This is a genomic window from Paraburkholderia phenoliruptrix (genome assembly GCF_047325075.1).
GTDB classification, from domain to species: domain Bacteria; phylum Pseudomonadota; class Gammaproteobacteria; order Burkholderiales; family Burkholderiaceae; genus Paraburkholderia; species Paraburkholderia phenoliruptrix.
Genome location: NZ_CP168531.1, coordinates 2,797,021 through 2,912,363, shown reverse-complemented (window position 1 = coordinate 2,912,363; position 115,343 = coordinate 2,797,021). Strand labels below are relative to the sequence as shown.

The following is a 115,343-nucleotide window of genomic DNA, read 5'->3' as shown; positions in this document are numbered from 1 at the left end:
CAGCACGATGAAGCCGGCCACTGCCCCAATGGCCGGCTCCACACTCATCAGGATACCGAACGATCCGGCCGGCATATGGCGCAGCGCCACCATTTCCAGCGCGTAGGGCAGGAGCGGAACCAGGATCGCGAGGCCCGCCGTGGCAGCGAGTTGGCCGGCCGCGACATGCAGGCCGCTTTCCGCGAGACCGAAGGGCGTGGCAACGAGCGCCGCCGCAATGAGCGAGACCGACAGACCCTCGAGACCGGCAAACAGCTTGCCGGTCTTTTTCATCAGCACGATGTAGCTGCCCCAGCCGCAGGCCGCCGCGCATGCCAGCAAGACGCCGAGGGGCTCGCCGACCCAGCCGGCGTGATCGCGCGACAGCAGCACGACGCCGGCAATGGCGAGCGCCGGCCATAGCAGCGCACGGGCGCGGCGCACCGCAAGCGTGGCGACTGTCAGCGGACCGAGAAAGTCGATGGCCACCGCCAACCCGAGCGGAATGCGCTGCAGCGCCGCGAAAAAACATAACGTCATGCCGGCCATCGCGGCGCCCAGCGCGCCCGCGGCCAGCCAGTGCACACGCGAGTAGCTGCGAAAGCGCGGGCGCACCAGCACGGCGAGCACGAGCGCGGCCCAGCAAAGACGCAGCCATGTGGTGCTGAGCGAACCGTACACGGCCATTGTCGGTGCGGAAAGGGCGGCGCCGAACTGCACGCTCGACATGGACAACAGGCACAGCAACGCCGCGCCCGCGGCTGCGCTGGCCGGCTTCGCCACGGCATGAGTGGGGTCGGCTGCGCACTTGATCGTCGTGTCCTGCATGGTGCCTCTTTGTAGAGCGGTGAAATGCAGCGGTGAAAGCGTCCACCTATCTTATCGGCTCCCTCGCTACTAAGATAAGTTGATATTTCTTATGGCGACTTCAGGAATCGTGATGACCCGTGACCTCGACAGCAGTCTGCTTCGCACCTTCGTCACCGTGGCCGAGACGGGAGCGGTCGGCGTGGCCGCGAGCCGCCTTGCGCGCACCCAGGCGGCCGTGAGTATGCAGTTGCGCCGTCTCGAGGAAGATCTCGGCCAGCGCCTGCTCGACCGTTCGCCACGCGGCGTGCATCTGACCGAAGCGGGTCATCTGCTGCTGCCGTATGCGCACGCGATCCTAGGTGCGGGCGCCGATGCACGCCGAGCGCTCTGCGCGGGGCAGGTGTCGGGCACGGTGCGGCTCGGCATGCTCGAGGACATCGCCGTGGGTCGTCTGCCGCGCGCGTTGCGGCGCTTCTCTATTGCCTATCCGCGTGTCGCGCTCGAAATCGTCGTGGACAGCAGCACGGCATTGTCAAAGCGACTCGCGGACGGCGGTCTGGATGTGGCGGTCGCCGATCCCGCGCTCGTCGCCGGCACGCCGCTCTTTGCATGGACACAGCCGCTCTTCTGGGTCGGCGCGCGCGGCTATGTGCGCGAAGCGGAGGCCGCATTGCCCGTCGTTGCGTTCGGCGGACCGTGCCTGTGGCAGCAGCATGTGCTCACGGCGCTGCGCCGCGCGGGCATCGGCTGGCGGATCGTCTGCACGAGCACCAGCTTGCCGGCGGTGCAGTCGGCGGTGGAAGCGGGGTTGGGTGTATCGGTCTTGCTCGAAGGCAATATTCGTTCGGAGTCCATGAAGATTCTCGGCCGCGCCGAGGGCTTGCCCGATGCGCCCGCCGCGGACTTCGGCCTCTTCATGCGCGAGGTCGCCGGCGCCCAGGCGGCTGCCGTGCAGACGTTACAAGGCTTTCTCTGTGAGGAACTGCATCTTGCCTTGCCTTCGCACACGCACGGGAGCGCGACGCGTGTGGAATTGGAGCAATGACGCGAGGGAAGAGGCGCGCTGAGACAGCGGCGGGAGGTGTGGACAGCGTCGCGGTGTTGCATTCGACCATAACGGCACGAGGTCTGACGCGCCGCACATGCTGCGTTGCGGGAAGCCCGCCGCGCGAGCGGCAACTATTGCAATACACCGTGGCAGCTATTGCAACAGGTCACTCGCACGCGCGCCGGGGCGGGTATTCCTCCGCTTATACGGTCGATGCGGTCGTCAACGTCGCATCACGCCCATCAGCAAGGTGACGAGGAAGATCACCACGAAGATGAAGAACAGCACCTTCGCGATCTCGGTCGCGCCGGCGGCGATGCCGCCGAAGCCGAATACCGCGGCGATGATGGCGATGACGAAAAAGATTGCTGCGTATCGAAGCATGAGGCCTCCCACCGATGAATTGCTGGATTGACGTTAAACGGCGACTCGCGGGCGGCACCGCATGGCTTTCCGCGAGCGATGTGCCGGCGAGCGAAGTCGAGCAATAGCTGTGCCCATGCGCGGCGCGGGCGGGCGGAGGGGTGGCCGGCTAGCAGCGAACCGGGAGATCGCCTTGGACTGTCGTTTGACCGCAACAACGCGCCGCGCCGCGCGTGGCGCTTGCTGAGGCGCATCGCGCAGGCGGAACCGCGTGTCGAGGAGTGCGGCACCTCATCCACGACGCAATGGAAGACAACGCCTTTTCACCGACGGCAACGTTTGCAGATGCCAATAAACGCGTCGATTAAAACATTTCGCGTGCAACCCAATAATCGCTGCGCTGCGGCGACAAGCCGGCTCCCCAATTAAACGGTTAATTAAGCTTTAACAGAATTTGACCAAAATTAAAGCATTTCGCATTTTTGAACAGCCAAAATCGCCGCTCGGCGTCAAAAGCGGCGTGAAAAAATCGGCGCGCGTGCTTGCCAAGTGCTTCACAAAGGCGCCAGAATGCGCGCTAGACGGATGCTTCAAGTGCTTGGTCGCCGTAATCAAATTCAGGCGCAAACCGGGCAAAAATGCCGGATTGCGCGCAAATGATGTTTGCGATATGCGCAATACGGGTGATGCGCGGGGCGAAAAAGTCTATTCGTTGAATCAACAATAAATAGAAGTATCGGGGTGCGCGCATTGCAATGTTTCGTCATGCCGCAACCCACGGGGCGTCACGCATAAAATCAATACGGGCCGGGGGTGGCTATGTCAACGAAAGTATTGTCGATTTTCGGCACGCGGCCGGAAGCCATAAAAATGGCGCCGCTCATCAAGCAGATGGAGGCCGATGCGGGAATCGACTCCGTGGTGTGCGTCACGGGCCAGCATCAGCAGATGCTCGACCAGGTGCTCGAGCTTTTCGCCATCGAGCCGGATCACAATCTCGCGGTCATGACCGCGAACCAGACGCTGAACGGCCTCGCGTCGCGTCTGATTGCCTCGCTCGACGAGGTGCTCGCGAGCGTGCAACCCGATCGCGTGCTCGTGCACGGCGATACGACCACGGCATCCGCAGCGGCGCTCGCCGCGTTTCACCGCCGCATTCCGATCGGCCACGTCGAAGCGGGCCTGCGCACGCGCGATCTCGCGCAGCCGTGGCCGGAAGAAATGAACCGCCGCATCGTCGATGTAATGAGCGATCTGCTGTTCGCGCCCACTCCGAGTTCGAAGGAACGGCTCGCGGAGGAGACGTTGCAGGGCCGCGTCGTCGTCACCGGCAATACCGTGATCGATGCGCTGAATCTGACGGCGGCGCGGATCGACGGCGACGCGGCCTTGCGCGCGTCGCTCGATGCGCGTCTGCCGTTTATCGACGGCACGCGGCCCATGCTGCTCGTCACCGGCCACCGTCGCGAGAGTTTCGGCACGGGCTTCGCGAACATCTGCGCGGCGCTCGGCGATCTTGCCGACCTCGGCACCGTGCAGATCATCTATCCGGTTCATCTGAACCCCAACGTGCGCGGCCCGGTGCAGGCATCGCTCGGCGCACGGCGCAACGTTCATCTGATCGATCCGCTCGACTATCTCGGCTTTGTGCGCCTGATGCAGCGTGCGTCGCTCATCCTCACGGATTCGGGCGGCGTACAGGAAGAAGCGCCCGCACTCGGCAAGCCGGTGCTCGTCATGCGCGACGTGACCGAGCGTCCGGAAGCAGTCGCGGCGGGGACGGTGCGCCTCGTCGGCACGCAGCGCGAGGCGATTGTGCGCGCCGTCAGTGCGCTCGTGGACGACCCGCGCGAGCGCGAACGTTTCGCACATCGTATGAATCCGTATGGTGACGGCGAGGCGTCCCGGCGCATCGTGGCCGCGCTGACCGGGCGTCCGTTCGACGAGTTCGCGCCCGCCGCGGCGGACGTTTCGCCGGCGAGCTCGACGGCTGATGCGATGGCTGATGCGGCGGCCCAGCGCCTCCGCGCGACCGAGTACGCTAAGTAAAGAAGCGCGAGCGCGCAGGCGGTCTTTGCCAAGGACACGCAAACACGGCACGCAAATGACGCACGCAAACACAGGTCGGGGTTTCAGAGAAGCCGCGCGCGTGCCGATATCACGGACAGGACGACTGGCGAAACGGGGCATGCCCCGCGGCGGCCGTCGAAGTCCGGCAGATTGCGCCGCCCACGGCAGACCGCGGCAGCTTGCCGCCTTACCGCGCGCTCATTCAACCATGCCGGGCAACGCCCGCTTTGCCGCCCGCAGGCTCATCCAGATCAAGACAACATGATGCTCACTACGCTACGAATCCAGGCCCGCGAGGCCCGCCCGACCCGCCGCGCCGGCTTTCCGGGCTCGCAGTTGACCGCGTGCGCCGCGCTGCTGCTGTTCGCCTTCAGCGCCCACGCCCAGCAACCCGCCGACATCGCCGGGAGCTTTGCGCAGCTCGGCCACGGCCGTCTGGCAAGCCGCAGCATCTCGCTCGCCGAACTCGGCATGCGGGAGCCGCTCGTGCTGCGCGCCCCGGACGCCCGCCAGGAACTGTATCTGCCGGTGCCGGCCGGCGTGCCGCTCACGGACGCCAGTTTGCAGATCGACGGCAGCTATCTGCGCGGCAACGGCGGGCGCACCACGATGCTCGTTTCGCTCGACGGCTCGCCCGTGCTCTCGCGCAGCCCGGCGCAGGAGCAGGGCGACGGCTCCGCGACGCTCGGCGTGGACGGCGCTCCACGGCCGAGCGGCTTCGTGCGCGTCGGTCTCGACTGGTCGTCGCTGATCAACGACAACATCTGCGCGGACCAGACCGCGATCGGCAATGTCTGGCGCATCGCGCCGACTTCGCGCCTCACCTATCGCTACGATCCCGAAGCGATTGTCGATCTGCGCGGCGCGTGGAGCGCCTTGCCGCACAAGCCGGTCGTGATGGTGAGCGCACGCGGCGTCGCCGCGCCCGCGTTCAACGCCGGCTGGCGCGTCGAGGCGCTGCTGCAGCGCGACGGCCGCACGCCGGCCACGCGCGCGTGGCCCGCCGCCGGCGACACGGTGGATCTGTCGAACGTCGACGTGCCGGCGCCGTTGCGCGCGATTCCCGCTTTTGCCGCGCTTGCCGCGGGCGGCTCGCACAAGCTCGCGAACCCCGCCGAAGCCGGCGCGCTGGTCGCGCTCGCGCCCGGCGCCGCCTTTGCACCCGACGTGATCGTCGCCGACGATGCGCTGCGCGCGAGCCTGAAGACCTCGCTCGACGCCTTGCGTGAACAGGTGGCCGGCGTCTCGCCCGCGGCGGCGGAGGCTTTCGACGCCTGGCGCGCACGCGCCGTCGATCCGGTGGCGCAGCCGCTCGCCGCCGGCGAAGTGCGCGTCGCGCATGTGGGCGGGCAGACGGCCATCGTGGTCGGCGACAACGACGGCGTCGCGGTGCTCGCGCATACCTGGCGTCCCATCGACGTGGCGAGCCGCCTCGTCGTCCATCAGATCGACAATGCGCCGGATACGCGCGGCGACCAGATCGCGCTGTCGCTGCTCGGCGGCGAGCCGCGCACGCTCGATGTGCAGGTGCGCGCGAACTGGGACGCGAGCTTCGACCTCGGCGCGGCCTCGGGCAACGGCAAGCTGCCGGATGCCGTCGTGCTCGACGTGGCTGCGGCGCCCACGCTCGACAACTCCGGGCAGACCGCCTCTGTGTATTTCAACGACGTGCTGATCGGCTCGCAGCTGCTCAACGCGAACGGCAAGCTGCAGCGCATCACCGCGCACGTGCCGCGCTTCGCGCTTGCGCCGCGCAACCAGGTGCGCGTCGAATTCCAGCGCCAGCCGGAAGGCGGCTGCCGCGCGCGCGATCAGGGCCATCCGATCGCGGTTCTGCCGAGCAGTCACTTGCGTCTTGCCGACGCCTCCCTCGGCGACGATTTCACCGGCATGGTCGCGCGCTTTGCGTCGCAAGCGGAAGTCATCGTGCCCACCGCCTATCTCGGCAACGCGACCGAGGCGCTGCCGCGCATCGCGCGTCTCGCCAACGCGAGCGGCATTGCGCCGACGCGCGCGGGCTTCAGCGTCGCGCGTGACGGCGATGCGGTGAAGCCACAAGGCGCGTTTCTCGCCGCGGACGTTGCGCTCGCCGACGAAAAGAGCATCGCGCGTCTGGCGAAGGACCGCCTGTCGTTCACCGATCCGTCGGGCAAGATGCTCGCGGACCTCTCGGGCCTGAACCGCGTCGGCGTGATCGAGGTGGTGAGTTCGGGCGGCGTGCAGGGCGTGTCCTACCGTACGGTGGGCGACACGCCGGCGGTGTTGCCCGCTTCGCTGCAGCTCTCGCGCGGCGACGTCGCGATTGTCGACGGCAGCGGCACGCTGCGCCAGTTCGATACGCGTCATCCGGGGCAGGTGGTCGACGCGAGCGACATCGACGGGCCGTGGATCATGCAAAGCTGGGTGCGCTGGGGCGTGCCGGCCGCGCTGATCGGGCTACTGCTCGTGCTGCTGCTGATCGCGAACATCGCGCGCCGCAGGAACCGGGACAAGTCGTGAGCATCGCGTTGATCAAATGGTATGCGGGCTACGCGTTAGCCCACTACTACCACGGGCTGGAATACGTCGCCGCGCTGGTGGCGTTCCTGATCGTGCTCTCCAGTATCGACGATCTGTTCATCGATCTCTGGTACTGGAGCCGCATGCTGTACCGCCGCCTGACGGTGGAGCGCACCTATAAGCCGCTGACGGCCGCGCAGCTCTACGAGCGCGAAGAGCAGCCGCTCGCGATCATGGTGCCGGCGTGGCACGAGTACGACGTGGTGGCGGCGATGATCGAAGATCTCGTGCGGGTGATGGATTACCGCAACTATGTGGTGTTCGTCGGCACGTATCAGAACGATCCGCAGACCATCGCCGAAGTGGAGCGCATGCGCCGCCGCTACAAGCAGTTGCGCCGCGTGGAAGTGCCGCACGACGGACCGACCTGCAAGGCCGATTGCCTGAACTGGGTGATTCAGGCGATTTTCGCTTACGAGCGCGAGGCGGGCATCGAATTCGCGGGCGTGGTGCTGCACGACAGCGAGGACGTGCTGCATCCCGTTGAATTGCGCTTTTTCAATTACCTGCTGCCGCGCAAGGACATGATCCAGTTGCCGGTCGCGTCGCTCGAGCGCAACTGGTTCGAGCTCGTGGCCGGCACTTACATGGACGAGTTCGCCGAGTGGCACGCCAAAGACCTCGTGGTGCGCGAGAGTCTGGTGGGCTCGGTGCCGTCGGCGGGTGTGGGCACGTGTTTCTCGCGGCGCGCGCTGCTGTCGCTGATTGCGGAGACCGACAATCAACCGTTCAACACCGAGAGTCTCACGGAAGACTACGACGTGGGCGCACGTCTCGCGAAAATGGGCATGCAGTCCATTTTCGCGCGCTTTCCCGTGCAGTTCGCGACCCGCCGCAAGGCCTGGTTCGGCTTCGGCGCCGAACGCGACATTACCGTGACGATGCCTTTGTGCGTGCGCGAATTTTTCCCCGATACGTTTCGCACCGCTTATCGTCAGCGCGCGCGCTGGACGCTCGGCATCGGCTTGCAAGGGTGGAAGCAGACGGGCTGGACCGGTTCCCTCGCGAATCGCTATCTGCTGTTTCGCGACCGCAAGGGCGTCGTGACCGCGTTCGTCGGCATCATTGCGTATGCGCTCGTGGTGCAATTCCTGCTGTTCGCGGGCGCGAGTCTTCTCGGCCTCATGCCCGAGCTGATCGCCTCGCCTTTCGCCGACTCGCCGTGGCTGCGTGCGCTCCTGTGGGCCAACGCAGTGGCGCTCGTATTGCGCGTCGTGCAGCGCATTTACTTCGTTACGCGTCTGTATGGCTGGGAGCACGGCGTGTTGTCCGTGCCGCGGATGGTGGTCGGCAACTTCATCAATTTCATGGCCGTCGCGCGCGCGTGGAAAATGTTCATCGTGCACCTCGCGACGGGCAAGCGTCTCGCGTGGGACAAGACCATGCACGACTTTCCGTCGGCGGATGGGTTCAACAATCGTCGTCAGCGTCTCGGCGAACTGCTGCTGTCGTGGCAGGCCATCGATCCCGACAGGCTCGAAGCCGCGCTCGGTGAGAGTCATGCGCGCGAGGCGCCGCTTGGCCGCGTGCTGATGGCCAAGGGCTGGCTCGACGAGGAAACGCTCGCCGAAGCGATTGCGTTCCAGACCGATCTGCCGCGCGGCCGGCTCGACCTCGAGCGCCTTCGCGACGACGCCGCGTGTTTGCCGCTCGAGACGGTCGTGCGGCACCGCGTGCTGCCGCAAATCGACGCCGCGCAGGGCCGCACGATTCTTCTGACGGCGAGTCCGCTTGCCGACGAGGTGATCGCCGAGCTGAGCGCGCTAATCGACGGGCCGGTGGTCGAGCAGATCGTGCGCGAAGGCGAAATTGCGGCGGGCTTGCGTGTGCTGCGCGGCGTGGACATTTCTGCGCCGGCGGAGGCGGGCGCGAACGCTGGCCACGCGCCCGCGCGCAGCGTGCCGCTGATCGGCGATCTGCTGATCGAACACGGGCATGTGCGCCGCGAGGACTTCGAAGCCGCGCTGCAACACTATCGTCCGGACCGGCATGGCCGCATCGGCGACTATATGGTGGCGCGCGAGGTGATCTCGCTTGCCGCGCTCGACAACGTAATCCAGGAACAGCGCCGCCTGCAGGCCGCGTTGGCGGCGACAGAATGATCGACACGATTCTCAGGCGGCGCATCGACGCGCCGTGCACGGGCGCGGCTCCGGTTTCACCGCGTTTTCGGGGGCTTTTTGCAGCGACGCGCGGTAGGGGCGACGCAACGCATGCGGGCCATGCGGGCCATGCGGACCCATGCCGGCTTCGCAACGGTGCAACCCCATTCGTGCTGCGCGCGATTGCGGCAGTCGCGGTGGCGGGCGCGTTAGGCGTGGTGTCGACTGCCCACGCGCAGAGCGGGGCGACGTCCGCGCAGAACCCGCTGCCGCTGAGCGGCGCGGCTTACCGTGTCGCGCAGGAGGCGTACGCCGCGTACGCTCGCGGCGACTATGCGGGCGCCGTCGCGCGAACGCGTGAGGCCATTCGCCAGCGGCCCGACGTGGTGTCGCTGCGCGTGCTGCTCGCCAATTCGCTCGCCGCGCAGCGTCGTTATGGCGAGGCGAGCCATTCGCTCGGGGACGCCATCGCGCAACTCGGTCCGGACTCCGCGTTGACCTCGCGACGCAAGCAGATCGACGCGTTGAGCGCGTCGACTCGCGCGGTGGCGCGCGGCGGCCGTCAGCAGGCGGGTGATCCGAATGCGTTGAGCGGCGCGGCGCTGATCGCCGCCCAGCAGGCCTACAAGGCGTATGCGGCGAAAGATTTCGCGGCGACCGTGAAGTATGCAAACGACGCGCTCGCGCTGCGCCCTGATCTGTTGCGCCTGCATCTGCTGCTGATCGACGCGGCGAGCGCGTCCGGCGACGATGCCGGCGCGTGGGCCGCCGACCTCGACGCGGTGAAGCGTTTCGGCGATAACGACGAACTGCGCTTGCGGCGTGGTTTCATCGGCAGCCGGCTCGCGCCGAAGTCCGCAGCGGCCTCGTATGAAGCGCGCCAGCAGGGCGACTTCGCACGCGCCGCGGCGCTCGCGCGCGACGCCGTCTCCTATGCGCCGGAGCGCATCGGCTACCGGCTGCAATTGATCGACGCGCTCTTCGCCGCGAACGATCTGCCGGCCGTCGAAGCTGCTGCAAGCGCGGCCAGTGCCGCCAGTGTGGGCAGCGTCGCCGGCGTCGGTCACTCCGCCGATGACGCGTCGCTCATGCCGCTCACGTTGCGCGGCTATGCACTCGCCGCCCAGGGGCGCATGGCGGAGGCGGAAGCGGATTTCGCCCGCGTGCTGCAGGCGAACCACGCGAGCGAGCAGGACCAGCGCGTGGCGCGCACGATCATCGCCGACGTACGGATCGCCGCCGGCGAGCCGCAGCGCGCGCTCGACGTGCTTGCCCCGTTATCCGCCAAAGGCGACGACACGGACGCCGCCATCGCGCTGCGGCGCGCGCGGGCGCGGGCGGCGCTGACGCATCCGGTCGCGAGTTCGCTCGATCCGCTGCGCCGGCCGATCATCGAATGTCTGCTCGACGAATACGGCTCGAGTTGCTATGTGCATCCGGCCGACCCGGGGTTTGCCGCGGCGCGCGCTGCGCAGAAGGCATCGGCGGCGAAGGATCAGGCGGCCGCGCTGCGCGATGCGCGCGAAGCGGTGCAAGCTGCGCCGGACGATCCGCAGCATCGCGTGGAACTGATCAATACGCTGGTGGCCGCAGGCGACACACGCGAGGCCGACGATCAGGCGCGCTACATGGTCGATGCGGGCATGCTCGACGCGCTGCCGGATATGCCGGCGGCCTACATCGCGCAACGCGCGGGCAACGGCCGCGTGGCCTACGAGCGCTTCAGCATGGCCGACAAGGCCGGCGCATTGCCGCCCGGCGCGGCCGCGGATGCCGGTTATGCGGCGATGCATGCGCATCGCAACAGCGAGGCCGCGCAGTATTTCAAGCGGGCCATCGACGCCAGTGCGGCACCCCTGCCGGATAGCGAAAGCGTCGCCACGCCGACGGCGAGCACCACGCCCACCCCGACGCCTGCGCAACTGAACGACCTGCGCAGCGCGCACGCGGACGTCACACGGAACTGGGGTTTTAACGCGTCGCTCAATTATCGCGGCTCGGGCATGCAGCCCGGCTATGCCTCGTCGCCGACGCCAGGCACATCGAACAATTGGCAGGGCGGCGTGGAAGCCTACTGGCGGCCGTTCGGCAGCCTCGGCGAGCGGATGTTCGAGGTCTATGCGCGCGGCTACGAAAGCTTCGGCGTGAAGAACGGCGGCGCCACCGGCGTCGATACCTTGCAGGCGACCCTCGGCGCGCGCGCGAAACCGTTCACGCAGATCGACGCGATCGTCGCGTTCGAGCGCATCATTCCAATCGGCTCGCGCGTGAATCCCGACTGGCTCGCGCGCCTCGCGTATTCGGGCGGCTTCGGCACCGAGCGTCGCGTGGACGTGCCGGCATGGTGGACCGCGCGCCTCTACGCGGAGACGGGCGCCTATCTGAACGCGGGCTCTGTGTATGCCACCACCAACCTGCAGATGGGCCGCACCTTCCGCATGGACAGCTATAGTCCGAAATGGACGGTGTTCCCGTATCTGGTGGTGGGGGCGGACTACGATTCGAGCATCGACCACAGCATTCCGCTCGGTGCGGGCGTCGGCATCTCGACGCGCTACTGGTTCCGCGACAGTCAGTACGATGCGCCGCGCTCGTTTGTCGATCTGTCGGTACAGTACCGGCTGAAAATCACCGGCGACGATCGCGCCCGCGGCGTTTTCTTCGGCGCTGTGTTTGCGTATTGAGCCGGCGCGTCGCTGTTTCGAAGTACTGAGGGTCATGTCGAAGGTTGACGACAAAACGATGTCCGATTTCCCAACTGGCCGCGCGCAGGCGGCGTGGCCGGGCGCGCCGCGCTTTCTGCACTCGCCGCGCCGTCGCGCGCTGCTCGCCGCGGGCGCGTTGAGCGCATTGCTCGGCGGCTGTGCAACCCGCCCCGCCGGCGATGACAGCCTCGCACAAGGCATCGTGTGGCAACCCGACGCCGGTCACCTCGACCCGCGCGGCGATTGGGAGCGCCTCGGCATTAGCGAGCTGCTGGTGCAGTGGACAGCGGTGGACGGTACGGCCTATCTGCCGGGCGTGAATGCAGCGGCGCGTTCCGGCTCTTCGGCTCCCGCGGTGCCCGATGGCCTCGACACCGCGCGCCGTTTGCCCGACTGGACACGCATTGCCAACGAGCCGTGGGCGCGCAACGTGATCGTCGGTCTTGCCGGCCGTTTCGACGAGACGTCGGCGCGCGCCCAGGCGGCACAGCTGATCGCGCAATCGCAAAGGCTCGCCGCCGCGCGGCCGCCGGTTCGCGTGGCGGGCTATTACTTTCCGGTCGAAGTCGATCCGACATGGCCAGGCGCGGCGGCGCTCGGACCTTTGCTCGACCGGCTGCCGCGGCCTTTGTGGATCAGCGTCTACGATAATTCGAATATCGGCGGGGAGGCGCTTGCCACGTGGCTCGACGGCTGGCTGCCGCATGACGTGGGCGTGTTCTTCCAGGACGGCTGCGGCCTGTATACGCGCGGTCCGGCGGCCGCCCGCGCGTATGCCGACGCGCTGGCTGCGCGGCTCGGTGCGCGTCGCGTGAGAATTATCGCCGAAGCGTTTCGCCCCGCCGCGGGCGGCGCGTTTCGCCCGGCGAGCGCCGCGGAGCTTGCGCCGCAGTTGCAGGCGTACCGCGGCCATCGCGTCTATCTGTTCGACGGTCCGCACTATGTGTCCGCTCAGCTCGTGCAGGAATTGCTGACGCTTGCGCGGTCGCCGAATTAGTGCCGACGAGTTAGTGCCAAGGCCCAACCGCCTCACCGCAACTGCGTGACCGCCAGCAACAACACCATGCTGCCGATCGCGCCGTCCAGCACGCGCCACGCGCCGGCGCGGCGAAACAGCGGCGCGAGCGCGCGCGCGCCGTAGCCGAGGCCGATAAACCAGACACAGCTCACCGCCATCGCGCCGACGGCGAATGCGACGCGCGCGCCGTCCGGCTCGCGCGCGCCCGCCGTGCCGACCAGCAAAAAGGTGTCCAGATACACATGCGGATTCAGCCACGTAAAGGCGAGCGTCATGAGAATGATCGGCATCGCGCGTTGGGCGGCTGGGGCCGCAGCGTTCGAGCCGGCGTCCATCACGGCGTGACCGGGCCGCACCGCACGCCGCAGCGCGTTGATGCCGAACCACGCGAGGTAGGCGAGCCCGACATACAGCATCACGTGCACGAAGACCGGGTAGCGCTCCATCAGCACCGACGCGCCGCCCACGCCCGCGCTGATCAGAATGCAGTCCGACAGCGCGCACAACGCCACAATCTTGCCGACGTGCGAGCGCATGATGCCTTGCCGCAAAACGAAGGCGTTCTGTGCGCCGATGGTCACGATCAGCGACGCGCATAACGCCGCGCCGTGAGAAAAAGCCAGCCAGTTCATAGTCGATCCAGTAGACGGGAGAAGCGAACCTCGCTAGTCTGCGGATCTTGGGTGTATAAGAGAAGCTAATTTAGCTAACGCCGATTAAGGAACGCTAATGCTCGACTATGCGTTGCTCGACGCGCTCGCCGCCGTCGTGCGCCACGGTTCGTTCGACCGCGCGGCCAGCGAACTGAACGTCACGCCGTCGGCGGTCTCGCAGCGCGTCAAGCTGCTCGAGGAGCGGGTGGGCAGCGTGCTCGTCAAGCGCGGCCAGCCGTGTGTCGCGACCAACTCGGGCGCGTTGCTGTGCCGCCATACCGAACGCGTGAAACTGCTCGAAGCGGAGCTGACCGGCCGCGTGCCCGCCTTGCCGGGCGGTCTCGTGAAAGCGTGGCCGACACTGCGGGTGGCGGTTAACGACGATAGCGTGGGCACGTGGTTCATCGACGCCGTGGCGCCGTTTTGCGCGGAGCGTCAAATGCTGCTCGACCTTGTGATCGACGATCAGGATCACACCGCCGAGCGGATTCGCGACGGCAGCGTGCAGGGCGCGGTGACGACCCAGGCCGAGCCGGTGCAAGGCTGCCGCTCCACGCGGCTTGGACGCATGCGTTACCTCGCGGTCTGTTCGCCGGCGTTTCTCGCGCGTCATTTCGCGGACGGCGTCACGCGCGACACTCTGCGCCGCGCGCCGTGCATGGACTTCAATCCGAAGGATCAGTTGCAAAAGCGCTTCATGCGCCGCATCACGCGGGCGGACGTGGACCCGCCGCTGCACTGGATTCCGCACGTCGCCGGATTCCTGCGTGCCTGCGTGACGGGGCTCGGCTGGGGCATGTGCCCCGAGCGCATGATCGCCTCGCACCTCGCGAGCGGCGAACTCGTGCCGATGGCGCCGGGCAAGCCTATCGACGTCGATCTGTACTGGCAGAGCTGGCGTCTGTCGATTGGCTGGCTCGACGATTTCGGCGCGGTGTTGCGCGAGCGCGCGGCCGAGTTTCTCGATTAGGTTCGGGCGCCCGGCCCGGGCATTGCGCGGGCTGATGACGCGCGGCTAGAACAGCAGCTCGATGGAGTGAAAGAGGCGCCGCTGCTCCGGGTCCTGCGAGCGCGCGCCTTCGTCGATCACTTCGCGCAGGCAGTCCAGAAAACAGGTGGCGGCCGGACTCGCGGGCGCCCCGCGGCGCGCGGTGATGCTGACGATGGTTTCGTCGACCGTTTCGCGCAGCGGCAGCGCCCACAGGTTTTCTTTCGCGAGCGTCACCTCGACGAGCGGCCACGGAAAGATGCTCAGCATGTCGGTATGCGCGAGCAAGCCGAGCACGACCGCGAGCGAATGCGCGAGATGAATGGTGTGCGGCACGCGCATGCCGCGCTTGCGAAACAGGTTGTCCGAGATCGACTCGCGGCTTGCGGGGTCCCAGTTCAGCACCCACTCGGCGTCTTCGAGTTCGAGCAGCGTGCGGCAACCGGCTTTCGGATGATCGCGCCGGGCGACCACCGCCGAGTGCGTCGAAAAGAGCGGTGTGTTGTGAAACTCCGAGGCCGGCGACGCCGGCGGCGGACGGCCGATCGAGAAATCGAGGCTGCCGTCGCGCAGGCGCGGCTGCACGACGGCGAGCAGACCTTCGAAAAACTCCAGCTGCACTTCCGGCATGCGTCGGCGAAAGCGCTGCACGGCGGCCGGCAGGAACGTGAGCGCGACCCACGGCGTGACGCCGATCGACAGCTTGCCCGCCGCCGCGCCGCGCATCGCCTCGATTTCCGCCTCCGCGCGCTGCAGCTGTCCCAGCACGACGCGCGCGTGCACGACGAGCGTGCGGCCGAACTCCGTGAAAGCGACGCCGCTCGCGCTGCGCACGACGAGCGGCGCGTGCAGATCCGCCTCCAGCTCGCGCATGGCCTTGGTGACGGCAGCGGGCGAAAGCCCGAGCGTGCGCGCGGCGGCCCGGATACTTCCGGTATCCGCAATCGCCGCCAAGGTGCTGAGCTGATGGAGTTTCATTCGAGGGTTTTCACGTAAGGTGGCAACCAGCAGTTGCTGCCGTGACGATTCTACGCCTGCCTCTCAAAAAAACGCATGGCTATGCTGGGTCAATGCACTCATGTGCATTGATAAAAGGAGACGGATTGTGAACACCATGGTCATTCCCGCAGGCATCGCCGAACTCGAAGACGAGATGATCGCGCTGCGGCGCCGCATCCACGCGCATCCGGAGCTCGCCTACGAGGAGCACGTCACCGGCGATCTGGTCGCCGAACGCCTGCAGGAGTGGGGCTACAGCGTGCATCGCGGGCTGGGCCAGACTGGCGTGGTCGGTCAGTTGAAAGTCGGCAGCGGCACGCGGCGCCTCGGCTTGCGCGCCGACATGGATGCGCTGCCGATCCACGAAACGACCGGGCTGCCGTACGCGAGCAAGGTGCCCGGCAAGATGCACGCATGCGGTCACGACGGCCACACGGCCATGCTGCTCGCCGCCGCGCAGCATCTGGCGCGCGAGAAGTGCTTCGACGGCACGCTGAATCTGATTTTCCAGCCGGCCGAAGAGGGCCTCGCGGGCGCGCGCAAAATGCTCGAAGACGGGCTCTTCGAGCAATTCCCCTGCGACGCGGTGTTCGCCATGCACAACATGCCGGGCTTCCCGACGGGGAAGTTCGGATTCCTGCCGGGTTCGTTCATGGCTTCGTCGGATACGGTGATCATTACCGTGACCGGGCGCGGCGGTCACGGCGCGGTGCCTCATAAGGCCGTCGACCCGGTCGTGGTCTGCGCGCAGATCGTGCTCGCCTTGCAATCCATTGTGTCGCGCAATATCGCGCCGCTCGACATGGCGATCATCACCGTCGGCGCCATTCATGCCGGCGACGCGCCGAACGTGATTCCCGAAACCGCCGAAATGCGCCTGTCGGTGCGCGCGCTCAGGCCCGAGGTCCGCGACCATCTGCAGGAACGCATCACGGCGGTCGCATACGGACAGGCGGCCGTATACGGCGCGCGGGCGAAGGTGGACTATCAGCGCCGCTATCCGGTGCTCGTCAACGACGTGGAGATGACCCATCTCGCGCGGCAGGTCGCGCTCGACTGGCTCGGCGAAGAGGGCGTCATCCGGGACATGCAGCCGCTCACCGGCAGCGAGGACTTCGCGTTCCTGCTCGAACGCTGCCCGGGCAGCTACCTGATCATCGGCAATGGCGACGGCGAAGGTGGTTGCATGGTCCACAACCCGGGCTATGACTTCAACGACGCATGCCTCGCGACCGGCGCGGCGTACTGGGTGAGGCTCGCAGAGACGTTCCTCGTCTGAAGCGACGGCTCGCAGCCCGCACAAGCCGCACGACGGCACGGGCAGCACGGACACCAGAAAGATCATGGAGACACGGATGAACTATTCAGCCGCACCGCAAACCGCCGCGCACAACGCGTCGAGCGACGACGAGACCCGCCTCGCGCAGGCCGCGCGCCCTGTGCCACGCGCGGGCCACGCGAAGGCGATTGCCGCGATCACGCTCGGCAACGGCCTCGAGTTTTTCGACTTCACCATTTACAGCTTTTTCGCGACCATCATCGGCAAGCTGTATTTTCCCGTTGAAGGCCAGCTCGCGCAGTTGATGCTGGCCGTCGGCACGTTCGGCGTGGGCTTCATCATGCGCCCGGTGGGCGGCGTCGTGCTGGGTGCTTACGCCGACCGCGCCGGCCGCAAGGCGGCGATGAGCCTCACGCTGTGGCTCATGACGCTCGGCTCGGCGATCATCGCGTTCGCGCCCACGTTTGCCGCGATCGGCATGGCGGCGCCGCTGCTCGTGATCGTCGCGCGCCTGATTCAGGGTTTCGCGTTGGGCGGAGAAGTCGGCGCGTCCACCTCGCTCCTCATGGAGTACGGCAGCGATAACACGCGCGGCTTCTACGGCAGCTGGCAGTTCGTGAGCCAGGGCCTGAACACGGTGTGCGGTTCGCTGCTGGGCGTGGCGCTCGCCGCGGCGCTGTCGACCGCGGCGCTCGAAAGCTGGGGCTGGCGCGTGCCGTTCGTGATCGGCATGGCGATGGGGCCGATCGGCATCTATATCCGGCGTCATCTGAATGAGACGCTGCCCGGCGTCGAGGACGGCAGCACGCTCGCGAGCGCTCACGCCGAGACCACGCTGCCCGTGCGCAAGCTCTTTCGCGACCATGCGCGCGTGATCACCACCGGCGTCGTGACGACCATCGGCGGAACTGCGGCGAACTACATCGTGCTGTTCTATCTGTCCACCTACGCGATCCGCATTCTGCACCTGCCGATGTCGTCGGCGTTGTGGGCGGCATGGACCGCCGCCGCGGTGACGGTGGTGTGTTCGCCGTTCGCGGGGGCGCTGTCGGACCGCGTCGGGCGCAAGCGTGTGCTGTGGGTCTCGCGTGTGTTGCTGATCGCGGCCGTGTATCCGGCCTTCATGATGATCAACACAGTGCCGACCGTGCCGGTGCTGCTCGCCGTGGTCGCCGGACTCGCGGTGCTGGTCGCGTTCACGGCGGTCCCCAATATCGTCATGCTGCCGGAGCTCTTTCCGCGCCAGATTCGCGCGACGGGGATGTCGATTGTCTACTGCCTCGGCGTGTCGATTTTCGGCGGATTCGCGCAGTTTTTCGCGACCTGGCTGATCCAGATTTCCGGCAGCAACCTGGCGCCGGCATGGTATCTGATCGGCTGCGGACTGGTGTCGTTGTTGCCGCTGCCGTTCATGCGCGAGACGGCAGGGCGCGCGATCGACTGAGGTGCTGTTGGTCAGCGCCGGGGCGGGCCGGGGCGGCCGGGGCGCCGGTCCGGCTGGCGCAAGGGTGTCATGCCTGGCTTGCGCCGCAGTGCTTGCGCGGCGGTACTTCGGCGGCGGTACTCCGGCGACGGTGCTTCGGCGGCGGCAATTCCGCGGGGTAATTCCGCGGGGTAATTCCGCGGGGTAATTCCGCGGGGTAATTCCGCGGGGGTAATTCCGCAGCGGCCGGCGGCGTGCCCCGCAGCCAGTCCTTATCTCGCCGCCGGTTTCCCTTCACCCGCCACCGTTTCGCCGTTCTCTTCCGCGGCGGCGTCGCGCGTCTCGGGCATCGCCGCCCACACCAGCAGGACAGCCAGCGCGCCGGCGGCGGCGAGTCCGAAAAACGCCACCGCGTTACCGAAATGATCGGCGATAAAGCCCGCCGCCGTCGTGCTCAAGGTCGCGCCAATGCCCGCCGCGAGCCCGAAGAGGCCGATGCACAGGTTGTAGCGTCCTTTGCCGCCCGCCACGTCGGCGGCGACGAGCGGCAGCATCACGCCGAACACGGCCGCGCTCAGGCCGTCGAGCACCTGCACGGGCACGAGCAGATAAGGGCTGCTGATGCCGGCAAAGAGCAGCGCGCGCACCGGCAGCGCGGAAAAGCCGAGCAGCAGGATCGGCCGGCGCCCCCAGCGTTCGGCGGATCGCCCGACCCACGGCGACATCATCGCCACGATAGCCTGCGGCACGATGATGCACGCCGCGATTACGAGCTGCACGTTGTCGCCCATGCCGGCGGTCACTTCGCCCGCGGCGAGATTGAGCATTGCCGCATTCGACAGATGGAACAGCACGATGCACGCGGCGAACAGCAGCATGCGCCTGTCGCGCAGCAATTCGCGCAGGCTCTCGCGCCGCTCGGTCTGCTCCGGCGTCGGCGCGGCTTTCGGCAGCTGGATGGTGTCGGTGCGCTGGATCATCGAAAGCGCGATCAGCGCGGGCACCGCGAGCCCGGCGGTCAGCCAGAACACGGCGCGCGGCGAATAGTATTCGCCGAACACGCCCATGAGTCCAGCCGCGACCGCGCTGCCGATGGACGCCCAGCGCGCATTGCGCCCGAGCCGGTCGCCGAGATTGGCGCGCCCGACGAGCGCGAACGAGATCGCCGCGAGCGCCGGTGTCAGCATGCAGCTGGCGAAGCCGTGGAACACCTCGGCCGCGATCACCGGCAGCACCGTCGGACTCGCGGCGAGCAGCACCGCGCTCAGAATGATCGCGAAGATGGCCCATGCGGCCGCGCCTTTCTTGTTGCGCAACGCATCGACGGCGGCGCCGCCCGGCACCTGGCTCACCATCGCGCTGATCGTGCCGACCGAGAGCGCCATGCCGATCTCGCCCTGGGTCCATTTGTGCGACGCCAGATACGACGCGATGAACGGACCGAAGCCCGTTTGCACGTTGGCCACGAAGAAGTTCAGCCAGTCGAGCGCGCGCAGGCTTCGCGCGGTAACGAGAGTGCGGCCCGTCATCGGACCGCCCGTGCGTTGGAACCCGCCGCGGATGTCGCCGCGGCCGCGGGCGCCGCAGAAGCGGCGGCGGAGGCAGGCGCCGGTGCAGCCGCCGGCGCGGGCGACACGGCGCGAATCGGCTTGTCGCTCGCGTAGGGCGGCGCCGCATTGATCTGCGCATCGCTCAGATCGATTTGCGGATGCAGTTCCTTGTCTTTCGCGACGAAGCGCAGCGCCGACCAGTTCGCGGCAATCGTGCGCCGCTCGGTGCTGACCATCCCGTTCACGTCGAGCACCACGGCCTGCGGCTGCGAGCTCGCGTCGATCAGCACGTCGATCACCCGGCCGACCTTCGCGCCGTTCGCGCGCTCGACGGTCGCGTCGATCACCGGCAATTGCATCGCGGCATTCGACCTGGCGGGATTAACCGGCACCGCCGACGGGTTCAGCGTGATCGGCGCGGCCTTCGCCGCCGGTGTGAAGCGGAACGCGTTCCACGCGAAGTTGACCTTGCGGTCGCCGACACCCAGGAAGCCTTGCAGATTCACGACGACTTCGCGCGGCTTGCCGCTCGCGTCCGCAATCATGTCGACCGCCCGCCCGACGACCTTGCCGTCGGGCTTTTGCACCTGGCTGTCGAGCAGCGTATGGGCGTCGTTGCGCTCGATGGTGCGCACGAGGATCAGCGGCGGCGGAGGCGGCGGCGGAGGCGGCGGCGCGACGACGGGCGGCGGCGGCTCGACCTTGTGCGGCTTGACGACCGGCTTCTTCGGCTTCTTCGGCTGCTCCGGCTCGGCGGCTTCCGTCTCGACGGGCTCGGGCGCCGAAGCGGCCACCGGCGCACTCGCGGCTTCGACCGGCATCACCGTGGCCTCGACGATCGGCGCCTGCTGCGTGCCCCAGAGCAGGCTGCTGCAGCCGGACAGCGCGACGAGCGCCAGCAGCGCGAACGCGGCGAGAAGGGTTTGACGCCAGGCAGGAAGCGAAAAGCCGCCACTCATCAGGGGGAACTCCATGGACCGGGGCGGCCGGCAAAGGGCCGCGGTTGGACAGTACGGCCAAGAGTTTAACCCGCGACGCCGGGCGGTCCCGTTTTGGGGGCCGTTTTGAACCGACGCGGCAAGCACGCTTCGTGCCCCGCCGCGTGCGCGTTCGCGCTTCCCGAAGCGGCGGGCGAGCTCTCAAAACGCTTTCAGCCGGCGGTCGCGGTTCGCGCTCGACGCGTAGGTGTAAACGCGCGGATCGCGGACGCGCGTCGCCGTCGCTTAAACGATATAAGCGTCGCGACATGCCCGGCATGCCATTCATGCGATGGGAGATATATCTGGGTTGGCCTACATTTCGAGACACAAAAACGAGACAAAAAAACACAAAGCGGGTCAACCAGCGCGCCACCACGCGCACCCCATTAAATCAACGCAACGAGACGAACCTGATGACGGCCACCCTGACGGCCGTTTCAGCATGCTGATAAAGGAGGCACTCATCATGATGGAACCCCACGCCCAGCCGCTTTCCGAAGCCGGCGCCGAATCATTCGACACCAAGGGCTTTCTGGATCGCTACTTCGAAATTTCCGCGCGGGGCAGTTCGCAGCGCCAGGAAATCGTCGCGGGCATTACGACTTTTCTCGCGATGGTCTATTCGGTGTTCGTCGTGCCCGGCATGTTCGGCAAGGCGGGCTTCGACACCAGCGCGGTGTTCGTCGCCGTGTGTCTCACGACCGCGTTCGGCTCGCTGCTGATGGGCGTGTGGGCGCGCCTGCCGATCGCCATCGGCTGCGCCATTTCGCTGACCGCGTTTACCGCCTTCGGACTCGTGCTCGGCAAAGGCCTGCATCCGACGGTCGCGCTCGGCGCCGTGTTCCTGATGGGCGTCGTGTTCACCGCGATTTCGGTGACGGGCGTGCGCTCGTGGATTCTGCGCAATCTGCCGACGGGCATCGCGCACGGCACGGGCATCGGCATCGGTCTTTTCCTGCTGCTGATCGCCGCCCATGACGTCGGCCTCGTCGTCAAGAATCCGGGGGCCGGTTTGCCGGTCGCGCTCGGCCCTATCACTGCATTGCCGGCGCTCATGTCGGTGGCGGGGCTCGCGGCGATTTTCGGGCTGGTGCGCCGCCGCGTGCCGGGCTCGATCCTGATCGTGATCGTCGCGATTTCGGCCATTGCGCTGCTCGTCGATCCGGCGGTGTCGTTTCATGGCGTGTTCGCGGTGCCGTCGCTGAGTGCGCCGGGGCACGAGTCGCTGATCGGCGCGATGGACATCAAAGGCGCGCTTTCGATGGCGGTGCTGCCGAGCGTGCTCGCGCTCGTCATGACGGCCGTGTTCGACGCTACCGGCACGATCCGCGCCGTGGCCGGCCAAGCGGGCCAGCTCGACGAAAATGGCCGCATCATCAATGGCGGCCGCGCGCTCACGGCGGATTCGGTCAGCTCGATTTTCTCGGGACTGCTCGGCGGCGCGCCGGCTGCGGCCTATATCGAATCGACGGTCGGCGTCGCGGCCGGCGCGAAGACCGGCATGGCGGCGGCGGTGGTCGGGCTGCTGTTTCTCGGCGTGATGTTTTTCTCGCCGCTCGCCGGCCTCGTGCCTTCGTACGCGACGGCGCCCGCGCTGATGTACGTGGGACTCCTGATGCTGTCCAACGTGAGCAAGCTCCATATGGACGACATGGTCGACGCGATGTCGGGCCTGATGTGCGCGGTCTTTATCGTGCTGACGGCGAACATCGTGACCGGCATCATGCTCGGCTTCGCGACGCTCGTGATCGGCCGCGTGGTGAGCGGCGAATATCGTAAGCTCAATGTGGGCACGGTGGCGATTGCCATCGTGCTGGTCGGTTTCTATCTGGGCGGCTGGGCGATCTGATCAGCCAGGGACGCAGGGCGCGCGGGCCACGGGTCACGACGCGGCCCGCGCGCCGCACTTACAGCGCCATGTCGAAGGCGGGCTTCAGGAACAGTTCGATCGCCATCACGGCGAGGCTCATCAGCGCCGCCGACAGCGTCAACGTGCCGTATTCGTCGTAGCGCGCATCGTAAAGGCACGCCACGACGAACAGAATCGCGAGCAGGTTGGTCAGCCAGTCGAAGTTCAGCGCCAAAGTCATCGATCAAATCCGGGCTCGTGAGCGGCTCGGATCGAACCGCGGGGCTCAGCGGGCCCGCGAAGACTGCGCGGAGCCGCTGAGCGCGATTCTATCGAGCCGAGCTTACGGATGAGCAACGCCGGCGCTTACACAGATTACGCCGCGGGCCCGGTCTTCACGGCCTCGCCGGCCATCATGTCCTGCTCGATCCACTCGATCACCGACGTGCGCTTCGGCTGCCAGCCGAGCAGTGTGCGCGCGCGCTCGCCGCGCACGCGGCTGTTCGAGCCGAGGCCGTACGAGGCCATTTCGTAGCCCCATTCTTTTTTCGCTTCCTCGAGCGGCCAGCCTTGCGGCTCGCCGAGCTTCATGGCGCGCGCAATCGCGGCGCTCATGTCGCGGAACGACGCCTCGCCGCTCTCGACGAAGTAGAAGGTGCCCGCCGGGCTCTTGTCCAGCGCGAGCCGGTAGAGCTCGGCGACGTCGTCGATATGCACGTTCGACCACGTGTTGCCGCCGCTGCCGACATGGCGCACCACGCCGCTCTTTTGCGCCTGGCGCACGAGCCGCGGCAGCTGCACGCTTGCGCTGCCCGCCACCGCGCCGTGGCCGTAGATCAGCGTGTTGCACAGCACCGCCGAGCGGATACCGCGCTGCGCCGCCTCCAGCACCTGGCGGTCGATCGCGACGCGCGCGGCCTTGTCGGCGGTCGGCTCGGGCAACGCGTCTTCGTGATAGATGCGCGCCTCGGCCGCTTCGCCGCCCGACGCATCGCCCACGATGCTCGATCCGCTGGTGTGCAGGAACGGTTTGCCGGAGCCCGCGAGTCCTTCGATCAAGGCGCTCACCGCGCCTTCGTGATCGCTGCTGGCGGCATTGATGACCGCGTCGGCGGCTTGCGCTTCGGCGATCAGCAGCGCCCGGTCGTCGAGCGTGCCGATCACCGGCTCGATGCCGAGCCGCTTCAGTTCTGCGCCATGTTCAGTTTTGCGGATGAGACCGCGCACCTGATGACCCGCGCGCACGAGATGCGCCGCGACCGAGCCGCCGATAAACCCGCTTGCGCCTGTAATGAAAACCTTCAAGACGTTCTCCTCAATGGAAACACGATGACAGGCACGCAGTATCCGCCGCCGCGATTCTCGCAAAAAGCGTGTTAGTCTCAAATCAATCTTGACTTGCAATCAACAATGAAAACTTCCACCGACGAATTGCTGGTGTTCGTCAGCGTGATCGACAGCGGCTCGATCACGGCGGCCGCCGAGAAGCTCGGGCAGACCGTTTCCGGCGTGAGCCGGGCGCTCACGCGCCTCGAAAAGAAGCTGGACACCGCGCTCGTGCGGCGCACCACGCGCCGTTTGCAACTGACGGAGGAGGGCGAGGGCTTCCTGCAGCGGGCCCGCGCCATTCTCGACGCGATGGAAGAAGCCGAGGAATCCGTCGCACGCAAGCGCCGCCGGCCGTCGGGGCGGCTGCGCGTCGACGCGGCGTCGCCGTTCATGCTTCACTGCATCGCGCCGCATATGACGGCATTTTCCGAGCTGTATCCGGAGATTCGTCTCGAGCTGACGAGCAACGAGCGCATCGTCGATCTGCTCGAGCAGAAGGTGGATATCGCGATCCGGATCGGCGCGTTGCAGGACTCCACGCTGCATGCGCGCGCGCTCGGCAGCAGCAGGCTGCGCGTGGTCGCGAGCCCCGCGTATCTGGCCGCGCACGGCGAGCCGAAAGCCGTCGATGCACTGCGTGAGCATCGGCTGATCGGCTTTTCCGCGCCCGAGCATCTGAACCGCTGGCCGTTGCGGGAGCGCGGCGCGCGCAGCAGCACAAGCGCCGGCCGCCTGGGCCGCGAGGGCCGTGGCGGCCGTGACGGCGGCAAGCCCGAACCCTTGAAGATCGAGCCGTCGATCACCGCATCGAGCGGCGAGACCTTGCGCCAGCTGGCGCTCTCCGGCTGGGGTATCGCGTGTCTCGCCGATTTCATGATCGCCGCCGACATCCGCGACGGACGGCTCGTGCCGATCCTCGGCCATGCGCTTTTCGACGAGCGGCAGCCGGTCGCGGCGGTGTACTACCAGAGCGCGTCGCTCGCCGGGCGCGTGCAGTGTTTCCTGGACTTCATCGGGTCGCGCGTGCAGTTGTAGCGGGGCTCGGACGCCGGAGGCGGATGGGAAGCCCGCGTCTCGGACGCGCTTGCGGGCTTCTTGCATGACGGACGGCATTTTTGTCCGCACAGCAGCGCGAATTTCGTAGGTGTATATACAAGTTTGACTGCACCAAGCCCGCTGCCGCCGCATCGGGTCCCGGTACGACACGTTGCCCGCTCCGTATCCGACACCCACGAAGGGCGCGCAGTCAGGGCCTTAGTGGAAAGCCCTGGGGTCTCGACCATCAAAAACAAGTTGTATATACAACGCCGCACCGCTAGACTTCATTGAAATTGTATAGACAGGACAACAACCATGATGACTCTGAAGCCCGGCCACCTGACCCTCCCGCAACTGCGCCAGATCGCGCGTGGCCATGTGCCGCTGCAACTCGATCCCGCGAGCCACGCCGCCATTGACGCCTGCGCGAAAGCCGTCGCGGACATCGCCGCGAAAGGCGAGCCGGCCTACGGCATCAACACGGGCTTCGGGCGTCTTGCCAGCACGCACATTCCGCACGATCAGCTCGAACTGCTGCAACGCAATCTGGTGTTGTCGCACGCAGTGGGCGTGGGCGAACCGATGTCGCGTCCGGTCGTGCGTCTGTTGATCGCGCTCAAGCTGTCGAGCCTCGGCCGTGGCCATTCGGGCATTCGCCGCGAAGTCATGGAGGCGCTCATCACGCTGTATAACGCCGACGTGCTGCCGGTGATCCCCGTCAAGGGTTCGGTGGGCGCTTCCGGCGACCTCGCGCCGCTCGCGCATATGTCGGCGGTGCTGCTCGGCGTCGGCGAAGTGTTCGCGAAGGGCGAGCGCCTGCCGGCCACCGAAGGCCTCGCGCTCGTCGGCCTGAAGCCGCTCACGCTGCAAGCGAAGGAGGGCCTCGCGCTACTGAACGGCACGCAGGCGTCCACGGCGCTCGCGCTCTACAACATGTTCGCGATCGAAGATCTGTACCGCACGGCGCTCGTGGCGGGCGCATTGTCGGTGGATGCGGCGGCCGGTTCGGTCAAGCCGTTCGACGCGCGCATTCACGAACTGCGCGGCCATCAAGGCCAGATCGACGCCGCGGCGGCTTATCGTTCGCTGCTGGAAGGCTCGGGCATCAACGTGTCGCATGCCGATTGCGACAAGGTGCAGGACCCGTACAGCCTGCGCTGCCAGCCGCAAGTCATGGGCGCGTGTCTCGACCAGATGCGTCAAGCCGCGCAGCTGCTGCTCGTCGAAGCCAACGCCGTTTCCGACAATCCGCTGATTTTCCCGGACACCGGCGAAGTGCTGTCGGGCGGCAATTTCCACGCGGAGCCGGTGGCGTTCGCCGCGGACAATCTCGCGCTCGCCGCCGCGGAAATCGGCGCGCTGGCCGAGCGCCGCATTGCGTTGCTGATCGACGCCACGCTGTCCGGCTTGCCGCCGTTCCTCGTGCGCGACGGCGGCGTGAACTCCGGCTTCATGATCGCTCACGTGACCGCTGCCGCGCTCGCCTCCGAAAACAAGACGCTCGCCCATCCTGCTTCGGTCGATTCGCTGCCTACCTCGGCCAACCAGGAAGACCATGTTTCGATGGCCACGTTTGCCGCGCGCAAGCTAGGCGACATCGCGGAAAACACGGCGAATATCCTCTCCATCGAGCTGCTCGCCGCCGCGCAGGGCGTCGATCTGCGCGCACCGCACAAGACGAGCCCGAGCTTGCAGAAAGTGATGGACGTGGTGCGCCGCGACGTCGCGCATTACGAGCTCGATCATTACTTCGCGCCGGACATCGCGGCGGTGACGCGTCTCGTGCAGGACGGCACGATCGCGAAGCTGAGCCCGTTCTCCTTCGTGTCCGAACAGTAAGCGCACAGCGAGCGGCAGCCCATGAACGCACCGGCCTACCAGGGCATCAAGGACTTTATCCTCGCGCGCATTCATGCAGGCGAATGGGCGGAGGGCGACCAGGTGCCGTCCGAAAACGAGCTTGCACGCGAATTCAACGTCGCGCGCATGACGGTCAACCGCGCGCTGCGCGAGTTGACCTCGGAGCAGGTGCTCACGCGGGTGCAAGGCTCGGGCACGTTCGTCGCGCGTCCCAAGTACGAGTCCACGCTGGTGGCGATCCGCAGTATTTCCGACGAGATCGTCGCGCGCGGTCATCGCTATCAGGCGAAGGTGCTGCACATCGGCGCGAGTATCGCGGACGCGGCGCTCGCCGAGGAAATGCAGGTGAGCGCGGGCAGTCCGGTGTTCCATTCGCGCGTGCTGCATTTCGAAAACGACGAGCCTGTGCAGCTCGAAGAACGCTGGGTCAATCCGGCTGTCGCGCCCGAGTATGCGTTGCAGGACTTCACGAACACCACGCCGAATCAGTACCTCGTGCGGGTGGCGCCGTTGCAGCGCGTCGAGTACCGCATCGAGGCATTGGCGGCGGACGGCGACACCCGCGAGCTGCTGACCATGGGTGAACGGGAACCCTGTCTCGTGCTGCACCGGCGCACGTGGTCGCAAAGCCAGGTCGCGTCGATCGCGAATCTGTGGCATCCGGGCAGCCGCTACCGTTTCACTGGACACTTCTGATTCCGCTCCTGACCCAGCAATTTAGCCAACCGTTTTCGCCAACGTTTTTTCGTCAATCTCCGACTATTCCGATCATCTCAGGCATTCCGAGGGCCACCATGAACAACCCGAAACACATCGACCCGCGTCTCGATCCCACTCGCACCATCCGCGCGCCGCGCGGCGCAGAGAAGACCTGCAAGACCTGGATCGCGGAGGCCGCTTACCGGATGATCCAGAATAATCTGGACCCCGAAGTAGCCGAGCATCCGCATGCGCTGGTGGTGTATGGCGGTATCGGCCGCGCGGCGCGCAACTGGGACTGCTTCGATCAGATTCTCGCGTCGCTGAAAGACCTCAACGAAGACGAAACGCTGCTGATCCAGTCGGGCAAGCCGGTCGGCGTGTTCCGCACGCATGCCGAGGCGCCGCGCGTGCTGCTCGCGAATTCGAATCTGGTGCCGCATTGGGCGACGTGGGAGCATTTCCACGAACTCGACCGCAAGGGCCTGATGATGTACGGGCAGATGACGGCGGGCAGCTGGATCTACATCGGTAGCCAGGGCATCGTGCAGGGCACGTATGAAACCTTCTTCTCCGTCGCGAATCAGCATTTCAACGGCGATCCCAAGGGCCGCTGGATCCTGACGGGCGGCCTCGGCGGCATGGGCGGCGCGCAGCCGCTCGCGGCCACCATGGCCGGCTTCTCGATGATCGCGGTGGAATGCGACGAGACGCGCATCGACTTCCGCCTGAAAACGCGCTACGTCGACAAAAAGGCGAAGACGCTCGACGAGGCGCTCGCCATGCTCGACGAAGCGAAGCAGGCGGGCAAGGCGATCTCGGTCGGTCTGCTCGGCAATGCCGCCGACGTGTTCGCCGAATGCGTGGCGCGCGGCATCACGCCGGACTGCGTGACCGATCAGACGAGCGCGCACGATCCGATCCACGGTTACCTGCCGCAGGGCTGGACACTCGAAGACTGGCGCGAGCGTCAGAAAACGGCGCCGGAGTTGATCGTCGTGCCGGCCAAGCAGTCCATGGCGAAGCAGGTGCAGGCCATGTTGACGCTGCAGCAGCGCGGCGCGGCCACGCTCGACTACGGCAACAACATTCGTCAGATGGCGCTGGAAATGGGCGTCGAGAACGCATTCGACTTCCCGGGCTTCGTGCCCGCGTATATCCGTCCGCTGTTCTGCGAAGGCAAGGGGCCGTTCCGCTGGGTCGCGCTGTCGGGCGATCCTGAGGACATCTACAAGACGGACGCGAAGGTCAAGGAACTGATTCCCGACGATCCGCATCTGCACAACTGGCTCGACATGGCGCGCGAGCGTATCGCGTTCCAGGGCTTGCCTGCGCGCATCTGCTGGGTCGGCGTGAAGGATCGCTACCGCCTCGGCCAGGCGTTCAACGACATGGTGAAGAACGGCGAGCTGAAGGCGCCCATCGTGATCGGCCGCGATCACCTCGACACCGGCTCGGTCGCGAGCCCGAATCGCGAAACCGAATCGATGAAGGACGGCTCGGACGCAGTGAGCGACTGGCCGCTGCTCAATGCACTGCTGAATACGGCGGGCGGCGCATCGTGGGTGTCGCTGCATCACGGCGGCGGCGTCGGCATGGGCTTCAGCCAGCATTCGGGCGTCGTGATCGTCGCGGACGGCACCGATGCCGCGAAGGAACGCCTCGGCCGCGTGCTGTTCAACGATCCGGCAACCGGCGTGATGCGTCACGCGGATGCAGGCTACGAACTCGCGCAGCAAACCGCGCGCGAAGCGGGCCTCAAGCTGCCGATGCTGGGCCGTTGAGCATGACGCTGGCGAGCGGCACGGTGGCCGGTGCGAACGCCTGCGCGAGCAGCGTCGCGTTGATTCGCGCGGCCGAACTGGTGGCGTCGCCGTGGAAGAACGGCGGCGGCGTCACGCGCGAAGTCGCGGCGCATCGCGCGGACGCGGGGCTCGATGCGTTCGTCTGGCGCGTGAGCGTGGCGGACGTGGCGCAAGCCGGACCGTTTTCCCGCTTTGCAGGAATCGATCGCACGCTTGTGCTGCTGTCCGGCGCGGGCATGCTGCTCGACGAAGCACACAGCGACAACGCAGTGAAGACGCATGCACTGACGCGCCCGCTCGACATTGCGCGCTTTGCCGGCGAGGCGCGCATCGACGCGCGGCTCGTCGACGGTCCGACGCGCGACTTCAATCTGATGGTGCGCCGCGGCGCGGCGCGAGGCGAACTCGAAGTATGGCGCCAAACGCAGCAGGTGCAGAAGGTGCAGCAGAGCACGCAACCGCAAAGTGAGCGCATGCTCAGCGCCGACGTCGCGCTGCTGTATTGCGCGAGCGGCGCGCTGACCGTCACATTGGGCGACGCGCGAGCGAACGCACGGGCCGACGCACAGCGGCATCACCTGCAAACAGGCGACACGCTGCGCATCGACGCGCCGAACGCGCTGTCATGCACGATGGAGGGCGAGGGCGCCTTGCTGGCCATTCGCCTGCGCTACACGCCGGAATGACGGCGAGGCGCACGCGCGCAGGAACATCCACAGTACGCAACGCGCAGCGAGAAGCTGCAAAGAGCAAGCGATGAAGCAAACTGTCTGGCATCACCTGAAGCTGTGCCCGAAGGGCGATCCCGACCCTACGTTGCCCGACGCCGCGATCGCGGTCGAAGACGGCAAGATTGCGTGGCTCGGCGCAGCCGCCGAACTGCCTGCCCGTTTTGCCGCGTGGCCGCGCGAAGACCTGCACGGCGCGTGGGTCACGCCGGGCCTGGTGGATTGCCATACGCATCTGGTGTACGGCGGGCAGCGCGCCGATGAATTCGCGCAGCGCCTCGCGGGCGTGAGCTATGAAGAGATTGCGCGCCAGGGCGGCGGCATCGTCTCGACAGTGCGCGCGACGCGTGCCGCGAGCGAAGAAGCCTTGTTCAGCCAATCGGCCGCGCGCCTCGCGCCGCTGCTCGCGGAAGGCGTCACTGCGGTCGAAATCAAGTCGGGCTACGGCCTCGACCTCGACAGCGAGCGCAAGATGCTGCGCGTCGCGCGGCAGTTGGGCGAGCGCTATCCGGTGACGGTCTATACGACGTTTCTCGGCGCGCACGCGTTGCCGCCCGAATTCGCGGGCCGCGCCGACGCGTATATCGACGAAGTCTGCAATACCATGCTGCCTGCCCTCGTGGATGAGGGGCTCGTCGACGCCGTCGACGTATTCTGCGAGCGCATCGGCTTTTCGCTCGAACAGAGCGAGCGCGTGTTCAACGCCGCCGCGCGCTACAAGCTGCCCGTCAAGATGCACGCGGAGCAGTTGTCCAACGGCGGCGGCACGGCGCTTGCCGCGCGGCATCGCGCGCTCTCGGCGGATCACCTCGAGTTTCTCGACGAAGCCGGCGTCGCCGCGATGAAAGAAGCCGGCACGGTCGCCGTGTTGCTGCCCGGCGCTTACTACTTCATTCGCGAGACGCAACTGCCGCCGCTGGAGCTGCTGCGTCGTTACGAGGTGCCGATCGCCATCTCGACCGACAGCAATCCGGGCACGTCGCCCGCCACCTCGCTGCTCTTGATGATGAACATGGCGACCACGCTGTTTCGCATGACCGTGCCGGAAGTGCTGCAGGGCGTGACGTCGCACGCGGCGCGCGCACTCGGCCAGGCGGACCGGCACGGTGTGCTCGAAGTGGGCCGCGCTGCGGACTTCGCGGTGTGGTCGGTCGACTCGCTCGCCGAACTCGCTTACTGGATGGGGCGTCCGTTGTGCACGCGGGTGGTACGCGCGGGCGAGACGGTCGGGGGCTGCAACGTCAACGTCAACCATTGATACGCACAGCCAACTGAAGCCAGGACCTGAGAGATGACCCAACAAAAACAGTCGCTATTCGCCGACCACGCGTATCTGCCGGACGGCTGGCGTCGCAATGTGCTGCTGGAGTGGGGCGCCGACGGCACATTGACGACCGTCACCCCCGATACGCATGAAGCGCCCCGAGGCGCGCAAAAGGCCGCAGGTCCGCTATTGCCTGGCATGCCGAATCTTCATTCGCACGCGTTCCAGCGCGCGATGGCGGGCTTGACCGAATACCGGGCGGCTTCCAGCACCGGCGCCACGGACAACTTCTGGAGCTGGCGCGATCTGATGTATCGCTTTGCCGCGCGCATCTCGCCTGAAGGATTGGCGAGCGTCGCGCAATGGCTGTACATCGAGATGCTGAAAGCGGGCTATACGTCCGTGTGCGAATTCCACTACGTGCATCATGCGCCTGACGGCAATCGCTACGCGAACCAGGCGGAACTCGCGCAACGCGTGGTGGATGCGGCGTCGGCGGCCGGCATCGGCATGACGATGCTGCCCGTGCTGTATCAGTACAGCGGGTTCGGCGCGCGTGCGCCGCGCGAGGATCAGCGCCGCTTTATCAACACGCCGGAAGGCCTGCTCGAACTGCTCGCCACGTTGCGCGCGGCGCGGCCGGAAAACGCGGCTTTGCGCTATGGCGTCGCGCCGCATTCGCTGCGCGCGGTGTCGGAGGATTCGCTGCGCGCATTGCTCGGCGGCCTCGATGGCAGCGCGCCGGTTCACATCCATATTGCCGAGCAAACCGCCGAAGTCGACGCATGTATCGAGACCGAGGGCGCGCGTCCGGTGCAATGGCTGCTGGATCGTTTCGACGTCGACGGAAGATGGTGTCTCGTGCATGCCACGCATGTCGATGCGAACGAGACGCTTGCGCTCGCGAAGAGCGGGGCGGTTGCGGGCCTATGCCTGACCACGGAGGCCAACCTGGGCGATGGTATTTTCCCTGCGCATGACTACCTGAATGCCCATGGGCGCATCGGCGTGGGCTCGGACAGCCATATCGGCGTCGACTGGCGCGCCGAGTTGCGCCTGCTCGAATACGGGCAACGTCTGACGCACCGGCAGCGCAACGTGCTGGCGTCCGCACAGACGCCTTACGTGGCCGATCGTCTGTACGAAGCGGCGCTCGACGGCGGCGCTCGGGCAACCGGTCGCCCGGCCGGCGCGCTGCAGGCCGGCCATCGCGCGGACTGGTTGGTGCTCGACGCCGATCACACGAGCATTGCTGGGCACGCGCCGCATGCATGGCTTTCCGGCGTCGTATTCTGCGAGCATGGTGAGACGCCGATTCGCGACGTGTATGCAGGCGGCGAGAAGGTGGTGGAGAATCGCCGGCATCGCGACGAGGAGGGCGCTTACGTGCGTTATCGCGCAGCGCTCGCCGAACTGCTCAAATGACATGAAGCTTGCGGGTCGTGTAGCCGCGTCGCCGCAAGCTTCTTTCGATCCAGGACTGACATGACTGCTCCGACTACACCGCCGGTTTTCACGCTGCATCGCGGAAGCCTGCCGATGCTGATCTCGATCCCGCATCTGGGTACCCGAATTCCCGCGGATATCGCCGCGACCATGACACCGGTTGCGCTGCGCACTGACGACTGCGACTGGCACCTCGACCGGCTCTACGCATTTGCGAAGCGCATGGGCGCGTCGATTCTCGCGCCGGCTTATGCGCGCTACGTGATCGATCTGAACCGTCCGCCCGACGGTGCCAATCTCTATCCGGGTCAGGACACCACGGGCTTGCTGCCGGTCGATACGTTCGACAAGGAACCTTTGTACCGCGAAGGTTATTTGCCCGACGACGCCGAAGTGGCCCGCCGCCGCGCCGCTTACTGGACGCCGTATCACGACGCGCTCGCGAGCGAGATCGCCGCGCTCAAAGCAACGCACGGCAAGGTGCTGCTGTGGGAAGCGCATTCCATCCGCTCGCGCGTGCCGCGTTTTTTCGAAGGGCGCTTGCCCGACTTCAACTTCGGCACGTCGAACGGCGCGAGCGCGGTGGCGGGTTTGGCCGAGGAATTGGCGGCGGTGGTCGAGCGGCACGGCGGCTATTCGGCTGTGGCCAACGGGCGTTTCAAGGGCGGCTACATCACACGGCACTATGGTGAGCCCTCGCAAGGCGTGCATGCGGTGCAGCTGGAGTTGTCGCAGATCACGTATATGCAGGAACAGGTGCCCTACGCCTACGATGAAGCGCTCGCCGCGAAAATCGAGCCTTTGCTCGAGCAACTCGTCGCCACCGCGTTGGAGCGCGTCAAGGCTTCGTGAGTGACGCGCTAACGGATAAGCGCGCGCTCACAAGGAGGGCGGCCGCCGCGCGTTCGCATTGTGCGTAGGCCGCTATAACGGCAAGCCCGCAACGAAAAAGCCTCGCTAGAAGCGAGGCTTTTTTATGCGCGCGATGCTTTGCGCCAGGGTCGGCCGCCGTTACGCAGTGCGTCGACTTGACGATCAGCGTCGATCAACGGCAGTGACGTTCCCAGTGATGATGCACGCGCACCTTCTTGCACACCGGATGATGGTGATGAGCGGCTTGCGCGGGAGCGATTGCGCTGAAAGCAGCGGCGGCAGCGGCAATGGCCAGGACGATCTTCTTCATTACAAAACCCTTAATCAGTGTTGTGGAACTCCGGGTGCAGCACGACGTATGCCGCACGGCACGCAAGCATGCCACATCGACGCGCGGCGCGGAGGAACGCCGCCGCCGCGTCAGTGTCCATTGCGTGGGTGCGTCGCGCGCAAACGCCGTGTGGACCGGCCTGCGGTCACGCGTGCCAATATAGACGCAGCGATGCCGCGCGCCGCGCCGCTTGCAAGCGAGGCCGTGCAGCGGCTACCCTTTCAGAACGATGACGCTCGCCGCAGCGTCGTCTGTATATCGGGCAAGGTGGAAGACTCAGGATGGAAGATCCGGCGATGGAAGATTCCGACGAATTGCTGCTCCCTGTCTGGCGCGCGAACCTCGTGCTGCTCACGCGCGAGGTGGGCGCGGCGACTCGCCTCGCACGCATGATGACGTTCTCGGCGAGCTATCTGAAGCTGATGTTGTCCGGCCAGCGCGAATTCAGCGAGGAATTCGTGCGCGGCATCGAAGCGGTGACCGGTCTGCCGAATGGCTGGATGAACACGCCCCATACCGAAGACGAGATTCCGGCCAACGCGCGCGCCGCGATCGACAACGAAGAGCCGCTCGCGCGCTTTCGCGGCACCGCGCATCCGGTGCGAAAAAAGACCGTGCTGCGGCCGCCCGAGCCGATTTTTGGTCAGAGCGCGCCCGCTAAACGGATGGAGGACGAAACGCTCGACGCCGAGGCGCATCGGCGCCAGGCGTATTTTCGCAAGGTACGCGAGCTTGCGGTCCAGGAAGTGCGGCGATTCGAGCGGCATCTCGCGCATGCGCCGGTCGAACTCGCGTCGTTGCGCGCGAAAGTGGAGGACGTCATCGCGGCGGCCGATCTCGACGATCCGATAGGCGCCGATCTGGCCGGGCGGCTCGAGCAGATCGAAAAGCATCGTCACTTGCTGCTGCGGCATGTGGAGCGCCTGCAGGCCTTGCTTGCGCAACTCGGCGAGAGCGAGTGATGAGCGGCCCCGTCGGCGGTGTATTCGCGGGACCATGCGGGAAAGCGTGTTCATGACGCGTTGCATGAAGTACGTGCGAATCGCGGCCGCGCTCGTTCTGGGCGCGGCAACGGCTGGCGCCTCAGCGGAGGATGCGGCCTCGGGCTCATCCGCCGACGACCGCGCGCCATACGCCACCGAGCGCGACGTCCATCTCTTCACGATCCAGAAAGACGGTTCCGTGGAGGAGCACGACGACAGCGTGCTGCGTGCGAACACGACGAGCGGCGTCGACGACATCGCGCAACGTTACGTGTGGTTCAACAAGGACATCGAGCACGTGCAGCTGGTCGCCGCGGAAACGATCGACCCCGACGGCGCGACACACCCGGTCGGTCCCGAAGCGATCCGCGACATTCAGGAGCCGCGCTCGGCGGGCGCGCCGAGCTTTCAGGACGGCGTGTTGCGCACGGTGATCTTTCCGGGCGTCGAGCCGGGGTCGCGCGTGCATCTGGCGTTTCGCAAAACGCGCGCCAATCCCCTGCAGGCGGGCACTTTCGCTTACCTCGTGGAGCCGACGCGCGAGCCCGTCGACGATCAACGCCTGATCTTCGATCTTCCCGCCGACGTGCCGCTTTACGCCGACGCGCGCGGCTATACGGCACTGCCGCCGGTCACGGCGAATGGCCGCACGCGTTACGAATTCCGCTACACGCATGGGCCGTATGCGCGGCTCGAAGCGGGCGCCGTCGGCTACGCGAACTGGGGCGATCGTCTGATGGTGTCGACCGTGCCCGACTTCGCGACTTTCGCCGCGCGTTATCGCGGGCCCGCGACCGACGCTACCTTCGGCGATCCGGCGATCGTGCGGCTCGCGCAGTCGCTCACCGCGCGCGCCGCCGATCCGCGTGACAAGGCGCGCATTCTGTATGACTGGATGCGCATGAATATCCGCTATGTGGCGCTGTTCCTCGGCGAGACCGCGGCGATTCCGCACAAGGCAGCCGACATCCTGCGCAATCGTTATGGCGACTGCAAGGATCACGTCGCGCTGTACAGCGCGTTGCTCGCGGCCGTGGGCATTCGCAGCGAGGCCGTGCTGCTTAATCTCGGTCCCTACTACAGCCTGCCCGATGTGCCCGGCTACGGCGCGAGCGCAATCAATCACGCGATTGTCTGGATTCCTGATTTATCGCTCTATGCGGACACGACCGCGGGCGGCGTCGGCTTCGGCTATCTGCCGGCCGCCGTGATGGACCGGCCGGTGCTGCTGGTCGGCGCAGGCGTGCTCTCGCGCACGCCTGCCACGCAAGTGCGCGAGCGGACGGCGCGCGTGCAGATCGACGTCGATGAAAACGGCACGGCGAACTATGCGTATCGCGTGGAAGACGCGGGTTTTACCGCCGAGATCGAGCGCAATATCTTTCGACGCGCGTCGCGCCAGCGCACGCAGCAGATCGCCGGCAATCGTCTGTTGCAAACGGGCCTGCATGGCAGCGCGCAATTGCAGACCGGCGACGTCGCGGCAACCGACGGACCGTTCGCGACATCGATGCAGGGCAAGGTGGAACACTTCGTCTGGACAGACGGCACGAGCGCCGTGCCGACGCTGACGAGCTTCTCCGGCGGCATGGGCTCGCAGGTGCAGGCATGGCTCGCGGAACCGGTGCGGACGCAGCCGTGGGCGTGTATCGGCGGGAACTTCGACGAGACGCTGGAAATCACGCTGCCGCGTTTTGCGGAGATCACCGACATCCCCGCCGATACCGACGTGCAGAACCGCTTCGTCACGTTCTCGTCGCGCTATGTATTCGACCCGGCGGCGCGTGTGCTGCAGATCCGGCGCCAGCTTCGTGCCGCCTTCGGCCACCAGATGTGCTCCGCAGAGGAGTTCGCGGCGATGAAGGACGGCCTTGTGCGGATCGAGCGAGACCTGGACGCGCCAATCGTCGTCAAGGCCGCGCGGCCGCACGAGGCCGCGGGCGCCAGTTAGCCGCGCTCAGCTGTGATGCCCGGCGGCCACCTTGGCGGCCACCTGAGTGGCCCCTCAGTGCCCAATCAAACCACAATCAGGCCAAGCTCAAGTCCCGCTCTTCGTCACAACGGGCACCCAGGCGCCGTTCTTCACCTGATAAAGCGTCGATGCGCCGCTTTTCAGCGCGCCGGTGCTGTCGAACGAAATCTTGCCGGTCACGCCTTCGAAGTCGATCGATTTGAGCATGGGGCGGTAGTCATTAGGCGACGTCGATTTGGCCTGCTGCATGGCCTTGATCGCGGCCCATGCGCCGTCGTAGCCGAACGGTGCATACGACAGGATTTCGCCGCCGAAGCGCTTCTTGAACTTCGCCGAGAAGTCCTTGCCGCCCGGCAGTTGCGCGAGCGGACGGCCGTATTCCCAGGCCATCACGCCTTCGGCTGCGTCGCCGGCCAGCTTGATGAACTCCGGATCTTCGACGCCGCCGCCGCCCACCAGTTGCGCCGTCACGCCGAGCTGCTTCATGCGCCGCGCGAAGCCGGCCGCCTGCGTGTCGAGCCCGCCGAAGAAGATCAGATCCGCGTTCGCCGCCTTGATCCGGGTGATCTGCGTGCTGAAGTCGACCGCGTGGTTGTCGGTGTACTCGCGCGCGACGATCGTGCCGCCGTGCGCTTTCACGGCCTTCTCGAATTCGTCGGCCTCGCCCTGGCCGAAGGCGGTGCGGTCGTCGATGATCGCGATGCGCTTTGCCTTCGTCACCTGCACCGCGTAGACGCCCGCGTTGCCGGCGTTTTGCGCGTCGGTGGAAATCACCATGAAGGTGTTGGCGAAGCCGCGGCCGGTGATGATCGGGTTGGTCGCCGCGGGGTCGATCACGGGAATGCCGGCCTGCTCGTAGACCTGCGAGGCAGGAATCGTCGTGCCCGAGTTGAAATGGCCGACCACTACGGAGACGCCCGAGTCCACCAGTTTCTGCGCGACCTGGACGCCGACGCGCGGGTCCGCCTGGTCGTCCTGCGAGACGATCTGGAATTGCGCGAGCTTGTCGCCGATTCTGATCTTCTGCGCGTTGGCTTCCTCGATGGCAAGCCGCACGCCGTTTTCCAGGTCCTTGCCGTAGCCGGCGTTGGCGCCTGTCATCGGCGCGGCGAAGCCGATCCTGACCGGCAGGTCGTCGGCGAAACTGCAGAGCGGCGCGACGGCGAACGCGGCGCCAACGAACAGAGCAAGCGGTTTGAGCGTGTTGCGGTGACTCATGGTCTCTCCTTACTTCGACAGTTCAAGTGATGAAAGCAGCAAGGTGATGACGCGGTCGGGCGTTCGACAGGCAAGCGTTTTCACGCGGGCACGAAGGCTCGCGATCGACGCTGCCGGAACCACTGCGATGTGATGCGCACGCCGGTCATGTGGCGCGAATATAGGAAGCCAATATCGGGTCGTCTTGGCAGTTCGCGGCGCCTCTCGTGAGCATTTCGGCATAGGCGCCGCGCCGGGGTGCAGGCGCTGTGCCGTTTCCTCGCGGGCGAATGCGGATCGGCGCACATGCGCTCGACAGGCGGCTAAGCTAGGCGTTGCAAAGAGGGGGCTGGAGCCGGTGCGGGAGACACGGCGAGGAGAGAGGCGCGGACACGATGCCCGCGTATGTCGGGAGTCTGCGGCGCCTTAGCGAGGAGCACGAAACCACGCGCGAGGCCATGCCTGCGCGCGGAGCCAGCCAACGAGGCTCACGGGTTTTAGCGCTCGCCTTGCTGACGCAGCACTTCTTCGCGCAGACGCAGCAGCGGCGCCTTCGTTTCCTCGTCGGCCCAGGTGTCGAGATCGTCGATCGCGCGCTGGCAGCCGTCGAGCACCAGATCGAGGTCCACCGGCACGCCGTTGTTCAGCGCGAATTCGATGGTTTCGGCAAACTGCTGGCACTCGTCCTCGCCGTACGAAATGTCGAGGTTGTCCGCGATCACCTCGGCGATGTTGCTGCGTGCCTTGTCGTCGGGCGTCACCATGTCGATGATGCCGCGCGCGACCGCCGGCGAGTAGTACAACGCGATATCGAGCCACTGCGCGGGATCGAAGTCCGGCTGGTCGAACTGGTTCTCGAAGAACTCGATGGCTTCCTGTTCGTGCACCTCGTCGGCGTCGACGCTCATGCACAACTGCTCAAAATACTCTTCCCGCTCGCTGCGGATATAACCGTCCATCGATGCCTCGTCTGCTGAATGCCGGATGCCTGGGAAAGTGGCCGCGCGAGGCGCTTGCCTCGCGCGCGGCACGCATTATAGGACGGCCGCGCGGCCCGCGAGGTTCCGGGCGGCGCAACGGCGGCGACGGACCGCGCCGGATCGTGCCGCTAAGCCGTCTCGGCCACCCACGCGTCGAACCATTCGCGCGGTTGGGCGATTTCGTTTTGCGCGGCCACCAGTTCCAGTTCGTAGCGCCCGGCTTGCCAGGTCGTCTTGACGACCGCGTTGACGGCGGCGAGCGTGTGCTCGAAGGCGGCGCGGATCGTATCGCCGAGCAGCGTGCGCGCGACGAACACCGCGCTCGTCAGATCGCCCACGCCGACCGGCTGGCGCGCGAACGGATAGAGCGGGCGCTGGCCCATCCACGCCTCGCGTTCGGTGACGACCAGCATGTTGAAGCGGTCCGCGGGACTGTTGCGATCCAGCAGATGTTTGACCAGCACGAGCTTCGGTCCGCGCGCAATGATCTCGCGGCAGGCGGTGACCGCTTCCTCCAGCGTTTCGATTTCGCGGCCCACGAGGCGCTGCAACTCGGTGTGATTCGGCGCCATCGCGTCGGCCATTTCCGGCATGGTGTTGACGAGAAACTCCTGGATGCCGGGTTCCGGCTTGCAACTGCTCGCGGCGCCCATCACCGGGTCGCAGAAGTACCAGGCGCGCGGGTTCGCGGCCTTCACGGCCTTGACGATTTCGAGCACCGACTGCGCGTGCTCCGGCGTGCCGAGGTAGCCGGACAGCACGGCGTCGCAGCGCGGCAGCATGCCGATTGCGCCGATGCCTTCGGCGAGCTCTTCCATCTGCGCGGCGTCGATCGCCGTGCCGGTCCAGTGGCCGTACTGCGTGTGATTCGAGAACTGCACCGTGTTCAGCGGCCACACGTTCACGCCAAGCCGACGCATCGGGAACACCGCCGCGCTATTGCCCGCGTGCCCGAAAACGACATGTGACTGAATGCTCAGAACGTTCTTCGTCATGGTATGGCTCGCGCAGGCGGACGTGCGCGACAGGTGAAAACGGGAGGGATGCGCGGCGAGGGCGCCTCGGCATGAGCCGGCCACCTCGCGCGCAAGGCTGCTTCACACGTTGCAAGAACAATGCACGGTCTGCATCGTCAGGAAACAATACATGAGTTTGCCGCAAGGCAGGTGATCCGTCCCCGCGCTGTTGCGCCGAACCATCACCTCAAAGGGCTCAGATGAGCTCGCGATAGAGCGCCAGATAGCGCTCCGCCGACGCGCCCCAGCCGAAGTCCTGGCGCATCGCGCGCCGTTGCGCCCCTTTCCATTCGGTGCGCCGGTCCTGCAGCGCGAAGGCGCGGCGGATGGCGGCCGTCAGGCTGCGCGGCGTGAAATCGTCGAAGACGAATCCGGTGGCGAGATCCTCGGCGAGATTTTCAAGCGATGCATCCACCACGGTGTCCGCAAGTCCGCCCACGCAATGCACGAGCGGGAGCGACCCGTACGCGAGCGCGTACAGCTGCGTGAGGCCGCACGGCTCGAAGCGGGAAGGCACGGCCACCACGTCGCTGCCCGCGATGATGGTATGCGCGAGCTGTTCGTCGAAGCCGAGTTCCACCGCCACGGACTCCGGATGCGTCTGCGCGACCCGCTTCAGGCCATTTTCCAGCGCCGGGTCGCCGGTGCCGAACACGACGAGCTGGCCACCGCGTTTGACGATCTCCGGCACCGTTTCGAGCAGCAGGTCGAGGCCCTTCTGCTCGGTCAGGCGGCTCACTACGCCGAACAGCAACGCATCGCTTTTCTGCGCGAGACCAAAGCGTTTTTGCAAGGCCTCCTTGCACGCGAGCTTGCCGGCGAGGCGCGTCGCGGTGTAGCGGTGCTCGAGGAGCGCGTCGTTCGCGGGGCTCCACACCGTGTAGTCGACGCCATTCAGAATGCCGCTCAGGTCGTGGGCACGGCTGCGCAACAAACCGTCCAGGCCGCCGCCTTGCGCGAGCGTCTGGATTTCACGGGCGTAAGTCGGGCTCACGGTCGTGATGCGGTCGCTGTAGTAGAGCCCCGCCTTCAGGAACGACAGTTGTCCGTAGAATTCGACGCCCTGCATGCTGAAGAAATCGTCCGGCAGGCCGAGCTGGCCGAACTGCTGCGCGGGAAACACACCCTGATACGCGAGGTTGTGCACCGTGAAGACGCTGCGCGCGGGCGCGCGGCCCTGCTGCCGTTCGGCCGCCTTCAGATAGGCGGCGGCGAGCCCGGCGTGCCAGTCGTGCGCGTGGACGATCTGCGGCGACCATGCCGGATCGAGCTGCTGCGCGAACTGCGCGGCGACCCAGCCGAGCAGCGCGAAGCGCTGCGCGTTGTCGCCATAGGGCACGAGTTCGTCGTTCAGATACGGGTTACCCGGCCGGTCGTATAGCGTGGCCGCGCGAATCATGTAGACGACGAGTCCGTTCGACGGCAGCGTGCCCTGTTCCAGCGTGACGCCCGGCGCATCAAAGCGGCGGCCTAGCTGCGCGACGGGGCGCACGTCGTGCAAACCGGCGGCGACGGCCGGAAAGCCCGGCAACAGCACGCGGACGTCGGCGCCGCGCTCGACGAGCGCGGCGGGCAGCGCGCCCGCGACGTCGGCGAGACCGCCCGTTTTCAGGAGGGGATACAGCTCGCTGGCGACGTGGAGGGCGCGAATCGTCATAGGCTCGGTCTCATTCCTTGAATGCTGTCGACGGTGCAGGCTCGCGGGCGGCGCGCGCGATTACTTCACGTCCTGCCGCAGCGACTCGGGCGTGACGAGCACGACGCCGTCGTCGGTGCGGTAAAAACGCTCGGCGTCGCGCACCGGATCTTCGCCGATCACCGTTCCGTCGGGAATCGCACAACCCCGGTCCACGACCACTTTCTGCAGGCGGCAACTCGCGCCGACGGTGACCTGCGGCAGCAAGACTGCCTCATTGATGTTACAGAACGAACTCACCTTGACGTTCGACGACAACACCGAGCGCGAAATCTGCGAACCCGAGATCACGCAGCCGCCACATACGATCAGATTGTTGCCGGAGCCTTGCAGGCCCTTCATGTCGCGCACGAACTTGGCGGGCGGCAGCTGCTCCTGGTAGGTCCAGATGGGCCAGCTGCGGTCGTACAGGTCGAGCGTCGGGATGGTCGAGGCGAGGTCGAGATTGGCGGCCCAATAGGCGTCGATGGTGCCGACGTCGCGCCAGTACGGCTCGACGTTCGGATCCGACGACACGCACGACATGCTGAACGGATGCGCGATCGCCGTGCCTTGCGTCACGACGCGCGGCAGGATGTCCTTGCCGAAGTCGTGGTCGGTATCCACGCTGGAGATGTTTTCCTCGAGCAGCGAATACAGGTAGTCGGCGTTGAATACGTAAATGCCCATGCTCGCGAGGGCGGTGTCCGGGCGGCCCGGGATCGACGGCGGGTCGGCCGGCTTTTCGACGAAGCCGGTGACGCGGCGGTTTTCGTCCACGGCCATTACCCCGAACGCGACCGCGTCCATGCGCGGCACCTCGATGCAGCCGACCGTGCAATCCGCGCCGTTCTCGGCGTGGTCCGCGATCATGCGCGTGTAATCCATCTTGTAGATGTGATCGCCCGCCAGCACGACCACGTATTTCGGCCGGATCGAACGGATGATGTCGAGGTTCTGGAACACCGCGTCGGCCGTGCCGCGATACCAGTGCGCGCCTTCCACGCGCTGTTGAGCGGGCCACAGGTCGATGAATTCCCCGAACTCGCCACGCAGGAACCCCCAGCCGCGCTGCAGATGGCGCAGCAGCGAGTGCGCCTTGTATTGGGTCACGACGGCAATGCGGCGGATGCCCGAGTTCAGACAATTGGACAGCGCGAAGTCGATGATCCGGAATTTGCCGCCGAAATGGACCGCCGGTTTGACGCGCTTGTTGGTGAGCGGCCCGAGCCGCGTGCCGCGGCCGCCGGCGAGCACGATGGCGAGGGTGGTGCGTTGCAGATCGTTCAGCCGTGCCGGAGTATGCATGTTCGTCTCCTGTCGACCGCCGTTGGCGCTTTAGCGCCTACGGCGGTCCCATACAGTTGTACCGTGGTCGGCCGGCGTCGGCGTTTTGGTGGCGCCTGCGCCGGTTACATGTACCTTGTCCGTGGTGCCTGCAATGGATGCTGCTTTACTTTCCCCGATGCTGCCGGTCGCCCGCTTCTGCATTGACTGAACTTGCGGGCCCGCTGCGCTGACGAGCCCGTCCCGTAGTTCTAGCACTGAATCGGCTCGCGCGGGCGACGTTTGTTGGCCGCAAGCCGTCTGTGCACTCAACTGCGAACGATCGGCCCTCTCGCGCCGGCCCTCCGTGCGCCACGACACAAAGCGGGCGAGCTTCGGCGCGCAATATGCGTGCCACCGGGCGTGCGGGTGAGTGGCCATACGGCGCGTGGCCGTGGTGGTGCGTCCTTTTGCGCCCCCCGCATGCATCGCACGGCGCACGGCGGCCGTTTTGGCGTCTGGTTTGGGCGCTGCTTTCGCGGCTGCTTTCGGCACCTTCGCCGCCGCTGTGGTCGCTTTCGCGGCTTTGCACGCGTCGCTGCGTGCTCGCGGCGGGCGTCGTAGAATCGGTTGCGACCGGGCGGCGGGCCGGCCCCCGCGTACGGCGGGTTTTCGATGTGCGCATGCCGCTGCCCATCCGCATCCTTTCCCGACTCTTTGCGCAGACAATGCCCATCAGCTTTCGCCGTCTTTCATCGCTAGTCACGCTTAGTGTGGCCGCGTTGTTTACGCTGCCCAACGCGCTTGCCGCTTCGCCGGAAGCGCCGGAAGCGGGCTCGCCGGCTCAACCGGCGGTCCCCGTGTCAAGCGCGGCCGCCAGCGGCACAGCCGAGGCCGCCGCGCCGGCCGCCACCAACGCCAACGCCAACGCCAACGCCAACGCCAACGCCGGCCCGGCCTACGGCGCAGAATTGCAGGGCTTCACCTATCCCGCGCCGGTCGGCCAATACCCGTTCACGTCGCAAGGCGTTGCGCTGCACATGGCCTATATGGACATCAAACCGGCGCACGCGAACGGCCGTACGGCAGTGCTTCTGCACGGCAAGAATTTTTGCGCGGCGACATGGCAGGGGACCATCCAGCGGCTCAGCGAAGCGGGGTATCGCGTGGTCGCACCGGACCAGATCGGCTTTTGCAAGTCGAGCAAGCCCGAGCACTATCAGTACAGTTTTCAGCAACTGGCGCGTAATACGCATGCGCTGCTCGAGTCGCTCGGCGTGAAGGAGGCGACCATCATCGGCCATTCGACCGGCGGCATGCTCGCCGTGCGTTACGCGCTGATGTATCCGCGCGACACGCAGCAGCTGGTGCTCGTCAATCCGATCGGGCTCGAGGACTGGAAGGCGAAGGGCGTGCCGTCGCTGTCGGTGGACGATTGGTATCGGCGAGAATTGAAGACGAGTGCCGACGGCATTCGCCGCTACGAGCAGTCGACCTATTACGCCGGCCAATGGCGCGCGGACTACGAACCGTGGGTGCAGATGCTCGCGGGCCTGTACCGGGGGCCGGGCAAGCAGATCGTCGCGTGGAATTCCGCGCTGCTTTACGACATGATCTATACGCAGCCGGTCGTCTATGAGTTCGGCCAGTTGAGCATGCCCACGCTGCTCCTGATCGGCCAGAAGGACACCACCGCAATTGGCAAGGATGCCGCCTCACCGGAGGTGCGCGCGAAGATCGGCCACTATCCGGAGCTGGGCAGGGCCGCGGCGAAAGCGATCCCGCATGCGACGCTCGTCGAATTCGCCGATCTCGGTCATGCACCGCAAATGCAGGACCCCGAAGCGTTTCACAAGGCGCTTCTCGACGGACTGGCGGCCGTGGCGGCAGATCGCTGAGTTCGCCAAACGTGAAGGGAAGGGGCTCCGGCAGCCCCGATCCGATGAGCCGAAGAAGGGCGGCACATGGCATGCGCTGCCTTTTTTGCGAGCGGTGCTTTACTGCGCGCCCGCGAGTTCCTCGCGAATCTCCGCCCCGATTTCAAACGAGCGCAGCCGCGCCTTGTGGTCGTAGATCTGTGCTGTCAGCATCAACTCGTCGGCGCCCGTCTGCGCGATGATCGACTTCAAGCCCTCGCGTACCGCATCGCGATCGCCGATCGCCGTGCAAGCGAGTGAATGCGCGACCGAATTCAGCTCCGCTTCCGAAGCGGCCAAGTGCTCCACCGGCGGCTGCAACTGCCCGGGTATGCCGCGTCGCAAGTTGATGAACTGCTGCTGAAGCGACGTGAAAAGGCGTCGCGCCTCCTCGTTGGTTTCGGCTGCGAAGAGGTTCACGCCGACCATCGCATAGGGCTTATCGAGCGTCTCCGAAGGACGGAATTGCGAGCGATATACCTGCAACGCCGTCAGCAGGTAGTCCGGCGCGAAATGCGAAGCGAACGCAAACGGCAAGCCGAGCGCCGCCGCAAGCTGCGCGCTGAAGAGCGACGAACCGAGCAGCCAGAGCGGCACATGGAGGCCCGCGCCGGGCACGGCGCGAATGCGCTGGCCCACGACCGGAGCGGCGAAATAACGCTGCAATTCGACGACGTCGTCGGGGAACGAGTCCGCGCTGTTCTGCAGATCGCGGCGCAGCGCGCGAGCCGTGGTTTGATCTGTGCCCGGCGCGCGTCCGAGCCCCAGGTCGATACGGCCGGGATAAAGCGATTCGAGCGTGCCGAACTGTTCGGCGATCACGAGCGGCGCATGATTGGGCAGCATGACGCCTCCGGAACCGACGCGGATCGTCTTTGTGCCGCCCGCCACATAGCCAATCACGACCGAGGTCGCCGCGCTCGCAATGCCCGTCATGTTGTGATGCTCGGCGAGCCAGAAGCGCCGGTAATTCCAGCGTTCCGCGTGCTGCGCGAGATCGAGCGTATTCCTGAAGGCATCCGCTGGCGTGGCGCCCGCGATGACGGGCGAGAGGTCGAGGACCGAAAAGGGGATCATTGCTGTTCGCTTGCTGTTTCTGGCGCTTTCACGCGATGGCGCATTCTCGCAAAGCTCCCGGCTTTCTGCTGGCGACGCCGGCATGTCCACGTTTGCGGCAAGGTTTATGCGGAGTTGGCGTGCACCATGGACACCGGGAGCCACACCGTTCCATGCAAGTTCGATATAGATATGGCTGATCGATATTTAACAGCCGCATGTTGCACTGCTACCGTGAACGCCTCTGCCGCACGGTGCATCTCGCTGAGCCGGCACTTGAGCACCGTTTCGAGGCTGCACCGTTGTGGACCGCTGCGGCGTAAGCACGCTCGCTGACAGTGCATGAGGCGTCGCGCGCGCCGATCTTTCGAAAGTACCTGTTGCACGCGGACTCGCGGCAGCGCTTTTGGATTATGAGCTTCGTATAGGGACGAGATCCGGCGACGCCGGTGCATCACCACCCGGTGTGGGCCTTGATCGGCCGGTTGCGTGGCGCGGAAATTGCGCAGCGTTACCGTGTCGCGGCCGGTGGCGAAGTCATCGAAGCGGGCGCTCCGAAGCGCCTCGTCGCCGGTGCCGTGGATGCCGTGTCGCCGCGCGTCGGCGATATTCATCGCGCGGGCAATGCATTTGGTGACCGTACGTCGATGAGCATTCACGTGTACGGTGGAAGTATCGGCGCGCCTGGCCGTTCGGTGTATCCGGGCAGCGCCGGCCGCAAACAGTGTGTGTCCGGCTACTCGAACGACGTGTTGCCGAACATCTGGAATGTGTCGAAGGAGTCCCCGATCTCATGACTTTCGTGAAAGATTTTCGTACCCGGTCTTATGCAGACGTGCGCCGCGCACTGCTCGAACGCGAGGAAACCGCGTTCGTCGATGTTCGCGAGGAAGATCCGCACGCGCGCAGTCATCCGCTCTTTGCCGCGAATCTGCCGCTTTCGCGGCTCGAACTGGACGCGCCGGTGCGCCTGCCGCGCCGCGACGTGCCGATCGTCGTGCTCGACGACGGCGAGGGGCTCGCGGAGCGCGCCGCCGAGCGCTTCGAGAGCCTCGGCTATACCGACGTCGCCTTGCTCGAAGGCGGCTTGCAAGGCTGGCGCAAGGCCGGCGGCGAGTTGTTCCAGGACGTCAATGTGCCGAGCAAGGCGTTCGGCGAACTGGTGGAAAGCGTGCGCCATACGCCGTCGCTGCCGGCGCAGCAGGTGCAGGCGCTGCTCGATCGCGAAGAGAACGTGATCGTGCTCGACGCGCGCCGTTTCGACGAATATCAGACCATGAACATTCCCGGCAGCATCAGCGTGCCGGGCGCGGAACTGGTGCTGCGCGCGCGCGAGCTCGCGCCCGACCCGGCGACGCGGATCATCGTCAATTGCGCGGGACGCACGCGCAGCATCATCGGCGCGCAGTCGCTGATCAATGCAGGCGTACCGAACCCGGTCGCCGCGCTGCGCAACGGCACAATCGGCTGGACGCTCGCGGGGCAGCCGCTCGCGCACGGCAGCTCGCGCCGGCCGGACCCGGTCGTCGACGACGCGCTGCGTCTTGTCGCCGCCGACGGCGCGCGCTCCGTCGCCGACCGCGCCAAAGTGGGCCGCACGTCGCGCGACGAAGCGCGCCGCTGGGCCGACGAAGCGGTGCGCACCGTCTATCGCTTCGACGTGCGCACGCCGGAGGAATACGAAGCGGGCCATGTGCCGGGCTTTCGCTCCGCGCCCGGCGGCCAGCTCGTGCAGGAAACGGAGATGTTCGCGCCGGTGCGCGGGGCGCGTGTGATCCTCGCGGACAGCGACGGCGTGCGCGCGAACATGACGGCGTCGTGGCTCGCGCAAATGAACATCGAGGTGTATGTGGTGGACGGCTTGACTGCCGCCGACTTCGCGGAAAAAGGCGCGGCGCCGGCGGCGCGCTTTGCGCCGCAGCCACCCGACGCGGATGAAATCTCGCCGGCCGAGCTGGCCGCGCTGCTTCAATCGCCGGGCACGGTGGTACTCGATCTCACCAGCAGCGCGAACTATGTGAAGCGCCACATTCCCGGCGCGTGGTTCGCGATCCGCAGCCAGTTAGAGACGGCGTTGCACAAGCTGCCTGACGCGCGCCGCTATGTGCTCACATGCGGCAGCAGCCTGCTCGCGCGCTTTGCCGCGCCCGAAGTGGCGGCGCTCACAGGCAAGCCCGTGCAGGTGCTGACAGGCGGCACCGCGGCGTGGGTCGAAGCGGGGCTGCCGGTGGAAAGCGGCGAGACGCGGCTGGCGTCGCCGCGCATCGACCGCTACCGCCGTCCTTATGAAGGCACGGATAACGCGCGTGAGGCGATGAACGCGTATCTGGAGTGGGAATACGGACTGGTTGCGCAGCTCGCCCGTGACGGCACGCATGGATTCCATGTGATCTGACGGCGGTTGCCGTTGGAGTTGCAGGCCGCCACGCAATCTCGCTGAAGTTGCACGGAGCTCGCGCTGGATTTGCACTGTACTGCGCGGCGCGCGGCGAAATCCTCTGCCAATTCGGTGTAAACGCGCTCTCGTCTAAAGCCGCCGATCCCGTTAGATTAACGTCACTTGGAAGGCTTAATGAGGGGACCAGGGCGACCGGACAAGCAGCGGTTCGTCATTTCCGGCGATGGCGCGAGGTGAGCGGCCAAGGTCGTTCATCGCCGCGCCGGAACGGGACCGCTGCGCGTCGTCCCGCCTGCAGGCCGCCCGGCCTGTCAAACTTCTTCTGGCGTACTGACCGTACCTGCCGTTAGCACGGCTTGAATGCCGCCTCGCATGGGCGACGCTTTGCACAGCGTCGCCTTTTTGCTTTCTGTTGCGTCTGTTGCTGTTTGCAATAAATCGCGCGCAGAGCGCTTCGGCGTCGAAAAACCCCGTTATATGCGGCCTTTTCTGCCCGCATGGCCCATATCGCCGCGATGTGGCAGGTGGCGCGTGCGCTCGCGGTTTTCGCCCCGCGCGGTTATCCTGTAGCGCGCCCCCAGGCAAGTTCTGTGGGGAATCACTACACGACGATGCAGGCATTCGCGCCCGCATCGCTACAGGAAATTCGCTGTGAGCCTGAAACTGCCTATTGTCGCCATGCTGGTCGCGTGCATCGCGCTCACCGCGTGCGACGACCAACAGAGCGAGCGCGCCGTGCAAAAAATCAAGGACCTGTTCAACGCCGTGAAGCCCGACGCACTACTGCTCAAGAACATGACGCCCGGCGTCACGACCGAAGCGCAGATCCGCGAGCAGATGGGCAAGCCCGAAACCGAACGCACCTATACCGACGGTTCCAAACGCTTCGAATATCCACGTGGTCCGCAAGGTTTGAATACGTACATGGTGGATATTGACCGTGACGGTAAACTGCAATCCATCACGCAGGTGTTGACCGCGGCGAATTTCGGCAAGATCCGCATCGGCATGACGGAAGACGAGGTGCGGCGGCTGCTCGGCAAACCGGGCGAGGTCGCGGTATTTCCGCTCAAGCCGGAGACGGTGTGGAGCTGGAAGTGGCGCGAAGGCGGCGTGACGGAAGAAGGCATTTTCAACGTGCACTTCGACGAGAATCACCAGGTGTACACAACGTCGCGTTCGGACGTCGTGCGCGGGCGCTAGAAGCAACGAAAAACAGAAAGACGGGGGCATCATGATACGTCGACGTCGATACAGCCGTATCGGGCTGGTGTTGGGAGGCGGCGCGGCACGCGGCTGGGCGCATATCGGCGCGATTCGCGCGCTGCACGACGCGGGCATCAAGCCCGACGTGGTCTGCGGGACCTCGATCGGCGCGCTGGTCGGCGCCGTCTATGCGAACGGCGATCTCGACTGGCTGGAAGAGTGGGTGTCGCGGCTCACGTGGCAGACAGTCGTGCGCCTGCTCGATCTGCGCCTGTCGGGCGGCTTGCTCGGCGGGCGCAAGGTGATCCAGCTGTTCGCCGACAAATTCAACGGCCGGTCCATCGCGCAGCTGAACATGCCGTTCGCGGCGGTGGCGACCGAACTCGACACGGGCCGCGAAAGCTGGCTGCAGGACGGCAGTGTGGTCGACGCCGTGCGCGCGTCGATTGCGATTCCCGGCATTTTCACGCCGGTGTGGCACAACGGCGTATGGCTCGTCGACGGCGGCCTGAGCAATCCGGTGCCGGTATCGGTCGCGCGCGGCATGCGGGCGGACTGCGTGATCGCGGTGGATCTGAACAACGACATTCTCAACGGACGCGATTTCGGCGGCGCGGTGGTGGACACGCCCGCCCTCGATCCGAACGCGCCGACGCCCGTTTCGCTGCGCCGTAACGGCAAGCCGTGGCCGCGCTGGCTCGCGCCGGCCGAGGAGCGCGTCACCGACGACGTACGCGTGCCGCCCGCGCCCAGCGCCCGCGTGCCGTCTATGTTGAGTTCGATCGCGCAAAGCATCGACATCATGCAGGTGCGGATCACGCGTAGCCGCCTTGCGGGCGAGCCCGCGGACATCCTGATCCAGCCGCGCCTTGGCGGCATGGGCATTTTCGACTTTCATCGCGCGGCGCCGGCCATCGAGGAAGGGCGCGCGGCGGTCGAACACATGCTGCCCGCCATTCGCGCGCGGCTCGGCATGGAGTAGTCGCAACGGCGCGCCGGCCTGGGTCCGGCTGCGCTTCTCGCGCGCCGCTTCAGTTGAGCGAAGGGCGCGCCGTCTATCGAAAAAGCGACCTCAAACTTGCGAAATCGCTGCCGGGCATGCCCGGCGCGCCTGGTATGGCTTGCCGGGAGGCCCCGCAACATCAGGCGCTGCAGGCTGCACCGCGCCTCATGAGTCGCTTGTTGCAACGCAGCAAACTTCGCGCCCGCCTTTGAGAATTTAATTTTCGCTTGCGAGACTCCGCGCCATGCCTGATGAGCCGGGGTGGCATGAGCCGGCTGCATCCGGGCACCCTCAAACGAACCTGGATGGAGACACGCGTGGTGCTATACGGCTTTGGTCCGGTGTTGCTGGCCGGCACGATCCAGACCGTCGAGCTGTCGGTCCTGTCGCTCGCGGCCGCCGTGCTGCTCGGGCTGGCGGGCGCGGCGGCAAAACTGTCCCTTAACCGGCCGTTGCGCGCGCTCGCCACCGGCTACACGACCTTGATCCGCTCGGTGCCCGACCTCGTGCTGATGCTGCTGCTGTTCTACAGCATCCAGATCGCGGTCAATAATCTGACTGACGCGCTCGATCTGCCGCAGTTCGACATTGACCCGTTCGTGGCCGGCGTGCTGACGCTCGGCTTCATTTACGGCGCGTACTTTACCGAGACGTTTCGCGGCGCGTTCCTCGCCGTGCCGCGCGGCCAGCTCGAAGCGGGCAGCGCCTACGGCATGAGCGGCGCGCGCGTGTTCGCGCGCATTCTCTTTCCGCAGATGATGCGTTTCGCGCTGCCCGGCATCGGCAACAACTGGCAGGTGCTCGTGAAAGCGACGGCGCTCGTGTCGATCATCGGTCTCGCGGATGTCGTCAAGGCCGCGCAGGACGCGGGCAAAAGCACCTTCAACATGTTCTTCTTCATCCTGATCGCGGCGCTCATTTATCTCGCGCTGACGACCGTTTCGAACCTTGCGCTGATCTGGCTGGAACGCCGCTATTCGATCGGCGTGCGGCACGCGGAGCTTTAAGACCATGATCGAGATTCTCAACGAATTCTGGCGCGCGTTTCTCTACTGGGACGGCCAGCGCATGTCCGGGCTCGCGGTGACGCTGTGGCTGCTGGTGGCCTCCGTCGGCATCGGTTTCTGTCTTGCGATTCCGCTCGCGGTGGCGCGCGTGTCGAAAAAACGCTGGCTTTCGACGCCGGTGCGTCTTTATACCTATGTGTTTCGCGGCACGCCGCTGTACGTGCAACTGCTGCTGATCTATACCGGCATGTACAGCCTGGAATTCGTGCGCTCGCACCAACTGCTGGACGCGTTTTTCCGCAGCGGTTTTCACTGTGCGATTCTCGCGTTCGCGCTGAACACCTGTGCGTACACCACCGAGATCTTCGCCGGTGCCATCCGCTCTACGTCGCACGGCGAAGTGGAAGCGGCGCGTGCCTATGGCATGAGCTGGTTCACGATGTACCGCCGCATTGTGATACCGTCCGCGCTGCGCCGCGCGTTGCCGTTGTACAGTAACGAAGTGATCCTGATGCTGCATGCCACCACGGTCGCGTTCACGGCCACGGTGCCGGATATCTTGAAGGTGGCGCGCGACGCGAATTCGGCGACCTATCAGTCGTTCGACGCATTCGGCCTCGCGGCGCTGATTTACCTTGTGGTGTCGTTCGCGCTCGTCGCGCTGTTCCGCCGCGCGGAGCGTCACTGGCTTGGTTATCTGGCGGTGCGCACGCACTGAGCGCGCCGTGTTCGCAGCAGGCGGCGCACAAACGCGCGCCGTCGCACGTTGATCCGTATTTTGAAAGGGAGAGCATCTTGCTCCATACCACGCAAACCCAGGCTTGCAAGCTCGCCGTGCAGGACATTCACAAGCGCTATGGCGATAACGAAGTGCTCAAGGGCGTGTCGCTGAATGCGAACAAGGGCGACGTGATCAGCATCATCGGCGCGAGCGGCTCGGGCAAGAGCACCTTCCTGCGCTGCATCAATTTTCTGGAGCGGCCGAACGCGGGGCAGATCGTCGTCGACGGCGAAGCGGTCAAGACGAAGACCGATCGCGGCGGCAATCTCGAAGTCGCCGATCACAAGCAGTTGCAGCGCATTCGCACGAAGCTCGCGATGGTGTTTCAGCACTTCAATTTGTGGGCGCATATGAATGTGATCGAGAACGTCGTCGAGGCGCCCATTCACGTGCTCGGTGTGCCGCGCCGCGAAGCGGAAGACCGGGCGCGCGAATATCTGGAGAAGGTGGGCCTCGCGCCGCGCGTCGAAAAGCAGTATCCGTCGCATCTGTCGGGCGGGCAGCAGCAGCGTGTGGCGATTGCCCGCGCCCTCGCGATGAACCCCGATGTGATGCTGTTCGACGAGCCGACTTCCGCGCTCGACCCGGAACTCGTCGGCGAAGTGCTGAAAGTCATGCAGAAGCTCGCGGAAGAAGGGCGCACCATGATCGTCGTCACGCATGAAATGGGCTTTGCGCGCAACGTGTCGAACCATGTGATGTTCCTGCATCAGGGCCGCACGGAAGAAGAGGGCCTGCCCGCCGATGTATTGAGCGCGCCGCGCAGCGAGCGGCTCAAGCAGTTCCTCTCCGGCAGCCTCAAATAACGCGCCGCGCGCAGCGTCCTACGTCAACCGATGGCCCGCACGTCCAGTCCCGCCCGCACCACGCAGGTCGCAATCGTCGCATTGCCGCCTGTGTCGATGTCGGGCGTCGGGCCGATTGTCGACGCGCTGAATCTGGCCAATGAAATCGACGGCCGCGCGCTGTACCGCGTGCAGGTCTGCTCGTGGGACGGCCGCGCGGTGCCGCTCGCGGGCGGCGCGCAATGGCCTGCCGACGCCGCGTTCGGCGACGCGATTGCATGCGACTGGCTGATTGTCGTCACCGAACGGTTTCAGCAATTTGCCGACTACCGGCTCTTTCTCGCGAGCCTCGCGCGGGTCGGGCAACGCACGCCGCTCGTCACCGGCATCCACCACGGCGTGTGGTGGCTTGCGATGGCGGGGCAATTGTCCGGCTATCGCGTGAGCGTCAACTGGGAGACGTATCAGCAGTTCGCCGAGCAGTTCGAGCGCTCCATCGTCACCCAGCAGATTTTCGAAATCGACCGCGATCGCGCGACCTGCGCGGGCGGTCAGGCCACCGTCGACTTCATGCTCGCGATGATCGGCCGCGAGCACGGCCCGGAACTCGCGGACCGTATCGCGGACACGCTCGGCGTGGGCGTATTGCGCGCCGGGGAGGAGCGTCAACGCATTCCGTTCGTGACCGCGCCGGGCGAGCGCCATCCGCGCCTGAACGATGCATTGCTGCTGATGGAAGCGAATATCGAAGACCCGCTCACGACGGACGAAATCGCGGGGCTCGTCGGCGTCTCCCGGCGGCAACTGGAGCGCCTGTTTCGCCAGTATCTCGGCTCCATGCCGTCCAAATACTATCTGGGTCTGCGGCTTTCCAAAGCGCGCACGCAATTGCAGCGCACGAGCAAGTCGGTCGTGCAGATCAGCCTCGCTTGCGGGTTTTCGTCGGCGGCGCATTTCTCGAATGCCTACCGCGAGCGCTTCGGGGTGACGCCGCGCGAGGATCGCCGCAACTGGATCGACCGCCAGACGGGCGCAAGCGGCGCGGCGGCGAGCGAGCCGCGCGCGGGCGCGTTGATCGAGCGGCCGGATTTCGCGGATTGAATGGCGCGACACGTCGCCGTTGCGCGCGTGACGATGAAACCCCACAGAAAACGTCGCCTATGCGCAAGACGCCGCGCGCACGGTTTCCTACACTACGTGTATTACCTCTCACCTGTAACGAGGATTTGCCATGAACGACCTGACAGTGACACGCAAGACCTTCGACGAAGTCATGGTGCCGGTGTTCGCGCCCGCCGCCTTCGTGCCGGACCGCGGTCTCGGCTCACGCGTCTGGGATACGCAAGGCCGCGACTATATCGACTTCGCCGGCGGCATCGCCGTCACCGCGCTCGGTCATGCGCATCCCGAACTGCTGAAAGTTTTGCACGAGCAGGGCGGCAAACTGTGGCACATCGGCAATGGCTACACGAACGAGCCGGTGCTGCGTCTGGCCAAACGTCTGGAAGATCTCACGTTCGCCGACCGCGCGTTCTTTGCGAACTCCGGTGCCGAAGCGAACGAAGCCGCGCTCAAGCTCGCGCGCCGCGTCGCGTTCGATCGCCATGGAGCCGACAAATTCGAAATCGTCTCCTTCACGCAGTCGTTTCATGGCCGCACGTTCTTCACCGTCAGCGTGGGCGGCCAGTCGAAGTATTCGGAAGGCTTCGGGCCGGTGCCGCAAGGCATCGTTCATTTGCCGTACAACGACATCGAGGCCGCGAAACGGGCCATCGGCGCGAAAACCTGCGCGGTCATCGTCGAGCCGATCCAGGGCGAGGGCGGGGTGATTCCGGCCGATCCGGCGTTCCTCAAGGCGCTGCGCGAAGCGTGCGACCAGCACGACGCGCTGCTCATTTTCGACGAAGTCCAAACAGGCGTCGGCCGTAGCGGCTACTTCTACGCGTACCAGGACACCGGCGTCACGCCGGACATTCTCACCACCGCAAAGGCGCTCGGCAACGGCTTCCCGATCGGCGCCATGCTGACCACGAACGAACTGGCCGCGCATTTCAAGGTCGGTGTGCACGGCACGACCTACGGCGGCAACCCGCTCGGCTCGGCCATCGCGGAGAAGGTGGTCGAACTCGTCAGCGATCCGAAGCTTCTGGAAGGCGTGCGCACCCGCAGCGACGTGCTGAAAGGCCACCTGGCGAAGCTCAATGAACGCTTCGGCCTCTTCAAGGAAGTGCGCGGCAAGGGCTTGCTGATCGGCGCCGAACTGACGGACGCTTACAAGGGTCGCGCAAAAGATTTCGTCACGGCCGCCGGCCAGCACGGCGTGATCATGCTGATGGCGGGACCGGACGTGCTGCGCTTCGTGCCGTCCCTGATCATGCCGCTCGACGACATGAACGAGGGCTTCGAGCGGCTCGCCAAAGCCATCGCCGAAGTGATCGGCGCAAAGGCCGAAGCGACGTCGAAATAAGCGGCCCCAAACCGGCGGTGCGCGCAAGGCACATCACCGCACCGCACCGACTCTGGGTCCACCCATGCGTCACATTCAACAGGAACGATGATGCTCTTCGTACGCCCCGGCCGCCTCGCCGATCTCGATGCGCTCGAACATATGGCGCGCACCGCCCAGCCGGTGCTGCATTCACTACCGCACGACCGGCGCGCGCTCGAAGCACGCGTCGCGCTGTCGGAAGACTCGTTTCGCGCGGACGTCGATTTTCCGGGCGAGGAGTTCTATCTGTTCGTGCTTGAAGACAGCGAGACCGGCAAGCTGATGGGCACGGCGAGCATCGTCGCGGCGGCGGGCTACTCGGATCCGTTCTACGCGTTTCGCAACGACGCGCTGATTCATGCGTCGCGCGAACTGCACGTGAACCGCAAGATTCACGCGCTCACCATGTCGCATGAACTGACCGGCAAGAGCCGGCTCGCGGGGTACTACATCGACCCGTCGCTGCGCGGCGACGCCGCCGCGCACCTGCTGTCGCGCGCGCGGATGATGTACATCGCCGCGAATCGCAAGCGCTTTACGCCAGAGGTGTTTTCGCTGCTGCTCGGCGTGACCGACGACAAGGGCGTGTCGCCGTTCTGGGAGGCGGTGGGGCGCAAGTTCTTCGGGCGCGATTTCGCCGACATCGAAATCGAGTCGGGCGGGCGCAGCAGAACGTTCATCGCCGAAGTCATGCCCACCTATCCGATCTATGTGCCTTTGCTGCCCGAAGCGGCGCAGCGCGTGCTCGGCGAGCCGGATGCGAACGCGTTGCTCGCGTATGAGATCCATCTCGAGGAAGGCTTCGAGACGGACCGCTTCATCGACATTTTCGACGCCGGCCCAGTGCTCACCGCGCAGGTAGACCGCAGTGCCTGCGTGACGCGCAACGAAACGCGCGTCGTGCGCGAGAGTGCGGCGCCGGCGAGCGGCTCGGCTTTTCTGATCGCGCACAACGGCGCGGACGGCGAGTTCCGCTGCGTGCTCGGCGATCTGCCGGCCGGTAAGAACGAAGGTGCGCCGCTCGCGCAGGCGGCACGTGCCGCGCTCGGCGTGCAGGATGGCGACGCGGTGCGTTGCGTGCCGCTGCATGAGCCGCAAGGCGACGAGCAGAACCAACAAACGGGAGACGCGCAATGATCGTCGTTCGCGTTGTGCAACGAGGCGATGTCGACGCTTTGATGCGGCTCGCGCAGGAAACCGGCCCCGGGCTCACCACCTTCAAGCCGGATCGCGAGGCACTCGCCGCGCGCGTCGAGCGGGCGCGCCGCACGATGGAAGACAAAGCGGCGCCGCATGAGGCAGGCTACTTCTTCGTGATGGAAGACACGCAAACGGGCGATGTCGCGGGCGTCTGCGGAATCGAAACGGCGGTCGGCCTGCAGCAGCCGTTCTACAACTATCGCGTGAGCACGGTGGTGCACGCGAGCCAGGATCTCGGCATCTGGACGCGCATGCGTGCGCTCAATATCTCGCACGACCTGACGGGTTACGCCGAGGTCTGCTCGCTGTTCCTGAGCCCGCGTTATCGCACGAGCGGCGTGGGCGGCTTGCTGTCGCGCTCGCGCTTCATGTTTCTCGCGCAGTTCCGCGAGCGTTTTCCGCAGCGTTTATGCGCGGAATTGCGCGGCCATTTCGACGAGCAGGGTACGTCGCCGTTCTGGCGCGCGGTTGGTTCGCACTTCTATCAGATCGACTTCAACGCCGCGGACTACCTGAGCTCCCATGGGCGCAAGGCGTTTCTTGCGGAGCTGATGCCGCGTTATCCGGTATATGTCGAGTTGTTGCCGGAAGAGGCTCAACAATGCGTCGGCCTCACGCACAGCGACACGATTCCGGCGCGCCGCATGCTCGAAGCGGAAGGGCTGCGCTACGAGAATCACGTCGATATTTTCGACGCCGGTCCGGTGCTCGAATGCCATATCGCCGACTTGCGCACGGTACGCGAAAGCGTGGTCGTGCCGGTGCAGATCGCCGAGGTGCCGGCGGGCGCACCGCAGGATGCGCCGCGCTCCATGGTGTCGAATACGTCGCTCGGCGATTTTCGCGTGGGCGTGGCCGCAGGCGTGCCGCAAGACGGCGTGTTCCGCATGAATGCGCGGGAGGCGTCGGCGCTCGGCGTCAAGTCAGGCGACCCGGTCCGGGTACTGCCGCTGAAACATAAACAGGGATGATCATGAGCGAGCTTTTTATCGACGGCGAATGGGCCGCCGGCACGGGACCCGCATTCGCGTCGCGCAACCCGGGGACGGGCGCGACGGTTTGGGAAGGCAATAGCGCGTCCGCCGGGGACGTGGAGCGCGCCGTGCGCAGCGCGCGCCGTGCATTTGCCGCCTGGTCGGCGCTCGGTCTCGACGACCGCTGCGCGGTGGTGCGCCGCTTCGCGGCACTCGTCACCGAGCGCAAGGAAGCGCTTGCCGAAGCGATCGGCCGCGAGACCGGCAAGCCGCTGTGGGAAGCGCGGACCGAGGCGGCGTCGATGGCCGCGAAAGTCGAAATCTCGATTCAGGCCTACAACGAGCGCACCGGCGAAACGCGCTCGGCAATGGCGGACGGCACCGCGGTGTTGCGGCATCGTCCACATGGCGTGGTGGCCGTGTTCGGGCCGTATAACTTTCCCGGACACCTGCCCAACGGGCACATCGTGCCGGCGCTGATCGCAGGCAATGCGGTGGTGTTCAAGCCCTCGGAATTCGCGCCCGGGGTTGCCGCGCTCACCGTGCAGATCTGGCGCGATGCGGGCTTGCCGGCGGGCGTGCTGAATCTCGTGCAAGGCGAGAAGGACACGGGCATTGCACTGGCCAATCACCGGCAGATCGACGGACTCTTTTTCACCGGTAGTTCGGACACCGGAACATTGCTGCACAAGCAGTTTGGCGGACGCCCCGAAATCGTGCTCGCGCTCGAAATGGGCGGCAACAATCCGCTCGTGATCGGCCCGGTCGCGGACGTTGACGCCGCCGTGCATCACACGATCCAGTCGGCGTTTCTGTCGGCAGGGCAGCGCTGCACCTGCGCGCGCCGTATTTTCGTGTCGAACGACGCAGCCGGGGAGCGCTTTCTCGCGCGCTTCGTGGAGGTCGCGTTGCGCATCCGCGTCGGCGAATACAACGCCGAACCGCAGCCTTTCATGGGCGCGGTGATTTCGGCGCGCGCCGCGTCGCGGCTTGTCGAGGCGCAGGAGCGGCTGCTTGCCGGCGGCGCGCGGGCGTTGCTGAAAATGGAGCAGCGCGATCCGAAGCTCGGTTTCGTCACGCCGGCCATTCTCGATGTGACCGCCGTTGCGGATCTCCCCGACGAGGAGCACTTCGGACCGCTCGCGCAGATCATCCGCTACGACAGCTTCAACGAAGCGCTCGAACAGGCCAACGACACGCAGTTCGGTCTCTCCGCGGGCCTTCTCGCCGACGACGAAGCGCTGTGGACGCATTTCCAGCGCACCATCCGCGCGGGCATCGTCAACTGGAACCGGCCGACCAACGGCGCCTCGTCCGGCGCGCCGTTCGGCGGCCCGGGCCGTTCCGGCAATCACCGGCCGAGCGCCTATTACGCGGCCGATTACTGCGCGTATCCGATGGCGTCTGTCGAAAGCGCGCAACTGCAAATGCCCGCGAGCGTCTCGCCGGGCCTTCAATTCTAAGGATCGACGATGCAAGCCACTGAAGCCAATTTCGACGGCCTGGTCGGCCCGACGCACAACTACGCGGGGCTGTCGTTCGGCAATGTCGCGTCGCAGAACAACGAGAAGTCCGTTGCGAACCCGAAGGCGGCCGCGAAGCAAGGCCTGCGCAAGATGAAGCAGCTGGCCGATCTCGGCTTTCACCAGGGCGTGCTGCCGCCGCAGGAGCGTCCGTCGATGCGTCTGTTGCGCGAGCTCGGTTTTTCGGGCGACGACGCGACGGTGATCGCGCGCGTCTCGAAGAACGCCCCCGAGCTGCTGGCGGCGGCGAGTTCGGCCTCCGCCATGTGGACCGCCAATGCGGCAACCGTGAGTCCGTCAGCCGATACGCAGGACGGCCGCGTGCACTTAACGCCGGCTAATCTGTGCAGCAAGCTGCATCGCGCGATCGAACACGAATCGACGCGCCGCACGTTGCGCGCCATTTTCAGCGACGCCAACCGCTTCGCGGTGCACGAAGCCTTGCCCGGCACGCCCGCGCTCGGCGACGAAGGCGCGGCGAATCACACGCGTTTTTGCTCCGGATACGGCGCACGCGGTGTCGAATTCTTCGTCTATGGCCGCAGCGAATATCGCCGCGGGCCGGAGCCGAAACGCTTCCCGGCGCGGCAAACGTTCGAGGCGAGCCGGGCGGTTGCGCATCGTCACGGTCTGCTCGAAGAGGCGACGGTGTACGCGCAGCAGAGCCCCGAAGTGATCGACGCGGGCGTTTTTCATAACGATGTGATCGCCGTCGGCAATCGCAATACGCTCTTCTGTCACGAACTCGCGTTCGTCGAACAGAGCGCCGTGTACGACGAATTGCGTGCGAAGCTCGCGGGCCTGAATGCCGAATTCAACGTGATCCAGGTACCGGACGCGCAGGTGAGCGTCGCGGACGCCGTCTCGTCGTATCTGTTCAACAGCCAGTTGCTGACGCGTCCCGACGGCAAGCAGGTGCTGGTCGTGCCGCAGGAGTGCCGCGAAAACCCGCGCGTGGCGGCGTACCTCGACGACCTCACGTCGCACACGGGTCCCATCGACGAGGTGCTCGTGTTCGATCTGCGCGAGAGCATGAAAAACGGCGGCGGTCCGGCGTGCCTGCGTCTGCGCGTGGTGTTGAACGACGCCGAGCGCGCGGCGGTCACGCGAGGCGTGTGGATCGACGACACGCTGTTCGGCCGGCTCGATACGTGGATCGAAAAGCATTATCGCGACCGTCTCGCGCCGGCCGATCTCGCCGATCCGCAATTGCTCGCCGAGTCGCGCACCGCGCTCGACGAACTCACGCAGATTCTCGAACTCGGATCGCTCTATGACTTCCAGCGCTGAGCGCGGCGAGGCGAGCGCGATGCTCGCGGATTTCCTCGGCTACACGCTCGCGGGCACGCGGCCGGCCGCGAGTGCGATGCAGGGCACGTGCGCCGACGGCGTGCGCTGGTCATGGCAGGGCGACGGCGTGCTGCTGATGGAGCCCGCCACGCTCGCTGCGAACGCGCCGAGCGTGCTCGCGTCGGCCGGCGTGCATGGCGACGAAACCGCGCCCATCGAACTGCTTTCGTATCTGGTACGCGACATCGCGCGCGGCGCGGCCGACTTGAGCTGCCGTCTGCTGGTGATTCTCGGCAACGTCGAGGCGATGCGCGACGGCTGCCGTTATCGCGACGACGATCTGAACCGCCTCTTCAGCGGCCGCCATCTGCAGTTGGCGGCGAGTCACGAGGCGCCGCGCGCGGCTGCGCTGGAGCAGGCGGCCGTGCAGTTTTTCGCTGCGGCTTCAGAAGAGCCCGGCGCGCGCTGGCATATCGACATGCACACGGCGATCCGCGCGTCCGCGTTCGAGCGCTTCGCGCTGCTGCCGCATACCGGCAGACCGTTTTCCCGTGCGATGTTCGAGTGGCTCGGGCAAGCGCAGATCAGTGCGGTGCTGCTGCACACCACGAAGGGCAACACCTATTCGCATTTCACCGCGCAGACGTGCGGCGCCGACGCATGCACGCTGGAACTCGGCAAGGTGCGCCCGTTCGGGCAGAACGATCTCACGCGCTTTGCGGGGGCGGACTCGGCGCTGCGTCAACTGATCGCCGGAACGAATGGGCGCGAAGACGGCCCCTTGCCGCGCGCTTTCACAGTGATCGACCAGATCACGAAGCAAAGCGATGCGTTCGAACTGCTGGTCGCGCCCGACGTCGCGAACTTCACGCCGTTCGCGAAAAACACCTTGCTTGCGCGCGATGGCGACTATCGCTACGTCGTCCGGCACGACGAGGAGCGCCTCGTGTTTCCGAACGCCACGGTCAAGCCCGGCTTGCGCGCCGGCCTGATGGTGATCGAGACGACGCAAGACACGCTGGCCGCGCTGGTTTGACGGCGCTGGTTTGACCGCGCCGAGGTAGAAGGATCCCGGCGCCTGCGCCGGCGGTGTTTGCGCCAGCGCGACATCAAGTTGCAGCTTTGCACGCCGCGCGTGCCGTGCGCCGCGACGCGCGAGCCGTCCCGAGCTGCCCGCAGACGCGGCACCCGAGCCTGTACAATCCCCGCCTCGCGGCTGCTGCGCTGCACCACAGCGGCCGCACGAGTTTGAATCGCATTTTTGGCGCGGCAATCATGCCAGTCCGGATTCGGCTCCGTCTTATTCAATACCGTAGAGGAAACACCCGTAATGAAGATGAATTGGCGAAACACGGCTGCGCTCGCGCTCTTCGCGACGGCAACGGTCGCGGCAGGCTCGGCCATGGCGGCGGACATCAAGGAAGTGCGGTTCGGCGTGGAGGCGTCCTATGCGCCGTTCGAATCGAAGTCGCCGTCGGGCGAACTGCAGGGTTTCGACATCGACGTCGGCAACGCCGTGTGCGCGAAGCTGAAGGCGAAGTGCGTGTGGGTCGAGAATTCGTTCGACGGCCTGATTCCCGCCTTGCAGGCGCGCAAGTTCAACGCGATCAACTCGGATATGACGATCACTGACCAGCGTCGTCAGGCGATCGATTTCACGGATCCGATCTACACGATCCCGAATCAGATGATCGCGAAGAAGGGCAGCGGCCTGCAGCCGACGCCGGCGTCGCTGAAGGGCAAGCATGTCGGCGTGCTGCAGGGCACGATTCAGGAGACGTACGCGAAGGCGCGCTGGGCGCCCGCGGGCGTCGACGTCGTGCCGTATCAGACGCAGGACCAGATCTACGCGGACCTCGCGTCGGGTCGTCTCGATGCGTCGTTCCAGGACGCCGAAGCGGCGTCGAAAGGCTTTCTGAAGAAGCCGCAAGGCGCCGGATTCGAGTTCGCGGGTCCGGCCGTCAGCGACGAAAAGCTGCTGGGCGCGGGCGTCGGCTTCGGCATCCGCCGTGGCGACAAGGCGCTGAAGGATGCGCTGAACCAGGCGCTGAAGGAACTGAAGGCCGACGGCACGATCGACCGCTTCGCGGCCAAGTACTTCGACGTCAAGGTGGTGCTCAAGTAAAGCCCCACGCATCGACGCATGAAAACACCGAACGGCCACTGGATGCGGCCGTTTTGCATGGTGCGCGTGTCGGCTTCCATCGCGATCATGTCATTTGCCCCGCGCCAAATATTTCCAGATATTGTTTTGTGGACATGTGCGCGCAAGACAGGCTGCGCTAAAATCGCCGGGCGCGCTGCGTCACGCTGCGCGCCGTCGCAAACGATAAACACAGGGCACGCGTAGCGTGCTGCAATAACCACAAGACAGCAGTAAGCGCCGGGGGCGCCTCGCGGGGGACCAGAATGAGCACCATTGCAGTCGAGAATCCGGGCCGTACGGGCGCCGCGGACGATGCGCAGTTGAACGCCAGCTTCGCGCGGCAGCCCATCCTGAATCGGGACGGCATGCTGTGCGGCTACGAGCTCAAGATTCGCGCGCCGGAATTGCCGCCCGAGGCGCCCGACGACCTCGACGCCGATCTCGACGCCGACCCCACCGACGAACTCGACGCGCGAGCCGGTCGCGCGCCTACACCAGCGGAGCGCGCGGCGCGCGCTGTCATCCGCGGGCTGGTCGAGGGCAACGTGCGCAGCGCATTGACCGGGCACCCGGCCTATATCGACACGAACCGCGATCTGTTGTTCGACAGTGCGATCGAGCGGCTGCCCGCCGAGCGCTTTCTGTTCGAGCTGCCGCATGACATCCACATCGACGAAGAACTGATCGCGCGGATCGTGCAACTGCATGGCCGGCGCTATCGTTTCGTGCTGGACGACGTCACGCAGCCCAACGAGACCTTCGCGAAGCTCCTGCCTTACGCGGAAGCCATCAAGATCGACATCACGCGCGCGCCTGCCGCGCTTCTGCCCAAGTTGACGAGCGTGCTGAAGTCGGCGGGCAAGCTGCTGATCGCCTCAGGGCTCGATGCGCAAGCCGACTTTGAAACGGCGCACGGTTTGGGCTTCGACCGTTTCCAGGGCTATTTCTTCGCGCGTCCGCAAACCTCGCTGACGCGCCGTGTCAGCGCGCCGCGCCATGCGCTGCTGAACCTGTTGCAACTGCTCGCGGGCGACCCCACGGTCGCGCAGCTGGAAGCGGAGCTCAAGCTCAATCCGGTGCTGGTCATGCATCTGATGAAGCTTGCCAATTCGAGCGGCTTCGCGGTCGGCCACAAAGTGACGACGCTGCGCGAGGCGATCAATGCAACCGGCACCGACCGCATCGCGCGATGGACGCAGCTGCTGTTGTATGCCGACGGCCGCAAGGTCGCGCTCGAAGACGATCCGCTGCTGCAACTCGCCGCCACGCGCGCGCGTTTCATGGAACTGGCGATCGAACGCCTGCCCGACGCCGGCCGCGACGAAGCGGACGCGGCGTTCCTGACCGGCGTGTTTTCATTCGTCGACGCGGTGTTCGGCGGCTCGCTCGAAAGCACGCTGAACGTGCTGACGCTGTCGCGCCCGATTCAGGCGGCGATTCTGCAACGCGAAGGCGTGCTCGGCCAGTTGCTCGCCGCCGTCGAAGCGCTAGAAAACGGCGCGTGGGACACGCTCGCCGCATTGTGCGCGACGCTTGCGCCGTTGACGGTGGAGGAGGTTGCGCAAATGGGGCTCGCGGCCGGCGCGTGGGCGGGGGTCGCGGACCGCAGCGCGGACGGTCTGGAAAGGATCGAGGACTGAGGCCGCTGTCCGCATCGACGTGCGCTTTTCGAAGGGGAGCCGCGTCAGGCGGAAATCAGACGGAAAAAAGCCGGCATGCACTCCATGCCGGCTTCAAAAACCACCTGCTGAACAATCTGGCGTCGGGCAAACACAGAATCGGGAGACTTGCTGTCGCGATCAACGATCACGCCACGTCTTTACATCGTCTCCATTTCCCGCATCTGCCCCAGGCCGAAAAAACGGCCTAACTCCCTGGCCAGTTCGTTCAGCACGCTCATCTCCTTCTGTGAGATGCGGCGTGGCTCCTGCGTATGAGACCAGTCGCCGTAGAGCAGAGCGACGGTCTGCTCTGTTTCGTCCACCACCGGCAACAGCACGAAGGCGCGGGCGTCGTCGAATGAACGGCGGAACCACTCGGGCAGCCGCGCGACCATTTTCGGATCGCGCGCATTTTCGATGAAAATGCCCACTGAATTCGCGATGGCCAGATGGAACACGTCGGGCTCGAAGGCCGAGCCGAAGGTGAGCTTGGGCAGCGCCGCGTCGATTTTCGGGCCGAGGCCGAGACGCGCCCGGAAAGTACCGTTGCTGTGCTTGACGAACACCACCGTACGCGCGAAGCCGAGTGCAGCGAGCACCGTTTCCGAGGCCATGCCGAGCGCCGGCGCGAGCGAGCTGTTATCGGGCAGGTTGCGCAGGTCTTCGACGCCTGCCGCGATGCGCGCCTCCGGGTTGAGCGCCTCGCGCGCAATCGCGTCCGCGTTCGCACGCAGCTCGACGATTTCGCGCATCACGCCGTCGCCGCCTTCTTCGCGGGCGAGCGCGACGCTCATCTCGAGGAGCACTTCCGGATCGGTGTTGAGCGCGCGGCTATATTCCTGCGCCAGTTCTGCAATGCGCTCCTCGCGCTCGAAGTCGGGCACGTTCTGCTGCGTGAGGACGTCCGCGACCGCCGTCGAGTAATTGGTGATGGCGCGCAGCCACTGCACCTGGCGCGGCTGCTCGGTGTCCTGCGGATCGAACTCGCCCATGCCCGAGCGGATCATGTCGGGCAGGCGCCAGCGCACGGCGGCTTCCTCGCCGATTTCGTCGAAGGTCACGCCGAGCACGAGCACGCACGCATCGTTTTCGAGCGTACCGCTTTCGATGTGACGGCGGATCTGATCCCATTCCGCGTCGAGGTAGAACACCACCAGCAGTTTGCCGATCTGCCGCATCAGCGTGCAGACCACCGCTTCCTCCCCGGCGCGCAGATCGCCGCGCTCGGTCAGCTTGCGCGCGACGCAGCCCGAGAGCAGCGTGCGGTTCAGTTCGAGCTTCGCGTCGATACGGCGCGGCGCGCTGTGATGAAAGTGATCGACGATCTTCAGGCCGACGACGAGATGTCCGACGGCGTCCATGCCGAGCACCATCAGCGCACGCGACACCGTCGTGATATTGCCGCCGAATGCCATATACATCGCCGAGTTCGCGAGTCGCAGCACTTTTTGCGTCAATGCGAAGTCCGACAGCACCACCTGCACGAGGCCGGTGAAGTCGAGGTCGTCGTTGTTCATTGCCGCCATGGTGGTGCGCAACGACTGCGACAGCATGGGGAAATCGCCGCGCTCGCTCATTCGCGTCCAGAGCCGGTCGAGCACCGCCGCCTTTACCATGTGAGTCCCGCAAAAGCCATACGTGTTCCAATGAATGCCATGCCGGCGCGAAGCCGGCTGATGCCGCTCTTTGAGCGCCTGATCTGCACGCTAGGCAGTGTGCAGATAAAGCGAGCGCGCTTCGAAACGTTGCGCCAGTTCGTCGGATGGCAACGCCTGACAGACGAGCCATCCCTGTATGTGGTCACATCCCATCTCGGTGAGCAGGCTGCGCTGCGCTTCGGTTTCGACGCCCTCGGCGACCAGTTCGAGGTCGAGCGTCTGGGCGAGGCCGACCACCGCGCTGACGATCGCCTGGTCGTTTCGGGAGGTTAGCAGATTCTCGACAAAACTCCTGTCGATCTTCAGTTTTGCAAGGGGAAACCGTTGCAGGTAAGCCAGGCTCGAATAGCCGGTGCCGAAATCGTCGACGGCAAAGCGGATGCCCATGGCCGTCAGGTCCTCCAGCAGCACCTTGGCATGCGCCGGGTCGTGCATCAGCAGGCTCTCGGTGATTTCGAACACGAGACGCCGCGGATCGATGCCGGTCAGGTTGATCGCCTCGCGCACGGCGTCCTTGAAGCGCGGATCGCGGAACTGCTGCGGCGACACGTTGACCGCGACATATTGCAGCGAGATGCCCTTTGCATCCCACTGGATCAGCTGCATGCAGGCAACCTTGAGCACCCAGTTGCCGAGAAAGTTGATGAGCCCGACCGATTCCGCGAGCGGAATGAACATGGACGGCGGCACGAGGCCGTGCACCGGATGCATCCAGCGGATCAAGGCCTCCACGCCGACCACGCCGTGCGTGCGGCTGCTCGTGATCGGCTGGAAGTGCAGCGAGAATTCGCCGTTGCGCACGCCGTCGTAGAGGTCCGCCTCCAGTTTCAGACGTTCGGCGTCGGCGGGATTGTCGTCCGGCACGTAGAAGGCGAGCGTGTTGCCGCCCGCCGCCTTCGCCTGCAGCAACGCGTGGTCGGCCCAGCGCAGCAGGTGCGTGTCGTGCGCGGCGGTGTCGTTCGCGTGACGCACGTCCGGATAAAGCGCAATGCCGATGCTCGCCGACAGATGCACCTGCTGGCCGTTAAATACATACGGCTGCTGGATCGCGGTCAAGAGGCGCCGCGCCAGCGCTTCCGCCGCCGCGGCGGCGTCGGTGCGGTTGGCGGCGGGCTTGACGAGAATCGCGAACTCGTCGCTGGCGATGCGGGCCACCGTCTCGTTCGGGCTCGTCATGTTCAGAATGCGCCGCGCCGTGTCGCGCAGCATTTCGTCGCCGGCGTCGTAGCCGAGCGCGCGGTTCACCCGCTGATAATCGTCGATGTCGAGCAGCAGCAGCGCGGCGGGCGTGCCATGCGCGTCGGCCCGCTGTTGCGCTTCGAGCAGCGCGGGAATCAGCGCGGACTGGTTGGCGAGATTGGTCAGCCGATCGAGATGCAGCGCCTGGATGAGGCGCTCCTCGCTCGCGCGCCAGGCCGACACGTCGAAGCCGGCGATCGCAAAGCCTTCCATGCCGTGATGGCTGCTGCGCACCACGCGCAACTCGACGGTGATCGGATAGGTCAGCGACTTGATGAGCCCGAGCGTCGCCTTCTCGACATTGCCGGTGGTGGAGGCGCGCGCGAGCAGCGCGTCAAGGCGCGCCGTGTCGGTCTGAGCCACCAGTTCGTGCAGCGTGATGGTCTCCAGATACTCGCGGTGATAGCCGATAAAGCGCAGGCTCGCGTCGGACACGTAGATGAAGCGCAGCTCGTTGTCCACGTGCGCGAGCAGATCCACGGCGCCGACCACCTGTTCGAGTTGCGGCAGGGCGGGCGGCTCGGCTTGCGGTGTGTCCTCGACGCGCCGGCCACGGCCCAGAAGCCGGTCGACGACCGTGCGCAAGGAGCCCCGGCGGGGCGCGGTGATCCTGTTCGCTTCCATGTTTGTCGCTGGCAACCTGTGTTCGTCTGCGGGCGGGGCGGCTGGCCGTTCGCCTCGTCGGGGCGGCAAAACGGTATCAGGCCACCCCATCAGGACAAGATAACGACCCGCCGCCCGAAATCTTTAGTGGCTGCGCGAGAAAAACATCCCGTAAGGGAAATCGGCGCGCGACGGCCGCCGGAAATGGCCGATTCAGGGTTGATCCGGCGCGGATTCGGTTAAAGTGCGGTTGCCCCACGTCCGTTAATACGGCAAACCCCTGTGCGTTGGCGGCGCGCCGCTGCCGCTCAGGCCTTCGAAAGCTGCACCGATGATCCATGTCTGAACTTCATTTGGTCCGGGCCTCCGCCCGGCGCATCGAGGTGCGCGACGCGACCGGCGACGATCCCGACGCGGCTACGGCCGCGCAGTTTGTCTATCTCGGCCGGCAACCGATCCTCGATCGCGCGGGCGCCCTCAATGCGTACGAACTGCTGTTCCGGGCCGGCGCCCAGAACTATGCGCAGGTCACCAACGACGCGCAGGCGACCGCGCAGGTGGTGGCGCGCGCGCTCGGCGGCATCGGCGTGCCCGCTGTGCTCGGACGGCATTGCGGCTTCGTGAATATCGACCGCGAGCTGCTGTTCGACGACATCGTCCATGTGATGCCGCCGGAGCGGTTTGTGCTCGAAATCCTCGAAACCGTCAAGTTCGACGCACAACTCGCGCGCCGGCTCGGCGAGCTGCGGCGCGGCGGTTTCCAGGTCGCGCTCGACGACGTGACGCAGCTCTCCGACGAACTGCTCGCGATGCTGCCCCATGCGGACATCGTCAAGATCGACTTCCTGCAGACGGCGCGCGCGCATCTGCCCGAGCTCGCGGCGGCCATGCGCGGCCGCGGCAAGACGCTGATCGCCGAAAAAGTGGAGACGCGCGAAGACTTCGCGCTCGCCCGCGATCTCGGCTTCGACCTGTTCCAGGGCTACTTCTTCGCGCGGCCGCAAGTGCTGGCCGCGCCGCGCAACCGCTCGCCGCGTCCGGGCCTGTTGCGCCTGCTCGCGCTGCTGTCGCGCGACGCGGGCATCGTCGAGCTGGAAGCCGAGCTGAAGCTGAATCCGAGCGTCGTCGTGCAGTTGCTGCGCCTCGTCAATTCGAGCGCCTTCGGTCTCGGACGCAATATCGCGTCGCTGCGCGAGGCGATCATTGCGACCGGCACGCGGCAGATCGCGCGCTGGGCGCAGCTGCTGCTTTACGCGGACAGCGGCGAGCTGCCGTGGCGAGCCGATCCGCTCGTCCAGCTGGCGGGCACCCGCTTGCGCTTCATGGAGCTGGCCGCGGGCTGGCTGCGTCCCACCGACGACGAATTTGCCGACGCCGCGTTCATGACGGGCATCTTTTCGCTCGTGCATGTGCTGCTCGGCAGCACGCCGAAAGCGGTGCTCGAAAAGCTCGGCCTCGCGCCGCAGATTCGCGAGGCGATCGTGGAGAAAAGCGGGCCGCTCGGCACGCTCCTGCGTATCGCCCAGGCGGCCGGCGAGGGCGGCGACGCGGCGTCGATCGCGCGCAGCGCCGATGCGCCGCCGGAATTCGCCGCGCTCACGCCCGAGATACTGGCCGAGCTGAATCTCTCCGCGGCGGCGTGGTTCGGCGCGCATATCGAGGAAGCGGCGGCCTGATCGCCGTCTGCCGATTCGCGACGACGTCAGCCTCGGCATGCATGCCGTTTGCCGCTTCTCGCACGGATTTTTCGCGTACGTGGTCCAATAGAGCGCACGGCTGGCCGTTCATGCTTCGGTGCGGCGCGTTAGACGCTTGCATGCTGCTCGACCATCGGTCAATGCCGCTGAACGGCACAGCCGTGAATTCCTGCCGGAATCCGGTATGCATCGACGCACAAAGGATCGCAGATGAAGAGAAAGCTCATGCCGGCGGTGCTGGCCGCCGCCGTGTCGGTGGCGTGCGCCGCTTATTCGTTGGCCGCGCACGCGACGCTCAAGCCGGGCGACACGGCGCCGCCATTCACCGCAGAGGCGTCGCTCGGCGGTAAGACGTACACCTACTCGCTTGCCGACGAGCTGAAAAAGGGCCCCGTGGTGCTGTACTTCTACCCGGCCGCTTTCACCAAGGGCTGCACGATCGAGGCGCATGAATTCGCCGAGGCCGTCGACGAATACAAGAAATATGGCGCGACGGTGATCGGCGTGTCGCACGACAACATCGACACGTTGACGAAGTTCTCGGTGAGCGAGTGCCGCAGCAAATTCCCGGTGGCCGCGGACGCGCAGTCGAAAGTGATCGGCGCGTACGACGCCGGCATGCCGATGCATAGCTCGATGGCCAACCGCGTGTCGTATGTGATCGCGCCGGACGGCAAGATCATCTACGAGTACACGAGCCTTTGGCCGGAGAAGCATGTGGAGAACACGCTGAAAGCCGTGAAGGATTGGGCCGCGACGCACAAGCCGTAACGCTTCCGCTCGAGGGTTCGCGATGCCGATTCTGGTTGGATTATTCGCGCTGATCGCGCTCGGGTACGGCGCGGTGCGCGCGTTCGACGCGTTGCAGGGGGCTTTCGGCACGGCGGTGGCCGTCGGCGTCGCGGTGCTCGCCGCGTTGCTGTTGATCGCCGCCGTGGCTTACTGGCTGCGTCGCCGCAAGGAGGTTGCGCCGAATGTTCGAGACGGCGACTGGACGCACCGGCTGGACGGCACGTGGGGCTCGGTGCGGCTCGCCGCGGGCCAGCGCTTTTGCGAAGTCCGGCTTGGCGCGGAAGAGGGCGCCTATATCTTTGCCGACTTGCTAGCCGCCGAGGTGGCGCGTCAGGAAACGCAATGGCAGCTCGCGCTGAAGGTCAAGGACGCCGCGCGCGGCGTGTGGCTGCTGCCGATGCAGAGCGAGCGGCAGGCAAGGCAATGGCATCGCATTTTTCTGCTGGCGATGGAGCAGAAGCTCTAACGCCGATTGCGCGGGCGGCATGAAGTCGAGCGGACGAGCTTTGCTTGTCGGCTTGCTTAAAGCTCGCCGCGCCCTGGCGCTTGCATTACCTTACGGCAGCTCGCGCGGCATCGCGTGCCGTCGCGTCCCATGGCGTCCCTTGGCATCAGGCCGACGGCGCGATACCGCGTTTGCGCGCCTTGCGCGACTCCCAGCGCACGCGGATCCGGTCCATGTACAGATAGACGACCGGCGTGGTGTAAAGCGTCAGCATCTGGCTCATGATCAACCCGCCGACAATCGCAATGCCGAGCGGCGCGCGCAACTCCGCACCTTCGCCGCGTCCGAACGCGAGCGGCAGCGCACCGAGCATCGCGGCGAAGGTGGTCATCATGATCGGACGGAAGCGCAGGAGGCACGCCTCGTGAATCGCGTCGCGCGACGAGCGGCCGTGGCGCGACGCCTCGATCGCGAAATCCACCATCATGATCGCGTTCTTCTTCACGATGCCAATGAGCAGAATCACGCCGATCAACGCGATGATGCTGAACTCGGTCTGAAACAGGAGCAGCGCGAGCAGCGCGCCCACGCCGGCCGACGGCAGCGTCGACAGAATGGTGAGCGGGTGGATATAGCTCTCATACAGAATGCCGAGCACGATATAGACGGCGGCAAGCGCGGCCAGAATCAGGATCGGCTGATCCGACATCGACTGCTGGAACGCCTGCGCGGTGCCCTGGAAGCTGCCGTGGATGGTGGCCGGCATGCCGATCTCGGCCATGGTCTGGTAGATCGCCTGGGTTGCGGTGGACAGCGAGACGCCCGGCGGCAGATTGAACGAGATCGTCGAAGCGACGAACTGGCTCTGATGATTTACCGAAAGCGGCGTATTGCCGCGGCCGAAGCTCGCAATGGCGGAGAGCGGCACCATCGTTTCCTTCGACGTCGACACGGCCGCGCCCGACGACGCGCTCGACTTGCCGCTCGACGCAATCGAATTGATCGCCTGGTTGCGCGCCGAATCGGCGGCAATCGCGGCGGCGCTCGACGCTGTCGTACCGCCCGTGCCGCCCGACGACGCGCTGGTGGATGATTTCGTCGCCGACGTTGTTGCCGTGGTTGCGGTGACCGTGCCCGCGGGTGCATTGGTGGTCTGCGCGCCGCTAGCGCTGCCGCCCGACGTGCTGATGTACACCTGCTTGAGCATGTCCGGGCTTTGCCAGTACTTCGGCGCCACTTCCATCACGACGTGATACTGGTTGAGCGGGTTGTAGATCGTCGATACCTGACGCTGGCCGAACGCGTCGTAGAGCGTGTTGTCGATCTGCGCGGGCTTGATGCCGAGCCGCGCCGCGCTCGCGCGGTCGATCGTGACCATGGCTTCGAGGCCGCCTTGCTGCTGGTCGGAATTCACGTCCGCGAGTTCCTTGCGCGCCTGCAGCGCCTCCGTGAGTTTCGGCCCCCACAGGTACAGGTCGGGTGTCGAATCGGCGAGCAGCGTGAACTGATATTGCGCGTTCGACTGCCGCCCGCCCACGCGTATGTCCTGCACCGCCTGCAGGAACGTGCGCGCTCCCGCGACGTCGGCAAGCGGCGCGCGCAATTGCTGGATCACCTGATCGGCGGAAATCTTGCGCTCGCTCTTCGGTTTCAGCGAGACGAACATGAAGCCCGAATTGGTCTGCCGGCCGCCTGTGAAGCCGACCACGCTGTCCACGGCCGGGTTCTTGCCGACGATTTCCATCATCTGCGAGAACTTGCCTTTCATGGCCTGAAACGACGTGCTCTGGTCCGCCTGAATGCCGCCGATGAGCCGCCCCGTATCCTGTTGCGGGAAAAATCCCTTCGGCACGACGATGTAGAGCCAGATATTCAGGCCGATGGTGGCGAGCAGCACGAACAGAATGAGCCGCGGATGCAGCAGCGCCCAGCCGAGCGTGCGTTCGTAGCCGCGCTGCATGCGGGCAAAGCCGCGCTCCAGCCAGCGGCCGAGACGGCCTTCCTCGCGCTGTTCGTGCGGCTCGCGCAAAAGGCGCGAGCACATCATCGGCGTGAGCGTGAGGGAGACGATGAGCGACACGCCGATGGCAAGCGACAGCGTCAGCGCGAACTCGCGGAACAGCCGCCCGACGATGCCGCCCATCAGCAGGATCGGCAGGAACACGGCGACGAGCGAGATGCTGATCGACATGACCGTGAAGCCGACTTCGCGCGCGCCGAGGAACGCGGCCTTCATGCGCGGCACGCCGTTCTCGATATGGCGCGAGATGTTTTCGAGCACGACGATGGCGTCGTCCACCACGAAGCCGGTCGCGATGGTCAGGGCCATGAGCGAGAGGTTGTCGATCGAGAAGCCGAGCAGATACATCGCACCGAACGTGCCGATGATCGAAATCGGCACCGCGACGCTCGGAATGAGCGTGGCGCGCCAGTTGCGCAGGAACAGGAACACCACCATCACGACGAGCGCCACCGCGATCATCAGCGTGTGCTCGGTGTCTTTCAGCGACGCGCGGATGGTGGTCGAGCGGTCGGCGGTCGGCGTGATGTCCACGTCCGCGGGCAGCGACGCGTGCAGTTGCGGCAGCATCGCCGTGACGCGGTCGATGGTTTCGATGATGTTCGCGCCGGGCTGCCGGTACAGAATCACGAGCACCGAGCGCTTGCCGTTGAAGAGACCGAGGTTGCGCAGGTCCTCCACCGAATCCACGACTTCCGCCACGTCCGACAGTTTGACCGCCGAGCCGTTGCGATACGCGATCACGAGGTCGCGGTACTGCGCCGCCTTGCTCGCCTGGTCGTTCGTATAGATCTGCACCCGGTTCTGGCCGAACTCAATGGAACCCTTCGGACTGTTGGCGTTGGCCGCGGCGAGCGCCGCGCGCACGTCTTCGAGGCCGATGCCGTAGTGAAACAGCGCCTGCGGTTCCAGTTCGACGCGCACGGCCGGGTTGGCCGAGCCGCTCACGTCCACTTCGCCGACCCCCTCCACCTGCGAGAGCGACTGCTGCAGCACGGTGGCCGCGGAGTCGTACAACTGCCCGGCGGTGAGCGTTTTCGACGTGAGCGCGAGAATCATGATCGGCGCGTCGGCCGGATTGACCTTGTGATAGGTCGGATTGCTGCGCAGGCTGGCCGGCAGATCGGCGCGCGCGGCGTTGATGGCCGCCTGGACGTCGCGCGCGGCGCCGTCGATGTTGCGGTTCAGGCCGAACTGCATTGTGATGCGCGTGGAGCCGACCGAGCTCATCGACGTCATTTCGGTGACGTCGGCGATCGAACCGAGGTGCCGTTCGAGCGGACTCGCCACGCTGGTCGCCACCGTGTCCGGGCTTGCGCCCGGCAACGACGCCTGGACCGAAATGGTCGGGAAGTCCACTTGCGGCAGCGGCGCGACCGGCAGCTTCATGAACGCGAAAATGCCGGACAGCGCGATGCCGATGGCGAGCAGCGTGGTGGCGACGGGGCGCGAGATAAACGGACGCGACAGGTTCATCGCATCAGTTCCCTGCGTCCGTCGCGCCGGCCGCCGGGCCGCCGCGGTTAAAGCGTTCGCGTGCACGGCGTGCCAGCGAGTCGAACGCGAGGTAGATCACCGGCGTGGTGAAGAGCGTCAGCAACTGGCTCACGATCAGACCGCCCGCAATCGCGATGCCGAGCGGCCGGCGCAATTCGGAGCCCGCGCCCGTGCCGAGCATGAGCGGCAGTGCGCCGAGCAGCGCCGCGAGCGTGGTCATCAGAATGGGCCTGAAGCGCAGCAGGCACGCCTGGTAAATGGCTTCGCGCGGCGCCTTGCCTTCCTCGCGCTCCGCGTAGAGTGCGAAGTCGATCATCATGATCGCGTTCTTCTTCACGATGCCGATCAGCAGCACGATGCCGATAATGCCGATGATGTCGAGATCGTGGCCGGTAATCAGCAGCGCGAGCAAAGCCCCGACACCCGCCGACGGCAGCGTGGACAGAATCGTGATCGGGTGAATGAAGCTCTCGTACAGCACGCCGAGCACGATATACATGGTGACGATGGCCGCGAGAATCAGGAACAGTTCGTTCGAGAGCGACGCCTGGAAGGCGAGCGCCGCGCCCTGATAACGCGTCTGGAACGACGCCGGCAAGCCGATGTCTTTCTCCGCCTGCTCGATGGCCTTCACCGCCGCGCCGAGCGACGAACCAGGCGCGAGATTGAACGACACCGTGGTCGCGGGAAACTGGCTCAGGTGCGTGACGAGGAGCGGCGCCGGCTTTTCGACGAACCGCGCAATGGCCGAAAGCGGCACTTGGCCGCCGGACGACGTGGAAGAGGGCAGATAGATCGAATTCAGCGACTCGGTGTAATGCTGCATGGAAGGCTGCGCTTCCAGAATCACGCGGTACTGGTTCGACTGCGTGAAGATGGTCGAGACGATGCGCTGGCCGAACGCGTCGTACAGCGCGCTGTCCACGGTGGCGGGCGTGATGCCGTAACGCGACGCCGTGGCGCGGTCGATCTCCACGTAGACCGACTGGCCGTTGTCCTGCAGGTCGGTCGCGACGTCGGCGAGTTCGGGCGACTGTTTCAGGCGCTCGACGAGCTTCGGCACCCACGTTGTGAATTCGCCGATGTTCGGATCCGTCAGCATGAACTGATACTGGGTGGGGCTGACCGTCGAATCGATGGTCAGATCCTGCACCGGCTGCATGTACAGCGACGCGCCGGCGATATGCGCGACGTCCTGCTGCAACTGGCGGATCACTTCGCTCGCGGTGTGGCTGCGGTCGTCGCGCGGCTTCAGGTTGATGAGCATGCGGCCGCTGTTCAGCGTGATATTGCTGCCGTCCACGCCGATAAACGACGTGAGGCTCTCCACGTCCGGGTTCTTCAGAATCTGCGCGGCGAGTTCCTGCTGACGCTCGGCCATCGACGCATACGAGACCGACTGCGGCGCCTGCGTGATCGCCTGGATGACGCCCGTGTCCTGCACCGGGAAGAAACCCTTCGGAATGAACACATACAAGAGCGCGGTCAGCGCGAGCGTCAGCAGGGCGACGACGAGCGTGGAGCGCTGCCGGTCGAGCACCCACGTGAGCGCGACGGCGTAACGGGCGATCACCCAGTCGATCGCCCGGTGCGCGCGCGCCTCGAAGCGGTGGCTCTCGTGCGGCGGCGTGTGCCGCAGGAGCTTCGCGCACATCATGGGCACGAGCGTGAGCGACACGACCGCCGAGATCACGATGGTGACGGCCAGCGTGATGGCGAACTCGTGGAACAGCCGGCCCACCACGTCGCCCATGAAGAGGAGCGGAATCAGCACGGCGATCAGCGAGACGGTCAGCGAAATGATCGTGAAGCCGATCTGCTTCGAGCCCTTCAATGCGGCTTCGAGCGGCGCTTCGCCTTCTTCCACGTAGCGCGCGATGTTCTCGATCATCACGATGGCGTCGTCGACGACGAACCCGGTCGCGATGGTCAGCGCCATCAGCGAGAGGTTGTCGAGCGAAAAGCCGCACAGGTACATCACGGCGAGCGTGCCGATCAGCGACAGCGGCACCGAGAGACTCGGAATGATGGTCGCGTAGACGTTGGCGAGAAAGAGGTACATGACCAGCACGACCAGCACGACCGACATCGCGAGCTCGAACTGCACGTCGCGCACCGAGGCGCGGATCGTGGTGGTGCGGTCGGTGACGACCTGCACGTCGAGCGCGGCGGGCAGCGCCTGCTGCAACTGCGGCAGCAGCTTCTTGATGTTGTCCACCACCTGAATGACGTTCGCGCCCGGCTGGCGCTGTACGTTCAGGATGATGGCCGGCGTGCCGTCCACCCACGCGCCGAGCTTGGTGTTCTCCGCGCCTTGCACGATGGTCGCGACGTCGGTGAGCATCACCGGGCGGCCGCCCTTGTAGGCGACTACCGCGCTCTTGTAGGCGTTCGCGTCCGTCAACTGGTCGTTCGCGTTGATCGTGTAGTTGAGCGTTGGGCCGTCGAAGTTGCCCTTCGGCGTATTGACGTTCAGGTTCGAGATGGTGGTGCGCAGGTCGTCGAGATTCAGACCGTACGCGGCGAGCGCGCGCGGGTTCGCCTGAATCCGCACGGCCGGCCGCTGGCCGCCCGACAGGCTGACGAGACCGACGCCCGCGACCTGCGAGATTTTCTGCGCGAGACGCGTGTCGGCCAGATCTTGGACTTGCGTGAGCGGCAGCGTTTTCGACGTGATCGCGAGCGTGATGATCGGCGCGTCGGCGGGATTGACCTTGGCGTAGATCGGCGGCGCGGGCAGGTCGGACGGCAGCAGGTTGCCCGCCGCGTTGATTGCGGCCTGGACTTCCTGCTCGGCGATGTCGAGCGGCAGATCGAGGCTGAACTGCAGCGTGATGATCGACGAACCGGCCGAGCTTTGCGACGACATCTGATTGAGCGACGGCATCTGGCCGAACTGCCGCTCGAGCGGCGCGGTGACCGACGAGGTCATCACGTCGGGGCTCGCGCCCGGGTAGAACGTCTGCACCTGGATGGTCGGGTAGTCGACTTCGGGCAGCGCGGAGAGCGGCAGAAAGCGCAGTGCGACGAGGCCGACGAGCATGATTGCCGCCATCAGCAGCGCGGTGCCGACGGGGCGCAGGATAAAGGCGCGGGAGGGATTCATGCGGTAAGTGCCATGCCTTTATTGCGAAGCTTGCGCCGCGTGCTTGCCGTGGTGGGCGCGCGCGCCCGATGCGCCCGCCGCACCTGATGCGGCATACGCTGCCGCGCCGCTCGCGCCCGAAGCAGCGCCGGCGCCCCGCGTGCCTCGCGTGCCTGAAGCGCCCCGTGGCTTGTCGGCCGGAATGGTGATCTTTGCGCCTTCCTTCAGGCGGTCTGAACCGTCGATCACGACACGCTCGCCGACTTGCAGGCCCGACTTGATGCTGGTGCGTTCGCCGTCGACGGGACCGACCTTCACGGGCCGCACGGTCACCGTATTGTCCGGCTTCACGACGTACACGAACTGGCCCATGGAGCCGTTGAGCACGGCCGAGGTCGGCACGATCACCGCGTCCTTGATGGTATTGACGAGAAGGCGCGTGTTGACGAACTGATTCGGGAACAGCAGGTTCCTGCTGTTCTGGAAGATCGCGCGCAGTTTGACGGTGCCGGTGGTGGTGTCGATCTGGTTGTCGAGCGTCTCCAGCGTGCCGCCCTCGAGCGACGTGGTATTGCTGCGGTCGTAGGCGGTCACGGAAAGCTTCGCGCCGGTTTGCGTCTGTTCGAGAATCTGCTGCAAGTTGTCTTCCGACGTGGTGAAAATCACGCTGATCGGCTGCAACTGCGTAATCACGACGATGCCGTTGGTGAGGCTCGGCGTCACGTAGTTGCCGGGATCGACCTGGCGCAGGCCGACGCGCCCGGACACCGGCGCGGTGATGCGCGCGTACACGAGGTCGAGCTTGTAAGTGTCGACGTTGGCCTTGTCGGCCTTCACGGTGCCTTCATACTGACGCACGAGCGACGCCTGCGTATCGACCTGCTGGCTCGCAATCGAATCTTGCGACAGCAGCGTCTGATAGCGCTTCAGGTCGAGGCGCGCGGTTTGCAGCAGCGCTTCGTCGCGCGCGAGCGTGCCTTGCGCATTGTCGAGCGAGATCTGGTAGGGACGCGGGTCGATCTGGGCGAGCACGTCGCCCTTCCTGACCATCTGGCCTTCCTTGAAATACACGTCCTGCAACGTGCCGCTCAACTGCGGCAGGACCGTCACGTTGGCGAGCGGCGTGACGGTGCCGAGCGCGGTCAGCACGACCGGCATCTCGCCTTGCGCGGCGGTGGCCACATGCACTGGCTGCGGCATGTTGGCCATGGCGCCAGGGCCCCCGCGGCCCGGCCGGCCGCTGTGTGCGCCGCTTGCGCCGGGTGCGCCGGGTGCGCTGCCGCCGGGCGACCCCCACGGATGCCAGCGCCACAGGACGAAGCCGAGGATCAGCAGCGCGAGGACGACGAGCGCGACGTTGCGGCCGCGGTGGCTTCTGAGAGCTCCGGGCGGCGCATCGTGCGGCTGCGGCTGATGCGGGCCGGAGGGGCGCGACGGACGGTCTGGCGCGTCCTCGAGCGACCTGGGAGAAGCCGGATCGGCGTGGCGTGAAGTTTCCGAATGCTGTTGTTGTTCGTCCATCGGTTCGATCAGTGACTGGCTTGGAAGTGAGGCGTATCGCGATTGTGCCGCATCGACGCAAGGCGCTTGCCCGTGCGGACGGCACGACAGGCGGTTTCGACAGCGGGCGGGCGGCGCGTGTTCAGCGCGATGCTACCCGAGACGCGGACAAGGATGCCCGCGCGGCGCCGCTCGAGGCCCGCCACGCGGGCTCGGGCAGGGCCTCCCGGACGGCCTCGCGCCAGACCGCGCGGGCGCCTCCGCCACAGGAATGCATGATCCTACGTCCCGTGGTCTGTAACAGTCCACCCGCGTATTTTTCCTTTGATTACGCCGGTTACAGGATGCAGGACGTTTCGTTTGCGCAGGGCGGGGCAGGGAAGCCGGGCGGGTGCCGCGCCCGTCAGTTGTCCAGGCGGCGCGCCGGTGTGCCGCCGATTTCCAGCACGATGCGCGCGACGCAGTCGAGCAGGTCGGGCCCGGCGCGGCTGATGAGCCAGTCGCGCGGGCACTGGTCGGCCGAGCCGCCGCAATTGACGGCGTAGCGTTCGCCGGAAGGGCCGGTGAAGCCGAGCGCGATTGCGTTCAGGCCGTCGTACCACTCGCCGGTGGCGATGGCGAAACCGCGCTCGATGGTTTCCTGCAGCGCCGCTTCCAGGCGGCCGCCGACGTGGCCCCAGTCGTCGCCCTCGGCGGCCTGGAGGCCGGTCAGCAGCCTGGCGCGCTCCGCTTCGTCGAGCGCGGCGAGATAGGCGCGGCCAATCGCGGTGCGGCAGAGGCTCATGCGCGCGCCGACTTCGAGACGCGACACCAGCACGGCCGAGCGCGGCCGGATCACGTCGATCACCACCATGTCGAGGCGGTCGCGCACCGCGAGATGCACGGAGAGCCGCGTACGCTCGGCGAGTTCGATCAGGAATGGCCGGGCGCGCGCGCGGATGTCGAAGTTGCGCAAGAAGCCGTTGCTGAGCTCCAGCACCGACGACGTCAGCACGAAGCGTTCGCTGTCGGGCAGCCGGAACAGAAAGCCGGTGCCGACGAGCGTCGCGGTGATGCGCGATACCGTGGGTTTCGGAATGCCCGTGATTTCGGTGAGTTCGCGGTTGCTGAGCGGCGCGTCTGCCGCGGCAATGGAGCGGAGCACCGTCAGGCCACGTGCCAGCGCGGTGACCTCGTCGCCGGAGCCGTCTTTTTCTTTGACGGGGTCGGCGGCAGTGCGGATTCGCGTTCGTGGGTTCATGGATTTTTGGAACGATATTTCAGATTACTCCCGTCGGCGCGCGGGCCCTGGCATCTTTTTATGCATGCGCGGCGGCCTTGGAGCTGCGGCGCAGCGCCGGATTTCCTCCTATTATTCATTGTATCGGAATAATTTTCCGCAGCGGCCCGAAGCTGTTCAGATTTTGCTTGACTTAGTCAGGATAACCATAAAAAATGGAACCTCATTTCGAAACAAGGTATCAGGGTTCGCACGTTTGTGCCGGCGACCCGGCCTTTGTGCGACGGGGCGGGAGTTCGGTGAGTGTTGTCCCGGTCCGCGGCGGCAGTCGGTGCCTTGCACCGCATAGTACGTGTAGTCTACGTGTAGTCGCCCGCCTGTTTTCGAAATACCCTCTCTCAGGTTCTAGCACGGCCCTCGGAATGGCTAGAACTTTTCAAGGCGTCACGGAAACGTGACGCCTTTTTTTTGGGCTGTTATTGGTGCACAACATAGTCTGCAGCAATCCAAAAACTGCCATTCGGATGCAACATAGTCTGCTGCATCGGGAAAATTGGGTGTGCGGCGCACAATTGTCGGGATATCGCACCTAGTATTGTCAAGTCGTCGCCGGAATAGCAGGCTGCAAGCGTGTGCCCGTCGTCCCGGCGTGCCTGAACACCGCCGCATCGATGCGTTGCACGGTGGCTTGTGCCCGGACCCGGACGGCAGACGGCCTAAATCTGGCAGGGGAAAACGAAGTTCATCCGTGACTTTGCAGGTCTGGTGGGGCCGAACACTGTCGTCGGAGTTGATGACATGAACCCTTGGCGCATTGGCTGATCGAGCCGAGATCCCTCGGACCTAGCACCACAGTACGGCCTTGACGGCCTGTTTCTCGGCTGCAGCTGCACTCGCACCCGAGCAGTACTACTGGGCATTTTGCATATCTTCAGTTTGTCCGGCGCGTCACTTAGGGCATCGAAGGAGTTGCCTGGTATGTCCGAAACGAAGTCGATCACCGTTTGGCGGGCTCGCCCCGGCCGCATAGCATGTGGTTTTCCCGCGCCGTACCGCAACAAAGGGCGGCACGCCTAGGCGAGGTTGTCTGGGTTGCGCGGTAACACAAGATGTTGTGGCGCACCATGATTTTTTTATCCTATTTAGTGCGCAGGGTTAACCTCAGACGGTTGGTTTGCGGTAGAGTCTGCCAATGGTTGCACACCGATGTAAGAACTACGGGGTGACGCCACCTAGCCAGCCGCCGACATTCTGCTTGTGGAGGCGACTATTTCTTGGGTAGTGCGCGCCAGTATGTTGGCAACTCGCTGGCATTGATCTGTTACGTGTAATTAGGAATACTAGGTAATGGCTGAGAAACTAAAACCCGGGCAAATCGCGCCGAGATCTGGCGAGTATGGAATCGTGGGTCCGCGAGGTGGCCAGACCGGGGAAGAGCGGACGGCGGTGAAAGGCAAGCCTATGCCGCCTACGCCAAAGTCGGGGCAGAGCTATACGATGGATCGTCCGGCCCACAACGGCGCGGGCAAACCCAAAAGGTAAGTGCCCGCGACGGAGACGAGTTCCATAAAGGGCTCGCCTCCCTTGACCAAGGCGAAAAATTTCAGGCGCGGGCGTACCTTCACGCCGGCCCGCCATACGACTACGCTCGCGGATTCTGCGACACATTGACTGGAGCACTAATGGCCGACAAGAAAGTGATTTTTGTTGCGTTTGCAATTGAGGACGAGAACCAACGCAACTTCCTCAAGGGGCAGTCCCTGCTTACCAACTCCCCTTTTGAATACATCGACATGTCCGTGAAGGAGGCATATGAAACGGACTGGAAGGAGAAGGTCCGCACCCGGATCAAGCGGTCGGACGGCGTCATCGTCCTGGTGAGTAAGAACTCGGCCGCCTCTACGGGGCAGAAGTGGGAAATCGCGTGCGCCAAAGAGGAGGGCAAGAAGATCCTTGGCATTCGGGCTTATCGGGACGATAACAGCACAATCGCTGGAATTGCCGTGAAAGACTGGACGTGGGACAACATCAAGGCATTCATCAATTCGCTCTAGGAGTTTGGAATGCGCAAGGCGCTCGTCGTCGGAATCGACTATTACGAACACATCGGCAGTCTAAAGGGTTGCGTCAACGACGCATTTGGCGTCAAGACCTTGCTCGAGCGGGATGCAGATGGGTCGCCCAATTTCGGCGTGAAGCTCATGACTGCGTCCAGCGATCGTGATGCGATAAGTCGCCGGCATTTGAAGGACGCTGTCCAAGAGCTGTTCAGGTCCGATGACGAAGTCGCCTTGCTCTACTTCGCTGGCCACGGGCACGTCGAGTCTACGGGCGGCTATATCTGCGGTAGCGATGTGCAAGAGGGAGATGAGGGACTCGCGCTGCCGGACATTATCGCGATGGCGACCGGCTGCCGAGCGCAACACAAGATCATTGTTCTCGATAGCTGTCATAGCGGCTCCATTGGAGATGACACTCTTAATCCGGCCGTTGCAGAAATCGCGGAAGGCATGACCATCCTGACGGCATCAAGCAAGGATCAGTATGCAAGTGAGGAGAACGGCGGGGGCGTGTTCACGAACCTGCTCATTGATGCATTGTCGGGGGCTGCTGCCGACTTGATGGGGCGAATCACCCCTGGAAGCGTATACGCACATATCGATCAGTCGCTTGGAACGTGGAGCCAACGTCCTGTCTTTAAGACCAACGTGAAGAGCTTTGTGTCGCTGCGGCGGGTGGACCCGCCGATCGACCGCACCATTCTTCGCCGGCTGCCTGAATTTTTTCCGGCGGCGGAATCCACGTATCAACTCGACCCAACGTTCGAGCCGGAGCAGCCGAGCCCCGGGCCAAATCCGCAGGCTGACCCGCGAAATACGGCTGCCTTCGCGTTGCTGCAAAAGATGAATAGAGTCGGGCTCCTCGCACCGACGCAGGCTCCCCACATGTACCATGCGGCGATCGAGTCCGATTCTGTTCGCCTCACGGCGCTTGGCGAACACTACCGTCGCTTGGCGTCGAAAGGCCTGATCTGACTATGCCACCATTCGTGCCCGATGAGATTCTCGAGCAGCTTGCCGCTGTCGAGCATGAACGTTGGGCTCACTGGCAACGCTACATGCACGGCAAAGCCGTTCGCAACAGCGACGGGAGTTTGACGATCCCGGCCGAGCTTGTGAGTAGATGGGAGCGGCTGATGGAAACGCCATACACCGAGCTTACCGAGGACGAGCGGCGGAGTGATCGCGAACAGGTGCAGCGCTACTTGCCGTTGCTCGCAACGATACGAAAACCATAGTGATGGCGAGCGGGCACGGGTATTCATGTTCCCGAGCCGGTCATTGGCATGGCGCTGACATGCGGTCTCGGCTGCATGTCGAATCGGGCGTCGTGCGTTGACCGATGCGGGCATGACAAAAGCGGCTTTTAAATGCATAAAAAAGGGCGCATACTAATTCAGATGCACGAAGGATATCGCGTGAGAAAAAGTAAAAGCGGCTCCGAAATATATGCAGACGTTCGCTTGATCTGATTTCTCGATAGATCTCGTCATTCGAAGGCGCGGCGTCGCGCGACGACGGGTACCTTCTATCGCACCAAAAATAGAATTTAATCAATGCGCTATCCTCGACCTCGGTCGGCGTCCGACTGGAGGCGAGGGTGATTATTCAAGCGCTTCCAGCGATCACGGGGATCAAGGTCAAGATGGACTGGAATATCGTATGCAAGCTTCTCACTAAGAGCAAACCACCTAGGCCAGAGCCTTCAGAAGCGGATAAGGGATACCTGAAGCTGCGCGAGGGACGCTATGAGCCGGAACTCGACAAGTGGATCCGAAAAATCATCTTCGCTGAAGAGAAGCTGGCGGTATACATCGATACCGAATACAGCGTCCAGTATCTGATTGATATTGATATCGACGTGGATGAGTTTGGTAAGGTCCAGACAGACGTGACCTACCTGGAACATGAGTCTGCGTTCCTCTGGAAAGACAAGAACGCTTTGCTACACGTGCGATCGCTTCTCGGCGAGGCATATGAGCGCGTGCTGCACACAGGCAAAGCGTCCAGTGCCCAGGTGGCTTTGTCACTCGCACGAAGCATTATGGCCCAGAAGAATCCGGACGTCTCCTATGGTTGGTACTTCAACTCAGCCGCATGGGTTTGTGCGCTCATGAGCTGCGTCGGTGCGGCCTTGTGGTTGGCAAGGAGTACGCCGTTCGTTCGCGTTTGGCTCGGACAAACTCCGTTCGAGCTCGTGATGTGCGCAATTGCTGGCGCCATAGGCGCGCTACTGTCGATTGTGATAAGGGCTGACGACCTAAACCTGAATGCTTTGGCTGGTCGACGTGCTCACGTTTATGAGGCGTTGGGGCGACTGCTTGTCGGCATGTTCAGTGCGTCCTTTCTTGTGCTTGCTCTCAAAGGGAAACTTCTGTTGGCTCCGCTTGCGAGCGGGGCTGAACACTGGCCAGTGCTCCTGCTCGTCTCAGCGCTGGCGGGACTCAGTGAGCGTGTTATCCCGAGCCTAGTCAAGCGTTTTGAAGATGCGATTGAAACGGAAAATGCGCCTCGCCCTGGCGTAGTGGGGGAGCCCGATAAAGTGCCGGCCAACGACGCCTCCATTGGAGCAGCGAAGGCTATCACACCTGTCGCAGAAGTCTCGCAGGCGAAACCAGATGAAAAGACCGCATAGTGCTTTGCTCCAGTGTCATCTAGATTCGAGGGTCGTTGAAGTCGACAACTTCCGGGCGATGGCGCAGTAAAACGGATTTGAGTTGAGAGGTAGGCAGATGAAACGGAAAGCTTTACTTATCGGAAATACCAGTGGCCTTCAGGGCGTCTCGCTTGATTTGCGTCGTTTTGATGGTTTTCTCAAAAGCGAGCGGGGCGGTGCATGGAATCAGTCTGAGATCACTTTGCTCGAGAATCCGAGCAAAAAAACATTGTACGGCGTACTTGAACGGGTCAAGCGAGACAAACCCGATTATCTTGTTGTAATGTTCAGTGGCCATGGTGGCCATGCACGTTCGACCAAGCTTGAGTTGAACCAGGATGGTGAAGAGATCTACGATAGAGAGCTTGAGAATATTGCCGCACGTCAACTCAATATCTACGACTGTTGCCGCGCAGTTCTTCAGCCGGCTGTTGAATCGTTCAAGGCGGAGGCGTATGCGGTCGCGACGTTTGACTCGATCAGTCGGGTTAGAGAGTTGTACGATGCTCGAATCTTGCAGGCGGTCGAACAGCAGGCAATCCTCTATGCGTGCTCCATTGGTGAGTATGCCCGTGACACCGCACAGGGGGCCCTCTACCTCAAGGAACTTCTTAAATCGCCTGACGCGATGCGCGCGGACCAGCGGTTTCTGACGATCGGCATTGCGCACGAAACGGCGCGACGTGTGGTCGAAACGGTTCGGTCCGACCAACATCCCGATTCATGCTTGGTAAAGTGCCTGACGTCACAACAATTGATCTTTGCAATTAGCCCATAGAATCTAGAAAGACATCAAGGGCCTGTGCATGACAGGCTTCGTGAGCTGCCGTAGAGAATTGCGCGCGAACTGAACAGCTTGAGCGCGCTCGCACGACCGCACGGAGCGACGCGGAAAAAAAGGAAAATATGGCGGCGGCGTTTAAGTTGAGGACGTTTCTGGGGGGTGCGCTGGAGCGATACAGGGCCGGGGGGGATGCGTCGAGCGTTTTGCTCGCTGCGTCCCAAAGGGAGCGCGCTGCCGTTGGGGTCGGGCGAGCGTTTCTCGATGCATGTGCTTACGTGCTCCAAAGCGAGAAGGGGTTATTTCCATCGGTGCCGTTGAATGAACGATTTGCGTTCCTGTTATGGCTAACCGAGATTTTGCTTCCCGCTTCTCATCGGTGGCAGATGGGCGTCCTGCAGGCCGCCGCCCGGGCTGCAGCCCAGTCAGGGCATGGCTGGTTTGCATTGCAACTGGCGCGTATGGAACTGCGGCTAGCGCGTGAGCACAGGTCTGCGGTCGAGGATCGCGCGATGCTTTATGTCAGGCTGGCGTTCGCGGCTGACTCCGCAGGGCGCACGATAGCAGCTCTCAGATTGCTCCACTGCGCGCGTCGCGTGCTCGAAAACGGGGGGAGCGATCCGCTTGGGGGCGAGCTGATCTATTCTCTCATTGGCGTTTGCGAGGCATTGAATTGCCGGATCGTCCGCGCGATCACATCGTTTACGCAGGCAGAGAATTGCGCCGGCCTGCGACCGGATGCCGACCCTCTCCAGGTTCATGTTGCATGGATAGAGAGTCTTTGCCGGGCAGCGATGCTTCCAACACGCACGCGCCCGACTCTAACGATTGTTATGTCTGGTGTCGACCATCTTTTGGCCGAGGCGAAAGAGCCTAAATCGAAAGCGATGGACCTAGATATGCTCATCTTTGGGCTTGAGCGGACTAGCTACGCCTATCTCGGAATTTTTTCATGTGCTCTTGCAAATCGCCTGATTGAAATCTCAGACGAAAATCTGGACCTCGAGTCAAGAGCGATAATAAAGCTTAACTACGCAAACACCTGGCTGGCCGCGACGCATGTCCTATCGGACTACAACAAGGTTGCAAGAATTCAGTTTGAGTCTGTCGTCAGCATGCTCTCGGTTGACGGGGCAATGCCGGAGGACCGCGAGCTCTCATATCAGTTGGCTCATGCCTACGCTGGGATCGGCTTCACTTACTCGAATGAAGCACGCGATACGCAGGGAGGAGAGCGTCGGAGCCTGTTTGACCACGCAACGACCTTCCTCAACAAGGCGACCGGGATTTTCAAGGACCTTGGCCTCAACCGGCCTCACGAAGCCCGCGCCTGGTCAGCTGCTGGGACCGTCGCCAGCTACACAGGATCCGCGGGAGCGGTACACCGCAACTTTGCGGTCGCTTTAACGTCTGGGCGGACCAAGGATGTCGAACGGATAGTGGACCTGGAAGATTTCTTTGTTCCGGATTCGCACGTGAGGCTGACATATAGTGAAGCCTTGGTCAGAATTGGGGAGGAGCAGTCCGCTATCCTGTTCGCGAAGGGGGCTGTCCGCGCGGTCCATCATTCGTCGTTGCCAGAAACAGGCGAAGACCTTGCCAGCACTTACGTACACTCGCGCGGTGCTACTCATCGGTACCTTGTATCGTTGCTTGTTGGGAACGGGAGGTTTAACGAGGCAGAGCAGGCGTTCGAACTATTGAAACTCGACCAGTACGAAAGGTTCATGCGATCCGTGGCCAGTGCCGAAGAGGTGGCGGAAAATGTTGCCGTCACGTCGTTCGAACAGGATGCGATTGAGACTTCAGGTCTGCAGGCTGTAATAAATGCGGCTACGCCGCGGAGCTCGATTTCGAAAGCCGCAATTGAGACGGTCGCCGGTGCCTTAGCGCGACTTGACGGTGACATCCGGGGCGGCCTTCAATCTTCCCTGAAAAAACCTATCGACGAACATCGTTACGAAACACACGCACAGCGCAACGAAGACAGGAGTGACTGCGCGATGCTGCAGTATGTCGTCGCGAATAATAGGTTGTCGATACTTGTTTCGGTTGGAGGCGAGCAGATATCGCGCACGGTGAATGTCGATCAGAAAGACCTATTGCAGGTTGCATTTAATCTGCGGCAGGCATGTCGGACGCCGTCCGATGCGATGGATAACGTGATGTTGTCTGCATCAAAGTCCCTCTATCAAATCCTCTTTACACCTATTGAAAGCCTGATCCCCGATGCGGTATCGACGATTTTTATCGAAGTTGACGATGTGCTCGGCATTATCCCGTTCGCACTTTTGCACGACGGACAATGCTATTTGATTGAGCGGTTTGCGATCGTCAACCTCAACCGTGGTGCCAGGCCTTCACAGGTTCAAGCGCTCGATACTGACGCGCAAGGTTCGAACCATGTGGCACTTTTCGCAGTGTCGCACTTGCCTGGCGAGGAGTTGCCAGGTGCTTCCGCGGAGATAGCGATTGTTCATGACACGCTGCTTGATTCGACGCATGACGTCGAATGCGCCGGGTATCTTGACGACGAGTCAACAATTGATGCTTTCCTGCGCGAAGTGTCACGGCCTCGCAATGGGCAAGGTGCGCTCCACATTGCGACCCATGCCAGATTCAATGCCACCAGCGAGGAACGTTCCGTGCTGTCCCTGGCAGATGGGGATCTGACCTTGGGACGATTGAAGGATGAGATACGGGCGCGAGGTTGTGACACTGCGTTCCTTGCTCTCTCCGCTTGCGGGACTGCTCGGCGTGACCTTGATGTCGACGGGTTTACGACCACGCTATTACGTGCCGGAGTCAAGGTAGTTCTCTCGAGTATGTGGGAGACGATTGATGAGAGCGCAGTTGCGCTCTTTGGCTTGTTCTATAAATCGATAGACAACTTCGCGTCATCAAAGAGCGTGGCTCGTGCACTGCAAAAAGCACAGCTAGAACTTTTGTCGGTGCATGAGTCCGGAGGCGCTGTCCGATTTTCACATCCGGCAAACTGGGCACCCTACGTGGTTTCAACCAGCAGAATAAACTGATTCTCTAAGCAGCGCGCTGGATGCCGATTGCCTCTACAAGCTGTTTGCGCCAGCGTTACGATCTTGCAACCGGACAACTACACCAACGCCGATGGACATTGATCAACTGTGCCGCACAGTCAGAACCCCAGCCGAACTTCGAAACCTGCCGGGCTACGTAGCAAAGGTCAACCCCGCACAGGTCGGCCTGCGGCGCGTCATCTGGCCCTACGGTTTTCCATCCGAGACGCATTGTGCGTTGACGAACTGCGGCACACCGCACAAGGTGGGGGTGATCATCGAACTTGAGGACGGCACCGTCTCCAACATTGGCCACGTCTGTGGCGCAGACAAGGACAAGTTCTCGTCGAAGTTTACGCTGGAGATGCTCAAGTTATCGGAATCGCGACGTCGGGATGCGATGTTACCGGTCCTGCTTGACCGACTGGCACTTGAGGGAACAGAGCGCCAGGTACGTGCCGCGTACCACGAGGCGGTGAAGTGGGTCAGTCGTGTCGAGGCTTTCGCCACAGTTTGCCCCGAGGCAGACCGGGAACTGAGACGACGGATCAATGGTGGTGCCACTTTGGCAGTGGCCGACATAGTCGAGCGCTCGGAATCCGAAATCAGTGACATGATTGCGTCTGGGCAGGCGCGCAACCGCGCTGACGCGCGCTACAAGGAAATTGAAAAAGGCGTCATCCGCGGTTCGGGCGCACTGTCGTTAACCGAACAACGGATTTCCTCACTCTGGCGTCGCGCGGACGCGTTGCTCGCTGCCGATCCGCAAGCTGTGGATATTGCGGTGCTCCAGAAACTATTCAACGAGTCAGTTCATTTGCCGGAAGATGCAAGACGCGTCCTCGAAGAGTGCGACGCAGCGCGCGTGTTCTTTACCCCGGCGAACTTCGCGTTGATGGTTTTGTTGCCGATGGCACAGAAGGGCCGGGACGCTCTGAATGCCCTTACGATAGACAAACTCGACAGCGCTACGATGCGCCCAGTCTCACGGCAGGCATCTGATAACGACGAAGGGGATCGGCCGCTAAACAAGAAGCAGCGCGACATCCAGAGGAAGACAGAAGCGATCCAGCGCGCAGCACTTCGCATGATGAAGCGATAGTGCTACCGGTCGGGTGGGGCCCGCATTGGTCCACCCGTTTGCAATGCAAAGCGTTGCAGAAGATTCGAAAGTGGAAATCGGCGTGAATCGTGTGCTTGGGGGCGTTAGATTCCCCTGTGGAAATCCTTTCTCATGCCGTTAACAAATGCTGGCGGATCAGCGCGATCTACTCGCGCATCAACGGAATTTCTATGGCAAAGATCTATTTTGTTGTTATGGCAGCCAACGATGATTTGGCGGCTGCAGTTTTGGATACTGACAAGTTGCCTGAGGGCGTGGAGTCCGGCATTGTCGAGTCGCCGTGGTCGCAGGCAACGGAAATTACCGATTTCGTCCTGAAAGATTTGCAATACGGCCTGCAGATAGTTAACGAGCTTGCCGCCTGCAAGCCTAGTCAGAATGCCGCCAGATTTTTCTCAAAAGTTGCTAGCTTTTGGGAAAACCTGCCACCCCAGACGGACGGTGAAGAGAAGGATGGATTGTTTGGCATTATCGCGACGCAAGGCCAATTCATCCGAACCTCTCCGGAAGTGGCGCGCGACACTTACAACAAGTTGCGTGATCTTCGTGCGCCGAGGGAAGCCTAGCGGGGAGGATCTCGACAAAGGTTTCGCGAAGGGAGATAGTCGGTGGCGGTTCAGTGAAGCAGGCAATTGCAGTGCGTCGCTGTTGAAAACAGCCCCGTCTGAGCACTTGCGATCAAAGCCGGTGAGTCTTTTGCCATTAGCCTGCCCATCCAGTCAAACTGACGATGAAGGAATTATGGAGAGGACGAGCGCGATCAACGAATTTCTTTCGGCACTCGGGAAAAGCTGGATCAAAGACGGCAGATATTTTTCCGTGAAGACATACGTAGAGGCCTGGAGGAATCAGCCGAATTGGTTGAATAACCCCAAATTGAGCGTCACGTTCCAGTTCGATTCGAATTGGATGAAAATCGAGATTGATGATCTTCAGGGTTATGGATTCCCATACTACTTCGATACACGTCGTCAAACGATGACCTTGGTCGAAGATGACGACGGGCCGCGCCTCCGTATCGACGGAAGCGATGAGCGTGGCGACTTCACAGTTGTGCTTACGCCAAATTGCCTTAGGCAGGCTGCTCGACGCCTGGCCAAGGCTAGACGATCACTGCTTTTGATTGACGAAAGCGAGGAGGATTGATTCGGCGCCCAGTATCCGGGTGTCCTTTCGACCCTTTAGGGCGCCTGGGGTGCCGGCAGCCTTATTCACCAAATGGATGCACAAATTGGCGACCCGACGGCGAAAGCGTGGATCGTTAGATTCCTGCGCACGCATTTGCACGTGGAACAGGTTTCCGAGGCTGAGGATGATCTCACCATGCTGTTGGAAGCGCCAGCGAACTTATTCAGCTACGTAGAGTGATCGTCACACGTGAACCAACAATGTCAAGCCAGCGAACTACGAGGTGGTTGTTTCAAGCTCGAGTGCGGAGATAATCCAGTCGCGTTCGAACTGCGTAAGTTCGGCAGAACCAAATCTTGCGAGTGCAGCAAGCCGATCTGTGAGGGCGGCCTTGCTTTCCCCCATGTAAAATCGCTCTGATATCTGAATAGGTATTCCTTCCTCATCGAGGTCTTTGAGTTCCTCCGGAAGAAACCATCGACTCATTTTTTGAACGAATAGGCTATAGTCGGCGACAACTCCTGCTGACTTTACGAATGCTTCGACCAGCGAAAACCACTGAGGAAGACCGTATTCGCAAGCGCGGAGAAAGCGAAAAACACTGTCGTAGTTCTCCGCGGAGCCTTGATACTTTGCGTCATATTCGTTCAAGAAGCCTTTCATGCTTCCGGCCATTCTCAACCCGTTGATGAAGTACGTCAGTGCCTTGGCTGTGCGTGCGCCGAACTCGCTAGGAGAGCGCTCGCAACATAGCACGTTTACAACAGCCGTAATATCTTTGTACCGCGGAATTCCCGTCCACGAGAGGGATGCTCGGTTGTCAAGAGCACTTTCGACATGCGCTTTCAGCCGTTGAGCCGAGTCGAGGCCCAGCGAGGCAGCCAATCGCAGTCCTGCCCAGTCGAGCGCCAGAGCATTACGGACTGACGCAACCCGGCTATCCGCTGCCTTCTGAGACGGTTCCTCATCTAATTGAACTACGTAATCCAACGGCGCTAACTCTTCATCGGCGAACAACGTTGGAGCTACCTCCATGTCTTCGTGCTCTGGCGCCTCATTGAACACGAAGACCTTCCCCACATGGTGTTGTCCAAGCCTTCCCGCGCGTCCACGTATGTTGGAGTAGGTGAAGAAGTCGTATGGCTCTTTATTAATCTTTTTGTCGTATATCAAGACAGTTTTCGCTGCGGTGTTCACCCCCTCGATGAGCGTAGATGTGCAGAATAGAACCGGCAACGGTCTTTGCGGCTTGGGTCGAGCTTGTAAAACTCATCGACGACAGTGAGGTCTAACCTGCCAAGGTCAGTCCGATGAATCAGACGCTCCTGCGTCCCGAGGAAGATGGTTGGGGTATCTCCGGGCGCCTCATCAGAAGGATGCATGACGACAGCGAAGCGAGTATCGAATCTTCGACGCAAGCGTCGCCGAAATTCGTCGAGCAGTGCAATGGTCGGGAGTACGATCGCGACGCGTGAGTACCGTCCGGACGCGAGAAGCGCATCAATAAGGAGGCTTTTCCCGAAGCTCGTGGGTGCGCTCAGAATCAAATTTCGTCCGGCAAGCAACTCATTCAACGCCTCTACCTGTTCGCGATGAAGTGTGATGCCGTCCAACTCTGGTACGGTCACCGATTCTGCCAGCAAGAGGTCAGGCTCCGACGCCACAGTTTTGTCAATGTAGTTCCATAGACCAGACGCCCTGGCGAGCGCACTGAACGGTTCCCGATACGATACGAGTTCCGGTCGATCTTCTATGAGCTGCGCGAGCCTCGGAACGATATCTAGGATATCCGGGTCGTCACGTTCCTCGCGTTGAATCGCGCTCGCCGCAACTCTCAGGATATCAAAGACCGTTCCTTTCAAATCGTTGCCTCGTTGCGATGAAATCCGGTTCCATTGTTCGCTAGAGATTTGCATGGCTAGTCCTCGATGGTCAAACCTTTCAGTCGTTTGTCGAACGCCTTTGCAATTCTGTCCTTCGACTCTAGCGGGACGTAGATTAGATGCATTTTGATCTTACTTGGCAGGCCAGACTGCTCCAATTTCTCGCGCAACTCCGTCAGTTCACCATAGACACCCTGGACATATTCGGCGGTGTGGCTCTTGTGAGAGTTCACTGCATCGCTATCGCACGCGATACATACTGGGAAAACGGCATTCTGAAAAAGCGCATCAATGGAGGTTTGATTTGCCAGTAACTTCCGAATTTTGTCTGCGTGGGGGAGCGATTGCGCTACTTGTGGACCCAGCAGAAACTTCTCTCGTTTGAGGAACCCCGCATCTATGTGTTCCTTCACGGATTTGATTGCTGCTGATATTGCCGCGACGCCGCTCTTGTAGAACTTCGACTCGCCAAGCCAAATCTCGAATGTGCCGTCATCAACGTATCTGACATGTGCCATGTCGAAGGATTTGACAACATCGTTCGACGCCGTCTTGTAGAAGACACGAGGCGCGAGGGGAATCGTTTTGAAGTAGTCACGGCAGATTGCGTGCAGCGTAATTTCGCCAAGCTCCCCACGCTTTTCATAGGCCTTTGTGGAGTAGACTCGTGCTGCGGCCTCTTTCAGGCGAACATAGATGTTGCCGTGATTTACGTTCAGTTCGTCCTCTTTCAGAGCATAGTCGGGCAGCCATTCAATGATGTGGTCGGCGAGCGCCGAACATCGCCACTGACTTATCTCGAAGCCCGCGCAATAGCTGTCGTGCTGCCATGGCGAGGCCTCAGAATGCAACTGAAGCAGCAGCCGCGCGGGAGTGCTGTCGTAGACGTTCATCTTGGGCGTGCTTTGGCTACGGTAAACGCGTGATTGTTTAACCACGAGTTCGGAGGATAGGTCTCTCTCGCGTGTCATTTTCCCCTCTGCTGCTCAAATGAGACAGGGCAGCTCTTATGCGATGTATCACGCTAAGTGCTATGCGTCACCGATTTTGGGTCTTGATTCGCCGAAAATCAACAGATGACGCGCCTCTTTTTAACGGTGCTTGCAGAAAGCGGACGACCTCAGAAGCGAAGAGGAACTGAGTGTGCATAGAATATGCAAATCGCATCGTCCTGTTTTTGGTCTCACGCATGGTGGAAAGGACGAGCGAGGCGTCGTAAATGAGTTGATTGACGGAAGTCATGGCCAACTATCTGACACTATGCTTGGACAGCAGGCGGTCGAAGAAATCCATGACGCATTGTTGTGCACGTGGTCCGACCTTCCGCTGGTCGAGGTCGACATCTAGGAATTCGTGACCACCGAACCGGTACACCTCGTAGCCCATAAGACGTAATCGGCGGTCCTCCGCTGCCATCTCGGCATAACGCTGGGCGCTCGCGATGTAGCGTTCGGGCGCATTTGGGTCTTTCATTGCGTAGTGGTGACGACCGTCAATCTCGATTACGATGCGTATGCCTTGGTCGAGCATCAGAAGGAAGTCCATGCGCTGACGCGCGAGGAACTGCTCGTCACCGCGCTCGCGACGCGTGTAAGGGTCGTAGTGTAAATAAACCTGCGGAATGAGCGCTGGCAGGCGCTCGCCAAGCTCTTTGCCATAGCGCTGGTAGTAGCCCTGAAATAGTGCGAATTCACCCTGAGAGCGCGTGCCAATAACCGATTCACGAAGGCGCAGGAAAAGCTCCTCCTTCGCTTTACCTGCAGCGTCGATACCCCGGAGTTCGGCATACCAGTCGCGAAGGTCCGTCCATAGCAAAAGGCCAGAGCTTGGAAGCGGGCGGTCAAAAACGAGCACCTTGTCGGCATGCTTTACGATTTCGACGTCGTTGTTGAGGGCATCGCTAATGACCAGTTCAGGCTTTTCTCCGATCGACGCGAAAATCAGATTTTTCATTGCGCCGGACACACCTGGCTGTGCGCGAACAACGCCGTAGATGGCGTACCCGGACTCGACCGAGGTTTGTCGCACCGTAAAGCCGTCTCGCTTCAGAGCGCTGCCAAGCGCAACGGCAAGCTCCGCCTGCTCGTGATCGCGGCGCGTTAACGGGTGCAATAGTTTGTCTAGCAGCGCGAAGAAGCGCGTCTGGCTACAGGTCAGCGCGCCGCATTGCACTAGCAGCTCTCCGTGCGACCAGTCATCGTTGCGAACGCAATGCTGGACAATTTGCTCGCGCAAGCTCGCGTTCTCGTCCCACCATGAGTCTCCGGCCCGAAGCGCTGCTGTGCCAAATACCTCCGCGACGCTGTCAATCAGATTGAGTTCACCAAAGAGAGAGGGTAAAGAATTAAGGACTCTGAGCACGTCGCGGCGAACCAGTTGACTCACGCGATGTTCAGCGTGGCGTGTCATCTCGGTCAACGTCTCGGCAAGATCGTTGCTGTGATACTCGCGAAGCACTCGTGCCGCAAGGTCGAGGAGCGCGGGTTCGTCCCAAGCAAGGATTCGGCGCCGAACATAGAGCCGTTTGCTGCCAAAGGCTTCTTGCCCATCGTCCGGCCCGACTTCATCTTGAACGCCGAAGCGTGCGCATACCTCGGGAATGTCATAAGCCTTCGCTGTGGCGACGGCCTGCGCTATAAGGTCTCTCAACGTATCGAGAGGGACGATCGGCGGTTTGACGTTCGAAGTGACCATCGTGCCTCCACATGTTGTAGTCCAGTCGCGTTGCGGGTTCTCGCCCCCTCAAGCGGTTGAGCAGTCGCTGGGGAGGCCATTTCCTGCAATTCGCGAGACGTGGCCAACTATCACGCGACGGATAAATGAGTTCGCCCATCGCGCGCCTGTACGTCCTAGACGTCCTGCAGTATCGCCTCGACGCGTTCGAGTCCTTTGCATAGGATAAGCGGAGATGGGTGCCCGCTGGCGAGCGCTATTTGCGAGCCACTGTTCGCCCGAATGCGGTGCCGACCTGTCGGGCGCGTCTCGCTTGGTCTCCGTGAAGGTAGGTCGAGGTCGTTGCAATCGACGCATGCCGCAGGTTGTCGCGCACCGCGACGAGCTCGACCCCCGCATCCAGCGCGTGCGTGGCATGCGTATGCCGCAGCCAGTGGGGACTGGCGTGCCGCAGTTTCGCTGCGAGTGCCGGATTGCGCGCCTCGATGTGCTCTGCCGCCTCCCCAAAAAACTCCCCCATCATCTGCCGCAGCCGCGCCGCACTGATGCCGGCTGTAGCCAGCGCTGTGCCATGCCGGCCCGCAGCATGATGCGTGTCGAGCGTGCCCACCAGGGGCGTGGCCGGCTGCCAGCGGCCGCGCCGGACCGGCAGGCCCCTTGCCTTCAGATACGACCGCAGCGCGTCGCGCGCGAGCGGCGGCAGGACCACCCAGCCCGCCTTCGCCCCCTTGCCGGTCACATTGAGCCACCACGTACCCCGTGCCTCCACCGCAATGTCGCCGAGCGTGGCGGCGACGAGCTCGTGCGCGCGCAGGCCGGTGGCGTAGCCGAAATCCAGCACGAAACGCAGACGCTGCGCGGCCGGCGTCGTCCAGCGGGTGGGCCCGGCCTGGCTGCGCTCGAGCCGGCTGGCGAGCGCGCGCACGGTGGTCCACTCGCGGCCCTCGAGGGCATGCGCGGTGTCGAACGGGGTGCGCGCCTGCCCGCCGCGCACCGTGACGCCGGCAAACGGATTGACGACGACATAGTGCTGGTCGACCAGCCACGCGAAGAGCGCGCGCAGCACCGCCAGCGCCCAGGCCGCGGAGCGCGCGCTGAGTCCCCGCGTGAACGGGCGCCAGGCGGGCGAACCGCGCGGGCAGCGTGGCCCGGTCCAGCGCGCGGCCGGCGCCGGGCGTCGCAGGAAGCCGCGGTACGCAATCGCGTCCTCGGTCGTCAGCGACGAGAGCGGGGCGCGGCGCTCCACGATCGCCCACAGCAGCAGCCGCTCGGCTTCGCGCCGGTAGGCGCGCGCCGTGTGCGGCGACTCGTGCAGCGCCAGCCACGCCCCGATCGCCTGGACATCGTTGGTGGCGGCGAGGCCGCAGGTGTCACGCGGCGCCCGGAAGCGGCCCCGTGAGCCGTCGAGTGCCGTGGGCAGTGACGCGAGCGACCAGGCCGGCAGCAGGCCCCCTTCAGCCCGCGTGCGCGCGACCAGCCGGGCCGCACGGTCGGTGAGGTCTGTGTGCCGGGCGAGGAAGGCCGCGACGCCCTGCGCGCCGGTGGCGCCGAGCCCGGGGACCGGGTGCCACCAGCGGCGGCGCCGGCGCATGACGAGCAGGAGTTCCGCGAGCGTGCCGATCCCGGCGGCGGCCAGTGCCCGTGCGGTGCGCGGCGTGACCCAGCGGGACACGTCATCGGCGGGCTGTGGCACCGGGACGGGCGTACCGCGCAGCACGTCGAGCGCCGCCACGACCTGCGCGGCGCACGCGGTGCGGCCGGCGGCCGGCCCCGTGAAGAGCGGGATCAGGTCATCGCGCTGCCGGGCCCGGGCGCACGCCACGAGCTGCCGGCGGATGCGGGCGATCAGGCCGCGCGAGGACTGGCCGTCGTCGCGGGCGTGCGCGAGGTAGTGCGTGACGGCCACGCGCGCGGTAAGCCCTTCCTGCCAGGCGCGCAGCGCGGCGAGCGATGACAGGGAGGGAAGGGTGGGGAGGCCGGGCAGTGAGGTAGCCGGGGTAGCGGGCGTGCCGCGGAATCGCCGGTTCCCCTGCCCGGTGGCCGGGACAGAGGCGGTTTTCATGGGAACAGTTTAGGTCGCCAGGGAGGCGTTTGCGATAAGAGCGTCTCACGACAGTTGTGGGGGCGATCAGCGACCACCGGCAGACATCTACACGGGGCATGGTTAGGACATTGCCTCTGGCATCAGCGATAGCCGTTGAGAAAGTCGAACCAGTCATGCGCGTAAGCGCAGCCGTGATCGGGAATGCCCGAACCGGCGAGCTTCCTGTCGAAGAACGTTCGGGTCGGCTCGGGGATTTCATCCAGACGCACGTATCGGAAGCCTGCGTCGTTCGTGTGAACCTTCACCTGCGGTTTCGCCGGTCGCGCTGGCAATGCTTCGATATCCTGATTCAGTGCAGCGGCAATGCCGCGGGCCACGAGGTCCCACACGCTGGCCGCCCATCTGGGATAACTGCGCACCACGGCGCGCTCTCCGACCTCGCTGAGCACCGCATCTTGCAGGGCCACCCGGTAATCCGCGAGTGCCCCGAACCGCCCGTCACTCACCCGCGCGATATCCGCCGTCGCGATGACGCGTTTTTCCTGCTCCCGTCCACCGGGCAGCAATTCAACAGTGATTCGAAGCATCTGCCTCTCCTTTGGGTAACCGTCTCATCCGGTGTCGCAATCGCGTGAACATGCATCGAGGCGTGCCGCGGGACCGCCGGATCCCCGGCCCGGCTTCCGCGTGGACGGGGGACAGGCGCGGTTTTCATGGGAACAGTTTAGGTCGCGCAGGCCGCGCTTGCGATAAGGGTATTTATCGCAAACGCACTGTCCGGCCATGCACCCTGGCGGAGGTCGCGACCGCGGAAGCCGCGCGCCGGGCAGCACTGCACCCCAAGCCGGACCGTCCGGCAGCGTGTCAAGGCGCCATCACACGCGCTGCGCGGATCGTGACGGCAGTCGTCTGTCTGATGCCTTCATTGCCCCGCGGGGTCGCCGGTCGGGAATCCCGTGGCGGACGTGCGACTCTCGAGGCAGCCGCAACGGCCATGCGCCGGTCGTTCTCAGATGTCCTCGCAGCGCATCCCGGCCTCGCCGCGGGTTTCGCGAGACTGGCGTACGGGCAAAACGCTGATGCGGAGCACGCTTCGGGTAATCACCGCGAAGGCTCGCATGGATCGCCCTGATCCCGGGTCAGAGTTGCCTTTCGACTGTAATGCACGGGAGCGGTCGCAAGCCGCGCACCGATGACGGTGTGTGAGGTGCCAGGCAGCGGCCCCGGTCGCTGAACCCTGGAAGGCCCGAAGCGGATTCGGGTTTGCCCCGCAGACCCTCGCATGTCGAGCATCGACGCCTGCACCAGGTAGTGACGCCGTGATAGTCCCGGCGTAGTGACACCCGATCGGACCTGTGTTGAGCGGGGCCGATTGAGTTCCGCCGCATTTCTCCCGACGGTAAGATGCGGGTTGAACTGATGAGTCGAACAATGGAGAAAGTGGACATGGCATCGGGATGGTTGCCGCTAGTGCAGCAGTTCGACTGGTGGGGCACGTTCAAGGTGGCTCTGGCTTCGAGTGTTGTCAGCTTGATCGTGACCATCGGCTGGAATTCACATCGGGACCGACGTGATCACCGGCGCGAACGGCGCGACGCTGCGCTCGAAGTCGCGCTCTCTCTTGAAAGATACGCGCGCACCTGCCGCGCCATGATGCACAGGGCCGAATGGGCATCAGCAGAAGCGATTCGCACCGGCAGCGGTCAACCGACGGTCGGCGTCCATGTCCCTGAATTCTCGTTTCCCACCGTCGAATGGAAGTGGCTCAGTCACAAGATCACGTCCGTGCTGCGAGACTTTCCGGCGACAGTCCACTATGCCCGGGAGTATGTCAGTTCGACCTGGGAATACGTCCTTCCTCCGGATGTTTGCGACGACGTGGAGTTGGAGTGCGCGAGGCTGGCAAAACAGGCGCTCGACCTGGCGCGCCTGACGCGCCAGAGGCATGGCGTCGCACGGTGGAGGCCTGCGAACGCAGACGCCGGTCTCGAGCGGCAACTGGACGAAAGCATCGCCGAGGGAGAAGCGCGCCGGAAAAAGATGCTCGAGGAAGGGGCTGTGGCGCTGTCCAGCGAGCTGACCCCGCTGGCCGGTGACGCACCGCGAGGCAGCGTGTGACCGGAACGTCATCGCTGCTTCGGAAGTCGGCCGTCGGGACACGCCTCGGGGCCGCAAGGCGTCACCCGGGGAGTCGGGTAGGTGAGCAACGGAAGGTCCATTCGCACGGACGCCTGACAGGGCGACCATGAAGAAAAGTGCTTCGCGCCCCTGATAACGAGTGCCATCTTTGCGCGCCCGGGCGCCGCGTGCAGGGTGGAGTGCGCGGTACCGGTGTGGTTACGCAACAGAATCTCGCTGCAAATATAAGAAAACTTATCGTAATAGCACGGTCCGCTTTGCCGTCTTTCGCCGAACATCGTCGCTCACACAAGTAAATCTGGTAAGTAGACCCGGGGAGTTGCGCCCCGAGGCTCCCGCAGAACCGTACGTGAGGCTCGCGCCTCATACGGCTCCCGTTATCCAACCGATACACCAACGACACGCCAGTGGACAAACAACCGAGGGTATCGGTGAAGTGGGACTCGATGGTTCACCAAGGTTTCGAAAATCCATTGAGCTACAGGAGCGCATTTCTCAAGCGGCCTTCACTGAATGCGGCCGCCAAGGTGGAAAAATCGTCAGCATCCACTCCCGTGGCGCTGCGCAGCGAACTATCGAAGCGTTGGCGAAAGCGCATGATGTAGGCTATCCAGTCCTGCACTGGTTTTCCGGGGGAGTCTCCGAGCTTCGAACGGCAGCACGCCTCGGCTGCTGGTTCAGCGTCGGGCCCGCGATGCTTGCCGGCGAGAAGGGCCGCGGCCTGTTGAGCCACATGCCGCTGGATCGTGTTCTCCCGGAGACTGATGGACCGTTCGCCACGGAGGGCGGCGTTCCTTTGAAGCCTTGGGATGCTTGGAAGATCTGCACCACGCTCTCAGACGTATGGGCGATGCCTCGCAGCGCCGTCGAAGAACAGCTTCGGACCAACCTCAAACGTCTACTTGGCAGCCAAACTTGCCGCCAAAGAAGCACTGTTTAATAACATGGCGATCAATATTTGAAAGCAGGACTACCCTTTGCGGCCAGCCCTAGTGACATGTTCCGCAAACTTGGCGAGCCGGCTTCATCATTTTTTGCACCCCTGCCGGACATGGGTTACAAGACCGCTTACAGAATGGTTCTGACCGTCAAGACGGCCTCGGTCTTGCTTGCAATTACCCACATCTAAAGCGCGAAACCTGTTAACCTGGCATACGTCACGTTCCATACGCACGCGGGATGGCCGGTAAGCGACACGCGGATGATCGTTCGTGGTTCGATCTGGAAGTCCGGGGAAGCGAATTCTTGGACACCAGGCTGCGCCGCCGCTTCGCAGGGACGGCATGGGCCAGACGATCCCGTTCGCCTGTCAGGACGGGGCTTCGACTAAGGCTGCGTACAGGTTTCTGTCCAATGACCGCGTCAGCGAACACGATATCCTGAGCGGACATTTCCATGCGAGCGCCCAGCGTGTGAAGGCCACCGCTCGTGGCCGAGCAAGTTTGCCACCGTGATTGACGCAATCGAATTCATCCAGTTGATATTCGTTGTTACGCGCGTGAGCCGACGCAAGCGAGAGACATCGCGCCTCGACAAGACGGAGAGTCTCCCTGAGCAAGCGGTCCTTTCCGAGTTCCGTACGCCTGGGACGGGAAGAAATCGCAGGCACTGGGAATGACTTCGACAGCGGCTCCGTCGGGGATTCCGAAGGCGACGGTACGGACAAATCGGGAGACTGATTGCATGTACCAAAGACATAACCGTGAAACGCGTATCGGTATTGCCATCGCGGCGCTGGATGCGCTCGAATACCTCAATGGGCTCCCTGGTGCGGTTTAAAACGGACTCCGTGGGCGGTATTATTTTTATGCGATATGGGTTGCGTGAAATATATTGAAAGGTATTGGTATATGGATAAACAGAATTTTTTAAAAGGACGTTTCATTCATATTGAATGAATTCTCAAAATAGTGCTTGACTATGATGTATCGCTCGATCAATCTAAAAGGGCACCATGTGGTGCTAAACAAATGGAGTTGTTCACATGAACAATGCAAAACTTGCATCGGCCATTCAAAGCAATTTCGATCTGAAGACGCAAACAGTCAATCTGACCGGCTTCAAGAGCGGTCAGGTTGAGCATCTGTCGCTGGCTCAGCTGGAAGGCATGCGCAGCGCACGCAAGCCGGTTTCGGCCTCCAAGTTCGGGCTGGAAACGATCTGCGGAGCCAGCTGCGACACGGGCGCCCAGTAAGTCGGGACGGGTTTCCTGGACCGCGCTTGCGCGGTCTTTCAGATAGTGGATTTTCTACTTTTCTTATCGGTTGGTTTAGGTCGGCGCGAGAGGAATATGAAAAACAATATGGCTGAAACTCCCAGTGTTTTTATCGTTACTGCTCACGGTCGGCAACCGCTCGAGGCAGTGGGCAATGAGCGCCTTTTCGAACTTCTCGATCGCCACCATGTGCCGTGGTCCGCAGTTTCCATTTATACGGTCCCCCGCGATGGCGGAGCGCCACAATTGCGTGCTTCGTTGGACAAACGTCTGTCCGAATTCAACGATGTCAGCGATATTCTGCTGTACTTCAACCGCAACGTAAATCCATTCATATTCAACGTCGCGAACTTCGTGACGTTGAAGCAGGCCGGCGAGCATGCGTCGACCGAATATTTGTATCAGCGGCTCGATAATGAACGCTCAGCGTCCGACATTTTCCTCAAAAAAATGACCGAGGAAGAGTGCAAGGACGTGATCGCCCAACGCGTGGGCGACGTGATTCGAGACAATCTGCCGCCGGGTTCCGACCTGGTGGTGGGCGTGAGCGGTGGCGGAGACAGCAACGCGCTGCTGCACGCGTTGAGCCGGCTGGACGACATGAAGCTAAGAATTCACCCGGTGATCATAAAAGGTATTCCAGACTGGGATAAAGGCGTTCCGAGAGCGGAGGAACTTTGCCGCCGGTATGGCCTGTCACTCACCATCGTCGAGGACGCGGAAGTCCAGCAGATCCTCGGGATCGAAAACCACTCGACCAGTCTCATCACACGTTTTGAACGGGAATTCGCCGGCGACGATTTCGAATTCCTCGGCACGCTGCTGGTTCGCCTCGCGCTGATCCGCCACGCAGAAGCGCTTGGTACCCCATATATCTGCACTGGCCTGAACCTCGAAGACGTGCTGTGCGAAGCCCTATTCCGGACCACGAATGGGCAGGGCCCTGCCGGCATCCCGGTTCGCAGCATCGGCGAGTACCGTCTGTTGTTTCCGCTATGGCTGTGTCCGAAGCGGATTATCGACGGGTGCTTCCCAAAACAGTCTCTGGACAACTACGACGCGCGCTATCCGTGCTTTTCACTGGGCCGCAATCTCTATTACAGCATCGTCTACGAGCTCCAGTCGCGGTTTCCGGCTTTCACTGAACAGCTTGCGCATGGCTACGCGGAACAAAGCCGCAAGAATCCCGTGGTCTATCAGTACGACGAGCAACTGGGCTTTCATGTCGAGCGCTTCGTCCCTTTCCCGCTTCGCCAGAAGTTCGAACGCATGCTGCGCGACGTCGGCACACCCGCCTGATCCGTCCGAGGCCACGCCCGGCAGAATTTGAAACGGTCTTTGGACGCGATTTGATGACATCTTTTTGCATTGCGCTAGTGGGAGGCGGTCCGCTATCCGTCTATGCGCTGGACCGGCTCGCAGCGTTCGCATCGTTGCGCGCGGATCACCGCGCATTGGCTGTCTGGGTCTTCGAGCGCAGTGGTCGGTTCGGCGCGGGCGAAGTGCATGACGACCGCCAGCCGGCATCGAGCGCGATGAACCGGGCGGCTGGGCAGATATCGTTCGCGGCGGACGACGGCAACCGGTCGGCGGGACCGTTGTTGCCTCGCGCGTTACGACCCACGTTCGCGGAGTGGTGCCGGCAACGGTCAGTCGCGACCGGCGAGGCGCTCTACGACATCGACGCGGTCGATCCGCCGTCGAGACGACTGCACGGGCTCGCGCTGTGCGATGCGTTCGAGCGGCATGCCGCCGTACTCGAAGCGCTGCCCGGTGTGACGTTCCAGCGCGTGGGCCGTGAAGTGGTCGACCTGAAGCCAGCCGCAGGCGACGACGGATTCGAGGTGTGGCTGGACGGTGACGCCGCGCCCTGCGTCCGGGCAGATGCCGTGCTGCTCATCACGGGTCATGCGCATAACATCGTGCGGCATCCTCGTGACGATTCGCCGCGAGCGGCCGCGCGCAGCGTCATTGAAACGCCGTATCCGCTTGCGGACAATCTGGCGCAGGCTTGCGTGCCGGAAGGATGTGTGGTCGCGCTGGACGGTCTCGGACTGTCGGCCATCGACGCCGCGCTATTCCTGACCGAAGGGCGCGGCGGGCGGTTCGAGCGTACCGGCCGGCCGGGTGACGTTGGGCATGTGACGTATCTGCGCTCGGGCCGCGAGCCAGAGCGTATCGTCGCGTACTCGCGTTCCGGCTATCTGCCGCTCTGCCGCGCGCTCAATCAGAAGCTCGGACATCCGGAGCTGGAACATACCGGGCAGTTTCTGACGCGGGCCGCGATCGATGAACTGCGAAGGCATCAGGGAATCGAGATACCGGCCGTCGACGGATACGACGCGATCCGCGCGCTCGATTTCGATCGCTCGGTGCTGCCGCTTGTCGTGCTAGAAATGGCGTTCGTGTTCTATCGCACCGCGCTAGGCGCCGCGCATGGCAACGCTTTGATGAACGCGGTGCGAGCCCGTTACGCGGCCTTTGTCCGCTCCTGTCCCGTAGACACGCCTCCTGCGGACTGCCTTGTCGCGCCGTTGCACGACTACGCAACGGCGCATTGGCGCGCGGAAGAGCGCGAAGGTGCGCACGCGCCGGGATTCGATTGGCACGCGTTGGTGGATCCGCTCGGCGGCAGGACCGCAGGCGGCGCGCAAGACACCGGCAGACAGGTATGGATGATCGAGCATCTGTGCGCCGACATCGCCCGCGCGCGGCGAGGCAATGTGGACGATCCGCTCAAGGCCGCGTGCGACGGCGTCTGGCGCGACCTTCGCGGGACTATTGCTTACGCGGCGGATAAAGGCGGTTTGACGGAGCGTTCGCACCGGCATTTCATCGACCACACGCTGAGCCTGTACAGCCGTTTGTCGAACGGCGCCGGTATTGCCGCGATGGAAAAAATCCTCGCCTTGATGCAGGCGGGTGTACTGGATTTGTCGCTGGGCCCGCATCCGGATTGCACGTTCGACGAGACGCTTGATCAGCACCGCCTGAGTACCCGTTCTGGCGCGCTAGCGATTCGGGCTGATCGGCTGGTACGGGCGCGGCTGTCGCCTTTTGTCGCATCGGCCAACGGTGGCCTTCTTTACGCCAATCTGTTAGCGCGCGGCGTCGTGCGGGAGTGGGTTCATCCGGATCGTTCGGGCGGCGTACGCTATGCGCCCGGCGGCTTGGAATTGAACGATGCGCATCATCCGCTTGGCCGGGACGGCGAGGCGACTCCAGCACTTACGATTTTCGGTAGCCCCACGGACGGTGTTCACTTTTTCCAGAGTAGCGCCGCGCGTCCGCTGTCCGATAACAGGATCCTCAATGAGCTTGCGCGTTGGGCTGCCGATGTTTTGGACGTGCGGCATGAGTGCGTCGCGAACAAAGCGGACGTGACGCACCCGCGCGTCGCGTTGGCGCAAGGGGGCTGAATGGAGCAGCCCGCTTTCGCGCCTCATGCCGGTATGACGGCTGTCCACCCAAAACTGGCTGTCTCTCTCGCTACATTTCGCGAGCGCATCTCACGTCTCGTGCAGGACGAAAAGTCGAGCGGAACTTGCCGGTCGATAGTGATACTCGCGCTCGATGGCATTCCCTTCGACCTCGCCCGTGCCTGCTGGCCGCAAGCTCAGGTCGAACCAATGTCGTCGGTGTTCCCGACGACCTCGAGCGCCGCATGGATGAGCGCGCTGACCGGTCTGAGCGTGGCGCGTCACGGTATTCCGGGCGTGGTATTCGGAATGGGAGGCGCTGGCGCCGATCTCATCAACCTTTACGACTACCAGGACGAGTTGGGTGGACCCGACGACGGCAATCTGTTCAGCGATGCCCGCGACGCCGGCTACACGCCGCTGGCCATGGCGGGCGATCTCGAAGCCGCGCCTTGTTCGTGGCTGCACCGCCTGCTCGCGCACTCGGCATCCCGGCGGTCCCCCCGCTTTTACGCCGGGCTTGCGCGCCATGCCGAGCCTCCGCGCGCCGCGGCAATCGTCGAGCGCTTGCGCGTCGACATCGACGCAGCATTGACGCCTGCCACGCCGGATCGCCCGGTGCTGTGCTGGTGTTTCGTCGAAGTGGACCGCTATATCCATCTCTACGGATACGACGACCATGTCACCTGCCTTCTCCTTGGCGTCGAGCGGCTGGCGACCGACCTCGTCGAGGCGGGACATCTGGTCGTCGCGCATTCGGATCATGGTCTGGTTCCCAACGTGCATTGCGCCGAGGTGGAGGGCGCCCTCGGGGAGATTGCCCAACGCTATGCATTGAAGATGGGCGGCGCGGGACGGACCCGCTGGTTCTACGGGCCGGCGGAGCAGGAAGCCGAGATTCGGGCTTTCGCCGCCACGCGTCTGGCGGGCGTGGCGACCGTCCACTCGACTCTCGATTATTTCGCACGCGACTCGCTGGCGGCGGCTCGCGCCGGTTCGGTGATCATTCAGGCTGTCGGCGAGCGGTTCATTGGCGATACCGCGTTTACGCACGATCATGGTGCAATGTCGGCGATGGAAGTCGCCGTGCCTTATGCAGTCTGGGGCGTGACCTGCTCCGAGGTCGCGCAAGCGGAGGATGCCGTCAGATGCTAGACGCAGTTGTCCGCGGATTCCTTCTGGATTGTCCCGTGACAGAGGCCATGAACCTGTTGCGCGCGGTCAGCGCGTTCGACCGTTTCCAGGCGTCGGACGGGATCGGTGCGGCGGCTGGACTCGTCGCCGATGCGGCAAGCGCGCTGGGCCTGGACAGCGTGACGGTGAAACTCTTCGAGGCGAACGGGAAGCCGCGCTGGTGGAGCTTCGAGGCGCCACTTGCATGGAGCCCGACTTTTGCATGCTTGTCGTTCGATCCACCTGGTGGCAGCCGGCGCGTTATCGATCACGCACAGTCGCCGTTCGCACTGGCTACATATTCCTGCGCGACGCCGGTCGATGGCAGGCGGGCCGCGTTGGTCCGCTTCGATCCCACCATGTCCGACGCGGCCATGAAGGACGCGATCCTCGTGATCGGCGATAATCACAAGGTGCGGCCCGAACATGTCGTGCGTTTTCGCGAGGCGGGCGCCTGGGGCTGGCTCGCGCAGGCCGGTGCGAATCCTGCCGCGCGCGGTCGGATCGAACTGCCGGCAGCCAGCAGCTTGTTCGCCTTCAGCCTGACCGGCGAGGAACTCGACGAAGCGCTCGCCTGCGCGAAACATCGTGGCGCGGCGGAGGTCCGGATCGAGATCGACGCCTCGGCGTGCATGCCGGTGGTGTCGGCCTGTATCGAAGGACACGGAGACGACGAAATCTGGATGATGGCACACCTTTGCCACCCCCGGCCAGGCGCGAACGACAACGCGTCGGGCGTGGCCGCTGTCTGGGCGTGCGCTGCGCTGCTCGCGGCCGCTGGGCGCGAAGGGCGATTGGGTGCCCGGCATCCGTCGCTGCGTTTCTTCTGGATGCCGGAGTTTTGCGGCACGGCCGCCGCGCTGCACGAACTCGCGATGCGCATGGGCAGACAACGGCCGCGCGCGGTCATCAACCTCGATATGGTGGGCGAGGACCAGACACAGTGCGAATGCCCGTTCATTGTCGAACGTTGTCCGGGGCAGCAAGGCTGGGGGCTGTCCGCGCTAGCCGAGCAGGTCGTCGAGCGGGTTTTCGAGCTGACTAGCGAATTCGGGGGTAGTTGGCGCGCTTCGGGTTACCTCGGCTTCTCCGATCATTCGCTGTTCGCCGACAGTTCGGTCGGCGTGCCGGCAATCCAGATGACCCATTGGCCGGACCGCTTCAATCACTCGTCGGAAGATACGCCGGACAAGGTGTCGGAAGCGGAGATGCGGCGCGCGATCGCGGCGGCCGCCGCGACAGTGTGTCTGACGTCTCATCTATTCCAGGACGCGCGTGCCGTCGGCGACGACTGGTTGCGCGCGTGGCGCGACAAGGAACGCGCAGCACTGCATGCGGCGGCGCACCGCTACCGAGAGACGGCGCGCGGCGCGTGGAGTGCAGGCTTTCTGCAAAGTACGCTGCCGGACCTGCTCGACACGAGGCCGTTTGGTGCCGGTGTGACGGCTCGCGATGCGGCGCGCGTGCCGGGCGGCCTTCGGCGCATGTGGCGCGGGCCGTTCAACGCGCGCGCAATGACCGCTGCGCTGCCGACAGCGCGCCGCGACGAGCTGGCTGCGCTAATTCGCGCGAACAAGCTGAATCTGGCTATCCTTAATACGATCGCGTTGCTGCTGGACGGCACGCGCGATCCGTCGGCCGTGCGGCAAGCCATCTCGCACGCATTTCGCCGGCCTCTGGACCCGCTGTCGATCGAACCGTTACTGACCTGCTTCGTCGAGTCGGGTTGGGCTGTTGTGACCGATGGACCTGCGTTAGGCGTACATGCGCCGATGCCGCAAGCCGCGCCGGCTTGTGCTCCGGACTCGTCGTCGGATCATCCCCTTTCAAGCGCAACCGCTAAGACCCATGAATGACAAATTGCCGTTAAACCGCCAAGCCACCGACTATATCGATCCTTTGCCCGCTCCGCACGACTGGGCGCGACTGACGGCCGCGCCGGCCAAGCCGATGCTGTTCGCCACCGACATCTATTTTCGCGAATGCTGGGCAGAAGCGGTCGGGAGTTGGTCAACCGACACGGCCGGCGTGGCGCGGCGTCTCGGCCTGCTCATTTTCAAGCCGGATGCGATCGTCGGGCGGCGCGTCGAGCGTGCCGTCGAGTTCATGAATCGTCATGGGTTTCGCGTCGTTCATGCGTCGGTGGTTCACCTCAACCGTTATGTCAGCGCCGAGCTTTGGCGCTACAACTGGAACTTCGCGACGGTCGACCGCATCCGTCTGTCGACCTTGCTTTACGATGCATGCGACACGCTGGCGCTAATCGTGGCCAACAGCGATCCAGCCGCGGACCACGCGCCGGTGCCCGTCTCTGTGCGCCTGAGCGAACTGAAGGGCTCGGCGTCCAAACCGAACGGCGACGGCACGCGGATGCGCGAGTTACTGGGCATGCCCAACCGTCTGCTGAATTTCGTGCATATCGCCGACGAGCCCGCCGACATCATTCGCGAATTGGGCATCGTGTTCGATGCGGCCGAGCGCCAGGCCGTGCTCGACGGCATCGCGCAAGCGCTCGACGGATCTGCCGAAGTCGATGTCGCGACGCATGCTTCGCACCTGTACGAGACTGTTAGGGAGCACGATCTCGACTTCGGGCGCTCGCTGGAACGGCTGGTCGCGAGCGGCGCGATGTCGCCCGAGGCCGCCGTCGGCATGCGTGAAGCCAGCGGTAGCCGTTCGCTGACGTGGCCCGAGCTGGCACGCACGATCGCGCTCGATGAACACAATCGCTGGGATTTCCTGACCGTCGGCACGACGCTTCTTTGCGACGAACGCGAGGGCCATGCCGACCTGTTGCCTGGCACGGTTGCCACAGATTGGATTCGCGGCGATCTGTCCGGCCCGAACGCGGGGCGCGCGCGATGAGCGGTATGAGCGGCTCGGAAAGCATCCTCGCGCTGCGCCGGCTGTTTCCGATCGCGCTGTGGGCGGCCGGATACGCCGATGCGTCCACCCTCGAACCGTTCACCGCTGACGAAATTCTGGACGGCTGCAAATTGCACAAGATCGTTGGCGCGGCACGCGATCGCGTGACGCGTGCGCTGCAATCCGGTTCGACGGCGGGACTCGCGCATGGCTGTCACCTCGAGCAGGGCCTGCGCGATGAGCAAGAGGCGATGCTGCGCGGCTTCGACTCGAAGCGCCGCGTGCTGCGCGAGGTGGCGCGATGCGTGGCGGACAGGGGCGTAAGAGTTCTGTATCTCAAAGGCGCCACCCGTTATCTGCATTCCGGTCGACTAGTCGACTTTCGTTCCGGCGACGATCTCGACGTGCTTGTCTCGGATGAGCACGCGTGTCAGGCGGCGCTGTCCCGACTGGGCGCGCGCACCTATCGAACCACATCGGACCATGAGTTTGCCAACGTCGAGATCGAAGGCGTCAAGGTGGACTTTCACCGCTACTACCCGGCGGTCGCGCCGACGCTGCGGTTTGGCGCCGCCGCCGTGCCGCAAGGCAATGGTTTCGCATTCGCGCAGAGCGCTCACCGGGTCAGCGAACTTCGTTTCGACGCACTGGATATCGAAAGTGTCGCGTTTCCCGAGATGCCCGATCACGTGCGATTTGCGGCGCCGGCCGCGGCTGCGATGATCTCGGCGACGCATGCTTACCGAGACTTTTTCGCGCGAACCTCGCTGTCCTGTCGTTTCAAGCCGCTCATCCGTGTGGGCGACCTGGATGAATGGCATTATTTCGTACACATGGCCGGCGAGGCGAGCGTCGCGCGTTATCTCTCGCTTTACCCGGACCTAGGTGCTTCTCATCGGTGGATAACCGCCACCCGAGCACGGTTGTCACAAGCCGCGAGCGGCACGCCGATATCGACGGCAGCCGCCGACGAGGTGCCGGAAGCGATTTGCCGATCGTTGTTCGGTCCGGTTCTGACGGGACTCGAACGCGGCGCCGCTGCGTACGCATCGCAGCCGACCACTAGCGAGGTGATTGCCATGCTCGGAGCGGCAAGGGCCCGGCGCCTAGAGGCAGGGGGCGGCCTATGCGATTTGCGCGGCTCGGGTATGGACGGAAGTACCGTGCTTTTCGGTGAACCGGGCGAGAAGCGCGAAGTCCGCCTGGAGGCAATAAACGTCACGCGCTCGCCGGACTCGGGATACGCGCTGACGATCGACACCCGCGTGGCAGTTCACGACAGAGAAACGCGATTGCTGCTGGAGTGGGACAGCGAGGCGGTGGAAGTCGCCGAACGGGCCGGCGACGAGGATTTCCAGATCAAAACAAGCGCAGGCTGGTCCGGAAAAGTCGGAGTGGAGCTGGTTCGGAATGGGGCGTCACGCAGATGCAGCGTCACGTTGCCGCCCGGCGGCATGAGCCCGGCTACGACGATCCCGGTGCTGGTCGGCCTTGCGGGACTAGGCGAACAGCAGCAATACCGTCAAGGCGTGCTCGCTTCATTTCAGATCGATATCTAACAAGTTGCGGATCGCAAAGGTGCCCGTATGCTGGCAGCGGAGACTTATCAAGGTGCGGGTGGGATGCACGATACCGACACCCTCCTGCATCTCGGTTGGACCAGTGACGAGCGCGATTACCTCGCTATCGATATTCGCGGCCTCCTACGCGAATTGCTCGCTGGCGAAGCGCAAATGCTCTCGAACCTGCTCTGCTATCCGGTCGCCGATCCGTTTTACGAAGATTCGCTAGGCGAGGCGGTCGCGGCTTTTTTCGCGAAGCCTTCGCTGGCTTCGCGAGTCAGTTGCGCGGCGGGCGTCAACTCGATCCTGCACTGTCTCGCGTCGCTTCCCGAAAGCCGCGTTGCGGGAGTCGCGGCGCCGGTCTACCCGGATTTTCCGCACTGGCTCGAGTTGGCCGGGCGGCAACCCATCTCCCTGACTGGAGCGGATTTCGATACGTATGCTGGCTTTCTCGACGACACGGCGCATTCTGTGCTCTTTCTGGAGCGCCCCTCGTTTTCAGGCGGCGGCGTTGGCCAGTCGATCGACGAATTGCGAGCGCTGTGCATGATCGCCGCGCGTCGTTCGAACACGGTATTGGTCGACGAATCGAACGCGAACTATCTCGCGCCTCAAGCAAGCGGGGCGGTGCTGGTCGACGAGGTGCCGAACCTGGTGGTTGTGCGGGGCTTCTCGAAAGGCTACGGGCTCGGCGGCATCCGGTTGGGCTATTGCGTGGCCTCGGCGCCGGTCGCGCCGCGTTTGCGCCGCGTCATGCCTCCTCTGCAGGCGTCGACGCTGTCGGTCGAGATCGGCCGGCGGCTCTTGCTGGATGGGGATATGGGCGCGCCGCTGAGGGCGCGGATTGAGCAAAACAAGCTGCGAATGGCGGACCTCCTGCGTTTCGTGGGAATCGAGCGGACTATGCCGGTGGACCGCGCGCTTCCCTACCTCGCGCTCGCGGACGGCGACGCCGGAATCGCCCGTTTGAAGCGTGTGGGCATTGTCGGCAAGCGGCACGCCATGTGGGCGGAGCAGGGCGCGGTGTCTTGGGTTTACCGTTTGAGCGTGCCTCTGAGTCCCGCCCGTTTCCACGATTTCAACCGGCGCTGCAGGGCGCTCGCGGTCGAGTCGCCCGGTTCGGCGAGCGCCGCGTCCACGCTCCGATGAGGAACAGATCCATGCAGGCACCAGGCAAGCAACTGACTCCCCCCATCGCCGCCGCGACCCGTCGAGGCGTCGCCGTCGTCGCGCTGGGCGCGGCTCACTTTGCCAACGACGCGGTTCAGTCCGCGGTCGTCGCGCTCTATCCGGTCGTGCGTGCGGAGTTCGGCCTGTCTTACACGAAGGTCGGCTTGCTCGCCTTCATCTATCAGGCACTGTCGTCCCTGTGTCAGCCATTGATCGGCTGGCTCGCGGACCGCTATCGCCATGCCGGTCTGCTCATGATCGGCATGCTGACCACCATGGTGGGCGTGGCCGCGCTGGGCTTCGCGTCGAGCTATGGATTGATCGTGGCGGCAGTGGCGCTCGCCGGAATCGGGTCCGCCGCGTTTCATCCGGAATCGTCGCGCCTCGTGCGTTTGAACTACGGCGCACGCAAGGGACTGTCTCAGGCGCTTTACCAGGTGGGCGGCAATCTCGGCACCGCCGCCACGCCGCTGTTCGTGGCGGGCGTGGTGCTGACGTATGGCCGGCACAGCGTGGCATGGCTCACCGTGCCGGTTGTCGCGGCGATGCTGGCGTTGACAGCTGTGCTGGATCTGCGCCGTCAGTGCGGCATGTCCGCTACGGCGCAGCCGACTCCCTTGCAGCGGCAAGCCGGCACGCAGCCGGCCTGCGCCGCACACGGACCTTCCGCCAAGCGACGTTTCGCTCTCTTCGTTCTGGTGCTGATCGTCTGTGTGAAATACGTCTACATGGCGAGCCTGAACGCTTATTACGTGTTCTATCTGATTCAGCGATTCCATCTCCCGATCGGCACCGCGCAGGTGCATCTGACTGCGTTCCTGCTCGCGCTCGGCGTCGGCACGCTCGCGGGCGGCCTAATCGGAGATCGCTTCGGACGCCGCAACATGATCGTGATGTCGATGCTCGCCACCTGTCCGCTATCGATCGCGCTGCCCTACACCGGCATTGGGGGCACCGCATTATTAACGGTGCTGATCGGCCTGTCCATCGCGTCGACGTTCTCGTCGATCGTCGTCTATGCGCAGGATCTCTACCCGCTGCGCGCCGGCCTGATCTCCGGGATCTTCTTCGGTCTGGCGGCCGGCGTTGCTGGGACCGCCGCAGCCGCGATCGGCGCCGCTTCGGATTCAATCGGCGTGGTGGCTGTGTTTTATGTCTGCTCCTTTCTGCCTTGTCTCGGCCTCGTCGCCTGGTTGTTGCCGAAAGACCGGGGCCGAATCGCGGCGCAGGCACCGGTATGAACCGACTCGCCATGCAGGCTTATCGACTCGACGGAAACTGACATGCATGAACGACAGCACATGCACCTCGGCGCCTTTCTCTACCCGACCGGTTATCACGTCGCCGGTTGGCGGCATCCTGGCGCGCAGGCCGATGCCGGCGTGAATTTCGAGCACTACGGCGAGCTTGCCTGCCGCGCGGAGGCAGCTCACTTCGACCTACTGTTTCTCGCCGACAGCCTCGCAATACGCGGCGACGATATTGAGGCGCTAGAGCGCACCGCTATCCGTTATGTCGCGCAGTTCGAACCGCTGACCTTGATCTCCGGGCTGGCGGCCAGAACGCGGCGAATCGGGTTAATCGCGAGCGCCTCCACGACCTACAACGAGCCGTATCACATTGCCCGCAAGTTCGGCTCTCTCGATCACATCAGCGGCGGCCGTGCGGGTTGGAACCTGATCACCTCGCAAAACGAATATGAGGCGTTCAACTTCGGTATGCGCCGCCATCCCTCTCATGCGGAGCGCTATGCGCGCGCCAGCGAGTTCGTCGACGTCGTGCAGGGCCTTTGGGACAGTTGGGAAGACGATGCTTTTCTCCGCGACAAGAGCACGGGGCTGTTCTTCGACCGCACGAAACTGCATCCGCTGCGCCACGAAGGCGAGCACTTTCAGGTGCGCGGGCCCCTGAACATACCACGTAGTCCGCAGGGCGCGCCGGTCCTCGTGCAGGCCGGCGCTTCGGAGGCCGGCCGCGCGCTCGCCGCGCGCAGCGCCGAACTGGTGTTTTGCGCGCAGAACGAGATTCACGAAGCCAAGGCGTTCTATCGCGATATGCGGGAACGCCTAGCCGCCTGCGGGCGACGGGACGGATCGCTGAAGATCATGGTCGGTGTGTTTCCGTATGTCGGCCGCAGCCTTGCCGAAGCCGAGGACAAATACGAGGCGCTGCAGCAACTAGTGCATCCTGTTTCGGGGCTGTCGCTGTTGTCCGCGCAGTTAGGCGGCTTCGACCTGAGCCATGTCGACCTCGACGGCCCTTTGCCGGAGATACCCGAGACGGAGGCCGGACAGAGCCGCCGCCAGTTGCTGATTGACATGGCGAGACGGGAGGAACTGTCGGTGCGGCAGCTTTATCAACGGATTGCCGGTGGGCGCGGGCACTGGCAACTGGTCGGTACGCCCGAATCTATTTGCGACGAACTCGAGCAATGGTTCAACGAACGTGCCTCGGACGGCTTCAACGTGATGCCGCCGTACAGTCCGGCCGGCCTTTACGATTTCATCGACATGGTCGTGCCGGAACTCGTCCGCCGCGGCCTGTTCCGGGATAGCTATCGGGGTAACACCCTGAGATCGCATCTCGGCCTTGACGTGCCGTCCAACCGCTTTGCGCGCCGCTAGTGGGCGGTCAGAGGGTTCCTGTTCCTACTATCTAGGAGGCTAGGCAGATGCATTCAGGCGTGGATGACCGAAGGGTGCAGGATGACATGCTCGGGCGGCTAGTGGCGGCGGGCGTGCAAGTGCCGGCGCATCTGGTGCGCGGCGTGCTCGCTGGATGCCTGGATCTGCAGCGCATGTGCACGTGCTTGCGACGGGAAACCGTCACGCCGGAGCAGGAGCCGTCGAACGTCTTCATGTTCGATTTTGCATTCGACTCGAAGGAGTACGCAGGGCCTGGGGAGGGCGGCCATGACGGCACTGCATGAACTGACGATCACCCAGGCGGGGCAGCGGCTGCGAAGCGGCCGAGTGCGGGCCACCGAATTGGCGGAGGCGGCGATTGCACGGGCGGAGCGCGTGGACCAGACCGTTCATGCGTTCATTCGCGTGACCGCCGAAAGAGCGCTCGCGGACGCCGCGCGCGCCGATGCGGAACTGGCCGCCGGGCGGGACCGGGGACCGCTGCACGGCATTCCGTACGCGCTGAAAGACATCTACGACAGCAAGGACCTGCCGACCACCTGCCATTCAGCTTTGACTGCCGGCCATCTCGCGGCTGAGGACTCCGAGGTCGAGCGGCGCATGAAGCGGGCGGGCGGCGTGCTGCTCGGCAAACTCGCAACACACGAATTCGCACTTGGCGGCCCAAGCACCGATTTACCCTATCCCTGCGCCCGCAATCCGTGGGACCTGGAACGCTTCACCGGGGGGTCGTCGTCGGGTTGCGC

92 protein-coding genes (2 of these 92 only partly in view) are annotated in these 115,343 nt (G+C 64.2%); 65 read left to right on the top strand and 27 right to left on the bottom strand.

Annotation, left to right across the window (positions count from 1 at the left end):
* Nucleotides 1–807: the 5' portion of an EamA family transporter gene (locus ACEN8U_RS25065; RefSeq protein ID WP_310110509.1), read on the bottom strand. The gene continues 84 nt to the left of window position 1, outside the view; 807 of the gene's 891 nt are visible here — the first part of the coding sequence; it begins with the start codon at nt 805–807; its stop codon lies off the left edge, out of view.
* 112 nt (nt 808–919) lie between these two features.
* On the opposite strand from ACEN8U_RS25065, the gene ACEN8U_RS25060 reads away from it, so the two are divergent.
* On the top strand, nt 920–1,834 hold the full coding sequence (locus tag ACEN8U_RS25060; protein ID WP_310110510.1) for a LysR substrate-binding domain-containing protein: 915 nt from the start codon (nt 920–922) through the stop codon (nt 1,832–1,834).
* A gap of 225 nt (nt 1,835–2,059) precedes the next feature.
* On the opposite strand, the gene ACEN8U_RS25055 is transcribed toward ACEN8U_RS25060, so the two are convergent.
* Nucleotides 2,060–2,221 carry a DUF1328 domain-containing protein gene (locus ACEN8U_RS25055; protein WP_006051149.1) on the bottom strand — a complete coding sequence of 54 codons (162 nt, stop codon included), beginning with the start codon at nt 2,219–2,221 and terminating at the stop codon, nt 2,060–2,062.
* 433 nt (nt 2,222–2,654) lie between these two features.
* Between ACEN8U_RS25055 and ACEN8U_RS25050 the strand changes: the two genes are divergently transcribed.
* The 6 genes from ACEN8U_RS25050 to ACEN8U_RS25025 all read left to right on the top strand — a co-directional run bounded on the left by ACEN8U_RS25050 (nt 2,655) and on the right by ACEN8U_RS25025 (nt 12,633).
* Complete coding sequence (locus ACEN8U_RS25050; RefSeq protein ID WP_310110511.1) at nt 2,655–2,927, top strand: hypothetical protein; 273 nt, start codon at nt 2,655–2,657, stop codon at nt 2,925–2,927.
* 92 nt (nt 2,928–3,019) lie between these two features.
* Nucleotides 3,020–4,249 carry a non-hydrolyzing UDP-N-acetylglucosamine 2-epimerase gene (gene wecB / locus ACEN8U_RS25045; protein WP_310110512.1) on the top strand — a complete coding sequence of 410 codons (1,230 nt, stop codon included), beginning with the start codon at nt 3,020–3,022 and terminating at the stop codon, nt 4,247–4,249.
* A gap of 282 nt (nt 4,250–4,531) precedes the next feature.
* A complete protein-coding gene (locus ACEN8U_RS25040; protein WP_310110513.1) occupies nt 4,532–6,769 on the top strand; it encodes a cellulose biosynthesis cyclic di-GMP-binding regulatory protein BcsB in 2,238 nt (745 codons plus the stop codon).
* Nucleotides 6,766–8,931, top strand: coding sequence for a glycosyl transferase family protein (locus ACEN8U_RS25035; RefSeq protein ID WP_310110514.1), 2,166 nt, complete (start codon nt 6,766–6,768; stop codon nt 8,929–8,931). The genes ACEN8U_RS25040 and ACEN8U_RS25035 overlap by 4 nt, the downstream gene beginning before the upstream one ends.
* Complete coding sequence (locus ACEN8U_RS25030) at nt 8,928–11,615, top strand: NfrA family protein (protein ID WP_310110516.1); 2,688 nt, start codon at nt 8,928–8,930, stop codon at nt 11,613–11,615. Before ACEN8U_RS25035 ends, ACEN8U_RS25030 begins: the two co-directional genes overlap by 4 nt.
* Before the next feature lie 34 nt (nt 11,616–11,649).
* A complete protein-coding gene (locus ACEN8U_RS25025) occupies nt 11,650–12,633 on the top strand; it encodes a hypothetical protein (protein WP_310110517.1) in 984 nt (327 codons plus the stop codon).
* A 32-nt stretch (nt 12,634–12,665) separates the two neighbouring features.
* On the opposite strand, the gene ACEN8U_RS25020 is transcribed toward ACEN8U_RS25025, so the two are convergent.
* Nucleotides 12,666–13,286, bottom strand: coding sequence for a LysE/ArgO family amino acid transporter (locus tag ACEN8U_RS25020; RefSeq protein WP_310110518.1), 621 nt, complete (start codon nt 13,284–13,286; stop codon nt 12,666–12,668).
* Nucleotides 13,287–13,383: 97 nt separating this feature from the next.
* Between ACEN8U_RS25020 and ACEN8U_RS25015 the strand changes: the two genes are divergently transcribed.
* Entirely contained in the window at nt 13,384–14,277 is an 894-nt protein-coding gene (locus ACEN8U_RS25015) for a LysR family transcriptional regulator ArgP (protein WP_310110519.1), read from the top strand.
* A 45-nt stretch (nt 14,278–14,322) separates the two neighbouring features.
* Here the strand turns inward: ACEN8U_RS25015 and ACEN8U_RS25010 are convergent, their stop codons facing one another.
* Nucleotides 14,323–15,273 carry a LysR substrate-binding domain-containing protein gene (locus tag ACEN8U_RS25010; protein WP_310110520.1) on the bottom strand — a complete coding sequence of 317 codons (951 nt, stop codon included), beginning with the start codon at nt 15,271–15,273 and terminating at the stop codon, nt 14,323–14,325.
* Nucleotides 15,274–15,400: 127 nt separating this feature from the next.
* On the opposite strand from ACEN8U_RS25010, the gene ACEN8U_RS25005 reads away from it, so the two are divergent.
* Together ACEN8U_RS25005 and ACEN8U_RS25000 are read left to right on the top strand one after the other, a co-directional pair.
* Nucleotides 15,401–16,573 (top strand): M20 aminoacylase family protein, encoded by a 1,173-nt coding sequence (locus ACEN8U_RS25005; RefSeq protein WP_310110521.1) that lies wholly within the window; start codon nt 15,401–15,403, stop codon nt 16,571–16,573.
* 76 nt (nt 16,574–16,649) lie between these two features.
* A complete protein-coding gene (locus ACEN8U_RS25000) occupies nt 16,650–18,017 on the top strand; it encodes an MFS transporter (RefSeq protein WP_310110522.1) in 1,368 nt (455 codons plus the stop codon).
* Between the two features lie 251 nt (nt 18,018–18,268).
* On the opposite strand, the gene ACEN8U_RS24995 is transcribed toward ACEN8U_RS25000, so the two are convergent.
* Together ACEN8U_RS24995 and ACEN8U_RS24990 are read right to left on the bottom strand one after the other, a co-directional pair.
* The gene (locus ACEN8U_RS24995) at nt 18,269–19,525 is read right to left on the bottom strand and encodes an MFS transporter (protein WP_310110523.1); all 1,257 of its coding nucleotides are present in this window, start codon (nt 19,523–19,525) and stop codon (nt 18,269–18,271) included.
* Complete coding sequence (locus tag ACEN8U_RS24990) at nt 19,522–20,505, bottom strand: PRC-barrel domain-containing protein (RefSeq protein WP_310110524.1); 984 nt, start codon at nt 20,503–20,505, stop codon at nt 19,522–19,524. The genes ACEN8U_RS24995 and ACEN8U_RS24990 overlap by 4 nt, the downstream gene beginning before the upstream one ends.
* Nucleotides 20,506–20,992: 487 nt before the next feature.
* Between ACEN8U_RS24990 and ACEN8U_RS24985 the strand changes: the two genes are divergently transcribed.
* On the top strand, nt 20,993–22,375 hold the full coding sequence (locus ACEN8U_RS24985; RefSeq protein WP_309583267.1) for an NCS2 family permease: 1,383 nt from the start codon (nt 20,993–20,995) through the stop codon (nt 22,373–22,375).
* A gap of 58 nt (nt 22,376–22,433) precedes the next feature.
* Here the strand turns inward: ACEN8U_RS24985 and ACEN8U_RS24980 are convergent, their stop codons facing one another.
* Both ACEN8U_RS24980 and ACEN8U_RS24975 read right to left on the bottom strand, forming a co-directional pair.
* Nucleotides 22,434–22,616: a hypothetical protein gene (locus ACEN8U_RS24980; RefSeq protein ID WP_006051135.1), complete on the bottom strand. Its 183-nt coding sequence runs from the start codon at nt 22,614–22,616 to the stop codon at nt 22,434–22,436.
* A gap of 134 nt (nt 22,617–22,750) precedes the next feature.
* Nucleotides 22,751–23,680 carry an NAD-dependent epimerase/dehydratase family protein gene (locus tag ACEN8U_RS24975; protein ID WP_310110525.1) on the bottom strand — a complete coding sequence of 310 codons (930 nt, stop codon included), beginning with the start codon at nt 23,678–23,680 and terminating at the stop codon, nt 22,751–22,753.
* A gap of 105 nt (nt 23,681–23,785) precedes the next feature.
* Here ACEN8U_RS24975 and ACEN8U_RS24970 point away from each other — a divergent pair, with 105 nt between their 5' ends.
* The 8 genes from ACEN8U_RS24970 to hutG all read left to right on the top strand — a co-directional run bounded on the left by ACEN8U_RS24970 (nt 23,786) and on the right by hutG (nt 33,396).
* Complete coding sequence (locus ACEN8U_RS24970) at nt 23,786–24,739, top strand: LysR family transcriptional regulator (RefSeq protein WP_310110526.1); 954 nt, start codon at nt 23,786–23,788, stop codon at nt 24,737–24,739.
* Nucleotides 24,740–25,057: 318 nt separating this feature from the next.
* Nucleotides 25,058–26,581 (top strand): histidine ammonia-lyase, encoded by a 1,524-nt coding sequence (gene hutH, locus ACEN8U_RS24965; protein WP_310110527.1) that lies wholly within the window; start codon nt 25,058–25,060, stop codon nt 26,579–26,581.
* Between the two features lie 21 nt (nt 26,582–26,602).
* A complete protein-coding gene (hutC, locus tag ACEN8U_RS24960) occupies nt 26,603–27,298 on the top strand; it encodes a histidine utilization repressor (protein ID WP_309583263.1) in 696 nt (231 codons plus the stop codon).
* A 98-nt stretch (nt 27,299–27,396) separates the two neighbouring features.
* Nucleotides 27,397–29,085, top strand: a complete 1,689-nt coding sequence (gene hutU, locus ACEN8U_RS24955; protein ID WP_310110529.1) for a urocanate hydratase — start codon at nt 27,397–27,399, stop codon at nt 29,083–29,085.
* A 2-nt stretch (nt 29,086–29,087) separates the two neighbouring features.
* Nucleotides 29,088–29,792, top strand: a complete 705-nt coding sequence (locus ACEN8U_RS24950) for a HutD family protein (protein WP_310110530.1) — start codon at nt 29,088–29,090, stop codon at nt 29,790–29,792.
* A 70-nt stretch (nt 29,793–29,862) separates the two neighbouring features.
* Nucleotides 29,863–31,092 (top strand): imidazolonepropionase, encoded by a 1,230-nt coding sequence (gene hutI / locus ACEN8U_RS24945; RefSeq protein ID WP_310110531.1) that lies wholly within the window; start codon nt 29,863–29,865, stop codon nt 31,090–31,092.
* Nucleotides 31,093–31,125: 33 nt separating this feature from the next.
* Nucleotides 31,126–32,523 carry a formimidoylglutamate deiminase gene (locus ACEN8U_RS24940; protein WP_310110532.1) on the top strand — a complete coding sequence of 466 codons (1,398 nt, stop codon included), beginning with the start codon at nt 31,126–31,128 and terminating at the stop codon, nt 32,521–32,523.
* A gap of 60 nt (nt 32,524–32,583) precedes the next feature.
* Complete coding sequence (gene hutG, locus ACEN8U_RS24935) at nt 32,584–33,396, top strand: N-formylglutamate deformylase (RefSeq protein WP_310110533.1); 813 nt, start codon at nt 32,584–32,586, stop codon at nt 33,394–33,396.
* Nucleotides 33,397–33,589: 193 nt separating this feature from the next.
* Here hutG and ACEN8U_RS24930 read toward each other — a convergent pair whose 3' ends face one another.
* Complete coding sequence (locus tag ACEN8U_RS24930; RefSeq protein ID WP_013587945.1) at nt 33,590–33,727, bottom strand: hypothetical protein; 138 nt, start codon at nt 33,725–33,727, stop codon at nt 33,590–33,592.
* A 317-nt stretch (nt 33,728–34,044) separates the two neighbouring features.
* On the opposite strand from ACEN8U_RS24930, the gene ACEN8U_RS24925 reads away from it, so the two are divergent.
* Together ACEN8U_RS24925 and ACEN8U_RS24920 are read left to right on the top strand one after the other, a co-directional pair.
* A complete protein-coding gene (locus tag ACEN8U_RS24925; RefSeq protein ID WP_310110535.1) occupies nt 34,045–34,710 on the top strand; it encodes a hypothetical protein in 666 nt (221 codons plus the stop codon).
* 52 nt (nt 34,711–34,762) lie between these two features.
* Entirely contained in the window at nt 34,763–36,682 is a 1,920-nt protein-coding gene (locus ACEN8U_RS24920; RefSeq protein WP_310110536.1) for a DUF3857 and transglutaminase domain-containing protein, read from the top strand.
* 87 nt (nt 36,683–36,769) lie between these two features.
* Here ACEN8U_RS24920 and ACEN8U_RS24915 read toward each other — a convergent pair whose 3' ends face one another.
* The 5 genes from ACEN8U_RS24915 to glgC all read right to left on the bottom strand — a co-directional run bounded on the left by ACEN8U_RS24915 (nt 36,770) and on the right by glgC (nt 42,879).
* Nucleotides 36,770–37,921 carry a branched-chain amino acid ABC transporter substrate-binding protein gene (locus ACEN8U_RS24915; RefSeq protein WP_310110538.1) on the bottom strand — a complete coding sequence of 384 codons (1,152 nt, stop codon included), beginning with the start codon at nt 37,919–37,921 and terminating at the stop codon, nt 36,770–36,772.
* Between the two features lie 476 nt (nt 37,922–38,397).
* Nucleotides 38,398–38,859 (bottom strand): hypothetical protein, encoded by a 462-nt coding sequence (locus ACEN8U_RS24910; RefSeq protein WP_013339733.1) that lies wholly within the window; start codon nt 38,857–38,859, stop codon nt 38,398–38,400.
* A 149-nt stretch (nt 38,860–39,008) separates the two neighbouring features.
* Nucleotides 39,009–39,875, bottom strand: coding sequence for a pyridoxal kinase PdxY (pdxY, locus tag ACEN8U_RS24905; RefSeq protein ID WP_013587949.1), 867 nt, complete (start codon nt 39,873–39,875; stop codon nt 39,009–39,011).
* Nucleotides 39,876–40,092: 217 nt separating this feature from the next.
* Entirely contained in the window at nt 40,093–41,553 is a 1,461-nt protein-coding gene (gene glgA / locus ACEN8U_RS24900) for a glycogen synthase GlgA (RefSeq protein WP_310110539.1), read from the bottom strand.
* A 60-nt stretch (nt 41,554–41,613) separates the two neighbouring features.
* The gene (gene glgC, locus ACEN8U_RS24895) at nt 41,614–42,879 is read right to left on the bottom strand and encodes a glucose-1-phosphate adenylyltransferase (protein ID WP_013587951.1); all 1,266 of its coding nucleotides are present in this window, start codon (nt 42,877–42,879) and stop codon (nt 41,614–41,616) included.
* Between the two features lie 641 nt (nt 42,880–43,520).
* Here glgC and ACEN8U_RS24890 point away from each other — a divergent pair.
* Entirely contained in the window at nt 43,521–44,735 is a 1,215-nt protein-coding gene (locus ACEN8U_RS24890) for an alpha/beta fold hydrolase (protein WP_413657740.1), read from the top strand.
* Between the two features lie 99 nt (nt 44,736–44,834).
* Here ACEN8U_RS24890 and ACEN8U_RS24885 read toward each other — a convergent pair whose 3' ends face one another.
* On the bottom strand, nt 44,835–45,830 hold the full coding sequence (locus ACEN8U_RS24885; RefSeq protein WP_310110540.1) for an LLM class flavin-dependent oxidoreductase: 996 nt from the start codon (nt 45,828–45,830) through the stop codon (nt 44,835–44,837).
* 428 nt (nt 45,831–46,258) lie between these two features.
* Here ACEN8U_RS24885 and ACEN8U_RS24880 point away from each other — a divergent pair, with 428 nt between their 5' ends.
* From ACEN8U_RS24880 to ACEN8U_RS24805, 16 genes are all read left to right on the top strand, one after another.
* Nucleotides 46,259–46,606, top strand: coding sequence for a cysteine dioxygenase (locus ACEN8U_RS24880; RefSeq protein WP_310110542.1), 348 nt, complete (start codon nt 46,259–46,261; stop codon nt 46,604–46,606).
* Nucleotides 46,603–48,204: a rhodanese-related sulfurtransferase gene (locus ACEN8U_RS24875; RefSeq protein WP_310110543.1), complete on the top strand. Its 1,602-nt coding sequence runs from the start codon at nt 46,603–46,605 to the stop codon at nt 48,202–48,204. The genes ACEN8U_RS24880 and ACEN8U_RS24875 overlap by 4 nt, the downstream gene beginning before the upstream one ends.
* 654 nt (nt 48,205–48,858) lie before the next feature.
* Entirely contained in the window at nt 48,859–49,410 is a 552-nt protein-coding gene (gene bamE / locus ACEN8U_RS24870; protein WP_310110544.1) for an outer membrane protein assembly factor BamE, read from the top strand.
* Nucleotides 49,411–49,441: 31 nt separating this feature from the next.
* Nucleotides 49,442–50,395 (top strand): patatin-like phospholipase family protein, encoded by a 954-nt coding sequence (locus ACEN8U_RS24865; protein ID WP_310110546.1) that lies wholly within the window; start codon nt 49,442–49,444, stop codon nt 50,393–50,395.
* A gap of 338 nt (nt 50,396–50,733) precedes the next feature.
* Nucleotides 50,734–51,423 carry an ABC transporter permease gene (locus ACEN8U_RS24860; protein WP_028361041.1) on the top strand — a complete coding sequence of 230 codons (690 nt, stop codon included), beginning with the start codon at nt 50,734–50,736 and terminating at the stop codon, nt 51,421–51,423.
* A gap of 4 nt (nt 51,424–51,427) precedes the next feature.
* On the top strand, nt 51,428–52,141 hold the full coding sequence (locus tag ACEN8U_RS24855; RefSeq protein ID WP_013587959.1) for an ABC transporter permease: 714 nt from the start codon (nt 51,428–51,430) through the stop codon (nt 52,139–52,141).
* A 77-nt stretch (nt 52,142–52,218) separates the two neighbouring features.
* Complete coding sequence (locus ACEN8U_RS24850; RefSeq protein ID WP_310110547.1) at nt 52,219–53,010, top strand: ABC transporter ATP-binding protein; 792 nt, start codon at nt 52,219–52,221, stop codon at nt 53,008–53,010.
* Nucleotides 53,011–53,040: 30 nt separating this feature from the next.
* Nucleotides 53,041–54,090: a GlxA family transcriptional regulator gene (locus ACEN8U_RS24845; protein ID WP_013587961.1), complete on the top strand. Its 1,050-nt coding sequence runs from the start codon at nt 53,041–53,043 to the stop codon at nt 54,088–54,090.
* 130 nt (nt 54,091–54,220) lie between these two features.
* Entirely contained in the window at nt 54,221–55,456 is a 1,236-nt protein-coding gene (locus ACEN8U_RS24840) for an aspartate aminotransferase family protein (RefSeq protein WP_309583249.1), read from the top strand.
* A 90-nt stretch (nt 55,457–55,546) separates the two neighbouring features.
* Entirely contained in the window at nt 55,547–56,614 is a 1,068-nt protein-coding gene (aruF, locus tag ACEN8U_RS24835) for an arginine/ornithine succinyltransferase subunit alpha (protein WP_310110714.1), read from the top strand.
* Nucleotides 56,611–57,648, top strand: coding sequence for an arginine N-succinyltransferase (gene astA, locus ACEN8U_RS24830; RefSeq protein ID WP_013587967.1), 1,038 nt, complete (start codon nt 56,611–56,613; stop codon nt 57,646–57,648). Before aruF ends, astA begins: the two co-directional genes overlap by 4 nt.
* Before the next feature lie 2 nt (nt 57,649–57,650).
* Nucleotides 57,651–59,114 (top strand): succinylglutamate-semialdehyde dehydrogenase, encoded by a 1,464-nt coding sequence (gene astD, locus ACEN8U_RS24825; protein WP_310110549.1) that lies wholly within the window; start codon nt 57,651–57,653, stop codon nt 59,112–59,114.
* A gap of 9 nt (nt 59,115–59,123) precedes the next feature.
* Complete coding sequence (gene astB / locus ACEN8U_RS24820) at nt 59,124–60,464, top strand: N-succinylarginine dihydrolase (RefSeq protein ID WP_310110550.1); 1,341 nt, start codon at nt 59,124–59,126, stop codon at nt 60,462–60,464.
* Nucleotides 60,448–61,500: a succinylglutamate desuccinylase gene (gene astE / locus ACEN8U_RS24815; RefSeq protein ID WP_310110552.1), complete on the top strand. Its 1,053-nt coding sequence runs from the start codon at nt 60,448–60,450 to the stop codon at nt 61,498–61,500. Before astB ends, astE begins: the two co-directional genes overlap by 17 nt.
* Before the next feature lie 294 nt (nt 61,501–61,794).
* The gene (locus ACEN8U_RS24810) at nt 61,795–62,589 is read left to right on the top strand and encodes an ABC transporter substrate-binding protein (RefSeq protein WP_013587971.1); all 795 of its coding nucleotides are present in this window, start codon (nt 61,795–61,797) and stop codon (nt 62,587–62,589) included.
* A gap of 284 nt (nt 62,590–62,873) precedes the next feature.
* Nucleotides 62,874–64,250, top strand: a complete 1,377-nt coding sequence (locus tag ACEN8U_RS24805; RefSeq protein WP_310110553.1) for an EAL and HDOD domain-containing protein — start codon at nt 62,874–62,876, stop codon at nt 64,248–64,250.
* A gap of 179 nt (nt 64,251–64,429) precedes the next feature.
* Here the strand turns inward: ACEN8U_RS24805 and ACEN8U_RS24800 are convergent, their stop codons facing one another.
* Both ACEN8U_RS24800 and ACEN8U_RS24795 read right to left on the bottom strand, forming a co-directional pair.
* Nucleotides 64,430–65,887 (bottom strand): HDOD domain-containing protein, encoded by a 1,458-nt coding sequence (locus ACEN8U_RS24800; RefSeq protein WP_310110554.1) that lies wholly within the window; start codon nt 65,885–65,887, stop codon nt 64,430–64,432.
* A gap of 90 nt (nt 65,888–65,977) precedes the next feature.
* The gene (locus ACEN8U_RS24795) at nt 65,978–67,792 is read right to left on the bottom strand and encodes a putative bifunctional diguanylate cyclase/phosphodiesterase (RefSeq protein ID WP_028361047.1); all 1,815 of its coding nucleotides are present in this window, start codon (nt 67,790–67,792) and stop codon (nt 65,978–65,980) included.
* Nucleotides 67,793–68,109: 317 nt separating this feature from the next.
* Between ACEN8U_RS24795 and ACEN8U_RS24790 the strand changes: the two genes are divergently transcribed.
* The 3 genes from ACEN8U_RS24790 to ACEN8U_RS24780 all read left to right on the top strand — a co-directional run bounded on the left by ACEN8U_RS24790 (nt 68,110) and on the right by ACEN8U_RS24780 (nt 70,726).
* Nucleotides 68,110–69,447, top strand: coding sequence for an EAL and HDOD domain-containing protein (locus ACEN8U_RS24790; protein WP_413657734.1), 1,338 nt, complete (start codon nt 68,110–68,112; stop codon nt 69,445–69,447).
* A gap of 231 nt (nt 69,448–69,678) precedes the next feature.
* Nucleotides 69,679–70,239, top strand: a complete 561-nt coding sequence (locus tag ACEN8U_RS24785; RefSeq protein WP_013587976.1) for a peroxiredoxin — start codon at nt 69,679–69,681, stop codon at nt 70,237–70,239.
* 22 nt (nt 70,240–70,261) lie between these two features.
* On the top strand, nt 70,262–70,726 hold the full coding sequence (locus ACEN8U_RS24780; RefSeq protein ID WP_310110556.1) for a hypothetical protein: 465 nt from the start codon (nt 70,262–70,264) through the stop codon (nt 70,724–70,726).
* 145 nt (nt 70,727–70,871) lie between these two features.
* Here ACEN8U_RS24780 and ACEN8U_RS24775 read toward each other — a convergent pair whose 3' ends face one another.
* From ACEN8U_RS24775 to ACEN8U_RS24760, 4 genes are all read right to left on the bottom strand, one after another.
* A complete protein-coding gene (locus tag ACEN8U_RS24775) occupies nt 70,872–74,201 on the bottom strand; it encodes an efflux RND transporter permease subunit (protein WP_310110557.1) in 3,330 nt (1,109 codons plus the stop codon).
* A 4-nt stretch (nt 74,202–74,205) separates the two neighbouring features.
* Nucleotides 74,206–77,328 carry an MdtB/MuxB family multidrug efflux RND transporter permease subunit gene (locus tag ACEN8U_RS24770; protein WP_310110559.1) on the bottom strand — a complete coding sequence of 1,041 codons (3,123 nt, stop codon included), beginning with the start codon at nt 77,326–77,328 and terminating at the stop codon, nt 74,206–74,208.
* Between the two features lie 18 nt (nt 77,329–77,346).
* The gene (locus ACEN8U_RS24765; protein ID WP_310110561.1) at nt 77,347–78,828 is read right to left on the bottom strand and encodes an MdtA/MuxA family multidrug efflux RND transporter periplasmic adaptor subunit; all 1,482 of its coding nucleotides are present in this window, start codon (nt 78,826–78,828) and stop codon (nt 77,347–77,349) included.
* Nucleotides 78,829–79,210: 382 nt separating this feature from the next.
* Nucleotides 79,211–80,047: an IclR family transcriptional regulator gene (locus tag ACEN8U_RS24760; protein WP_310110562.1), complete on the bottom strand. Its 837-nt coding sequence runs from the start codon at nt 80,045–80,047 to the stop codon at nt 79,211–79,213.
* Nucleotides 80,048–81,708: 1,661 nt separating this feature from the next.
* Between ACEN8U_RS24760 and ACEN8U_RS24755 the strand changes: the two genes are divergently transcribed.
* The 9 genes from ACEN8U_RS24755 to ACEN8U_RS24715 all read left to right on the top strand — a co-directional run bounded on the left by ACEN8U_RS24755 (nt 81,709) and on the right by ACEN8U_RS24715 (nt 90,827).
* Entirely contained in the window at nt 81,709–82,080 is a 372-nt protein-coding gene (locus tag ACEN8U_RS24755; RefSeq protein WP_310110563.1) for a TIR domain-containing protein, read from the top strand.
* 9 nt (nt 82,081–82,089) lie between these two features.
* Complete coding sequence (locus ACEN8U_RS24750; protein ID WP_310110565.1) at nt 82,090–83,061, top strand: caspase family protein; 972 nt, start codon at nt 82,090–82,092, stop codon at nt 83,059–83,061.
* A gap of 2 nt (nt 83,062–83,063) precedes the next feature.
* On the top strand, nt 83,064–83,324 hold the full coding sequence (locus ACEN8U_RS24745; protein ID WP_310110567.1) for a hypothetical protein: 261 nt from the start codon (nt 83,064–83,066) through the stop codon (nt 83,322–83,324).
* Nucleotides 83,325–83,686: 362 nt separating this feature from the next.
* Nucleotides 83,687–84,721, top strand: a complete 1,035-nt coding sequence (locus ACEN8U_RS24740) for a hypothetical protein (RefSeq protein ID WP_310110569.1) — start codon at nt 83,687–83,689, stop codon at nt 84,719–84,721.
* 97 nt (nt 84,722–84,818) lie between these two features.
* The gene (locus tag ACEN8U_RS24735; protein ID WP_310110571.1) at nt 84,819–85,520 is read left to right on the top strand and encodes a caspase family protein; all 702 of its coding nucleotides are present in this window, start codon (nt 84,819–84,821) and stop codon (nt 85,518–85,520) included.
* 281 nt (nt 85,521–85,801) lie between these two features.
* Nucleotides 85,802–88,558 (top strand): CHAT domain-containing protein, encoded by a 2,757-nt coding sequence (locus ACEN8U_RS24730; RefSeq protein WP_310110573.1) that lies wholly within the window; start codon nt 85,802–85,804, stop codon nt 88,556–88,558.
* Nucleotides 88,559–88,649: 91 nt separating this feature from the next.
* Complete coding sequence (locus ACEN8U_RS24725) at nt 88,650–89,660, top strand: hypothetical protein (protein ID WP_310110574.1); 1,011 nt, start codon at nt 88,650–88,652, stop codon at nt 89,658–89,660.
* Between the two features lie 191 nt (nt 89,661–89,851).
* Complete coding sequence (locus ACEN8U_RS24720; protein ID WP_310110576.1) at nt 89,852–90,247, top strand: hypothetical protein; 396 nt, start codon at nt 89,852–89,854, stop codon at nt 90,245–90,247.
* On the top strand, nt 90,219–90,827 hold the full coding sequence (locus ACEN8U_RS24715) for a hypothetical protein (protein ID WP_310110578.1): 609 nt from the start codon (nt 90,219–90,221) through the stop codon (nt 90,825–90,827). Before ACEN8U_RS24720 ends, ACEN8U_RS24715 begins: the two co-directional genes overlap by 29 nt.
* A 258-nt stretch (nt 90,828–91,085) precedes the next feature.
* Here the strand turns inward: ACEN8U_RS24715 and ACEN8U_RS24710 are convergent, their stop codons facing one another.
* The 6 genes from ACEN8U_RS24710 to ACEN8U_RS24685 all read right to left on the bottom strand — a co-directional run bounded on the left by ACEN8U_RS24710 (nt 91,086) and on the right by ACEN8U_RS24685 (nt 97,996).
* Nucleotides 91,086–92,006 (bottom strand): hypothetical protein, encoded by a 921-nt coding sequence (locus tag ACEN8U_RS24710; protein ID WP_310110579.1) that lies wholly within the window; start codon nt 92,004–92,006, stop codon nt 91,086–91,088.
* Nucleotides 92,003–92,725, bottom strand: coding sequence for a DEAD/DEAH box helicase (locus tag ACEN8U_RS24705; RefSeq protein WP_310110581.1), 723 nt, complete (start codon nt 92,723–92,725; stop codon nt 92,003–92,005). Before ACEN8U_RS24705 ends, ACEN8U_RS24710 begins: the two co-directional genes overlap by 4 nt.
* Before the next feature lie 2 nt (nt 92,726–92,727).
* Nucleotides 92,728–93,585, bottom strand: coding sequence for a DUF1837 domain-containing protein (locus tag ACEN8U_RS24700; RefSeq protein WP_310110583.1), 858 nt, complete (start codon nt 93,583–93,585; stop codon nt 92,728–92,730).
* A 355-nt stretch (nt 93,586–93,940) separates the two neighbouring features.
* Entirely contained in the window at nt 93,941–95,386 is a 1,446-nt protein-coding gene (locus tag ACEN8U_RS24695) for a hypothetical protein (protein ID WP_310110585.1), read from the bottom strand.
* Between the two features lie 235 nt (nt 95,387–95,621).
* Nucleotides 95,622–97,427, bottom strand: a complete 1,806-nt coding sequence (locus ACEN8U_RS24690; protein ID WP_310110587.1) for a phage integrase family protein — start codon at nt 97,425–97,427, stop codon at nt 95,622–95,624.
* 122 nt (nt 97,428–97,549) lie between these two features.
* Nucleotides 97,550–97,996 (bottom strand): hypothetical protein, encoded by a 447-nt coding sequence (locus ACEN8U_RS24685; protein WP_310110590.1) that lies wholly within the window; start codon nt 97,994–97,996, stop codon nt 97,550–97,552.
* Between the two features lie 844 nt (nt 97,997–98,840).
* Here ACEN8U_RS24685 and ACEN8U_RS24680 point away from each other — a divergent pair.
* From ACEN8U_RS24680 to ACEN8U_RS24610, 15 genes are all read left to right on the top strand, one after another.
* Entirely contained in the window at nt 98,841–99,527 is a 687-nt protein-coding gene (locus ACEN8U_RS24680; RefSeq protein ID WP_310110593.1) for a hypothetical protein, read from the top strand.
* Nucleotides 99,528–99,984: 457 nt separating this feature from the next.
* Nucleotides 99,985–100,488 (top strand): TatD family hydrolase, encoded by a 504-nt coding sequence (locus ACEN8U_RS24675; RefSeq protein WP_413657726.1) that lies wholly within the window; start codon nt 99,985–99,987, stop codon nt 100,486–100,488.
* Between the two features lie 343 nt (nt 100,489–100,831).
* On the top strand, nt 100,832–101,002 hold the full coding sequence (locus tag ACEN8U_RS24670) for a transposase DNA-binding-containing protein (protein WP_368608445.1): 171 nt from the start codon (nt 100,832–100,834) through the stop codon (nt 101,000–101,002).
* A gap of 530 nt (nt 101,003–101,532) precedes the next feature.
* Complete coding sequence (locus ACEN8U_RS24665; RefSeq protein WP_310110597.1) at nt 101,533–101,742, top strand: hypothetical protein; 210 nt, start codon at nt 101,533–101,535, stop codon at nt 101,740–101,742.
* 96 nt (nt 101,743–101,838) lie between these two features.
* Nucleotides 101,839–103,062, top strand: coding sequence for a hypothetical protein (locus ACEN8U_RS24660; protein WP_310110599.1), 1,224 nt, complete (start codon nt 101,839–101,841; stop codon nt 103,060–103,062).
* A 53-nt stretch (nt 103,063–103,115) separates the two neighbouring features.
* Nucleotides 103,116–105,182, top strand: a complete 2,067-nt coding sequence (locus tag ACEN8U_RS24655; protein ID WP_310110601.1) for an FAD/NAD(P)-binding protein — start codon at nt 103,116–103,118, stop codon at nt 105,180–105,182.
* A gap of 138 nt (nt 105,183–105,320) precedes the next feature.
* Complete coding sequence (locus tag ACEN8U_RS24650; protein ID WP_413657723.1) at nt 105,321–106,337, top strand: alkaline phosphatase family protein; 1,017 nt, start codon at nt 105,321–105,323, stop codon at nt 106,335–106,337.
* A gap of 35 nt (nt 106,338–106,372) precedes the next feature.
* The gene (locus ACEN8U_RS24645; protein WP_310110603.1) at nt 106,373–108,211 is read left to right on the top strand and encodes a DUF4910 domain-containing protein; all 1,839 of its coding nucleotides are present in this window, start codon (nt 106,373–106,375) and stop codon (nt 108,209–108,211) included.
* Nucleotides 108,120–109,220: a hypothetical protein gene (locus ACEN8U_RS24640; RefSeq protein WP_310110605.1), complete on the top strand. Its 1,101-nt coding sequence runs from the start codon at nt 108,120–108,122 to the stop codon at nt 109,218–109,220. Before ACEN8U_RS24645 ends, ACEN8U_RS24640 begins: the two co-directional genes overlap by 92 nt.
* A gap of 164 nt (nt 109,221–109,384) precedes the next feature.
* Nucleotides 109,385–110,779 carry a nucleotidyltransferase family protein gene (locus ACEN8U_RS24635; RefSeq protein WP_413657721.1) on the top strand — a complete coding sequence of 465 codons (1,395 nt, stop codon included), beginning with the start codon at nt 109,385–109,387 and terminating at the stop codon, nt 110,777–110,779.
* Nucleotides 110,780–110,842: 63 nt separating this feature from the next.
* Entirely contained in the window at nt 110,843–111,931 is a 1,089-nt protein-coding gene (locus ACEN8U_RS24630; RefSeq protein ID WP_310110609.1) for an aminotransferase class I/II-fold pyridoxal phosphate-dependent enzyme, read from the top strand.
* An 11-nt stretch (nt 111,932–111,942) separates the two neighbouring features.
* Nucleotides 111,943–113,193 carry an MFS transporter gene (locus ACEN8U_RS24625; RefSeq protein ID WP_310110610.1) on the top strand — a complete coding sequence of 417 codons (1,251 nt, stop codon included), beginning with the start codon at nt 111,943–111,945 and terminating at the stop codon, nt 113,191–113,193.
* A gap of 60 nt (nt 113,194–113,253) precedes the next feature.
* Nucleotides 113,254–114,576: an LLM class flavin-dependent oxidoreductase gene (locus tag ACEN8U_RS24620; RefSeq protein WP_310110613.1), complete on the top strand. Its 1,323-nt coding sequence runs from the start codon at nt 113,254–113,256 to the stop codon at nt 114,574–114,576.
* Between the two features lie 59 nt (nt 114,577–114,635).
* Nucleotides 114,636–114,881, top strand: a complete 246-nt coding sequence (locus tag ACEN8U_RS24615) for a hypothetical protein (protein WP_310110616.1) — start codon at nt 114,636–114,638, stop codon at nt 114,879–114,881.
* Nucleotides 114,865–115,343: the start of an amidase gene (locus tag ACEN8U_RS24610; RefSeq protein WP_310110618.1), read on the top strand. It continues 922 nt past the right edge of the window; 479 of the gene's 1,401 nt are visible here — the first part of the coding sequence; the start codon lies at nt 114,865–114,867; its stop codon lies off the right edge, out of view. Before ACEN8U_RS24615 ends, ACEN8U_RS24610 begins: the two co-directional genes overlap by 17 nt.

Excerpts from the sequence above, each read along its gene's own strand:
- ACEN8U_RS25060 (WP_310110510.1), top strand. The coding sequence starts at position 920 with ATGACCCGTGACCTCGACAGCAGTCTGCTTCGCACCTTCGTCACCGTG.
- ACEN8U_RS25055 (WP_006051149.1), bottom strand. The coding sequence starts at position 2,221 with ATGCTTCGATACGCAGCAATCTTTTTCGTCATCGCCATCATCGCCGCG.
- wecB (WP_310110512.1), top strand. The coding sequence starts at position 3,020 with ATGTCAACGAAAGTATTGTCGATTTTCGGCACGCGGCCGGAAGCCATA.
- ACEN8U_RS25040 (WP_310110513.1), top strand. The coding sequence starts at position 4,532 with ATGATGCTCACTACGCTACGAATCCAGGCCCGCGAGGCCCGCCCGACC.
- ACEN8U_RS25030 (WP_310110516.1), top strand. The coding sequence starts at position 8,928 with ATGATCGACACGATTCTCAGGCGGCGCATCGACGCGCCGTGCACGGGC.
- ACEN8U_RS25025 (WP_310110517.1), top strand. The coding sequence starts at position 11,650 with ATGTCGAAGGTTGACGACAAAACGATGTCCGATTTCCCAACTGGCCGC.
- ACEN8U_RS25020 (WP_310110518.1), bottom strand. The coding sequence starts at position 13,286 with ATGAACTGGCTGGCTTTTTCTCACGGCGCGGCGTTATGCGCGTCGCTG.
- ACEN8U_RS25015 (WP_310110519.1), top strand. The coding sequence starts at position 13,384 with ATGCTCGACTATGCGTTGCTCGACGCGCTCGCCGCCGTCGTGCGCCAC.
- ACEN8U_RS25010 (WP_310110520.1), bottom strand. The coding sequence starts at position 15,273 with ATGAAACTCCATCAGCTCAGCACCTTGGCGGCGATTGCGGATACCGGA.
- ACEN8U_RS25000 (WP_310110522.1), top strand. The coding sequence starts at position 16,650 with ATGAACTATTCAGCCGCACCGCAAACCGCCGCGCACAACGCGTCGAGC.
- ACEN8U_RS24995 (WP_310110523.1), bottom strand. The coding sequence starts at position 19,525 with ATGACGGGCCGCACTCTCGTTACCGCGCGAAGCCTGCGCGCGCTCGAC.
- ACEN8U_RS24990 (WP_310110524.1), bottom strand. The coding sequence starts at position 20,505 with ATGAGTGGCGGCTTTTCGCTTCCTGCCTGGCGTCAAACCCTTCTCGCC.
- ACEN8U_RS24985 (WP_309583267.1), top strand. The coding sequence starts at position 20,993 with ATGATGGAACCCCACGCCCAGCCGCTTTCCGAAGCCGGCGCCGAATCA.
- ACEN8U_RS24980 (WP_006051135.1), bottom strand. The coding sequence starts at position 22,616 with ATGACTTTGGCGCTGAACTTCGACTGGCTGACCAACCTGCTCGCGATT.
- ACEN8U_RS24970 (WP_310110526.1), top strand. The coding sequence starts at position 23,786 with ATGAAAACTTCCACCGACGAATTGCTGGTGTTCGTCAGCGTGATCGAC.
- hutH (WP_310110527.1), top strand. The coding sequence starts at position 25,058 with ATGATGACTCTGAAGCCCGGCCACCTGACCCTCCCGCAACTGCGCCAG.
- hutC (WP_309583263.1), top strand. The coding sequence starts at position 26,603 with ATGAACGCACCGGCCTACCAGGGCATCAAGGACTTTATCCTCGCGCGC.
- hutU (WP_310110529.1), top strand. The coding sequence starts at position 27,397 with ATGAACAACCCGAAACACATCGACCCGCGTCTCGATCCCACTCGCACC.
- ACEN8U_RS24950 (WP_310110530.1), top strand. The coding sequence starts at position 29,088 with ATGACGCTGGCGAGCGGCACGGTGGCCGGTGCGAACGCCTGCGCGAGC.
- hutI (WP_310110531.1), top strand. The coding sequence starts at position 29,863 with ATGAAGCAAACTGTCTGGCATCACCTGAAGCTGTGCCCGAAGGGCGAT.
- ACEN8U_RS24940 (WP_310110532.1), top strand. The coding sequence starts at position 31,126 with ATGACCCAACAAAAACAGTCGCTATTCGCCGACCACGCGTATCTGCCG.
- hutG (WP_310110533.1), top strand. The coding sequence starts at position 32,584 with ATGACTGCTCCGACTACACCGCCGGTTTTCACGCTGCATCGCGGAAGC.
- ACEN8U_RS24930 (WP_013587945.1), bottom strand. The coding sequence starts at position 33,727 with ATGAAGAAGATCGTCCTGGCCATTGCCGCTGCCGCCGCTGCTTTCAGC.
- ACEN8U_RS24925 (WP_310110535.1), top strand. The coding sequence starts at position 34,045 with ATGGAAGATTCCGACGAATTGCTGCTCCCTGTCTGGCGCGCGAACCTC.
- ACEN8U_RS24920 (WP_310110536.1), top strand. The coding sequence starts at position 34,763 with ATGACGCGTTGCATGAAGTACGTGCGAATCGCGGCCGCGCTCGTTCTG.
- ACEN8U_RS24915 (WP_310110538.1), bottom strand. The coding sequence starts at position 37,921 with ATGAGTCACCGCAACACGCTCAAACCGCTTGCTCTGTTCGTTGGCGCC.
- ACEN8U_RS24910 (WP_013339733.1), bottom strand. The coding sequence starts at position 38,859 with ATGGACGGTTATATCCGCAGCGAGCGGGAAGAGTATTTTGAGCAGTTG.
- pdxY (WP_013587949.1), bottom strand. The coding sequence starts at position 39,875 with ATGACGAAGAACGTTCTGAGCATTCAGTCACATGTCGTTTTCGGGCAC.
- glgA (WP_310110539.1), bottom strand. The coding sequence starts at position 41,553 with ATGACGATTCGCGCCCTCCACGTCGCCAGCGAGCTGTATCCCCTCCTG.
- glgC (WP_013587951.1), bottom strand. The coding sequence starts at position 42,879 with ATGCATACTCCGGCACGGCTGAACGATCTGCAACGCACCACCCTCGCC.
- ACEN8U_RS24890 (WP_413657740.1), top strand. The coding sequence starts at position 43,521 with ATGCCGCTGCCCATCCGCATCCTTTCCCGACTCTTTGCGCAGACAATG.
- ACEN8U_RS24885 (WP_310110540.1), bottom strand. The coding sequence starts at position 45,830 with ATGATCCCCTTTTCGGTCCTCGACCTCTCGCCCGTCATCGCGGGCGCC.
- ACEN8U_RS24875 (WP_310110543.1), top strand. The coding sequence starts at position 46,603 with ATGACTTTCGTGAAAGATTTTCGTACCCGGTCTTATGCAGACGTGCGC.
- ACEN8U_RS24865 (WP_310110546.1), top strand. The coding sequence starts at position 49,442 with ATGATACGTCGACGTCGATACAGCCGTATCGGGCTGGTGTTGGGAGGC.
- ACEN8U_RS24855 (WP_013587959.1), top strand. The coding sequence starts at position 51,428 with ATGATCGAGATTCTCAACGAATTCTGGCGCGCGTTTCTCTACTGGGAC.
- ACEN8U_RS24845 (WP_013587961.1), top strand. The coding sequence starts at position 53,041 with ATGGCCCGCACGTCCAGTCCCGCCCGCACCACGCAGGTCGCAATCGTC.
- ACEN8U_RS24840 (WP_309583249.1), top strand. The coding sequence starts at position 54,221 with ATGAACGACCTGACAGTGACACGCAAGACCTTCGACGAAGTCATGGTG.
- aruF (WP_310110714.1), top strand. The coding sequence starts at position 55,547 with ATGCTCTTCGTACGCCCCGGCCGCCTCGCCGATCTCGATGCGCTCGAA.
- astA (WP_013587967.1), top strand. The coding sequence starts at position 56,611 with ATGATCGTCGTTCGCGTTGTGCAACGAGGCGATGTCGACGCTTTGATG.
- astD (WP_310110549.1), top strand. The coding sequence starts at position 57,651 with ATGAGCGAGCTTTTTATCGACGGCGAATGGGCCGCCGGCACGGGACCC.
- astB (WP_310110550.1), top strand. The coding sequence starts at position 59,124 with ATGCAAGCCACTGAAGCCAATTTCGACGGCCTGGTCGGCCCGACGCAC.
- astE (WP_310110552.1), top strand. The coding sequence starts at position 60,448 with ATGACTTCCAGCGCTGAGCGCGGCGAGGCGAGCGCGATGCTCGCGGAT.
- ACEN8U_RS24810 (WP_013587971.1), top strand. The coding sequence starts at position 61,795 with ATGAAGATGAATTGGCGAAACACGGCTGCGCTCGCGCTCTTCGCGACG.
- ACEN8U_RS24805 (WP_310110553.1), top strand. The coding sequence starts at position 62,874 with ATGAGCACCATTGCAGTCGAGAATCCGGGCCGTACGGGCGCCGCGGAC.
- ACEN8U_RS24800 (WP_310110554.1), bottom strand. The coding sequence starts at position 65,887 with ATGGTAAAGGCGGCGGTGCTCGACCGGCTCTGGACGCGAATGAGCGAG.
- ACEN8U_RS24795 (WP_028361047.1), bottom strand. The coding sequence starts at position 67,792 with ATGGAAGCGAACAGGATCACCGCGCCCCGCCGGGGCTCCTTGCGCACG.
- ACEN8U_RS24790 (WP_413657734.1), top strand. The coding sequence starts at position 68,110 with ATGTCTGAACTTCATTTGGTCCGGGCCTCCGCCCGGCGCATCGAGGTG.
- ACEN8U_RS24785 (WP_013587976.1), top strand. The coding sequence starts at position 69,679 with ATGAAGAGAAAGCTCATGCCGGCGGTGCTGGCCGCCGCCGTGTCGGTG.
- ACEN8U_RS24780 (WP_310110556.1), top strand. The coding sequence starts at position 70,262 with ATGCCGATTCTGGTTGGATTATTCGCGCTGATCGCGCTCGGGTACGGC.
- ACEN8U_RS24775 (WP_310110557.1), bottom strand. The coding sequence starts at position 74,201 with ATGAACCTGTCGCGTCCGTTTATCTCGCGCCCCGTCGCCACCACGCTG.
- ACEN8U_RS24770 (WP_310110559.1), bottom strand. The coding sequence starts at position 77,328 with ATGAATCCCTCCCGCGCCTTTATCCTGCGCCCCGTCGGCACCGCGCTG.
- ACEN8U_RS24765 (WP_310110561.1), bottom strand. The coding sequence starts at position 78,828 with ATGGACGAACAACAACAGCATTCGGAAACTTCACGCCACGCCGATCCG.
- ACEN8U_RS24760 (WP_310110562.1), bottom strand. The coding sequence starts at position 80,047 with ATGAACCCACGAACGCGAATCCGCACTGCCGCCGACCCCGTCAAAGAA.
- ACEN8U_RS24755 (WP_310110563.1), top strand. The coding sequence starts at position 81,709 with ATGGCCGACAAGAAAGTGATTTTTGTTGCGTTTGCAATTGAGGACGAG.
- ACEN8U_RS24750 (WP_310110565.1), top strand. The coding sequence starts at position 82,090 with ATGCGCAAGGCGCTCGTCGTCGGAATCGACTATTACGAACACATCGGC.
- ACEN8U_RS24745 (WP_310110567.1), top strand. The coding sequence starts at position 83,064 with ATGCCACCATTCGTGCCCGATGAGATTCTCGAGCAGCTTGCCGCTGTC.
- ACEN8U_RS24735 (WP_310110571.1), top strand. The coding sequence starts at position 84,819 with ATGAAACGGAAAGCTTTACTTATCGGAAATACCAGTGGCCTTCAGGGC.
- ACEN8U_RS24725 (WP_310110574.1), top strand. The coding sequence starts at position 88,650 with ATGGACATTGATCAACTGTGCCGCACAGTCAGAACCCCAGCCGAACTT.
- ACEN8U_RS24720 (WP_310110576.1), top strand. The coding sequence starts at position 89,852 with ATGGCAAAGATCTATTTTGTTGTTATGGCAGCCAACGATGATTTGGCG.
- ACEN8U_RS24705 (WP_310110581.1), bottom strand. The coding sequence starts at position 92,725 with ATGCAAATCTCTAGCGAACAATGGAACCGGATTTCATCGCAACGAGGC.
- ACEN8U_RS24700 (WP_310110583.1), bottom strand. The coding sequence starts at position 93,585 with ATGAACGTCTACGACAGCACTCCCGCGCGGCTGCTGCTTCAGTTGCAT.
- ACEN8U_RS24695 (WP_310110585.1), bottom strand. The coding sequence starts at position 95,386 with ATGGTCACTTCGAACGTCAAACCGCCGATCGTCCCTCTCGATACGTTG.
- ACEN8U_RS24690 (WP_310110587.1), bottom strand. The coding sequence starts at position 97,427 with ATGAAAACCGCCTCTGTCCCGGCCACCGGGCAGGGGAACCGGCGATTC.
- ACEN8U_RS24685 (WP_310110590.1), bottom strand. The coding sequence starts at position 97,996 with ATGCTTCGAATCACTGTTGAATTGCTGCCCGGTGGACGGGAGCAGGAA.
- ACEN8U_RS24680 (WP_310110593.1), top strand. The coding sequence starts at position 98,841 with ATGGAGAAAGTGGACATGGCATCGGGATGGTTGCCGCTAGTGCAGCAG.
- ACEN8U_RS24670 (WP_368608445.1), top strand. The coding sequence starts at position 100,832 with ATGGGCCAGACGATCCCGTTCGCCTGTCAGGACGGGGCTTCGACTAAG.
- ACEN8U_RS24665 (WP_310110597.1), top strand. The coding sequence starts at position 101,533 with ATGAACAATGCAAAACTTGCATCGGCCATTCAAAGCAATTTCGATCTG.
- ACEN8U_RS24660 (WP_310110599.1), top strand. The coding sequence starts at position 101,839 with ATGAAAAACAATATGGCTGAAACTCCCAGTGTTTTTATCGTTACTGCT.
- ACEN8U_RS24655 (WP_310110601.1), top strand. The coding sequence starts at position 103,116 with ATGACATCTTTTTGCATTGCGCTAGTGGGAGGCGGTCCGCTATCCGTC.
- ACEN8U_RS24640 (WP_310110605.1), top strand. The coding sequence starts at position 108,120 with ATGCGCCGATGCCGCAAGCCGCGCCGGCTTGTGCTCCGGACTCGTCGT.
- ACEN8U_RS24630 (WP_310110609.1), top strand. The coding sequence starts at position 110,843 with ATGCACGATACCGACACCCTCCTGCATCTCGGTTGGACCAGTGACGAG.
- ACEN8U_RS24625 (WP_310110610.1), top strand. The coding sequence starts at position 111,943 with ATGCAGGCACCAGGCAAGCAACTGACTCCCCCCATCGCCGCCGCGACC.
- ACEN8U_RS24620 (WP_310110613.1), top strand. The coding sequence starts at position 113,254 with ATGCACCTCGGCGCCTTTCTCTACCCGACCGGTTATCACGTCGCCGGT.